Annotated in this window: 103 protein-coding genes, 1 tRNA gene, 4 pseudogenes and 1 riboswitch (2 of these 109 only partly in view); of the genes and pseudogenes, 43 read left to right on the forward strand and 65 right to left on the reverse strand. The window is 67.3% G+C overall.

The window, feature by feature from the left end; genetic code table 11:
- Positions 1-1799: the 5' portion of an HAD family hydrolase gene (locus QFZ61_RS02400; protein WP_307032976.1), read on the reverse strand. The gene continues 1372 nt to the left of window position 1, outside the view; 1799 of the gene's 3171 nt are visible here — the first part of the coding sequence; the start codon lies at positions 1797-1799; its stop codon lies off the left edge, out of view.
- A gap of 58 nt (positions 1800-1857) precedes the next feature.
- A complete protein-coding gene (locus QFZ61_RS02405) occupies positions 1858-2469 on the reverse strand; it encodes a polysaccharide deacetylase family protein (protein WP_307032978.1) in 612 nt (203 codons plus the stop codon).
- Here QFZ61_RS02405 and QFZ61_RS02410 point away from each other — a divergent pair.
- Positions 2459-2920, forward strand: coding sequence for a hypothetical protein (locus QFZ61_RS02410; protein WP_307032980.1), 462 nt, complete (start codon positions 2459-2461; stop codon positions 2918-2920). The two genes, QFZ61_RS02405 and QFZ61_RS02410, sit on opposite strands and share 11 nt — an antisense overlap.
- 54 nt (positions 2921-2974) lie before the next feature.
- Positions 2975-4918: a heavy metal translocating P-type ATPase gene (locus QFZ61_RS02415; protein ID WP_307032982.1), complete on the forward strand. Its 1944-nt coding sequence runs from the start codon at positions 2975-2977 to the stop codon at positions 4916-4918.
- Here the strand turns inward: QFZ61_RS02415 and ppsA are convergent.
- From ppsA to QFZ61_RS02465, 10 genes and pseudogenes are all read right to left on the reverse strand, one after another.
- Positions 4866-7265 carry a phosphoenolpyruvate synthase gene (ppsA, locus tag QFZ61_RS02420; RefSeq protein ID WP_307032984.1) on the reverse strand — a complete coding sequence of 800 codons (2400 nt, stop codon included), beginning with the start codon at positions 7263-7265 and terminating at the stop codon, positions 4866-4868. The genes QFZ61_RS02415 and ppsA overlap by 53 nt on opposite strands.
- 70 nt (positions 7266-7335) lie before the next feature.
- A pseudogene (locus tag QFZ61_RS02425) lies at positions 7336-10018 on the reverse strand (cation-translocating P-type ATPase).
- A gap of 149 nt (positions 10019-10167) precedes the next feature.
- Positions 10168-10974, reverse strand: coding sequence for a glycosyltransferase family 2 protein (locus tag QFZ61_RS02430; protein ID WP_307032986.1), 807 nt, complete (start codon positions 10972-10974; stop codon positions 10168-10170).
- Positions 10975-10982: 8 nt separating this feature from the next.
- A pseudogene (locus tag QFZ61_RS02435) lies at positions 10983-12386 on the reverse strand (PIG-L family deacetylase); the annotation flags it as partial.
- Positions 12380-13456, reverse strand: coding sequence for an acyl-CoA dehydrogenase family protein (locus QFZ61_RS02440; protein ID WP_307032987.1), 1077 nt, complete (start codon positions 13454-13456; stop codon positions 12380-12382). The pseudogene QFZ61_RS02435 and the gene QFZ61_RS02440, both read right to left, overlap by 7 nt.
- A gap of 136 nt (positions 13457-13592) precedes the next feature.
- Positions 13593-14270, reverse strand: a complete 678-nt coding sequence (locus tag QFZ61_RS02445; protein WP_307032989.1) for an O-methyltransferase — start codon at positions 14268-14270, stop codon at positions 13593-13595.
- Positions 14271-14408: 138 nt separating this feature from the next.
- On the reverse strand, positions 14409-14828 hold the full coding sequence (locus QFZ61_RS02450; RefSeq protein ID WP_307037956.1) for a DUF4383 domain-containing protein: 420 nt from the start codon (positions 14826-14828) through the stop codon (positions 14409-14411).
- Between the two features lie 152 nt (positions 14829-14980).
- Positions 14981-15136: a hypothetical protein gene (locus QFZ61_RS02455; RefSeq protein WP_307032991.1), complete on the reverse strand. Its 156-nt coding sequence runs from the start codon at positions 15134-15136 to the stop codon at positions 14981-14983.
- Positions 15137-15995: 859 nt separating this feature from the next.
- Positions 15996-16247, reverse strand: a complete 252-nt coding sequence (locus tag QFZ61_RS02460; protein ID WP_307032993.1) for a hypothetical protein — start codon at positions 16245-16247, stop codon at positions 15996-15998.
- A gap of 182 nt (positions 16248-16429) precedes the next feature.
- Positions 16430-16756 (reverse strand): thiamine-binding protein, encoded by a 327-nt coding sequence (locus QFZ61_RS02465; protein WP_307032995.1) that lies wholly within the window; start codon positions 16754-16756, stop codon positions 16430-16432.
- 121 nt (positions 16757-16877) lie between these two features.
- Between QFZ61_RS02465 and QFZ61_RS02470 the strand changes: the two genes are divergently transcribed.
- Both QFZ61_RS02470 and QFZ61_RS02475 read left to right on the forward strand, forming a co-directional pair.
- Complete coding sequence (locus QFZ61_RS02470; protein ID WP_307032997.1) at positions 16878-17534, forward strand: TetR/AcrR family transcriptional regulator; 657 nt, start codon at positions 16878-16880, stop codon at positions 17532-17534.
- Positions 17535-17537: 3 nt separating this feature from the next.
- A complete protein-coding gene (locus QFZ61_RS02475; RefSeq protein ID WP_307032999.1) occupies positions 17538-17954 on the forward strand; it encodes a YkvA family protein in 417 nt (138 codons plus the stop codon).
- 34 nt (positions 17955-17988) lie between these two features.
- Here QFZ61_RS02475 and QFZ61_RS02480 read toward each other — a convergent pair whose 3' ends face one another.
- From QFZ61_RS02480 to QFZ61_RS02490, 3 genes are all read right to left on the reverse strand, one after another.
- Entirely contained in the window at positions 17989-18210 is a 222-nt protein-coding gene (locus QFZ61_RS02480; RefSeq protein WP_307033001.1) for a hypothetical protein, read from the reverse strand.
- 62 nt (positions 18211-18272) lie between these two features.
- Positions 18273-18584, reverse strand: coding sequence for an AzlD domain-containing protein (locus QFZ61_RS02485; RefSeq protein ID WP_307033003.1), 312 nt, complete (start codon positions 18582-18584; stop codon positions 18273-18275).
- Positions 18581-19333: an AzlC family ABC transporter permease gene (locus QFZ61_RS02490; protein WP_307033005.1), complete on the reverse strand. Its 753-nt coding sequence runs from the start codon at positions 19331-19333 to the stop codon at positions 18581-18583. Before QFZ61_RS02490 ends, QFZ61_RS02485 begins: the two co-directional genes overlap by 4 nt.
- A 168-nt stretch (positions 19334-19501) precedes the next feature.
- Between QFZ61_RS02490 and QFZ61_RS02495 the strand changes: the two genes are divergently transcribed.
- Positions 19502-20476: an ABC transporter ATP-binding protein gene (locus tag QFZ61_RS02495; protein ID WP_307033007.1), complete on the forward strand. Its 975-nt coding sequence runs from the start codon at positions 19502-19504 to the stop codon at positions 20474-20476.
- Entirely contained in the window at positions 20469-22061 is a 1593-nt protein-coding gene (locus QFZ61_RS02500) for an ABC transporter permease (RefSeq protein ID WP_307033009.1), read from the forward strand. The genes QFZ61_RS02495 and QFZ61_RS02500 overlap by 8 nt, the downstream gene beginning before the upstream one ends.
- A 129-nt stretch (positions 22062-22190) precedes the next feature.
- Here QFZ61_RS02500 and QFZ61_RS02505 read toward each other — a convergent pair whose 3' ends face one another.
- Together QFZ61_RS02505 and QFZ61_RS02510 are read right to left on the reverse strand one after the other, a co-directional pair.
- Positions 22191-22523: a hypothetical protein gene (locus tag QFZ61_RS02505; RefSeq protein ID WP_307033011.1), complete on the reverse strand. Its 333-nt coding sequence runs from the start codon at positions 22521-22523 to the stop codon at positions 22191-22193.
- A gap of 187 nt (positions 22524-22710) precedes the next feature.
- A complete protein-coding gene (locus QFZ61_RS02510; RefSeq protein ID WP_307033013.1) occupies positions 22711-23598 on the reverse strand; it encodes a glycerophosphodiester phosphodiesterase family protein in 888 nt (295 codons plus the stop codon).
- 50 nt (positions 23599-23648) lie between these two features.
- Here QFZ61_RS02510 and QFZ61_RS02515 point away from each other — a divergent pair, with 50 nt between their 5' ends.
- From QFZ61_RS02515 to QFZ61_RS02540, 6 genes are all read left to right on the forward strand, one after another.
- Positions 23649-24959, forward strand: a complete 1311-nt coding sequence (locus QFZ61_RS02515) for a DUF445 domain-containing protein (RefSeq protein ID WP_373427115.1) — start codon at positions 23649-23651, stop codon at positions 24957-24959.
- Positions 24960-24966: 7 nt separating this feature from the next.
- Positions 24967-25506 (forward strand): GNAT family N-acetyltransferase, encoded by a 540-nt coding sequence (locus QFZ61_RS02520; RefSeq protein WP_307033014.1) that lies wholly within the window; start codon positions 24967-24969, stop codon positions 25504-25506.
- A gap of 221 nt (positions 25507-25727) precedes the next feature.
- A complete protein-coding gene (locus QFZ61_RS02525) occupies positions 25728-26093 on the forward strand; it encodes a metalloregulator ArsR/SmtB family transcription factor (protein WP_307033015.1) in 366 nt (121 codons plus the stop codon).
- Entirely contained in the window at positions 26090-27199 is a 1110-nt protein-coding gene (locus tag QFZ61_RS02530; protein WP_307033017.1) for a cation diffusion facilitator family transporter, read from the forward strand. The genes QFZ61_RS02525 and QFZ61_RS02530 overlap by 4 nt, the downstream gene beginning before the upstream one ends.
- The gene (locus QFZ61_RS02535) at positions 27196-27696 is read left to right on the forward strand and encodes a peptidase (RefSeq protein ID WP_307033019.1); all 501 of its coding nucleotides are present in this window, start codon (positions 27196-27198) and stop codon (positions 27694-27696) included. The genes QFZ61_RS02530 and QFZ61_RS02535 overlap by 4 nt, the downstream gene beginning before the upstream one ends.
- Positions 27697-27885: 189 nt before the next feature.
- Complete coding sequence (locus tag QFZ61_RS02540; RefSeq protein WP_307033021.1) at positions 27886-28863, forward strand: YncE family protein; 978 nt, start codon at positions 27886-27888, stop codon at positions 28861-28863.
- Between the two features lie 359 nt (positions 28864-29222).
- Here the strand turns inward: QFZ61_RS02540 and QFZ61_RS02545 are convergent, their stop codons facing one another.
- From QFZ61_RS02545 to QFZ61_RS02625, 18 genes are all read right to left on the reverse strand, one after another.
- On the reverse strand, positions 29223-30095 hold the full coding sequence (locus QFZ61_RS02545; protein WP_307033023.1) for a pentapeptide repeat-containing protein: 873 nt from the start codon (positions 30093-30095) through the stop codon (positions 29223-29225).
- Between the two features lie 252 nt (positions 30096-30347).
- Positions 30348-30659 (reverse strand): hypothetical protein, encoded by a 312-nt coding sequence (locus QFZ61_RS02550; RefSeq protein ID WP_307033025.1) that lies wholly within the window; start codon positions 30657-30659, stop codon positions 30348-30350.
- An 86-nt stretch (positions 30660-30745) separates the two neighbouring features.
- Positions 30746-31171, reverse strand: coding sequence for a VOC family protein (locus QFZ61_RS02555; protein WP_307033027.1), 426 nt, complete (start codon positions 31169-31171; stop codon positions 30746-30748).
- A 222-nt stretch (positions 31172-31393) separates the two neighbouring features.
- Positions 31394-31591 carry a hypothetical protein gene (locus QFZ61_RS02560; RefSeq protein ID WP_307033029.1) on the reverse strand — a complete coding sequence of 66 codons (198 nt, stop codon included), beginning with the start codon at positions 31589-31591 and terminating at the stop codon, positions 31394-31396.
- 581 nt (positions 31592-32172) lie between these two features.
- Positions 32173-32622: an SRPBCC domain-containing protein gene (locus tag QFZ61_RS02565; RefSeq protein ID WP_307033031.1), complete on the reverse strand. Its 450-nt coding sequence runs from the start codon at positions 32620-32622 to the stop codon at positions 32173-32175.
- Entirely contained in the window at positions 32622-32960 is a 339-nt protein-coding gene (locus QFZ61_RS02570; protein ID WP_307033033.1) for a helix-turn-helix transcriptional regulator, read from the reverse strand. Before QFZ61_RS02570 ends, QFZ61_RS02565 begins: the two co-directional genes overlap by 1 nt.
- A 441-nt stretch (positions 32961-33401) precedes the next feature.
- Complete coding sequence (locus QFZ61_RS02575; protein ID WP_307033034.1) at positions 33402-34064, reverse strand: DUF1254 domain-containing protein; 663 nt, start codon at positions 34062-34064, stop codon at positions 33402-33404.
- On the reverse strand, positions 34061-34591 hold the full coding sequence (locus QFZ61_RS16935; RefSeq protein ID WP_373427183.1) for a DUF1214 domain-containing protein: 531 nt from the start codon (positions 34589-34591) through the stop codon (positions 34061-34063). The genes QFZ61_RS02575 and QFZ61_RS16935 overlap by 4 nt, the downstream gene beginning before the upstream one ends.
- The gene (locus QFZ61_RS02580; RefSeq protein ID WP_307033036.1) at positions 34588-36342 is read right to left on the reverse strand and encodes an IS30 family transposase; all 1755 of its coding nucleotides are present in this window, start codon (positions 36340-36342) and stop codon (positions 34588-34590) included. The genes QFZ61_RS16935 and QFZ61_RS02580 overlap by 4 nt, the downstream gene beginning before the upstream one ends.
- A gap of 450 nt (positions 36343-36792) precedes the next feature.
- The gene (locus QFZ61_RS02585) at positions 36793-38028 is read right to left on the reverse strand and encodes a nitrate/nitrite transporter (RefSeq protein WP_307033039.1); all 1236 of its coding nucleotides are present in this window, start codon (positions 38026-38028) and stop codon (positions 36793-36795) included.
- 42 nt (positions 38029-38070) lie between these two features.
- Complete coding sequence (gene narI, locus QFZ61_RS02590) at positions 38071-38937, reverse strand: respiratory nitrate reductase subunit gamma (RefSeq protein ID WP_373427116.1); 867 nt, start codon at positions 38935-38937, stop codon at positions 38071-38073.
- Between the two features lie 2 nt (positions 38938-38939).
- Positions 38940-39560, reverse strand: coding sequence for a nitrate reductase molybdenum cofactor assembly chaperone (narJ, locus tag QFZ61_RS02595; protein ID WP_307033041.1), 621 nt, complete (start codon positions 39558-39560; stop codon positions 38940-38942).
- Positions 39557-41251: a nitrate reductase subunit beta gene (gene narH, locus QFZ61_RS02600; protein WP_307033043.1), complete on the reverse strand. Its 1695-nt coding sequence runs from the start codon at positions 41249-41251 to the stop codon at positions 39557-39559. Before narH ends, narJ begins: the two co-directional genes overlap by 4 nt.
- A complete protein-coding gene (locus tag QFZ61_RS02605; RefSeq protein ID WP_307033045.1) occupies positions 41251-44961 on the reverse strand; it encodes a nitrate reductase subunit alpha in 3711 nt (1236 codons plus the stop codon). The genes narH and QFZ61_RS02605 overlap by 1 nt, the downstream gene beginning before the upstream one ends.
- A 68-nt stretch (positions 44962-45029) precedes the next feature.
- Positions 45030-45830: a hypothetical protein gene (locus QFZ61_RS02610; protein ID WP_307033047.1), complete on the reverse strand. Its 801-nt coding sequence runs from the start codon at positions 45828-45830 to the stop codon at positions 45030-45032.
- Positions 45831-46263: 433 nt separating this feature from the next.
- Entirely contained in the window at positions 46264-47013 is a 750-nt protein-coding gene (locus QFZ61_RS02615) for a LamB/YcsF family protein (RefSeq protein WP_307033049.1), read from the reverse strand.
- Positions 46997-47803: a hypothetical protein gene (locus QFZ61_RS02620; protein WP_307037959.1), complete on the reverse strand. Its 807-nt coding sequence runs from the start codon at positions 47801-47803 to the stop codon at positions 46997-46999. The genes QFZ61_RS02615 and QFZ61_RS02620 overlap by 17 nt, the downstream gene beginning before the upstream one ends.
- 179 nt (positions 47804-47982) lie before the next feature.
- Positions 47983-49356 (reverse strand): NAD-dependent succinate-semialdehyde dehydrogenase, encoded by a 1374-nt coding sequence (locus QFZ61_RS02625; RefSeq protein WP_307033050.1) that lies wholly within the window; start codon positions 49354-49356, stop codon positions 47983-47985.
- A 298-nt stretch (positions 49357-49654) separates the two neighbouring features.
- Positions 49655-49729: riboswitch (cyclic di-GMP riboswitch) on the forward strand.
- A gap of 104 nt (positions 49730-49833) precedes the next feature.
- Here QFZ61_RS02625 and QFZ61_RS02630 point away from each other — a divergent pair.
- Positions 49834-52131: a bifunctional diguanylate cyclase/phosphodiesterase gene (locus QFZ61_RS02630; RefSeq protein ID WP_307033052.1), complete on the forward strand. Its 2298-nt coding sequence runs from the start codon at positions 49834-49836 to the stop codon at positions 52129-52131.
- On the opposite strand, the gene QFZ61_RS02635 is transcribed toward QFZ61_RS02630, so the two are convergent.
- On the reverse strand, positions 52074-52757 hold the full coding sequence (locus QFZ61_RS02635) for a haloacid dehalogenase type II (protein ID WP_307033054.1): 684 nt from the start codon (positions 52755-52757) through the stop codon (positions 52074-52076). The genes QFZ61_RS02630 and QFZ61_RS02635 overlap by 58 nt on opposite strands.
- Before the next feature lie 175 nt (positions 52758-52932).
- Here QFZ61_RS02635 and QFZ61_RS02640 point away from each other — a divergent pair, with 175 nt between their 5' ends.
- Positions 52933-53943 carry an isopenicillin N synthase family oxygenase gene (locus QFZ61_RS02640; protein ID WP_307033056.1) on the forward strand — a complete coding sequence of 337 codons (1011 nt, stop codon included), beginning with the start codon at positions 52933-52935 and terminating at the stop codon, positions 53941-53943.
- Between the two features lie 123 nt (positions 53944-54066).
- Positions 54067-54876, forward strand: coding sequence for a PRC and DUF2382 domain-containing protein (locus tag QFZ61_RS02645; protein ID WP_307033058.1), 810 nt, complete (start codon positions 54067-54069; stop codon positions 54874-54876).
- 102 nt (positions 54877-54978) lie between these two features.
- Here the strand turns inward: QFZ61_RS02645 and QFZ61_RS02650 are convergent, their stop codons facing one another.
- The 4 genes from QFZ61_RS02650 to QFZ61_RS02665 form a co-directional block, all read right to left on the reverse strand.
- Entirely contained in the window at positions 54979-57309 is a 2331-nt protein-coding gene (locus QFZ61_RS02650) for a glycoside hydrolase family 65 protein (protein WP_307033060.1), read from the reverse strand.
- Positions 57310-57367: 58 nt separating this feature from the next.
- The gene (locus tag QFZ61_RS02655; RefSeq protein ID WP_307033062.1) at positions 57368-58111 is read right to left on the reverse strand and encodes an HAD family phosphatase; all 744 of its coding nucleotides are present in this window, start codon (positions 58109-58111) and stop codon (positions 57368-57370) included.
- 15 nt (positions 58112-58126) lie between these two features.
- Entirely contained in the window at positions 58127-58408 is a 282-nt protein-coding gene (locus QFZ61_RS02660) for a hypothetical protein (protein ID WP_307033064.1), read from the reverse strand.
- A gap of 165 nt (positions 58409-58573) precedes the next feature.
- The gene (locus tag QFZ61_RS02665) at positions 58574-59191 is read right to left on the reverse strand and encodes an alpha/beta hydrolase (protein ID WP_307033066.1); all 618 of its coding nucleotides are present in this window, start codon (positions 59189-59191) and stop codon (positions 58574-58576) included.
- Positions 59192-59385: 194 nt separating this feature from the next.
- Between QFZ61_RS02665 and QFZ61_RS02670 the strand changes: the two genes are divergently transcribed.
- The 5 genes from QFZ61_RS02670 to QFZ61_RS02690 all read left to right on the forward strand — a co-directional run bounded on the left by QFZ61_RS02670 (position 59386) and on the right by QFZ61_RS02690 (position 64145).
- The gene (locus QFZ61_RS02670; protein WP_307033068.1) at positions 59386-59649 is read left to right on the forward strand and encodes a DUF6458 family protein; all 264 of its coding nucleotides are present in this window, start codon (positions 59386-59388) and stop codon (positions 59647-59649) included.
- A 277-nt stretch (positions 59650-59926) separates the two neighbouring features.
- On the forward strand, positions 59927-60730 hold the full coding sequence (locus QFZ61_RS02675; protein ID WP_307033070.1) for a DeoR/GlpR family DNA-binding transcription regulator: 804 nt from the start codon (positions 59927-59929) through the stop codon (positions 60728-60730).
- On the forward strand, positions 60727-61713 hold the full coding sequence (locus QFZ61_RS02680; RefSeq protein ID WP_307033072.1) for a 1-phosphofructokinase family hexose kinase: 987 nt from the start codon (positions 60727-60729) through the stop codon (positions 61711-61713). Before QFZ61_RS02675 ends, QFZ61_RS02680 begins: the two co-directional genes overlap by 4 nt.
- Positions 61714-61715: 2 nt before the next feature.
- Positions 61716-63812, forward strand: coding sequence for a fructose-specific PTS transporter subunit EIIC (locus QFZ61_RS02685; protein ID WP_307033074.1), 2097 nt, complete (start codon positions 61716-61718; stop codon positions 63810-63812).
- 54 nt (positions 63813-63866) lie between these two features.
- Entirely contained in the window at positions 63867-64145 is a 279-nt protein-coding gene (locus QFZ61_RS02690) for an HPr family phosphocarrier protein (RefSeq protein ID WP_307033076.1), read from the forward strand.
- A gap of 100 nt (positions 64146-64245) precedes the next feature.
- Here the strand turns inward: QFZ61_RS02690 and QFZ61_RS02695 are convergent, their stop codons facing one another.
- Positions 64246-64920, reverse strand: coding sequence for a DNA alkylation repair protein (locus QFZ61_RS02695; protein WP_307037960.1), 675 nt, complete (start codon positions 64918-64920; stop codon positions 64246-64248).
- A 231-nt stretch (positions 64921-65151) separates the two neighbouring features.
- Between QFZ61_RS02695 and QFZ61_RS02700 the strand changes: the two genes are divergently transcribed.
- Positions 65152-65439: a Rho termination factor N-terminal domain-containing protein gene (locus tag QFZ61_RS02700; protein ID WP_307033078.1), complete on the forward strand. Its 288-nt coding sequence runs from the start codon at positions 65152-65154 to the stop codon at positions 65437-65439.
- A 42-nt stretch (positions 65440-65481) separates the two neighbouring features.
- On the opposite strand, the pseudogene QFZ61_RS02705 reads toward QFZ61_RS02700, so the two are convergent.
- Positions 65482-66553: pseudogene (locus tag QFZ61_RS02705) on the reverse strand (Ku protein).
- Positions 66554-66593: 40 nt separating this feature from the next.
- On the opposite strand from QFZ61_RS02705, the gene QFZ61_RS02710 reads away from it, so the two are divergent.
- Positions 66594-69149, forward strand: a complete 2556-nt coding sequence (locus tag QFZ61_RS02710; RefSeq protein ID WP_307033080.1) for an ATP-dependent DNA ligase — start codon at positions 66594-66596, stop codon at positions 69147-69149.
- A 77-nt stretch (positions 69150-69226) separates the two neighbouring features.
- On the opposite strand, the gene QFZ61_RS02715 is transcribed toward QFZ61_RS02710, so the two are convergent.
- A complete protein-coding gene (locus QFZ61_RS02715; protein WP_307033082.1) occupies positions 69227-69484 on the reverse strand; it encodes a hypothetical protein in 258 nt (85 codons plus the stop codon).
- Between the two features lie 78 nt (positions 69485-69562).
- On the opposite strand from QFZ61_RS02715, the gene QFZ61_RS02720 reads away from it, so the two are divergent.
- The 3 genes from QFZ61_RS02720 (at position 69563) to QFZ61_RS02730 (ending at position 73219) form a co-directional block, all read left to right on the forward strand.
- Entirely contained in the window at positions 69563-70090 is a 528-nt protein-coding gene (locus QFZ61_RS02720; RefSeq protein WP_307033084.1) for a GNAT family N-acetyltransferase, read from the forward strand.
- 268 nt (positions 70091-70358) lie between these two features.
- On the forward strand, positions 70359-71948 hold the full coding sequence (locus QFZ61_RS02725; protein WP_307033086.1) for an MFS transporter: 1590 nt from the start codon (positions 70359-70361) through the stop codon (positions 71946-71948).
- Between the two features lie 185 nt (positions 71949-72133).
- Entirely contained in the window at positions 72134-73219 is a 1086-nt protein-coding gene (locus tag QFZ61_RS02730; RefSeq protein ID WP_307033088.1) for an FUSC family protein, read from the forward strand.
- Here QFZ61_RS02730 and QFZ61_RS02735 read toward each other — a convergent pair.
- From QFZ61_RS02735 to QFZ61_RS02750, 4 genes are all read right to left on the reverse strand, one after another.
- Entirely contained in the window at positions 73212-74000 is a 789-nt protein-coding gene (locus QFZ61_RS02735) for an SDR family oxidoreductase (protein ID WP_307033091.1), read from the reverse strand. The genes QFZ61_RS02730 and QFZ61_RS02735 overlap by 8 nt on opposite strands.
- 32 nt (positions 74001-74032) lie before the next feature.
- Positions 74033-74872 carry a hypothetical protein gene (locus QFZ61_RS02740; protein WP_307033093.1) on the reverse strand — a complete coding sequence of 280 codons (840 nt, stop codon included), beginning with the start codon at positions 74870-74872 and terminating at the stop codon, positions 74033-74035.
- A 72-nt stretch (positions 74873-74944) separates the two neighbouring features.
- Positions 74945-75289: a GNAT family N-acetyltransferase gene (locus QFZ61_RS02745; protein ID WP_307033095.1), complete on the reverse strand. Its 345-nt coding sequence runs from the start codon at positions 75287-75289 to the stop codon at positions 74945-74947.
- A gap of 57 nt (positions 75290-75346) precedes the next feature.
- On the reverse strand, positions 75347-75604 hold the full coding sequence (locus QFZ61_RS02750; protein WP_138767747.1) for a metal-sensitive transcriptional regulator: 258 nt from the start codon (positions 75602-75604) through the stop codon (positions 75347-75349).
- A 194-nt stretch (positions 75605-75798) separates the two neighbouring features.
- On the opposite strand from QFZ61_RS02750, the gene QFZ61_RS02755 reads away from it, so the two are divergent.
- From QFZ61_RS02755 to QFZ61_RS02770, 4 genes and pseudogenes are all read left to right on the forward strand, one after another.
- Positions 75799-76650, forward strand: a complete 852-nt coding sequence (locus QFZ61_RS02755; RefSeq protein ID WP_373427117.1) for an SGNH/GDSL hydrolase family protein — start codon at positions 75799-75801, stop codon at positions 76648-76650.
- A gap of 75 nt (positions 76651-76725) precedes the next feature.
- A pseudogene (locus QFZ61_RS02760) lies at positions 76726-76936 on the forward strand (dodecin).
- Between the two features lie 272 nt (positions 76937-77208).
- Positions 77209-77472 carry a GlsB/YeaQ/YmgE family stress response membrane protein gene (locus QFZ61_RS02765; protein ID WP_307033098.1) on the forward strand — a complete coding sequence of 88 codons (264 nt, stop codon included), beginning with the start codon at positions 77209-77211 and terminating at the stop codon, positions 77470-77472.
- A gap of 108 nt (positions 77473-77580) precedes the next feature.
- The gene (locus QFZ61_RS02770; RefSeq protein WP_307033100.1) at positions 77581-78000 is read left to right on the forward strand and encodes a YtxH domain-containing protein; all 420 of its coding nucleotides are present in this window, start codon (positions 77581-77583) and stop codon (positions 77998-78000) included.
- Here QFZ61_RS02770 and QFZ61_RS02775 read toward each other — a convergent pair.
- The gene (locus QFZ61_RS02775) at positions 77997-78845 is read right to left on the reverse strand and encodes a putative protein N(5)-glutamine methyltransferase (RefSeq protein WP_307033102.1); all 849 of its coding nucleotides are present in this window, start codon (positions 78843-78845) and stop codon (positions 77997-77999) included. The genes QFZ61_RS02770 and QFZ61_RS02775 overlap by 4 nt on opposite strands.
- Before the next feature lie 240 nt (positions 78846-79085).
- Here QFZ61_RS02775 and QFZ61_RS02780 point away from each other — a divergent pair, with 240 nt between their 5' ends.
- Both QFZ61_RS02780 and QFZ61_RS02785 read left to right on the forward strand, forming a co-directional pair.
- On the forward strand, positions 79086-81452 hold the full coding sequence (locus QFZ61_RS02780) for an alpha-amylase family glycosyl hydrolase (protein WP_373427118.1): 2367 nt from the start codon (positions 79086-79088) through the stop codon (positions 81450-81452).
- Complete coding sequence (locus QFZ61_RS02785) at positions 81365-82351, forward strand: Ig-like domain-containing protein (protein WP_307033104.1); 987 nt, start codon at positions 81365-81367, stop codon at positions 82349-82351. The genes QFZ61_RS02780 and QFZ61_RS02785 overlap by 88 nt, the downstream gene beginning before the upstream one ends.
- A gap of 76 nt (positions 82352-82427) precedes the next feature.
- On the opposite strand, the gene QFZ61_RS02790 is transcribed toward QFZ61_RS02785, so the two are convergent.
- From QFZ61_RS02790 to QFZ61_RS02805, 4 genes are all read right to left on the reverse strand, one after another.
- Complete coding sequence (locus QFZ61_RS02790; RefSeq protein ID WP_307033106.1) at positions 82428-83342, reverse strand: serine/threonine-protein kinase; 915 nt, start codon at positions 83340-83342, stop codon at positions 82428-82430.
- Positions 83339-83632 (reverse strand): hypothetical protein, encoded by a 294-nt coding sequence (locus QFZ61_RS02795; RefSeq protein WP_307033108.1) that lies wholly within the window; start codon positions 83630-83632, stop codon positions 83339-83341. The genes QFZ61_RS02790 and QFZ61_RS02795 overlap by 4 nt, the downstream gene beginning before the upstream one ends.
- Positions 83633-83775: 143 nt before the next feature.
- Positions 83776-84282: a MarR family winged helix-turn-helix transcriptional regulator gene (locus QFZ61_RS02800; RefSeq protein ID WP_373427184.1), complete on the reverse strand. Its 507-nt coding sequence runs from the start codon at positions 84280-84282 to the stop codon at positions 83776-83778.
- A 165-nt stretch (positions 84283-84447) separates the two neighbouring features.
- Positions 84448-84520 (reverse strand) — tRNA-Lys (locus QFZ61_RS02805).
- Positions 84521-84723: 203 nt separating this feature from the next.
- On the opposite strand from QFZ61_RS02805, the gene QFZ61_RS02810 reads away from it, so the two are divergent.
- From QFZ61_RS02810 to QFZ61_RS02820, 3 genes are all read left to right on the forward strand, one after another.
- The gene (locus QFZ61_RS02810) at positions 84724-85380 is read left to right on the forward strand and encodes a hypothetical protein (protein ID WP_307033112.1); all 657 of its coding nucleotides are present in this window, start codon (positions 84724-84726) and stop codon (positions 85378-85380) included.
- A 352-nt stretch (positions 85381-85732) separates the two neighbouring features.
- Positions 85733-86350 (forward strand): DUF47 domain-containing protein, encoded by a 618-nt coding sequence (locus QFZ61_RS02815; RefSeq protein WP_307033114.1) that lies wholly within the window; start codon positions 85733-85735, stop codon positions 86348-86350.
- Between the two features lies 1 nt (position 86351).
- Entirely contained in the window at positions 86352-87368 is a 1017-nt protein-coding gene (locus QFZ61_RS02820; protein WP_307033116.1) for an inorganic phosphate transporter, read from the forward strand.
- A 27-nt stretch (positions 87369-87395) separates the two neighbouring features.
- Here the strand turns inward: QFZ61_RS02820 and pstB are convergent, their stop codons facing one another.
- The 4 genes from pstB to pstS form a co-directional block, all read right to left on the reverse strand.
- Positions 87396-88175: a phosphate ABC transporter ATP-binding protein PstB gene (pstB, locus tag QFZ61_RS02825; protein WP_307033117.1), complete on the reverse strand. Its 780-nt coding sequence runs from the start codon at positions 88173-88175 to the stop codon at positions 87396-87398.
- A 44-nt stretch (positions 88176-88219) separates the two neighbouring features.
- Positions 88220-89329, reverse strand: a complete 1110-nt coding sequence (gene pstA / locus QFZ61_RS02830; protein ID WP_307033119.1) for a phosphate ABC transporter permease PstA — start codon at positions 89327-89329, stop codon at positions 88220-88222.
- Positions 89329-90261: a phosphate ABC transporter permease subunit PstC gene (pstC, locus tag QFZ61_RS02835; protein ID WP_307033121.1), complete on the reverse strand. Its 933-nt coding sequence runs from the start codon at positions 90259-90261 to the stop codon at positions 89329-89331. Before pstC ends, pstA begins: the two co-directional genes overlap by 1 nt.
- Positions 90262-90456: 195 nt before the next feature.
- Positions 90457-91575 carry a phosphate ABC transporter substrate-binding protein PstS gene (pstS, locus tag QFZ61_RS02840; protein ID WP_307033123.1) on the reverse strand — a complete coding sequence of 373 codons (1119 nt, stop codon included), beginning with the start codon at positions 91573-91575 and terminating at the stop codon, positions 90457-90459.
- A 259-nt stretch (positions 91576-91834) separates the two neighbouring features.
- On the opposite strand from pstS, the gene QFZ61_RS02845 reads away from it, so the two are divergent.
- The gene (locus QFZ61_RS02845; protein WP_307033125.1) at positions 91835-92962 is read left to right on the forward strand and encodes an aromatic acid exporter family protein; all 1128 of its coding nucleotides are present in this window, start codon (positions 91835-91837) and stop codon (positions 92960-92962) included.
- Between the two features lie 69 nt (positions 92963-93031).
- On the opposite strand, the gene QFZ61_RS02850 is transcribed toward QFZ61_RS02845, so the two are convergent.
- Both QFZ61_RS02850 and QFZ61_RS02855 read right to left on the reverse strand, forming a co-directional pair.
- On the reverse strand, positions 93032-94075 hold the full coding sequence (locus QFZ61_RS02850) for a MerR family transcriptional regulator (protein WP_307033127.1): 1044 nt from the start codon (positions 94073-94075) through the stop codon (positions 93032-93034).
- Positions 94076-94255: 180 nt separating this feature from the next.
- On the reverse strand, positions 94256-95065 hold the full coding sequence (locus QFZ61_RS02855; RefSeq protein ID WP_307033129.1) for a hypothetical protein: 810 nt from the start codon (positions 95063-95065) through the stop codon (positions 94256-94258).
- 131 nt (positions 95066-95196) lie between these two features.
- Between QFZ61_RS02855 and radA the strand changes: the two genes are divergently transcribed.
- The 5 genes from radA (at position 95197) to QFZ61_RS02880 (ending at position 101455) form a co-directional block, all read left to right on the forward strand.
- Positions 95197-96570, forward strand: a complete 1374-nt coding sequence (radA, locus tag QFZ61_RS02860; protein ID WP_307033131.1) for a DNA repair protein RadA — start codon at positions 95197-95199, stop codon at positions 96568-96570.
- 205 nt (positions 96571-96775) lie between these two features.
- A complete protein-coding gene (locus QFZ61_RS02865) occupies positions 96776-97075 on the forward strand; it encodes an SHOCT domain-containing protein (protein ID WP_373427185.1) in 300 nt (99 codons plus the stop codon).
- On the forward strand, positions 97075-98568 hold the full coding sequence (locus QFZ61_RS02870; RefSeq protein ID WP_307033135.1) for a multicopper oxidase family protein: 1494 nt from the start codon (positions 97075-97077) through the stop codon (positions 98566-98568). Before QFZ61_RS02865 ends, QFZ61_RS02870 begins: the two co-directional genes overlap by 1 nt.
- A gap of 116 nt (positions 98569-98684) precedes the next feature.
- A complete protein-coding gene (locus QFZ61_RS02875; RefSeq protein WP_307033137.1) occupies positions 98685-100808 on the forward strand; it encodes a copper-translocating P-type ATPase in 2124 nt (707 codons plus the stop codon).
- Between the two features lie 14 nt (positions 100809-100822).
- Positions 100823-101455, forward strand: coding sequence for a class I SAM-dependent methyltransferase (locus QFZ61_RS02880; RefSeq protein ID WP_307033139.1), 633 nt, complete (start codon positions 100823-100825; stop codon positions 101453-101455).
- Between the two features lie 235 nt (positions 101456-101690).
- Here QFZ61_RS02880 and QFZ61_RS02885 read toward each other — a convergent pair whose 3' ends face one another.
- Both QFZ61_RS02885 and QFZ61_RS02890 read right to left on the reverse strand, forming a co-directional pair.
- Complete coding sequence (locus tag QFZ61_RS02885; RefSeq protein WP_307033141.1) at positions 101691-102872, reverse strand: acyl-CoA desaturase; 1182 nt, start codon at positions 102870-102872, stop codon at positions 101691-101693.
- A gap of 14 nt (positions 102873-102886) precedes the next feature.
- Positions 102887-103954 (reverse strand): ferredoxin reductase, encoded by a 1068-nt coding sequence (locus tag QFZ61_RS02890; protein ID WP_307033143.1) that lies wholly within the window; start codon positions 103952-103954, stop codon positions 102887-102889.
- A 99-nt stretch (positions 103955-104053) separates the two neighbouring features.
- On the opposite strand from QFZ61_RS02890, the gene QFZ61_RS02895 reads away from it, so the two are divergent.
- A complete protein-coding gene (locus tag QFZ61_RS02895) occupies positions 104054-105256 on the forward strand; it encodes a CdaR family transcriptional regulator (protein WP_307033146.1) in 1203 nt (400 codons plus the stop codon).
- 56 nt (positions 105257-105312) lie between these two features.
- Here the strand turns inward: QFZ61_RS02895 and QFZ61_RS02900 are convergent, their stop codons facing one another.
- Positions 105313-106683, reverse strand: coding sequence for a GAF domain-containing serine/threonine-protein kinase (locus tag QFZ61_RS02900; RefSeq protein ID WP_307033148.1), 1371 nt, complete (start codon positions 106681-106683; stop codon positions 105313-105315).
- Positions 106684-106860: 177 nt separating this feature from the next.
- Positions 106861-108474 (reverse strand): peptide chain release factor 3, encoded by a 1614-nt coding sequence (locus QFZ61_RS02905; protein ID WP_307033150.1) that lies wholly within the window; start codon positions 108472-108474, stop codon positions 106861-106863.
- 321 nt (positions 108475-108795) lie between these two features.
- On the opposite strand from QFZ61_RS02905, the gene disA reads away from it, so the two are divergent.
- Positions 108796-109872, forward strand: a complete 1077-nt coding sequence (gene disA, locus QFZ61_RS02910) for a DNA integrity scanning diadenylate cyclase DisA (protein WP_307033152.1) — start codon at positions 108796-108798, stop codon at positions 109870-109872.
- Here disA and QFZ61_RS02915 read toward each other — a convergent pair whose 3' ends face one another.
- Entirely contained in the window at positions 109873-110532 is a 660-nt protein-coding gene (locus tag QFZ61_RS02915) for a hypothetical protein (protein WP_307033154.1), read from the reverse strand.
- A gap of 318 nt (positions 110533-110850) precedes the next feature.
- Between QFZ61_RS02915 and QFZ61_RS02920 the strand changes: the two genes are divergently transcribed.
- Positions 110851-111687: an A/G-specific adenine glycosylase gene (locus QFZ61_RS02920; RefSeq protein WP_307037965.1), complete on the forward strand. Its 837-nt coding sequence runs from the start codon at positions 110851-110853 to the stop codon at positions 111685-111687.
- A gap of 1 nt (position 111688) precedes the next feature.
- On the opposite strand, the gene dhaM is transcribed toward QFZ61_RS02920, so the two are convergent.
- Both dhaM and dhaL read right to left on the reverse strand, forming a co-directional pair.
- Positions 111689-112360 (reverse strand): dihydroxyacetone kinase phosphoryl donor subunit DhaM, encoded by a 672-nt coding sequence (gene dhaM, locus QFZ61_RS02925; RefSeq protein WP_307033157.1) that lies wholly within the window; start codon positions 112358-112360, stop codon positions 111689-111691.
- Positions 112357-112799 carry the 3' portion of a dihydroxyacetone kinase subunit DhaL gene (gene dhaL / locus QFZ61_RS02930; protein WP_307033158.1) on the reverse strand. It continues 184 nt past the right edge of the window, so the window shows 443 of its 627 coding nt (coding positions 185-627); its start codon lies off the right edge, out of view; its stop codon occupies positions 112357-112359. The genes dhaM and dhaL overlap by 4 nt, the downstream gene beginning before the upstream one ends.

Here is a 112799-nt window from a genome sequence, read left to right on the forward strand (position 1 = left end):
CCCTCGCCGTGCAGGCCGCGCGCCGGGACGCCGGCATCCAGCTCGGCGGTGTGGGTCGTCAGCGTTTGCAGCAGGTGGAACACGTGCAGGTTCAGGATCAGCTGGGCCTGCGAGGGGGCGTCGGATTCGATAATGAAGGGGGCCAGCAACAGGGACCAGGCCCTTTCATGCTCTGCCCGCAGCGCCTCGAACCCGCCCGAGCGTGCCAGCACGGCCTGCGCCGCGGTCAGCGGCGAGGAAACGGCATGGTCCCGGGAGCTGGCCACCCCCACTGTCTTGGTCACCGTGACCGCTGTCCTGTCTGCCACCGGCACCTCGAAACAGTGCGCGTACAGGCCGCCGAGCTGCTCAAAGGCGCAATTCGCAGGCCCGGACACCTCCGTCCGCAGCGCCAGGGCAATACCGATGCGGCTCTGGCTGGTTTGCACCTGCACCCGCAACCCGACCGCGCCCGGCCCGGCGTCGCTCCTTGCCACCTGCACCGCCGTCAAGTGCCGGGTGGACAATTGCGCGTCCTCCGGGACGTTTGAGTTGGTCACGGCAGTGTCGCAGCCGCTTCGGATGCTGATACTGCCGCTCCAGCCGTCCGCGGTCAGCACGGTTTCCAGTGCCGCAAGGTGTGGTTCCGCCATCGAGACCAGGCGGCGCTGCGTCAGGTGGAGCCGCCGCCCGGCGTCGTCCTCCAGCAGCGCCTCCCGGGTGAGCAGGGCGCGTTTGAGGTCCAGCGTCCGGCGTTCCCGGCGGAGCTTCAGGCCACCCTCGGACCACCATGGGCCGTTTTCTATCCGCAGGTCCAGGTGCAGCCAGTCCGGAAGGTTCACCATGTGCTCATCCACGGTCCGTTGGCCCTGCACGATGCTGGCCAGACGGTTGTAGACCCCCGCCAGGTAGGTTCCGGGGTAGTGGATCTCGCCGCTGCGCTGCTCGGGGGCGGCACCGCGGGTGGCCATGTAGCCGTTGCCCAGGGTGGTCAGCGCTTCCCGGTGGCCCTCGTGCGCCGGATCGAAGCCCGCATAGACGAGCTTCCAGGGGTGGGTGATAACCAGGCCGATGTCGAGCTCACTGACGTCCTCGACCACGATGTCGGCTCCGGCGGCCTCCAGGTCGGCGCGCCGGCCGTTCCGGTCGATGCCCACGACCAGCCCGAAGCCGCCCCGGCGGCCCGCCTCCACCCCGGCCACCGACGTTTCGATGACCATGGCCCGGCCGGGCGGAATGTCCATCCCGTGCACTGCCTCCAGGGGCAGTGCCGGGGAGGGTTTGCCGGGCAGGGCGCGCCGCAGGGCCGCCCGGCCGTCTGCCACCTGGTCGAAGTACCCCGCCAGTCCGACGGCGGCGAGCAGTCCGGCGGCGTCGGGGGCGGAGGTGGCTAGCAGCACCGGGACTCGGCCCGCTTTGAGCCGCTCGAGCAGGGCCACGGTTCCGGGGAAAGGGCGCGGCGGCGCAGCCCCCAGCTGCTCTGCGAAAAGTCCGTCCTGGCGTTTTCCAAGCCCGAACGCTGTCCAGTAGCCCGAGGGGTCCTCGGCCGAGCCCGGTGCGAGCGGAACGCCCCGTGACGCGAAGACGGCTAAAACGCCGTCGGAAGGTGCCCTGCCTTCGATGAGTCCGGTGTATTCGGCGTCTGTCAGCGGGTCCCGGCGGGCGCGCGGGGGGAACCGGGGATCCTGCAGGACCTCGGCAACGAGTTGCTTCCAGGCAGTGGCGCGTTGTTCCGCGGTGTCGAGCACCACGCCGTCCAGTTCGAAGACCACAGCGTCGACCGGCGCCAGTGCGGCTGCGACTGTGGGGGACTCCGTCATGCGCTATTCGTACCAGCCTTCGGGGTCCGGCGACAGTGGCATTCCCGGGCCCCGGCCTTCAGCCAAGGAGCGCATCGAGGGTGGTGAAGCCGTAGCCGGCCTGGCTGATCCGGCTGATGATCTGCGGCAGCGCGTCGGCGTCCAGGGTGGTGGTGTCATCGGGGTTGGAGCCGAGGTGCATCAGGATGATCTCCCCCGGCTGCAGACCGCCCAGCGCCCGGTCAAGAACGGTCTGGGCGCTGATCCCACCGCTGGTGCCTTTCCAGCCCAGGGTGTCCACCGTCCAGCGGACCGACACATAGCCCAATGAGTTCACGGCGGCGATGGTTCGGGCGTCCCGGTCCCCCGAGGGGAAACGGAACAGCGGTCGCGGGTCCGCACCGCCGGCCAGAATCGCGCCCTGCGCCCCCGTCAGCTGATCTGCGATCAGGGCGTTGGAGAGGGCCGTGAAGTTTGGATGCGTCATCGAGTGATTACCCACCCGGTGTCCCGCCGCCACGATCTCGGCAACTGCCGAGGGATTGGCAGCGGCCCAAGTACCGGTAAGGAAGAAGGTGGCCCGCACTCCCGTCTGGTTGAGGGTCCGCAGAATGCTGGGCAGAGCTGCGGCGTTTGCGCCGCCGTCGAAGGTCAGGGCAACCACGCGGCCGGCGTTCGGGATGACCTCCACGTCCGCCCCCCGGAGGGCAGCGGGAAACGGGTCTCCGGGCGGCGCTGGAGGCTCCGGCGCCGGAGGCTCCACCGGTGGCGGGGGCTCCACCGACGGCGGGGGCGGAGCCGGCATCTCGGTTCCCGGCGCCTCCCCGCCCGGCGGCGGCGGGGCGGACGACGGCGGGGCTTCCGGGGACGACGGCGGGGCGGAAGTCACCGGCGTCGAAGGCGGGGCGGAGGATGTAGCCGGCGGGGACACGGAAAGGCTGCCGGTGCCCGATGCCGCCGGCGGCGCAACGCCTCGCGGTGCCGCGCCGAGGACCACCGCCGCCACCACCGCCGCGGCCAGCAGCAGAACAGCAATGGAGACCGCAACCAGCCGGCGCCGGCTGCCGGCAAAGACCGACCACATGCTTCACCTTGGCATCATCCATCCCAGCGGGAGTAGGGCTGAAAGGCCTGCGCAGTAGGATGCAAGGAGACGCAGATGTCCGGTTTTGCGCTGAGGATGAGGCGGGACTGCCGTGAAACGTTTGCTCCGGTATCCGCTGGTTGCGGGCACGGTTGCCGCCCTTCTGGCGGTCGTGCTGCTGCTGGCCTCAGGCCAGGACGGCATCGCCCGGGTCGGGGCCAGCATCTATGCCTTGGCTGTGGCGGCCTACCTTGCGGTCGGGATGATCCGGCGGCTGGTCGGCGGCCATTGGGGCATCGACATCCTGGCGGTGACCGCCATCGTCAGCACGGTGCTGGTGGGCGAGTTTGTCGCCTCGATGATCATCGTGCTCATGATGGCAGGCGGCACCGCGCTCGAGGATTATGCCGCGGGCCGGGCCAAGGGCGAGCTGACCGCGCTGCTGGAGCGCGTTCCGCAGACCGCGCACCGGGAGCGCGCCGGTATCTCCGCCGCAGGAACCGGCCCGGATGGCATCAATGCGGACCCCCAGCACGAGGACATCCCGGCCACCGACGTGCGGGTCGGCGATGTCCTGCTGGTGCGTCCCGGTGAAGTGGTGCCGCTCGACGGCGTGCTCCTCTCCTCCTCGGGCACGTTCGACGAATCCTCGCTTACCGGTGAAAGCCTTCCGGTAGAGCGTGCGGCGGGTGAGGGCCTGATGAGCGGGTCCTTGAACGGTGAAGCGGCCATCCGGATGCAGGTCACGGCATTAATGGAAGATTCGCAATACAGCCGGATCGTCGCCCTGGTGAAGGAAGCTGCGGAGAGCAAGGCCCCCATGGTCCGGCTGGCCGACCGCTACGCCGTTCCGTTCACCGCCCTCGCCTATCTGTTGGGCGCGGCGGGCTGGATCATCAGCGGCAGCCCGGCCCGCTTCGCCGAGGTGCTGGTAGTCGCCACACCTTGCCCGCTGCTGATCGCCGCGCCGGTGGCGTTCCTGGGCGGCATGAGCCGGGCCGCGCGCGGCGGCATCATCGTCAAGTACGCCGGGGTGCTGGAGCTGCTGGGCCGGATCCGCACCGCCGCGTTCGACAAGACCGGCACCCTCACCTACGGACGGCCGGCCCTGGTGGAGGTCCGCACCGCCGGCAGCTTGGACGAGGACGAGGTGCTGCGCGTGGCCGCGTCCGCCGAGCAGTACTCCTCGCATGTCCTGGCGGGGTCAGTGATGGAGGCGGCGCGGTCACGGTCGCTCGCTTTCCACAGCGCCTCCCAGGCCACCGAATACGCCACCCACGGGGTCCGGGCAACGTTCGACGGCCAGGACGTGGTGGTGGGCAAACCCAACTTCGTGGCTGAGTCCGCCGCCGGGGTGGAGGAAACGGAACTGGCCAGCGGCCAGCTCGCCATCTATGTGGGGGTGGGCGATGAATTCGTCGGAAGCCTCATCATGAGCGATCCGATCCGGGCCGAGGCCCGGCGCACCCTGGCTGAGCTGCAGGACCTGGGCGTCACCGAGACCGTGATGCTCACCGGCGACGCCCTGGCCACAGCAGAACACATCGCGGAGGCCGCCGGGCTCGCCGACGTCCGGGCCGAATGTCTCCCGCCGGACAAGGTGGAGGCGGTGCGGTCGCTGCCGCTTCGCCCGGTCATGATGGTGGGCGACGGCGTCAACGACGCCCCCGTGCTCGCCGTCGCCGACGTCGGGATCGCCATGGGCGCCCGCGGCTCGACGGCGGCCGGCGAGTCTGCCGACGTCGTGATCATCCTTGATGACCTGTCCAAGGTGGCCTCGGCCGTGCGGATCGGGCAGCGGACCGTTAAGGTGGCGCTGCAAAGCATCTGGATCGGCATTGCCCTGAGTGTGGCACTGATGCTGGCTGCCGCGGCAGGCTACGTCCCCGCCATTGCCGGCGCCTTGTCCCAGGAGGTGGTGGACCTGGCGACCATCCTGAACGCGCTGCGGGCGCTCAGTTCCGGCCGCAGCCGGCCGGGCGGGGAAACGCCGGCGGGCCGGCCTAGCCTCCGGGCGCCCGTTTCTCGGCTTCCGCGATCAGCGGGACGGTCCTGAGGTAACTGTCCGGATTCAACGAGATGGAATCGATCCCTTCACCGACCAGGAAGGCTGCAAACTCCGGGTGGTTGCTGGGGCCCTGCCCGCAGATGCCGATCTTAATTCCGGCAGTGTGGGCCTTCTGGATTGCCTCGCTGATCATCGCCACCACCGCCTCGTCGCGCTCATCGAACAGGGCCGCCAGCTGCGCCGAATCGCGGTCCACGCCCAGGATGAGCTGGGTGAGGTCGTTGGAGCCGATCGAGAAGCCGTCGAAGCGGGCGGCGAACTGCGCGGCGAGAACCACGTTGGAGGGGATCTCACACATCATGTAGACCTCCAGGCCGTGTTCGCCGCGCACCAGACCGTTTTCCGCCATCACCGCCAGCACCTTGTCCGCCTCCTGCGGTGTCCGGCAAAACGGGACCATCACAATGATGTTGCTGAAGCCGGTCGTCTCACGGACCCGCTTCAAAGCCCGGCATTCCAGCGCGAAGCCCTCCCGGTAGCGCTCGTCGTAGTACCGCGAGGCACCGCGGAACCCCAGCATCGGGTTCTCCTCGGCCTCCTCGAAGGCGGCGCCGCCAATCAGGTGCGCGTACTCATTGGTCTTGAAGTCGCTGAGCCGCACAATCACCGGCCGCGGGTGGTAGGGCGCGGCGATTTTGGCGATGCCCAGCGCCAGGGCGTCCACGAAGTAGTCCCTGGGGTCGTCGTAGCCGCGCGTCAGGTCCCGGATCTGCGCGGCCTCCTGCGGGTCCGTGACCCGTTCCGGGTGGACGAGCGCCATCGGATGGACCCGGATGAGCGCGCTGATGATGAACTCCATCCGGGCCAGCCCGACGCCGTCGGCGGGCAGCCGCCACCACTGGAAGGCGGCTGCGGGGCTGGCGATGTTGACCATGACCTTGGTATGCGTCTCCGGCAGTTCCCCCAGGTCCACGTCCTCGGTGTCGAAGGCGAGGCTGCCGGCGTAGACGCGGCCCAGATCGCCTTCGGCACAGGAGAGGGTGACGGCCTGGTTTTCGAGCAGGACACCGGTGGCGTTGCCCGTCCCGACGACAGCGGGCACGCCGAGTTCCCGGCTGACGATGGCGGCGTGGCTGGTGGGCCCGCCGCGGTCGGTGACGATGCCAGCTGCGCGCTTCATGATCGGGACCCAGTCCGGGTCGGTCATCTCGGTGACCAGGATGGCGCCGTCGCGGAACGTCTCGATGTCCGCCGCACTGCGGATCACGCACGCCGTTCCCTGCGCGATCGAATCGCCGATTGCGGCACCGGTCACCAGTACGGCGCCCGTCTCCCGCAGGTGGTGGAGGGTGAAGCGGGAGCCGGTCTTGAGCGACTGCACGGTCTCGGGCCGGGCCTGCACCATGAAGAGTTCGCCGGTCTCGCCGTCCCTGGCCCATTCCATATCCATCGGCCGGCCGTAGTGCTCCTCGACCGTCACGGCCCACCGGGCCAGCATAAGGATCTCCGCGTCCGTCAGCACAAACGCCCGGCGCTCTGCCGCCGAGGTGTCCACCGTGCGGGTCCGGGCGTGGCCGCCGCGGCTGGAAACCATCTTCTGCGCCTTGGAGCCGAGGGTCTTCTCGATGATCGGGCAGATTCCTTCCGCCGCCGCGGCGTCGGTCAACAGCGGTTTGAATACGAGGTACTTGTCCGGGTTGATGCTGCCCTGGACCACCGTCTCACCCAGTCCCCAGGCTGCGCTGATCACAGCCACCCGGGGGAAACCGGAGTCCGTGTCGATCGAGAACATGACCCCGGAGGCGCCGACGTCGGAACGCACCATCCGCTGGACCCCGATCGACAGCGCCACGTCCAGGTGGTCGAAGCCCTTGACTTCCCGGTAGCTGATGGCCCGGTCCGTGAACAGGGAGGCGTAGCAGCGCCGGCAGGCGTCCATCAGCTCCCGGTCCCCGGCAATGTTCAGGAAGGTTTCCTGCTGGCCGGCGAAGCTGGCATCGGGCAGGTCCTCCGCCGTGGCACTGCTGCGGACCGCGACGGACAGCCGTTCCAGCCCGGCGCGCTGGCCGAGGTCGCGGTAGTGCGAGCGGATGGATTCGGCGATGTCCGGGGGAAAGTCGCTGGCCAGGAACAACTCCCGGATAGCCTCACCGGTTTCGCGCAGTGAGGCCGAACCGCCGCGGTAGGCCTCGATCCGCGAGCGCATCTGCGGTTCGATCCCGTTGTCCGCGATGAACGTCCGGTAGGCAGCAGCGGTGGTGGCAAAGCCGTCCGGGACCCGCACACCCTTGGCTTTGAGGGTCTGGATCAGTTCGCCGAGGGAGGCATTCTTGCCGCCGACCTGGGGGACGTCGGCCATGCCGATTTCTTCAAACCACAGGACGTGTTCGGGCATGCCGGTGCTCCTTGGGTGTTCGTCGCCAATGCCTTGATCCTGCTGCCCGGGCTCTGGCGGGGTCAGAGTCTTAGGACCTTTTAGGCGGTGCAGCCGGGGCGGCGCGGCCGCCCCGGCGGTGCCGGGCTTCCTTGTAGAGCCAGTCGGCGAGCAGGACAGCAGGGATGGCCGCGAGCGCCACGGCCAGCCCGCCGGGCGTCGGCGGGGCCTGGCCCAGCAGCGCGGCCACCGGGCCGAGGAACAGAAACACGGTGAGCAAGCCCAGCTCCGCGAGGACGGCCCAGAGCAACAGCCTGTTGGTGAACCAGCCCAGCCGCCAGGGCGGGACGGTGGCGCTGCGGCAGGCAAAGGCGTTCGCGAGCTGCCCCAGGACCACCGTGCTGAACGCCGCGCCCGAGGCCGCCATGAGTACGTCCGAGGGCGGCAGCTCAGCCCCCGGTCTCCAGCCGGCGCCGAACAGCACCGCGGTGTACGCCGTCATCTCCATCAGGGCCTCCACCGGGCCGAGCAGCGCGAAGACCCGAAACATCAAGGCGGCGTCCATCAAGTGACGGCGCTCCGGGGACCGTTTCAACGCCCCCTTGCTCGGCGCTTCGCTGCCGAGAGCCAGGGCCGGCAGCAGATCAGTGCCGATATCCAGGGCGAGGATCTGCAGCACACTCAGCGCCAGCGGGAACCGGCCCCCGGACAGGGCCCAGAACACGAAGGGAGTCAGCTCAGCAACGTTGTCCGTGAGGTGGTAGGTCAGGAACCGGCGGATGTTCGCGTAGGTGGCGCGGCCCTGCTCCACCGCCGCGATGATCGTGGCGAAGTCATCGTCAAGCAGCACCAGGTCCGCTGCCTCGCGGGCCACGTCCGTGCCGCTCAGGCCCATCGCGACGCCAATGTCCGCCTGCTGCAAGGCCGGCCCGTCGTTGACGCCGTCGCCGGTCATCGCCAGCACGTGGCCGCGGTGCTGCAGCAGCCTGGCCACCCGGAGCTTTTGTTCCGGCGTTACCCGGCTGACCACGACGCCGTCGCGGTCCAGCAGCGCCGCCAGGACCTCGTCGTCCTCCGGCAGGTTGTGCCCCTCCAGCACCACCTCCGGGGAGCCGATCAGGCCGGTTTCCCGGGCAATGGCGGCGGCCGTGAAGGCATGGTCACCGGTGACCATGCCGACCTTGATGCCGGCGTCGCGGGCCGCCTGCAGCGAGAGCCGCACCTCCGCACGGGGCGGGTCGTGCAGGCCGATCAAGCCCAGCAGCGTCAGCCCGGTCTCAACCTCCTCGAGCTTGAAACGGGCGCCCGGCCGGCCCGGCAGGCTCCGCTGTGCGACCGCCAGCACCCGCAACCCGTGTGAGGCCATCTGGTCCACCATCTGCAGGGCGCGGTCGGCGCTGTCCCCGGCACTGTCGCCGCCGCCGTCGCCCCTGCCGCCGTCGCCCCTGCACAGGGGGATCACGGACTCCGGCGCGCCCTTCACAGAGAGCGTGGTGCCGACGATGGCGGACTCCCGCAGCCGGCGGGGGTCGAAGGCGAAGCGGTGGGATACCGTGGGCTCCGCAGCCCGGCCGCCGGGGCCGGCCAGCCGGGTGGCCAGCGCGTCGATGGCGGCTTCCATCGGATCCCCCTCGGCGATCCACTGGCCTTCGTGCTGCACCGCCCGGCCCACCGAGGCGGCACGGGCGGCGGCACTGAGCCGCTGGGCCGCTTGGAACGCCGCGGCGCCGGGAGCAGCAGCGCCCTCGCCGGTAATCTGCGCGCCGGGCCCGTAACCCTGCCCGGTGATGCCGAGCAGTCCGGCGGGGGTCCAGACCTCGACGGCGTTCATGCGGTTCTGCGTGAGGGTGCCGGTCTTATCCGTGCAAATGAAAGTGGTTGAGCCCAGCGTTTCCACCGCCTGCAGGTTCCGCACCAGGGCATTGCGCGCGGCCATCCGCTGGGCACCGATGGCCAGTGAGAGGGTGACGGTGGGAAGCAGCCCTTCAGGCACCAGCGCCACGGCCACGCCGATCGCGAAAAGGAACGCATCGCGCCAGGAAATGCCCACCAGCAGCGAGAGGACGAAGAACAGGACCGCCGATGCCCAGTGCCACGCCGGCGACGATCCGGACGATCCGCTGCAGCTCCAGCGCCAGTGGGCTGGGCGGCGCCTCGACCTTGCCGGTCAGGGAGGCGATCTCGGCGAGCCTGGTCTGCCCTCCGGTGCTGGCGACCACGCCTTCGGCCGTGCCGATGACCAGGAAGGTCCCGCCAAACAGGGCGTCGCCAGCGATTTTGCTGACCGCTTCGCTTTCGCCGGTGAGCATCGATTCGTCCACCGTGCAGCCTGCGGCAAGGGCCAGTTTCAGGTCCGCCGGCACGCGGTCTCCGGCCACCAGTACGACGGCGTCGCCGGGCACCAGCTCGGTGGTGTGCACTTTCACGATCCGGTTGTCGCGGCGCACCGAGACCATGGCCGGAAGCAGCTCCCGCAGCTTGGCGGCGGCATGCTGGGCACGCGCCTGCTGGATGAAGGCGAACACCCCGTTCACCACGATGACGACCACGATGGCGACCCCCAGTTGCGGCATCCCGGCGATGAAGGCAAGGGCGCCGGCCACCCAGAGCATGAGGGCGAAAAAATGGGTTAGTTCCGCCAGGAGCCGGCGCCAGCCCGGGACGGCGCGGGTCTCCGGCAGCCGGTTCGGTCCGCTGCGCTCCAGCCGCAGGGACGCCTCGGCGGAGCTGAGACCGGCGATCCCGGGCAGGGGCCCGGCGCCCGCGGTCGTCACCGCCTGCCGCCCCTCATCCGCAGCACCAGGGCCCGGCGCTGCCCCGGCACCTCATGCATCCGAGGATGCGCCGGACCGTCGCCGCTGGTTAGGGCCAAAAGTCATCGGAGGCGAACAGCTGTCCCTGGTTCAGTGGACGGGCCGCGGCCTCAGTTGCTGGCCACCGTCGGGGGCCGCTGCCGTCCCAGTGCCCGCAGGTACGTGCCGAAGCCCTGGGGCGCGCGGGCGTGGGTCCGGCCGGAGGTCAGCACCCGCATGCTGTCCGTGGCGAGGACGGCGAAGGCCAGGCCGCGCAGGCCCTGGACCAGAATGCGGTCTTCGTGCGATACCTGCTTGGAGAACCCGCCCGCGGCAAGGTAGGCCGAGGCCCGGACACCGAAGTTGGCGCCGTAGATGTGCGGGTGGTCTTCCTCGAAGGGGTGCCGTTCCAGCCAGCGGCGCAGCAACTCCGGGTCCATGCCCGCGGGGTCAGGTTCCACCGAGCCCAGTACCGCGTCGGCTCCTGCTTCGGCGAATTCGAGCTGCCGCACCAGCCAGTTCACCGGCACCTGCGAATCGGCGTCGGTGTTGGCCAGCCAGGTCCGTCCCGGCCAGGGCGCCGGCCCGGGGCGCAGGCCCGGGGCGCGGCGGGGCCGGCCGAAAAGGGCGGCGCGGACACCTGCCGCCCGGCTCGCCCCGGCACTGCGCAGGCGGACATCGAGTGAGCCGAACCGCGGGTCGGCGTCGACGTACCCGGCCGTGATCTGGGCGGAACGGTCATTGCAGCTGTCCAGGACCACCATCACCCGGACAACGACCTCGGGCCGCATCCTCTGCAGCTCGTCGGCGGCCCGCCGCACGGCCCGCAAAGCACTGTCAATGTGTTGGTCCTCATTGTGGGCCGGCAGAACGACGGCCACGGTGTCGATGCCGGTGTGCCGTTGCGGACCCGGGGCCGGGGCGGCCAGACCGCTCACCGGCCCGGGTCCGGGGCGCGGAGGATTTCCAGCACGAAGTCGCGCTCCCGGTAGAGTCCGGCGTCGACCCAGCGCAGCTGCCGCCGCGCGGCAGCGTGGACGGCGTCGCCGTCGAGCTCCCAGCCCTCGATCGGGTGCCGCCAGTGGCAGAGCGCCAGCGTGCCACCAGGCAACAGCGCCGCCTCGACCCGCTCGAATAGGGCGGCAAGTTCCTCTGGGCTGAGGTAGTAGCCGACCTCCGACATCACGATCAGGTCGAAGGCGCCCTCCGGCCAGTCCTGCGGGACCGTGAGGTGGCGGGTCTGCGCGGCGGGCAGGTGAGCGAGCCGCCGGGCCGCCCGGGCCAGGGCTTCGCTGCTCGCGTCAACGGCCAGGAAGCTCCCGCAGCGTTCCGCGAGCTCAACGCTCAGGGTGCCGATCGAGCAGCCAATCTCAAGGCCGGCGGAGTAGCTCCAGCCCGGCAATGCCGCCAGCGTCAGCGCGCGTTTGCGGTGTTCGTACCAGCTGGTGGTGTACCGCCATGGGTCTTCACTCCGGGCGTGAACGCTGTCGAAGACAGTTTCGGCGTCCGCTGCGGCGTAGCCCGGGCGGGAGGCTGTGGTGCCGGCGGGCGGCCCTGCCGGCGAAGCAGTGCGCGGCGCGGCCGGCGGCTGCCAGGCGAAGGTCTCCCAGTGCCGGGAAAAATGGTCCAGGAAGGCGGGCGGGAGCAGCACTTCATCCCCCGGCTCTGCGGAGAGTGCCCGGACCTATGAGGTGTGTGCCACCATGGCCTGCGCCTTGGCCTGGGCCTCGGCCGGGCTCAGCGGGAGCCGCAGCCAGGACTGCCAGGCCGGGTCCTCCGGGCTTGCCCAGAGCCAGTACCAGACGGGGTACTCCAGCACCCCGTGGCCGGCGGCGGCGGCTGCTTCGGCGGCGGCGGAGCCCAAGGCGTCGTGGTCGGTATGGCCGTCATGCCGCTAGGGCGCCACGAGGACGACACGGTCCGCAGTCCGGCCCGTGGCCGCTGCTGCCTCCCGGATAGCTGCGAGGACGTGCCCCCGGTACTCTGCGAGCTTCCCGTCCGGCAGTCCGAGGTACCGCCAGTCGGCGGCGGGAACCAACCCTCCCAGCGCGCCGGCGAACTCCCGCAGCCGAAGGTCGGCTAGCTGGTCCGGCGTGGTGCTGGGCGAACCGGGGTGAGAGGCCTCCCCCGCGGTGCACAGCAGCACCCGCACCTCGGCACCGAGCGCGTGCAGCCGGGCCATCAGGCCGCCGGCACCCAGCGACTCGTCGTCGGGGTGCGCGGCAAGGACGATGAAGGCCAGGCCTGCCAGCTCCCCGGCGTCAAGCGGCAGTTCCGGCAGGGTGGCGGCCCCGCTGGCAGCCCAGTCCTCCTCGCTGGTTCCGGCATCATGATGGGTGAAGCTCACCATGCGTGGTCCCCCTTGAAGGTCAGGGCGCCGAGCTGGGCATCGTCGCGCATGGCGTGGTGCTGCCGGATGTAGAGCGAGAGATCGGCCATGCGTTTGGCGTAACGCCGGTCGAACGCCAGCGGGCCGGGACCGAGGTTTTGGCTCACCAGCGCTTGGATACGTTCGACGGCGGCGGCCACGCTGCCGCGGACCCGCAGCGCCTCGCTCCAAGAGCCGGATCCGGACAGCTCGCCGGCGTCGATCCGGGCAGCAGTGCGGGCGAGGTACGCACGCAGGCCCTCCAGTGTGCGGTCGATCTCGCCGAGGTGTGCCAGTGCCAGCTGGTCCGGTTCGCGGCCCCCGTCGGCTGCTTTCTGCAGTGCTTCCTCAAAGCTGCGTGCAATCGCGACGGCGCCGCCGAGCCAGCAGGCTGCAACGCCCATGCCGCCCCAGCCAAAGCCGGGACGCTGGTAGTACCAGCCGGTGTCACCGAGCGGGATGGCCGGAACCGAGTCAAAGTGCACCGTCCCGCTGGGAACCTCCCGCAAGCCCAGACTGGCCCAGTCGGGGTCAGCAACGCTGACCCCGTCCGCGTGCAGGTCGACGGCGAAAGCGGCCCGGCCGACGCCGTCCAAGTGAGCGGTCACGATGGCGTGGTCAAGTTGGGCGGCGAGGGAACACCACGGTTTGGAGCCGTCCAGTATGGTCCGCCCGCCGGCGTTCCGGGCCGTCAGCTTCAGCCCGGGCGCCTCAGCCGCGAAGACTCCCCAGGTACCGGTGAAGGGCAAAGTGCGTGCCTGCGCGTTGGCCTGGTCGAAGATCGCGGCAGCATCGAGGTGAGGTTCAAGGATCCGGCCGGCGGCGACGTCGACGGCGGTAACCGACGCGAGGATCTCCCAAAGGCGAGCGGTCTGCCCGGAGCCGGGCTTCGGAACAATTTCGTTTATCTCCCTGGCCAAGGCGAGCAGGGCCGGGACATCCTCAGCGTTGGCCTCCACGGCCAGAAGTAGCGGGCCGAGGCCGGCGAGCTCCTCCGGGGTGGAGCTGATCCCCACGGCCCGGGGCGCGCGGCGGTCCGGGGTCACCTTCATGGTCTGATCCCTGTCCTTCGTTGTACGCGATGAGTGCTGGCTGGTCTGCTCCGCCGTTCCAGGAGGCGCAGCCGGCGAATCCCAGCCTACTTAGTGGTCGGCTGGCCCGCGCAACCGCGCCTATGAGGGCATTGGGCTACCGCACGCGCGCAACAGCGAAACCGTCCCAGCCCTTGGACCCGACCGTCTGGATCACGGTGGCGTCCAGCCGGGGGTCCTCCCCCATCAGCTGGAGGGCGGCGATGATTCCGGGGGCGTTAAGGGGGTCCAGGCCCGGTTCCAGCACGGCGCCTTCCCAGACCACGTTGTCCATCACCACGGTGGTCCCGGGCCGGCCAAGCCGGACAGCCCAGTCCAGGTAGCGCGGGTTGTTTTCCTTGTCCGCGTCGATGAAGACAAAATCGAATGGCTCGGCGCCCTCGCTTTGCAGCGCGGCAAGGGTGTCGAGGGCGGCACCGACCCGGATTTCGACGATGTGACCCAATCCGGCCTGATCGACATTGGCGCGGGCCACCTCGGCGTGCCGGGGCAAATATTCACAGGTGATCAGCTGGCCGCCGTCGGGCAGCCCCTGGGCCATCCATATGGTGCTGAACCCGGCGAGCGTGCCGATTTCCAGGACCCGGCGTGCGCCGGAGAGCTGGACCAGCAGCTTCAGGAGCTTGCCCGCATTGGGCGAAACTTCGATGGGCGGCAGGTTCGCGGCGAGGGCGGCCTCCGCAGCCTGGCGAAGTGAGCTGTCAGGCCGGACGACGACGTCGGAGAGATACTCTTCGACGGCGACCCAGCGGGCTTGAGGCTGGTGCTCGATCATGCGCCCAGTCTCCCAGCTCCCCCGGACGCGCGGTAGGCCCCATTCGACAAACGACCGGGCAGCAAAACGGCCAGCGGGCCTGACGCCGGGTGCGGCGCAGACCCGCTGGCGCGGTGTGTCCCCGGAGGGTGAAGCTGGTTAGACGCGGGGGGTGGTGGCCCGGGTGGGGCGGCGGTTGAGCAGCAGCGCCAGGGCGATCATGCCCAGGCCCAGCACGAGGTGGAGCCAGTTGTCGGCACTGTTAAGCGGCACGAAGTTGGCGGCCGAGTCGTGGCCGATGAGGAGGCCGTAGATCCAAAGAACGAGATAGACGACGCCGCCAAAGAGCAGGTAGTTTTTCGCCCCTGCGTGGGTGCGCCCCATCATGAGGCCGGCCACGCCGAACAGCAGGTGGACGATGTTGTGAAGCACGGAGACCTGGAAGACGCCCAGCAGCAGAGCCTCGGAGCCGTGGCCGGCGAGGCCGAGTGTGTCGTAATTGCTGGTAATTCCGGGGATGAACCCCAGGATGCCGACGAGCAGGAAGACTGCCCCTACCGCCTGGGCGGCCTTTTCCATAGTGGTTTTCTCACGGGCTACGCGGTTGGTATTTACCACGGTGCACTCTCCTTCATTGTTTGGTTGTCGATCGCCGGAGCGAACGGAAGATGTTCGGAACGGGTATTTCTGCAAGGCAGTTGCGGCCATTGCTGACCACCGTGCCGGTCAGCTCAGTCGGTGATCCCGATGAAGACGATGCTGTCGGAGTCCTGCTGGTTCGCCGGGGCATCGGCAAGGCCCTGCGGCGACAAGTCCAGCTCCTCTAGCCGAAGACGCCCGGAAGCGGCGGCGCTGGACCTTTTACGCGGGCCGGCGGGATCTATCACGGGGTACTCCTCATCTGGTCGAAGTGGCTCAGGCCCGGGAGGGCGCCTGGTGCGTCCATTTGAAAACCGCACCTGCAGCGCAGTATGCGGGGGCCCAGGGCGCCGGGCGGTTGGTCCTCGATGCCGGAATAGCTGAAATCCCTAGCTGTCGGGTCCACCAAGGACATCGGTTCCTTGCAATGGAGGGGACCATGTAGGCTTCAGCGCCGCCTTCGGCCGGTTCTGACCTGGCCACCAGGGCGGCCGCGAGGGCTTTTGTTGTCTCCAACACGCGGGAGTCGCCGCACCCTGTGCAGTTGACCTCGACGGCGAGGGTTTGCTCGCGGGCGTCCAGAACTGTGATGGAACCGCCTACGAGGTGTTTGTCCGTGTGGCACTTGGCGCACCAAGGGCGTCCGCCGCGGGGCTGGTGAGCGCTGGCCGGGCGGTACGTGCCCGAAATTGCAGTCATGGCGCTCAGCCCAATCCGGCGAACGTGGATGGGCTTGAATCAGCGGTTACGGAACCGTTGTTGCTGGGCGGTCGGCACCCTTGGGTGATGACTTGATGAAGGAGCTTGTCGTGCTGCGAATGTGCCATGGTCGGCTCGTTTCCGCTGGGTGCATTTGGTGCCGCCGATGGCTACAGCAGCTGACACTTGGCGGGATGCACTGAGCGCCAAGCGGGTCCCGCTGCTGCAGCAGTGCAGCTGCGGGGGTGAAACAGTGGAGCGTCGGAATCGTTACGGGCGCACCAGGGGTCCGCTTCTAAAACCTCTGATGAACGACTTCTCTACAACGTAGACTGTAGGCGTAGACCCAGGCGGAAGCAAGCCTGCTTACCACTTCGTCCGGTTGCCGCCATGACCTGCGCGCCGCCCTCAGAATGGATCGGCATAGGAGTAGGGCGCCCGGGGGCGCCAGCGCGGTTCCAGCGTCAGGTCGTTGACGGCGCAGGAAATCCTGTCCCGCTCCCTGCAGGGCAGCGCGCCGGAGCCGGCGATGTAGCGGATGACCGGCTGCAGATCGAAATTTCCCCCCACGCTCACGTAGTGGAGCCAGAGTGCATACGGATTCAGCGTCAGCTCACGGATAACGGTGCAGGTGAGCGCCTGCTGGTCAGCTTCGTGCATGTCAGTCCCTTGCCGCGCAACCGCACCCTTGCCGACTCGCACCCCGTCGCCGTTGCGGCGGTGGATGGGCCTGGGACGCGCTGCGCTCCCGGCGCACGCCAAAACGTAACCGAGAATAGGTAATCAGCATACTTACTATCGGGCCGGAGCGCAACAGCACAGTGTCGGTGCGGGCCGTGCCGTTAACCGTCTAGGGCCTGTTCCAAACGGTCCAGTTTGCCCGTCAATTCGCCGTTGTAACCGGGGCGGATATCGGCCTTGATCACCAGGGAGACGCGGCTGCCGAAGCGGCCCACGGCCTCCGTGGCCCGCTTTACGACGTCGAAAACCTCGTCCCACTCACCCTCAATCGTGGTGAACATCGAGTCGGTGCGGTTCGGCAGGCCTGATTCCCGGACGATCCGCACCGCCTCGGCGACTGCGTGGTGCACCGAGGCGTCGTCGGATTCAGGAGCGGCGGCGGCTCCCGCGGGACGGCCGGAAGGAGCGACTGAAAAGGCTAGCAACATGACCCCAGTCTGCCACCTGCGGCCGAGCCGCCCGGGCATGGGACCTGCGGCTGCAACGTCACACAATGGCGTACCCGCGGGTAACAGGTTTCCTGCACCTCCGCGTTGCTAACCTGAGCAAATGAACCGGGCAGTAGACCGCAGGCCGCTCCGTGCGGACGCTGCGCGTAACGTCAACAAAATCATTGCCGCGGCCCGCCAGTGCTTTCGCGATCACGGCCCGGAAGTTCCGCTGCAGACCATTGCCGTCACCGCCGGGGTGGGCCCTGCCACGCTGTTCCGAAACTTCGCGGACAAGGAAGAACTCGTCCTGGCGGCGCTGCACCAGCAGCTGAAACTGCTCGTCAACCCGGTCATCGAGGAGGCCTTGGCCGGTAAAGACGCCGCCGAAGGCCTGTTCCGTGTCATCGATGCCCTCATGGCTGTTGCCAGCGACGAAGCCAACCTGCTTGGGGCGGTGGCCGGCCGCCGCGGCGTGCTTACCGGCATCACGGGGGACCTCATCGATTCCGTCGCCGTGCTGTTGGGCCGCGGGCAGGGCCAAGGCACGTTGCGCAGCGACATCTCCATGACTGACATGATCAGGCTGCTGGCCATGCTGATCGGCGTCGTGGACACGATGGAGGCCGGGTCGGACGCCTGGCGCCGTCCGGCCGCGCTGGTCGAAGACGCCATCCGGGCGGAGCGGCCGGACCGTCCGCTGCCGCCGCAGTCCCTGTTTCCGGGAACCGTGTACGGCACAGCTTTCGGCGCCGCCTATGGGAGCACGTACCTTTGATCCATGACCTGGGAAACCGTCGCCGGCGTGCTCGGCGGCTTGCTGCTGCTGTATGCCGTACTGCTCGCGCTCCTCTGGGGCTACGCGCGGCGGCATCCCGAAACCGTGACGATGAAGGACGCCCTGCGGCTGCTGCCTGACTTGCTCCGCCTGATCCGTCGGCTGATCGCCGACAGCACCGTCGCCGTTGGCGTGCGGGTCCGGCTCGTCCTGCTGCTGGTGTACCTGCTTTCGCCCATCGACCTGGTGCCGGACTTCGTGCCCGTGATCGGCTACGCGGACGACGTCGTGATCGTCGCCCTGGTGCTCCGCTCAGTCGTCGCCCGGGCAGGCGAGGACGCCGTGAGGCGGCACTGGCCCGGGACTCCCGAGGGTCTTCAGCTCATCCTGAAGCTCGCCGGGCTAGGCACCGCACGCTAGTCCGGCGCTCCCGTTCCTCACCCGGGACCGGGCGTCAGCCGCCATCGGGCTTCTTCGCCTCCTTGAGATGCTGCTGCAGCTTCTCTTCGGCCTCGCGGCGGCGCCGCGCCAGCTCGCGCAGTTCCCGGGTGGACTCTGCCCCGGGGGAAACCAGGTGGTCATACGGCTTGGGATGTCTCGCCTTGCCGGTTGCGCTGGCCGCTTGCGGATCCTCCGGGCCCGGGGCAGCAGCGTCCGGAGTGTCTTTTTCGGTCATCGTTGAATCGTCCCTCCGTCACCCAGGCTGAGGTAGGGGCAAAAGGCCGGTGCACTTTCGGCTCAGTTCCAGCCAAGCAGCCGCAACCCTGCCGCTGCTCCGGCGCCCGCGAGCACCACCACCAGGAACGGCGCCCGGAACACCAGCGCGACGGCGGCCGCTCCCAGGGCGCCGAGCCGCGCATCCAGCGCCAGGGACTGGCCCGAGGCCAGCGTGTTCACCACCGTAAGGGAAGCCAGCAAGCCGATGGTCATGGTGCCGGCAACTCTGGACATCCGGGGGTTTTGCAGCAGGCTGGCGGGCACGAGGTAGCCCATCAGCTTCCAGGCGTACGCCAGCACGCATGAGAGCAGGAGCCAAAGCCACAGTGTCATAGGGGCTCCCCCGGGCGGGTGCTGGCGCCGCTGCCATGGTGCTGGTCGGCGTACGGGTCCACGTCAGGCTCCAGACCCTCATCGCTGCGACCGTGGCTGAACCAACCGGCCACGGCCGCGACCAGCGCGGCGACCAGGATCGGCACCCCGGCGGGCACCAGCGGCACGGCCAGGACGGTGGCAAGGGCGCAGACGACGGCGATGGCCACAGGTTCGCGGCCTTTGAGCCGCGGCCACAGCAGGCCGAGAAAGGCGGCCACTGCGGCGCCGTCGAGCCCCCATTGCTTGGGATCACCGAGCGCACTGCCGGCCAGTGCACCAACCGCTGTGAAGAGGTTCCACAATACAAAGACGCCGATACCGGCTGTCCAGAAGCCCCGGCGCTGCTCCGCAGGGTCCGTTTGGCCGGTGCTCGTGGCGGTCGATTCATCGATCGTCACGTGGGCAGCGGCGAAGCGCCGCCAGCCCCGGGGCTGGAGCAGGGCGTTGAGCTGCATGCCGTAGATGCCGTTGCGCATGCCCAGCAGGGTAGCGGCGCCCATGGCTGCGATACCGGAGCCGCCGCCTGCCACCACGCCGATGAAGGCGAACTGCGAGCCGCCACTGAAGAGCAAGAGGCTCAGCGCCATCGTCTGCCAGAAATCGAGCCCGGAGGTCACCGACAGCGCCCCGAAGGAGATCCCGTAGAGCCCGGTGGCGATACTGATGGAAAGTCCGACGCGGACGGCCGGGGACTGCGTAAGCTTCACCGGCGGGGAGCCTGGTGGGACGAGCGAAAAGGCATGGAACTATGCAATCACAGCGACGGAGAACCCGCCGAACGGGCGGGCGGCGGCGGCGTAACCTGTCCCGCGGCCAGCGAAAACAGGACCTTCCGCAGGGGACCTCGAGGACCGGCCGGGAGTACCTTGTGGGCTATGAGCAGTGTCGTGGAAATCGCGGGCGTCGTGAAGCGGTTCGGGTCGGTGACGGCCCTCAACGGACTGGACTTCGAGGTCGCTGCCGGCGAGGTGCACGGCTTCCTCGGCCCCAATGGCTCCGGCAAGTCGACGACGCTGCGGCTGCTGCTCGGGATGCTGCGGCCGGACGCCGGCACTAGCCGGGTCCTGGGGCTTGATCCGTGGCGCGATGTCGCCGCCCTGCACCGCCGGCTGGCGTACGTCCCCGGAGACGTGGCCCTGTGGCCGAACCTGACCGGCGGCGAGGTGATCGAGCTCCTGGGCAGGCTGCAGGGCGGCCAGGACCGCACCCGCCGGGACCAGTTGCTGGAAGTGTTCGAACTGGATCCGACCAAGAAGACCCGCACCTATTCAAAGGGCAACCGGCAGAAGGTTGCGCTCGTCGCGGCGCTGGCCACGGACGCGGAATTGTTCCTGCTGGATGAACCCACGAGCGGGCTGGATCCGCTGATGGAAGACGCCTTCCGCGGCTGCATCCGCGAGCTCCGGGCGCAGGGGCGCACCGTGCTGCTGAGCACCCACATCCTCAGCGAAGCGGAGGCGCTCTCTGACCGCGTCAGCATTATCCGTACCGGCCAAGTGGTGGAGACCGGCCCGCTTGAACAGTTGCGGCATCTGACCCGCACTTCGGTGACTGCCGACGTAGCTGCCGTCCCCGAGGGGCTGGAACTGCTGCCCGGCGTGCACGATGTGGTGGTGGCCGACCACCGGGTCAGCGCCCAGGTTGATCCGGCCGGATTGGGCGCTTTCCTGCAGGCGCTGGGCACTGCCAACCTGCGGGCGCTCACCAGCCAGCCGCCGACGCTGGAGGACCTGTTCCTTCGGCATTACGGCTCCGGGAACGACTCAAGCACCGGGGCTGGCTCTGGCACTGGCGTCCGGGATACCGCGGGCTCCGAGGGGTCCCGGAGCCGGAGTCCCGGCAATGCCTGAGACGCTGGCCGGCACGGGGGCGCTGGTCCGGCTGGGGCTGCGGCGGGACCGCTGGCTGTTGCCGATGTGGCTGGCCGGCTTCACCGTGGTGGCCTACTCCACGGCACTTTCCGGTGCGGAGCTCTTTCCCGATCTGCGCAGCCGCATCGAAGCCGCTACCGCGCTGAACGCCACTGCTTCCATGGTGGCGATGTTCGGGCGGATCTATGATCCGGCGTCGCTGGGGGCGCTCTCGCTGATTAAGTACACCGCCTTCATGACGGCCATCCTCGCGGTCCTCATGGCCGTCCTTATGATCCGGCACACCAGGGCCGATGAGGAAAGCGGACGGCTCGAGCTGCTGGCCGGCGGCCGGCTCGGGCGCGATGCCCCGCTGGCCGCCGCGCTCATCATTGGCGCGACCACGAGCCTGGGCGTCGGACTGCTCTCGGCCGGCGCCCTTGCCGCCGGCGCACTGCCTGCAACGGGCTCGCTGGCCTTCGGCCTTGGCTGGGCCGCTACCGGGCTGGCGTTCAGCGCCGTGGCCGGTGTCGCCGCACAGGTGACAGCGAGCGCACGGGCAGCGATCGGACTCAGCATCGGAGTTGTCGCGGTAACGTACGCCCTGCGCGCCGTCGGCGACCTTGCCGAACCCGGCCCGTCCTTCCTGTCATGGCTGTCGCCGATCGGCTGGAACCAGCAGATCCGCGCGTTCGCCGGGGACCGGTGGTGGGTTCTGGTGCTGCCCGTGGCGCTGTCTGTCCTCCTCATTCCGGCGGCCTTTGCCCTGCGGGCGCGTCGGGACCTGGGAGCCGGCTTGCGGGACGAGCGGCCCGGGCCGGCGGTGGGCTCGGTCACCGGAATCTGGACGCTGGCGGTGCGGCTGCAGTACCGGGTGTGGCTGGCGTGGGCGGCGGCGTTCGTTATGTTCGGGCTGGTGATCGGGTCCCTGGTCGGCAACGTGGCGGACATGCTGACTTCGCCGAACGCCCAGGAGCTGGTCAGGCAGCTCGGTGGCGCGTCTGCCTTGCAGGAAGCGTTTCTGTCTGCCGAGATCAGCATCATGGGCCTGCTTGCAGCGGCCTACGGTGTGGCGGCAACCAACCACCTGCGGAGCGAGGAATCAGCGGGCCACACCGAGGCGCTGCTGGGAACTGCCGTTACGCGCAGCCACTGGGCCAGCAGCCACTACGGTTTTGCGCTGGCCGGAGTCGCCCTGCTGATGCTGCTGGCCGGGGTGTCGATCGGCGCCGGTGCGGCCCTTGCGGTTCATGAGCCGGTATTGATCGGCCGGGCCACGGTCGCTTCCCTGGCCCAGATTCCCGCCGCGTGGGTGCTGGCCGGCATCGCGCTGGCCGCGTTCGGTTGGGTGCCGCGACTGGCCGGTGCGGTCTGGGGCGTACTGCTGGCCTTCGTGGCGCTGGGAGATTTCGGCGTGCTCTGGAACGCCCCGGGATGGCTGATGGAGCTCTCACCGTTCCGGCATTCCCCCCTGCTTCCGGTGAGTGCTGACGCGGTCCCGGCGCTGCTGGGCCTGACCTCGCTCGCCGCCGGCCTGGCGGCGGTGGGCTACCTCGGCTGGCGACGGCGTGACCTGGCTAGCTAGCTTCCGCCGGTCCACGCCGGCTGACGGCGGTGGCCGAGCCGGTTGACGGCGGGTAAGTCGGTCACGCGCGCTGACGGCGGGTCAGTCGGTCACGCCTGCTGACGGCGGGTCAGTCGGCCCGGGGGTTTGTCACACCAACGCTTCGTTGCCGGACTCGGGGTGCTCCCCGTCATTCAGCTTCTCGAGCAGGGGCCTGACGGCCAACAGGTGATGGGCCAGGGCAACTTCCGGTTGCCCTGGGTGGGCATCCACAAATTGCTTGAGCTGTTCCCTTTCGTGCGCCGTCTCCGGATCCGAAACCGCCAGGAGCGCCTCGATGATGGCTACCGCTTGCCGTCGGATGTCCGGCTCCGTCTTCTCGCGGCGGGGAGCTTCGACGGTCCTGACGGATACCAGGCCGCGCCGGAAAGACGTACTTTTGCCATGGTTTTGTGCTGGAAGTGACGACGGATTGGTCGACATGAGATGTCCCTTATTGCTGTTCCAGTTGAACCTGAAACGGATCCACGGCCACACGCGCCCCTCGGAGCGGGTGCTCTACGCGGTAGACTGTACTGTAAGTCTACGCCCGCCATGCAAGACCGTGTTAGAGCACCTGATCCGTTCTGGCCGCCCCCGCGAGGAGGGCAGCCCGAGCTGGCAGAGCAGCCTATAGCGGGGCGAGAAGCTGGGCCCGGACGTCCGCGGGTCGATTCGTGGTGATTTCCTGGATACCGAGTTCCCGGCAGAGGGCGACATCTTCCGGCCGGTCAACCGTCCAGACCCGGAATGTGCGGCCCGAATCGAGCCAGCGGCGTACGGTGCGGGCGTGCCTCCGGACGTAATCCATGCCGGGGCCGGCCAGCCCCACTTCGCAGTCGTCCAGCAGCCGCTCCCCCTCGGTTTGCGCGGCCTTCATGATGTTGGCCAAGGCCCCGCCGGCGACGGGACCCACGCCCAGTTCCTCGCGGATTTCGTCTACCTCCACATCGTCCACGAGCTGGCAGAGGGCCGCCGCGGGGACCGTCCGAAGCAGGTGCTTGACCGCGTCGGGGCTGAAACTCATGAAAGAGATCCGGATATTGTCCAGCATCGAGGTGCTCCGGTCCCAGCCCTCGGCCTCGAGAACCGCCAGCACCCGGTCTTCCAGCCGAAGCTGGAACGGGCTGGGGTGCTTCAACTCGATGGCCAGCCCGATCTCCCGGCCGGCCAGGCGCAGGAGGTCCAGCAGCTCCGGAAGCGTCAGGAACTGCTTCGAAGGCGGCCCGTACGCCTCGGGGATGCGGACGCCCTTCCAGGAGCAAAAGTCCAGTTGCCGCAGTTCTTCCAGGGTGTGGTCAGCAACGGGGCCGGTACCGTTGGACGTGCGGTCAAGGTTGGCGTCGTGGATCAGCACCGCGTGCTGGTCGCGGGTCAGGTGCACGTCGCATTCCACGCCGTCGGCGCCGTCGGCGATGGCCTGCAGATAAGCGGCACGGGTGTGCTCGGCGAACGCTGCGCTGGCGCCCCGGTGCGCGTAGACCAGCGGGCGGGCGGCGGCGGACTCCTGAATGCTCATGCTGACACGTTAGCGGACGGCGGTGGCGGATGCCGGGCTAGGCTGGCCCTATGCAGGTGAACACTCAGCAACCCGTCCGCCCCGCCGCCCCAGGGACCGGCGTCGAACACCGGCTCTCCGCCGCGGACGCACAAAAGGCGGCGGCGCTGCGGAAGATGAAATTGCTAGCCGTGTCGCTGCTGATCGTCATGGCTATCATCTTCGTTGTCGCCTTCGCCCTGCAAAAGCAGTACCCGTGGCTGGAGTACGTCCGGGCGGCGGCCGAAGGCGGGATGGTAGGCGCCCTCGCGGATTGGTTCGCCGTCACGGCCCTGTTCAAATACCCGATGGGCCTGAAGATCCCCCACACCGCCATCATCCCGCGGCGCAAGGACCAAATCGGGGCGTCGCTGGGCGAATTCGTGGAGACCAACTTCCTGTCCGAACAGGTGGTCAAGGAAAAGCTTGCCAGCGTCGACGTCGCCCGGAAGGTGGGCGGCTGGCTGTCCGGCCCGGGCGGGGCCGAGCGGGTGGCCAAGGAAGGCGCCGCCGTGATTCGCGGCGCTTTCAAGGTGCTTAACGACGACGACGTCCAGGCGGTTATCGAGGGCATGGTCCGCCGGCACGTGCTGGCTCCCCCGTGGGGCCCGCCGGTGGGCCGGCTGGCGCAGCGCGTGTTCGACGACGGCCACCACCACGCTCTGGTCGACCTGCTGGTGGACCGCACCGTGGACTGGGTGCGGGACAACCACGAGACGGTCAACCGTCTGGTGACGGACCGCTCCCCCACGTGGGTGCCCACCTTCGTTGACGGGCTCGTGGGCGACAAGGTCTACCTGGAGATCCTGAAATTTGTCCGCGCGGTTCAGGCTGACCCGCAGCACCAGGTCCGGCGTTCCATCGACACATACCTTCAGGAACTGGCGCAGGACCTGCAGCACGATCCGGTCATGATTGCCCGTGCCGAAGGGGTTAAGGCGCAGGTACTCGGCGACCCGGAGGTCCGTGAGCTCGCGTCCCGCACCTGGGGCACAGTCAAGGCCGCGCTGCTCGCCGCCGTCGACGATCCGCACAGCGAACTGACGGTCCGGTTCAAGGCCGCCGTCCACGACTTCGGCGCCCGGCTGGTGGTCGACCCGGAGCTGGCCGGCAAGGTGAACACCTGGATCGGCGACGCTGCCGGCTACCTCGTGAACAACTACCGCTCCGACATCGCCGGCGTGATTACCGACACCGTGTCCCGCTGGGACGCCGAGGAGACGTCGCAGAAAATCGAGCTGCAGGTCGGAAAGGACCTGCAGTTCATCCGGATCAACGGCACCGTGGTGGGAGCCCTCGCCGGGCTTGCCATCTTCACCGCCGCCAGCCTCGTCTTCGGCTAGGCCCGCGGTGGATCAGGCCCGGGCACCCGGTGAGCGGCGCGAGTTCGAAACCGACCGGCTGCTGCTGCGGCCCTGGCGCGTTTCCGACGCCCCCGTCCAGCGCGAGCTGTGGACCGAGCGTGATCCCCGGGTCCCCCCGCATCGCCGCATCAGTCCCGACGGCAGTCCCTCACTCCAAGAGCTCACGGACCAAATCCGTCGTGACACGGGGAATCCTTTCCCGGGGTTACTCGCCGCAGAGCAGAAAAGTTCCGGGCAGGTCATCGGCTACTGCGGGCTGATTCCCAATAGCCACGGACCGGCAGAGGAGCCCGAGCTCGCGTTTGAGTTCCTCCGGCAAGTCTGGTGCCGGGGGTTTGCGACTGAAGCTTCCTGGACCGTTCTCCAGCAGGCAAAGGCTGCGGGCTACCGACGCCTTTGGGCCACAGTGCGGGACTGGAACACCCCTTCACGCCGCGTGCTGGCCAAACTTGGATTCGTCGAGACGGGTCGAGTGGAGCCAGACGACGTGCACGGCGACTCTCTCTTCACTATGAAGACACTCTGACCCCAAAGGGCGCGTCGGCGCGCGTCGCGGCTCAGGGACAACCGCGCGGGAAGCGGCAACCTCGACCTCGACCTCGACTTCGACCTCTGAGGCGATCATCAGCACTAGCACCCTCCCTCGGACCGGGCCTCAACCGCTGGGACCTTGGAACGGGACGACCATTTCCCGCCGCGGCCGGACCTGTGGAACATCGAGCACCCGCAGCGTGCAATAATCTGCGCATGGATGCAGGTAAACAGATATGCGGCCGAGAACCGGACAGCCAGTACGTCGAACTGGCCGTCGAGGTGTTCGCCATGCTGGCTGACGCCACCCGGGTGCGGATCGTTCTTGCCCTTCGCGGGGGCGAGCTGCCGGTCAACCAGCTGGCTGAGATCGTCCATAAATCTCCGGCCGCTGTTTCCCAGCATCTGGCGAAGATGCGCCTGGCCCGAATGGTCACCACGAGGCAGGACGGGACGCGAGTCTTCTACCGTCTGGAAAACGAGCACGCCCGCCAGTTAGTGGCCGACGCCATTTTCCAGGCTGAACACTCCCTCGGTGGAACCCCCCGCCACCACCACACTGAAAGCGCGGAACTCGCATGACCGACCACCATGACCACCACTCCTCCAAGCCGACGGCGTCGCTCCACGGGCACGACCACGACCACAGGCACGACCACGATCACGAACATGGGCATGACCACGGGCATGGGCATGAGCACCCAACGGGGTTCAAGGGTTTCCTCTACGGCTTATTTGTCCCGCATACCCACGACGCCGCAGATTCCGTCGACGACGCGCTGGAGGCCAGCGGGCAGGGTGTCAGGGCGGTCAAAATCAGCCTCTTCATGCTTCTAGCCACCACCGTTTTGCAGTTCGCTGTGGTCTTGATCAGCGGTTCGGTGGCACTGCTTGCCGATACGATCCACAACTTTTCCGACGCCCTGACAGCCGTACCGCTCTGGGTGGCGTTTGTCCTCGCCCGACGGCCTGCAACGAGGCGCTACACGTATGGCTTCGGCCGCGCCGAGGACCTGGCCGGGCTGTTCATCGTCGCCGTGGTGGCGCTCTCCGCCGTCGTTGCCGGCTGGCAGTCGATCGACCGGCTGGTTAACCCGCAGCCGCTGAGCAACCTGGGCTGGGTTGCGGCTGCCGGCCTGGTGGGGTTCGCCGGCAACGAGGCCGTGGCAATCTACCGCATCCGCATCGGCCGGAGGATTGGTTCGGCCGCGCTGGTGGCGGACGGCGTCCACGCCCGCATGGACGGGTTCACCTCTCTGGCCGTCGTGCTGGGAGCCCTCGGTGTATGGGCCGGGTTCCCTCTTGCCGACCCCATCGTCGGGCTCCTGATTGCCGCCGCCATCATCATCTTGCTCTGGGGAACGGTCCGCAGCATCGGCCGGCGCCTAATGGACGGCATCGAACCGGATCTCGTTGACCGGGCACTGTCGGCGCTGTCCACCACCCCCGGTGTGGAAGCCGTACCAGCCCTGCAACTACGCTGGATTGGCCACCGTCTCCACGGCAATGCCAGCATCCAGGTCGCTGACATGCCGGTCTCGGCGGGCGAAGTCATCGTGCGGGACGCTGAGCACAGGCTCAGCCACGCCCTGCCCAACCTTACGGGCATCGCGATCCGGACCACCACCGGTCCGGCACCCGAGAGCCACGACCCAGCCAGGGCGGCGTCGGCTCACGGACATCAATGACCCCGCCGCGCAGTCCCGCCGTCGATACGGTCAGCGCTCCTGGCCTTCTGGCCGACATCCCGGGTCATGGCAGCTTCACCGTGACCGCCGAAGCAGCCGCCATGATCGGCGTCTTCGGCGGGGCCCTGCACTGCTACCAGGGCCCCGGCGGCTGCCGGCGGCAGGGACTCTACTTTTCCCGTACCGAACCAAAGAAGTATCTGGGATGCTCGCTCACGGCGGAAACCTCGACGCCAGATGGCAGCTCCCGGGCTGGTGAGGAAGTCTGCAGGGAGGATCGCTCGGGCATCACGGTCAGTGTGAGCCACGAACTGGCTGGAAAGCTGGACGGCGCCGTGCTGGACTTCGGCCTGTACAACAAGATGCGCCGGTTCGTCTGGCTGACCCTGCCGGCAATCAAAACACCGTCCTGCACCTGCCTGCGGTCGGTAGGCACGCCGGCAGGAAAACGTTCCCCTTGTCTGGATGACCGCGGGGTCGGTCTAAGCGACCTGTGAAATGGCCACTGACTTCGCCGGTCCCGGAAGTGCTTCCGAACAGGCCAGTTCCCGACCCGGCCATAGGGAGCTATTTCGGCCGGATAAGCGCAAACTGAGGGACGTCACCATCCTTTGACCGGAAGGGACCCAGCCATGAAACCGGCGCCACCCCCGAGAACGTCGAAGCAGAAATCCATCTTTACAGGGATGCTGATCTTTTTGGCGGCGTCCGCGGCCGCCTGTTCCGGGCCGCCCCCGGCGTCGGCGTTGCCGTTGACCCAGGTCCAGGACATCGCCCTGCCCGGCGCCGCGAGCAGACTGGATTACCAGGCCCTGGACACGGCGGCGAAGCGCCTGTACATCGCCCACCTCGGCGACGGCACCGTGCACGTTGTTGACCTGAACAGCGGGACGGTGGCCGGGACAGTGCGCGGCATTTCCTCGGTTCATGGCGTGACCCTTGCGGCGGACCGGCATCTTCTGCTGGCTGCAGCCTCGGGAACGGATGAGGTCGCATTGATCGATACCAACACGCTCGCCGTAGCCGCCAGGGTCCGGGCAGGCAGTACGCCCGACGGGGTCGCTTACGACCCCGTCCACGGCAAGGCCTACGTCTCCAACGAACACGATCACGCCGAAACCGTGATCGATCTCGCCACGATGAGCGCCAAGCCACCGGTCGAGATTGGCGGCGGGGCCGGCAACAGCGTCTACGACCCGGCCAGCGGGACGGTCATGGTCAATGTCCAGGACCGCAACGAACTTGCCATTATCGACCCGGCCACGGACGTGGTCACTGACAGGATCTCGGTGAAAGACTGCGACAGCAACCACGGTCTCTATCTCGACGGGGCCAACAAGCTCGCATTCATCGCCTGCGAGGGCAACGCGAAGCTTCTGGTCCTGGATCTGCAAACCAGAGAAGTCACCGCACGCTTCGACACCGGCGGCGGCCCGGACGTGCTCGCCTTCGACCAGGGGCTGCACCGGCTCTATGTCGCGTCGGAGTCCGGCGTCGTCAGCGTTTTCGACGAGCAAAGCCGGGCACTGACGGTCAGGGCCTCGGGCAAACTCGCCGACCACGCCCACACCGTTGCCGTGGACCAGGGCACCCACCGGGTCTACTTCCCGCTGGAAAACATCGGCGGCAGACCAGTCCTCCGCGTCATGGAACCTGCAAAATAATCCAAAATGATGCGGACGCCCGACGGCGGGTGCCCACGAGTGTAGTTTGTCCCTGCCTGAGCGCTTTCACCGCAGAGCCGATGCCGCAGCCAAGGTCAAGCACTCGCGCCCTACGCGGGATGGGCATGTCGACGAAACGCGCGTCTACTTCTAGATCGACATCCCGACCGGCCACGTTCCGCATTTTTGAAACGTACTTCAGCGACATGCACCGCGCTAGTCTGGCACCAACTGGGACGAAGGAGGCCTTGAACGCCTGCAAGCCGATCGGCTAGCGACCACTTTCCGCCGGAGGTTTAGGTGCTGATCGGCCGGCAACTGATGTGTAGTTGCCGGCCGGCGGCCACCGTGTGTCATCTTCAGCTGTTGCGGGGCCAATGACTAGGACTGCTGAGATCCGGAGGCAGGCGCGTGTGGGCGTCGCCCTGGGCGGCGTTGAGTTGGGCCTGTGTCAGATAGAGGGTTCTGGAAAGATCGGCTCCTTCGAGACGGGCATCTCTGAGGTCAGCGCCGAGGAGGTCTGCGCCTGAGAGGTCGCAGTCCCGCAGGTCCGCAGCGATGAGATAGGCGCCTCGAAGGTCTGCCCCACACAGCGACCTGGACTTCATATTCTTGCCCATGAGGTCTGCTCCCGGGACAAGCGCAGCATCTAGGTGATCATCACCAGTTGCAAGGTACGAGGACCTCACTTCTTCGCTGACGCCCATCAGTACGGACCGAACCCGGGCGTTCATGTCGCCGAGGTGAAGGGAAAGGACCTGCTGCGTTTCGGCCATCGCATTTTCGATTGTCATTCTGAGCTCGTTGACCTGGCGCGAGGTGTCCGGGTCGAAGGTCCTCCTGGTAGCTTCTGCCAGGTACCAGAGCATTTCGTGGAGTTGCCGGACGACCTTGAAGGACGTGAACATGTCTTTCGCTGTTGCCGGATCCGCTTTCCAGCTGATTCCTTGGAAGAGGTTCTGGGAGACGTTTTGGCCGGCTCCGAAGCAGTCGAAGACAGTGCATCCCCGGAAGCCTCGCGGGCGCAGGCTGTCGTGGATGGTGCAGGAGAAATCGGAGGCAAGGTTCTTGCAGGGAGTTCCTGCTGGCTTGTCGATGGCGAAGTCCGTGGTGCGGGAAAAGCCTAGTGCGGTGCAGCAGAGCGCGAAGCAGTTGGCGCAATCAGGACGCAATGATTCCCGGTCAAGGGCAGGTGTGGAGGGCGCGGCGGAGCCGCTCGATATGAAGGGCATGTGATCTTCTCTGGATGAGTTCGGTGACGGGCCGGGTGCCGGGGGAACTCGCGAGGGAGTCCCCTTCGAGGGCACACGGAATCACCGCTTCCAAGGGAAGCAAACGGGAACCGCTGCATCGACTCTGGGTCACAGAGAAAGTAAGAATGTCACTGCGGTTAAACGTAGCACCACGTCCTACCCGCCCGTAAGCCGGTCGTCGAGCGCGCAGCCAGGCATGGACGCAAAAACATTGCGTCCCTTGACTGTTATTTAGAACCACAGCCGGAGACGGAAGCGAAATCTATCTCCCAGAACTTTTTCGAGCTGGTCTCGGAGGCGAACTCCTTCCAGGTCAAAGTGTTTGCGGCGTTCCTCACTCCCAAACATCCCTGTCTCTTCATTCGCGTGTTCGTTGAAGAATTTCGCCCACGCCACAAGATCCTCGTACAGAGCCTCTGGAAGTTCGCTCTTCCAATCAGGCACATCTTCTAGCGCCCAAAATATGGTGGACATCGGCCAGGTGTAGCCGTAATCGACGTCGACAAGGATCTCGGGTCGAGCATCTTGTGAAGGCGCAGGCACAGTACGACAGTATCCTCAGCAGCCGGGGCTGGTCGAGGGGTATGAGCTGGTGGCGATGCTTCCTGGGCCGAATATCGCGGGTCCTGTCACTGGATGCAAAATTCGTTCCCTTCCGGGTCGAGCATTGTAATGTGCCAGCCGTCGTAGCCGTCGAACACCGTGGCGCGCGTGGCTCCGGCATCCACGCAGCGATCGGCGTGCGCAAGGGCCAAGCGGCGTCCGTCCTCCTTCGACTCGGCGCTCTCGCTGACATTGATGTCCAGATGTACGCGGTTCTTCGCCGTTTTTCCTTCGGGAACCGGCTGGAAGAATAGGCGGGGACTTTTACCGCCCGGGTCAATGACGGCGCCACGCCAAAGCTCCTCCGGGATGCCTTGATTCGTGGCAAATTCCGCCCAGCTCGAAGATCCCTCGGGCGGTTCCTGGAGGCTGTAGCTGAGGGCCACCGCCCAAAACCGGGTCATCGTGTCGATGTCGTGGCAGTCGAAGGTCACTTGGAATGGATAGGACATGGGGCCGCCTTCCGCTTCGGATGCAACAACTATGCCATCGGCCTGCGGCCGTATGTCGGTGGCAGCGACTCCCCTAACTGACTGCTTTAGTGTCCAGCCCTCAGCCGGGCTGCCTCGAAACCCTAGGGTTTCGAGGCGCGGAGGTTTCGAGACACGTTGCGACGGGCTACGCCCGCTTCGGGCGCCCGTGAGGGGATCCCTTATCGGGCGGCATATCGACCGTCAGGAGCAGATGTTGAGAAAGCCTGTGGCACCGGGACGAGCAAGGAAGGTGACGATGTGGCCATTGTCGTCCCGGAATACAGCCTTTGTACCGGACACGATCACGGCGCCGTCCTGATAGGGGTTTCCCCATCCCGGAGGTGGATTGCCCTGACCGTCGTCCAATGGTGTTTCGGCAACGAAGAATGTGTCCTCCACGCGCAATTCCTTGATTCCGCAGTGGGTATAGAGCCGGCTTGGCATGCCCGAAGCAGCGGGGCTCGGTGTTTCCGGGGACGCTTTGGTCATCGGCGTGCCAGGACCTGCGCACGCACACAGGACCGCCGACAGGGCAAGGGCCAATGATGAGAGTCTGACTTTTTCGGCCACGCGACCGCCCCAATTCCCGATCAGACTCAAAGAGTATGCCGTGGGAAAGAGCGCGACAATGCTAGGGCTGGTCACGTTTTTCTCACGGCGCCCGCTACTGGATCCTCTATCGGGCGGTCCCCGCCGTATCTGGTGCCGACCGTTAGGGTCGCCTCCTGTCTCTCGGTATGCGGGGAGGCGTAAGTGGTTCAGGTACCCGTGTTGCCCTTCCCCTTCCGATCGAAAGGGAATCGATCGGAAGGGTGCCCGGCCGGGCCGAATGCGGCGACCCATTCCGATTCAAGCCGCTTTGAGTCTCCTGACTGGCCGGGACCACTTACTTGTGAAAGGGCGCGTCCAGCGAGAGGCTGGCGGTCTGGCCCGGCAGAAGAGCATGGTGTTCAGGGCAAGCGTCCCAGCCCTACATATATTTACTCCCCGGTCCGGGCCAACGTTTCCGTCAGCTTCTTGAGTATCTGTCCGCGCCAGCCGCCGCCCATGATGCGGTGGGCGATTACATGGCTCGGCTCCTCCGGGTCGAATCCTTCGTGGACGAGGAAAAGTCGGGTGCCTGACCCCTCGGGGACCAGCGTCCACGTCACCGTGCTGTTCAGGTCGTTGCCCGCTTCTGCGTCGCGCCAGGAGATCCGAAGGAGCCGTTCGGGGTCAATTTCGAGGACTTCACTGGCGACACGGCCGCTGAAGCCTACGGCCGGGACAGGAGTTCCGCGCATGGCGTAGCGGTGCCCGACGACGGGTTCAAAGTCGTTTTCCATCAGCCAGGCCGCGATCAGGGCCGGCTCGGTGAGTGCCCGCCACACCTTTGCGGGCGGGTGGGGGAGAAATTCGTCGAGCTCTATGGCGGTCAACGTTGCTGACATCAGGTGTCCTTCAGGTTCTCGAGGGTATGGTTCAGGTCTTTGAGGCGTGCGCGCCAGAATTTCTCGAACGGCGACAGCCATGAGGCAACGTCGGCCAGAGGCTCGGGTGTCAGTAAATATCGGATTGTCCGTCCCCTCCGCTCCTCGGAGACGAGGTTCCGGTCCAGCAGCACCTTCAGATGCTCGGAGACACTGGGTCGGGCCATGTCATATCGTTCAGCAATCTCGCCAGCGGTCCGCGGCCCCTCCAGGAGAAGCATGAGAATGTCCCTCCTGGTGGGGTTGGCCAACGCTCCGAAGAGAAGGTCGGCGGGAGAATCTTTCGTTCTGACGGGCACAAACTCAACAATAGGTAGGATATTTCCTACGGGTCAAGTTCCTGACTGCCTTAAGAATCCCCTGGGAGGCGTTACTCATTCAGATCAGCGACCCCAAATCAGACCCGCAACGATCGGTACTCCAACCGCCCGCAGTAGTGCGGAAGCCCAGCAGCGCTTCGACAGAAAGGCATGCGGGACGCCGATGCCGTCCCACATGCCGGGTATCGCCGATGTCTTGAAAAGACGCCTCAACACGATTCATCTCAGCATCGGTCCAGCCCGGACTTTTGGAGTCAAAGAGGCCTATTGAGGCAGTTGAGTTACTGTCACCTTCCGAAAACGATTGCACGGCATGTCCAAAGTCGTCTGCACGGCCGTGTCAGTCCGTAAGAAGGGTCCCCTCAGCGGGCGCCTTGTGGGTGGGGAGTTCGGAGCGGTGGGATCGGTTTTCGCGGATGCTCACGCTCTTTTTGCTGGTGCGAGCCGGATCAGCTTCGCGAGTTCGTAGGCCGTGTGGCGGTCATCTTCGTTGGCGACGAAGACCCGACCGATCAGGAGGGCGGCGTGGTGGGGAACGTCGATCCTGGTCATGCCGCGTGGCGTCTCCCCGTGCCATTTGGGTTCGCAGAGGAGGAAGTCGCCGACAGCGGTTCCAGTGGTGCGTTTGCCCACGTAGGCAAAGTTGACGCCGCTGACCGGGTCGGTGAACTGCACGCTGTAATAGCGCTGTTCCATCTCGGGCACGTGCAGCACTTGTGGTCCGGCGTTGACATCCAACCAGCCGCCAAAGTACAGGGCGTCATCGGTGCCGGTCGCGATGACATCGCCGGACAACGCGGACTGGGACGGGCTCTCTGGCACGGCATAAATCGTGTTCACAGGGATCGGTCCTCCACCCAGCCCGCGTCGGACAAATATTCGTTTGAAGCCGCTCACTGTGATCCGTGGCCAGAAGTAGAAGAAGACGAACGTACCGATCACCCACACGGCCACAGCTGTCGCTATCAGCAGAATGATCGAGCCCAGACCGCCGACCGCAATTCGCCTATAGGTGACCCACGCGAAGATTGCCAGGATGGCGATCGTCACCGGGGTGGCGTATTTCAGGATCAGGCGATTCATGACTGCACCTGTACGACCGGCGGAACCTCGTACCGGCCGTCTACGATGGCCGCTCCGGGTAGATAGGCGCGGAGCACGAGCTTGAACCGGCCGGGCGGTGTCGCTACCCAGTTCTGCGCCGCACCAGATGGCTGAGTCCGTTGGAGCAGAATGTCGACTGAGCCGTCGTCGTTCGTCACGAGACCAGAGTGGTCGTTCACGCTTGCCCGCCCGGTTGGGGCGTTGGCCATATAGCCGACTGTGTCCGTCGCGGTAATCGACCAGAAGGCATCATTCGGTGGAAGCTGACCCACCGAGAAATGAAGGCGATACACATGCTCCCCATTGAGACGCTTCCCCGCCGCATCCCGGGTCGCTGTCCAGTAGGAGGCCTCCTCAAAAACGTTGACAACCGGGAGCGCCTTCTGCAGGGCCGCACGAACCAGCAGTCCGTTGCCTGGATGGCCAGCTTTGCGAATCGGCGGTTTCTGGGGGTCGACGCAACAGATGCGTGATTTTCGGGTCGTTTCCCGGTGCTTTGAGGCTATCGCAAAGCACCGGGCGGGGCGGTGCGTTCGGCTTTGAAGCGTGCTGCCGGGGTGTCGTAGTCGAGGGTTTTTCGTGGCCGTTCGTTGAGTTCGCGCATCACGTGGGAGACGTGCTCAACGCTGTGAACGGCGAGGTTGGTGCCTTTGGGGAAGTATTGGCGGGCGAGCCCGTTGAAGTTCTCGTTGGCGCCGCGCTGCCAGGGGCTGGAGCGTTCGGCAAAGTAAACCGGAACCCCGGTCTTCTTTGTTAGTTCCTCGTGGCTGGCCATTTCCACGCCCTGGTCCCACGTGAGTGTTCGCTTCAGGTGTGTTGGCAGCTTCGCGAACGCGCTGATGGCGGCCGCGTTGACGCTCGCAGCGGTGTGATCCAGGGGCAGATTTATGATGATGCCGTACTGGGTTTTCCTTTCCCTGAGTGTCATCATCGCCGAGACTGACCCGACGCCGACGATGAGGTCCCCTTCCCAGTGGCCGGCCTCCAGACGGGTTTCCACCTCTGCCGGCCGTTGACCGATCATGGTCATGTTGCGGATCCGCGAGCCTTTCCCGGTGCGGGTGCGCCAACGGGTCTTGCGGATCCTACGGCCGGTGCGCAGCTTGGCGGCATACCGCTGGTGCAGGCCGTGGTCCTCGCGCAGCAGCAGTGCCCGGTAAATCGTTTCCGGGCACAACCGCATCGTCTGGTCATCGGGGTATGTCTTCTTCATCCACCCGCAGATTTCGTCCGGGGACCAGAAACGGTTGAGCTTACGTTGCACAAGGGTGCGCAGTCGGGTGTTGGCAGCGAGCTTATGCACTTTCGGTCGGGCCCGTTGCAGCCGGGCGTCATGATCGGCAGTGCGGGGCAGGTAGAGGCCCTGAGCGTCCCGGTGACGGTCGAGTTCCCGTTTGACCGTGGAGGCGTGACGGCCCAGTTCCGCCGCGATTCGCCGCATTGAGTGCCCCAGGCGCAATAGGTCCGCGATCTGCAACCGCTCCCGCACATCCAGGTAGCGGCCCGCGGTTACGGCCGGCGCTGTGATGGGCGGGATCTGGAAGTTGCTGGCTCGACGCAGCTGCGTCCCTGTTCTTCGGTGCATACCGAGAAGTCTGCATGCTTCTGCGTTGCTCACCCCGTTGCGCATCAGCTGCCAATACTTCTCGGTCCGCGCAGCACGGTGCTGCTGCGCCTCTGAGAGCACCGCGCCGAGCATCTGGTCTGCATAGCGACCGGAGGAGAGGACTGCGGCGTGCTGCGCCGCCGTGGCCGCATTCCGCTCGTTCGATAGTCGGGATAATCGGTCGCGTTCGAAGTTCAGGCTGAGGTGGTCGGTCAGGCGCAATTGGTCTTGGCACCGCCTAACGGTCACCTTGGACTTACGTAGCTGGTCGAAACGACGGTGCATCCACCGATAGGCGGTCGAACGGCTCACACCCGCGTTTTTGGCTGCCTCACCAAAGCTTTCCCCCCGACCAAACGCCGCCCAAAAGCTGGCCTCCTCGTCAATATTCACCCGAAGGTGATGGCGGTCTTTGACCTGGCCGACGTCAGCTTCCCACGCCGCCAGCCGGGACGTGCTGAACCCGAGCTCCGCTGTCGTCTCGCTCGGAGTCTTGCCGTTGCGACGCAGGCGCAAGTATTCCTCGCGCAGCCAGCGGTAGCCGACTTCCTTATCAATGCCAGCATGTCGGGCGGACGGTCTGAGACCGTGCCCGTGCTTAATCGAAGCAAGAAACCGGATGCCTGCTGCTGACGAGGAGCTGAGATACATGTCGAACCACCTTGAAAGAAGGTGTTGCTTCGATCAACAGAATCCCGCGTGCTAACCGCTACGCTCCAGACTGTCTCGAAACCCATGGGATAGGAGACGTCTCGTCCATCAAGTCGGGCCAGTGAAGGCTCGTCCCCAGTCTCTTTGGAATCCCAAGGATCCCCGTGACGGGCGATTCTCATAACTACGTCTCGAAACCTTCGGCTTGAATCGCTGTATCCAATGTGGGTTATGAGACATCCATCCATAGGGCTCGCATGACGCAGCGCATCGGCTCTGCATGCTTTTCAAAGTGGCAGCAGTCCACCGCCAGTCGACAGGCAGGTCTTCTGGCCGACGGAGTACGGCGGGTGACCTCTACATGGATCTCCGTGTATCCGGCAACCGCGCCTCGCGACCGCCCGCTGCAAGGGCACAGGCTGCTCGGTGCGCTGTCCGTTTCAGGCCCCACTAGGCCGGCGCGACGGTTGCCCGGGCACGGCCGTGCACAACGAAAACCGTGAACAGCAGCGCTGCCACCGCCGTGACCACCAGCAGCATGAGTCCGATCGAATAGCTGCGTGTCGCTGCGTCGTAGGTGGCGCCCATGATCAGCGGCGGGAAGTAGCCGCCGAGCCCGCCGGCAGCACTGACGACCCCGCTGATGCTGCCCACTTTTCCGGCGGGGGCGAGCACCCCGACCCAGGCGAAAACTCCGCCGGTGCCGAGGCCAAGGGCCGCCGCCATGGCGACAAACGTCAGGCCGGCGGGCACATCGCCGTCGGGCTGGAGATTAACCACCCAGGCCAGCACGGCGACGCCTACCAGCGAAACCACCACCACCGGTTTGGGCCCGAACCGGTCCGCCAGGACGCCGCCTACCGGCCGGGCCAGCACCGCGGCGAGGGCGAACCCGGCGGTCCGGGCGCCCGCGGCGCTCGGGTCGAAGCTGTAGACGTCCCGCAGGTAGGTGGGAAGGTAGGTAGCGAAGGAAACGAAGCCTCCGAAGACGACTGCGTAGAGGAAACACATCTTCCAGGTGACCGGGGTCTTCGCCGCATCCAGCAGCTTGGGCAGGACCGGCGCGTTGCTGCGGCTCCAGCCCGGGGATTCCTTCATCAGGAACCAGACCAGCGCGGCCATGACGGCCAGGACCGCGGCAATCAGCAGGTGCGTCGGGAAATAGCCGATCCAGGCCACTAGCCGCGGGTTCAGGAACGCCGCCAGGGCGGTGCCGCCCATCCCGGCGCCAAAGACGCCAGTGGCGAAGCCGCGCCGTGACGGTTCGTACCAGGCGCTGACAAAGGGGATTCCGACGGCAAAAACGGTGCCGGCCACCCCGAGCAGCAGCCCGGCCGCCAGCACCAGCGCGAAGGAGCGAACGCTGCCGCCGACAGCCACCAGCAGGATCGGAACGATGGCCGCGAGCAGGACGAAGCTGAACATCGCCCGGCCGCCGTACTTATCCGTCAGGGCACCCACGGCGATCCGCCCCAGGGAGCCGACGAAGACCGGCATGGCCACGAGGATGCCGGTGGCGGCCGCGTTGAGCTGGAGGTTCTGGGTGTAGAAGGCACCCAGCGTCGCGACGGAATTCCAAGCCCAGAAACCCACTACCGAGGCCGCGGTAGCGAGCGCCAGGTTGAGCGTCCGGTGGTTTGCGGCGGACGCGGACGGGACGGCTGCGGAGGGTGACGTTGCGGCCATGGCGGCTTCCTTTCGGTTCAACGCAGGTTCAGCGTTGCAGGGTCACCGGTTGTGGGTGTCACGGTCGGGGGTGCCGACCGCCGACCAACCACGCCGGGCGGTAGTTCTGTTGCCTGGCGCAGCCGCCGCGGGAGTCGCGGCGCCGCGCCCGGCGGCACTTCCTGCCGCACGGCCCCGGTTACGGTCGTGGTCCCGGGAGCGGTAGACGATGTAGGGCCTGAAGAGGTAGTGCAACGGGGCCGTGAAGGCATGGACCAGCCGGGTGAACGGCCAGATCACAAAGAGCGCCATGCCCACCAAGGTATGCAGGTGGAAGGAAAAAGGCGCCACGGCCATCGCCGTGATGTCCGGCTGGAAGATGAACAGGGAGCGGAACCATGGAGCCACCGTCTCGCGGTAGTTGTGCCCGTGCTCGCCTTCGAAGACGCTCGCAAGGGTGGTCCACAGTCCGAACACGATCGCCGCAGTGAGCACCACGTACATGCTCTTGTCGTTCCGGGTGGTCGCCATGAACACCGGTCCGGTGGTGCGCCGCCGGTAGATCAGCAGGAGGATGCCGCCGAGGGTGCCCACCCCCGCGATGCCGCCGACCAGCAGAGCGTTGAAGTGGTAGAACTCCTGGCTCATCCCTACAGCCTGGGTCCACGCCATCGGGATAACCAGGCCGAAGAAGTGGCCGGCGATCACGGCGAGCAGACCGAAGTGGAACAGCGGCGAGGCGATGCGCAGCAGGCGCGATTCGTACAGCTGGGAGGACCGCGTCGTCCAGCCGAACTGGTCATACTTATACCGCCAGATGAGCCCGCCGACCAGGACCACCACCATGACGTAGGGCAGGACGCCCCAGAGCACGATGTCCAGGGTGGAGGGGTCGACGGCGGGTCCGTCTCCGGCTTCACGTGGCAGCACCTTCAGGCTCCCTTCACCGGCAACAGGCGCGGATCGTACGGGTCAAGGCCCACAGCTTCGGCGGGCGGTCCGTACCCGGCCATCCGCATCACGGCCTGCTCGTCCGCCGGCGACTTGCCGGGCAGGGTGGCGCATACCGCCTGCAGGATCCGCGCGTGCGGCAGCTCGTCCCGGAGCAGGCCGAAGCGGAGCATCTCCAGGCTGGCCCGGTACCGGCTCAACAGCGCCCGGCCCGCCGCGAGATCCACCCGGGCGGCGTATTCGAGCACCATGGGCAGGTAATCGGGCAGTTCGCCTTGCGTGTCGACCAGGATGTCGCTTTGCCGGTAGGCCGCTTTGAAGTGGCCGAGCACTTCGCCGCGGCGCCGGGTGTCCCCGTCAGTCCAGTAGGACAGGTGCAGCGCGTGACGTTTCCCCAAGTCAAATTCGCGCACATAGCGGGCCTGGCTCTCCATCAGCGGGGTGGACTCCAGGGAGTCCAGCACCTCCCCGAAATCTGCGCCGGCACCGGGAAACTCCGCCAGCGCCGCCCGCATCAGCGGCACCTTTCCAAGCAAATCCTCGTCCGGGTAGGACAAGCACCACGCCGCCGCAAGGTACAGCACCTGCTCGCGCCGGCTCATGGCTGGTCCTCCGCCGCAGCCAAGGTGCCTGGCTCGGCATCCTTCTGCGGAAACAGCCCCAGCGGCGCACCGCGGCCGTCCCAGTTCAGCAGGTTGACCCTGCCCCGCAGGTTCGTCCCCGGCTCTATCCCGCCGGTGGTCTGCCGGTCCCGGAGTGCGTTGAAGGTTTCCACGGCCACCGGAACCGGCCTGCCGCTGGCCTCACCAAACGGTGAGGAGTCCTGCATGCCGGGGCCGCCCTCGAAGTCCAGGGAACAGCCCATTTCTTCGAGGTCGTGGGCCTGTTCGACGTGCGCGGTGGGGATCACATACCGGTCCTCGTACTTCGCGATCGCCATCAGCCGGTACATCTCGTACATGGTCTGCCCGTCCATGCCCACGGCTTCGGCGATGGACTCGTCCGGATCATTGCCCAGGCTGATGCCGCGCATGAAGGAGCGCATCGCGGCGAGTTTCCTCAGCACTGCCGTGACCCGGTCCGTGTCGCCGGCGGTGAAGAGTTCGGCGAGGTACTCGACCGGGATCCGCAGCGCGTCGATGGCGCCGAAAAGGTTGCCGGCGTCTTCGCCGTCGTGCCCCTGGTCGCGTAGCAGGTCAACGACCGGTGACAGCGGCGGGACGTACCAGACCATCGGCATGGTCCGGTACTCGGGGTGGAGCGGAAGCGCCACCTTATAGACCTTGGCGAGGGCGTAGACCGGCGAGCGCCGGGCGGCGTCGATCCAGTCCTCGGGGATACCCTGGGCGCGGGCCTCGGCTTGCACGGCCGGGTCACTGGGATCCAGCAGCACGTCCATTTGGGCGTCGTAGAGCTCCTGCGGGTCGGTGACGGCCGCCGCCGCGGTGACGGCGTCGGCGTCGTACAGGAACAACCCCAGGTACCGCAGCCGCCCCACGCAGGTTTCCGAGCAGACCGTGGGCAGTCCCACCTCCACCCGGGGGTAGCAGAAGGTGCACTTCTCGGCCTTGCCGGTCTTGTGGTTGAAGTACATCTTCTTGTACGGGCAGCCGGTGATGCACTGCCGCCAGCCGCGGCACCGGTCCTGGTCCACCAGCACGATCCCGTCCTCGACGCGCTTGTAGATCGCGCCGGAGGGGCAGGACGCCATACACGAGGGGTTTAGGCAGTGTTCGCAGATCCGCGGCAGGTAGAACATGAAGGTCTGTTCGTAGGCGAACTTGATCTTGTCTTCGGACTCCCGGCGGATCTTTTCCACGATCGGGTCCAGGTGCCCGTGCTCGGTGGAGCCGCCCAGGTCATCGTCCCAGTTCGCCGACCAGGTGATCTTGGTGTCCTCCCCGGTGATGAGGGATTTGGGCCGGGCCACCGGAAAGTCGTCGCCCAGCGGCGCGTCAACGAGCGTTTTGTAGTCGTAGGTCCACGGCTCGTAATAGTCCTTGAGCTCCGGCTGGACGGGGCTGGCGAAGATGCCGAACATCTTCTTGACCCGGCCGCCGGCCTTGAGGACCAGCTTGCCGCGCTTGTTCAGTTCCCAGCCTCCGCGCCATTTGTCCTGGTCCTCGTAGCGGCGCGGATACCCCTGTCCGGGACGGGTTTCGACGTTGTTGAACCAGACATATTCGGTGCCGGCGCGGTTGGTCCAGGCCTGCTTGCAGGTCACCGAACAGGTGTGGCAGCCGATGCATTTGTCCAGGTTCATTACCATGCCCATTTGAGCCATCACGCGCATCAATACTGCACCTCCTGGGACCGGCGGCGGACGGTCGCCACCATGTCCCGCTGGTTTCCGGTGGGGCCGAGGTAGTTGAAGGCGTAGGCCAGGTGGGCGTAGCCGCCGATCAGGTGCGAAGGCTTCACCAGCAGCCGGGTCACCGAGTTGTGGATGCCCCCGCGCCTCCCGGTGGCCTCGGACTTCGGTACGTCGATGGTGCGTTCCTGCGCGTGGTAGACGTAGACGACGCCGGCCGGCATCCGGTGGCTGACGATTGCCCGCGCCACCAGAACCCCGTTGATGTTGAGGCACTCGACCCAGTCGTTGTCCTTGACCTGGATGGACTCGGCGTCGGACGGGCTCATCCACACAGTGGGGCCGCCGCGGGAGAGCGAGAGCATCAGCAGGTTGTCCTGGTATTCGGAGTGGATCGACCACTTCGAATGCGGTGTCAGGTAACGGACCACCACCTCCAGGGCCCCGTCACGGCCCAGCTTCGGCTCACCGAAGAGCCGGTGCATGTCCAGCGGCGGGCGGTAGATCGGCAGCGCCTCGCCGATGTCCCGGATCCAGTCGTGGTCCAGGAAGAAGTGCATCCGCCCGGTGAGGGTGTGGAAGGGTTTCAGCCGCTCAATGTTGATGGTGAACGGGGCATAGCGCCGGCCGCCGGTCTCCGAGCCGGACCACTCCGGCGAGGTGATCACCGGGACGGGCCCGGCCTGGGTCTGGGCGAAGGTGATGAACTTTTCCTCCGAGCCCTCGGAGAGGTCGGCCAGTTTCCTGCCGGTGCGCACTTCGAGATCCTTGAAGCCCTGCACCGACAGCGCCCCGTTGGTGGTCCCGGAAAAAGCCAGGATAGCCTCAGCCATTTTCGCGTCCGTATCGATCGCCGGCCGGCCGTCCGCGGCGCCGCCAAGCATCACCCCGTTGGACTGGCTGAGCCGGTTGAGCGGGCCGGCGAGCTTGTAGGTGACGTTCTTGACCGTGAAGCCAAGTTTGTCAGCCAGCGGCCCGACGGCGGCCAGCTTGTCCGCGATGGCCGTGTAGTCCCGCTCCACCACCGAGAAAATGGGCATGTTCTGTCCCGGGACAGCGGGAATGCCGGGGTCCCGCCAGTCACGGACCGTGCCGCCGGGCTGGGCGAGCTGGCCGGGGGTGTCGTGCTGCAGCGGGACGCTGACCAAGTCCCGGCGGACCCCCAGGTGGGTCGTGGCCAGCCTGGAGAACTCGCGGGCCAGCAGGTGGAAGGTGTCGAAGTCGGTCTTGGTTTCCCACGGCGGGTCGATGGCAGGGGTGAACGCGTGCACGAACGGGTGCATGTCCGTGGAGGACAAGTCGTGTTTTTCGTACCAGGTGGCGGCCGGGAAGACGACGTCGGAGAGCAGCGTCGTCGAGGTCATCCGGAAATCCGCGGAGACCAGCAGGTCCAGCTTTCCTTCGGGCGCCTGCTCATGGCACCTCACGTCGCGCGGTTTGAGGCCTTCCGCATGGTCTTTGCCCAGGACGTTGTGATGGGTGCCCAGAAGGTTCCGCAGGAAATACTCGTTGCCCTTGGCCGAGGAACCAAACAGGTTCGAACGCCACAAGATCAGGGTCCGCGGCCAGTTCTCCGGGGCGTCCACGTCCTCGATCGCCGGGTTGAGGGTGCGGTTTTTGAGGGCCTCCGCTATGTAGCCGGGCGTGTCCTTTGCTGTCCCGGCGGCGACGGCGGCCTCGGCTTCGTCGGCGAGGTCCAGCGGGTTCCGGTCGAACTGCGGGTAGAACGGCATCCAGCCGAGCCTGGCTGACTGGGCCATCGCATCCGCGGTATGCAGGCCGTCCAGGGCACCGGTGGACAACGGTGATTTCAGCGCATCCGCGGAGTAGCCGTCCTGCCGCCACTGGTCGGTGTGCATGTACCAGTACCCGGTGCCGATCATGGTCCGCGGCGGCCGCGCCCAGTCCAGGGCATTGGCCAGCGACACCCAGCCGGTGACGGGGCGGGTCTTTTCCTGTCCGACGTAATGGGCCCAGCCGCCGCCGTTGCGGCCCATGCAGCCGGTCAGCATCACCAGGGCCAGCACTGCCCGGTAGGTGGCGTCGCCGTGGAACCACTGGCAGATTCCGGCGCCCATGATGATCATCGACCGGCCCTTGGATTGTTCGGCGTTGCGGGCGAACTCGCGGGCCACCCGGATGCAGGCCTGCGCCGGGACGGAGGTGATCTCCTCCTGCCAGGCGGGAGTGTACGGGGTGGCGGCGTCGTCGTAGCCCGCGGCCCAGTCCCCCGGCAGCCCGGCCCGACCCACGCCGTACTGGGCCAGCATCAGGTCAAAAACCGTGGTCACCAGCCCGCCTTCCAGTTCAATGACCGGCACGCCGCGGCGGAGCACGCTGCCGGTACCATCGGCTGCCTCGAAACAGGGAAGCAGGATTTCGGCACTGTCCGCGGAGACCTCCAGGAGCGAGAGCGCCGGCTCGATCCCTTCAAGATCGAGGTTCCACTTGCCCTCGCCGCTGGCGGAGTAGCGGAACCCCATCGAACCGTTGGGAACCGCCGGCCGGCCGGCCTTCTTGTCGAACAGCACGGTACGGAACGCGGCGTCTTCAGCCAGGGACTCGGCGGGAAGGTCCTTAGCGGTGAGGAACTTCGCCGGGGTGAGCGTCCCGTCCTCGCGCCGTTCCAAGGTGACCAGGAACGGCAGGTCGGTGTACTGCCGGACGTAGTCGGAGAAGAACGGAACCTCCCGGTCAACGAAGAACTCCTTGAGCATGACGTGCCCCATCCCCATTGCCAGGGCGGCGTCCGTGCCTGCCTGTGCCGGGAGCCATTCGTCCGCAAACTTCGTATTGTCAGCGTAGTCCGGGCTGACAGTGACCACCTTGGTGCCGCGGTAGCGCACCTCGGTCATCCAGTGCGCGTCCGGGGTCCGGGTGACGGGAACGTTGGAGCCCCACATCATCAGGTAGCGGGCGTCCCACCAGTCGCCGGATTCGGGAACGTCGGTCTGGTCGCCGAAGACCTGCGGGCTGGCAACGGGCAGGTCCGCGTACCAGTCGTAGAAGGACGTCATCACGCCGCCGATGAGCTGGATGAAGCGGTTGCCCACCGCGTGCGAAACCATGGACATCGCGGGAATCGGCGAGAACCCGGCACAGCGGTCCGGTCCGTAGGTTTTGACCGTGTTGACGTGCGCCGCAGCGGCGATCTCGATCGCCTCCTGCCAGGAGACGCGGACCAGGCCGCCTTTGCCGCGGGCCTGCTGGTAGCGGCGCCGCCGCTCCGGGTCCCCCACCACGTCGGCGAAGGCCAGCACCGGATCGCCCAGCCGGGCCTTGGCCTCGCGGTACATTTCCACGAGCACGCCCCGGGCGTAAGGGAACCGGACCCGGGTGGGCGAGTAGGTGTACCAGGAGAACGCCGCACCGCGCGGGCAGCCGCGGGGTTCGTATTCTGGGCTGTCCGGGCCAACGGAGGGGTAGTCGGTCTGCTGGGATTCCCAGGTGATGATGCCGTCCTTGACGTACACCTTCCAGGAGCAGGATCCGGTGCAGTTCACTCCATGGGTGGAGCGGACCACTTTGTCGTGGCTCCAGCGGTCGCGGTAGAAGACGTCGCCCTTGCGGCCGCCGTCCCGGAACACGGCCCGGCCGTCGTCGGTCTCGTCCCACTTCGTAAAGAATCGGCCCAGCTTGAGCATCGCATCCGAGGCGGGTCCATCTAACCCCGCGGCTCCTCCGGCAGTCATGCCCCCAAAGCTATGGGCCACAATCTGGCCCGGACAGGGCCTTATGGCACTGGCCGGCAGCCCCCGGGTCAGAAACTGATTCCTTTGACCAGCGTGATCAACTGCTCTTGCGTCTGATCAACTGTCGAGCCGGCCGGGGAGATGAGGATCTGCGCGGTGAAGATCGCCATGTTTGGACCCCGGGCCACCATGAGGGACATATACGTGAGCAATACGTCGCTGGCGGGCCGCAGAGACTTCGCTCCGCCAGGCTCAGATCGGACGATGAGGATCGCGCTGTCTCCGACGCCTTGAATCTTCCGGCCGTCCGGGATCGGCCGGGATAGCAACGAAGCGCCGCCGGGATGATGTTCGATGGAGAAGATGAGCGAGTCCGGTCCGGGTGTGCCCAGCGCACCGAAGGTGTACCGGCAGTTGCCCTCGCCGGGGAGGACCTGCGGCTCGGTTGTGGCACCGAAGGCCTGCTTGAGCTCATCGGCGCTGACCAGAGCGCAGACGGGATTGTTGGTCGTTCCTTGCGGACCCACCGGCGGTGCGGAGGGGATGCTGAGCGCGCTCCCGTTGCCCCAGCCCGCTTCGACCGCGGCGTCGGCGAGGGCCCGGGCTGTGATGGTGCCGTCCGGGACGGGGGCTCCTGAAGACCCTGGCGGCGCCGCCACGACCCGCAGGTCGAGCGATTCATTACCGTGGACCGCTTTGAGAACCGTGTTGGCCGACGCCCCGCCGGCCTCGCCGCGGAACCACCCGGTCCACTGGAAGCAGGCGAAGTCCCCGATGCCGGCAACCGGCGAGCAATCCGGGGTCTTCTTCGCAGCCGCAATGTCGGCCGTCGATGCTGGCGAGGTAAGTGCCACGGACAGGGCGTTCATCCCCCGGTCCGACTTGCTCATATAGCTGCACAGGTAGGCGGGGCTCCCCGGAGGCTTGGCCGCCTGGTTCACGCCTGTGCCCCTGAAGGACGGGTCCACCTTGGCTGCAATCTCCGGCGTGATGAGATCGCAGGCCGGGTTGCCCGAGCCTGGCGACGACGCGGGGCCCGACGACGGCGGGCCCGACGGCGACGTACCACCCTGCGCGCATCCGCCGACGAGGAGCACCAGCGCGCCTGCGAGCGCAAGACGCCGTCCAGAAGCTCGGATCCGATGACCGCGCATGTTCTCCCCTGCCCCCATCACTGCCCGGCCTCTACGAGGCCGGGCCCCGATGGACCCACGCTAGGGACCAGCGGGAAGTTCAGCAAGGGCCGACCGGCCCCGGGCAGGTACAGGGCCGTCATGGCCGCCGGGTGCGTCGGGCGCCGCCCTAGGCGAAGGACTCCAGCTCGACGCCGGCCCGTTCCAGCGCGGCACGGACGGCGGCGGCCACCGCCACGGAGCCGGGGGTCTCGCCGTGCAGGCACAGGGAATGGGGCGTGCGCGTGATGACGGTGCCGTCAACCGCCACGACTTCGCCCTTCAGCGCCAGGCGCAGTGCCCGCTGGACGATCTCCTCCGGGTCGTCAATGACCGAAGCTTCTTCCAGCTGCGGCACGAGCGTGCCGTCGGGGAGGTAGGCGCGGTCCGCGAAGGCCTCATGGAACACCGGATGTCCGGAATCCCTGGCGAGCCTCAGCAGCGCCGAACCCTCCAGGCCCAGGACCGGAAGTCCCGGGTCGTAGGCCTGGATGGCGGCGACCACCGCAGCGGCCTGTTCGCCGTCGTGAACGGTGCGTTCGTAAAGCCCGCCGTGCACCTTCACGTAGTCCACGGAGGCGCCGACCGCGTGGGCCACGCCGTCGAGGGCCCCGAGTTGGTAGAGGACTGCGCCGAACAGGTCATCGAAAGTCATGTCCATCGCGCGGAGGCCAAAGCCCGCCAGATCGGGGTAGCCGAGGTGCGCGCCGACGCGGACGTCGAGTTCGTAGGCTGCGCGGCAGGTGTCCAGCATGGTGACTGGATCCCCGGCGTGCAGGCCGCAGGCGACGCTGGCGCTGGTGACGAGGGGGAACATTGCGGCGTCATCACCCATGGTCCAGGAGCCGAACGACTCCCCCAGGTCAGCGTTGAGGTCCAAAGAATCTGCCTCTCAGTCCGGCGCCGGTCTGCGTTCCGGCATTCAGGTCTCCGGGAATGGTGATCGGCATGGGGCCGAACGCGTGCTTGGCATTCTCAATGACGGCCTGGCCCATCATCCGGTTTCCCACGCCGCCCACGACCGCGCCGACTCCGAAGGGCAGTGCCCGCCCCAGCAGCGCGGTGCCCTGGCGTTTGAGGATGTTCCGCAGGAAGGCCCGCTGGATCTGCTCCCGGACCGAGCCGAAGCCGGCCAGCGGTGTCCGTCGTGAAAAGAGTGAGCCCCAGGCCTGGGTGGGGCCCCTGCCCTGGCCGGAGGCCTGGCCGCTGAGGGAACTCAGCAGTGTGGTGCCTTCCTCGCCGAGCATGATGGCCATGACCAGGGTGCTGGCCTTCTCCGGATCTTCCATCCGCACGCCGTGGAGTTCCGCCAGCGACGTAGCGAACAGCGCGGTCGCTTCCAGGAAACCGGCGGTCGCGGCCGCGGAGAGGCCCAGCGCGGCCACGGTGCCGACGCCGGGGATCACGGCGGAGCCGCCCACGAGCGCGCCGCCGCCGGTGACGGCGGCAAGGTAGTTCCGTTCCAGGACCGCGGCGAGCTGCGCCGCGCTGGCGTGCGGGTGTTTCCGCTGAAGCCGGCGCAGGTTCGCCAGGACCAGCGGGCGCTGGATTTCCACAGCGCGCAGGAGCAGGTTGTGGACGCCGGGCTTGGGCTTGCCCTCGGCGTCGAACATCGCATTGTGGGCGGTCTTCTGGGCAATTTTCATTGCCGGGTTGCTGCGCTTGGCCATCATCGCCTCTCCGTGAACCATAAGGGTGCTGAACTTCGTCCGGTCTTAACACTAGGCCACGGGCCGTTCGGCAGTGTCCGGGGGACGGCAACGGCTGCGACCGGAAGCTCGTTGCCTCCGGCCACAGCCGTGTCCTGGTGCAGGGTTCCGCTGCCCGCATGGGGCCGGCGCAGTGGCGCCTAGCGCGGGATGCGGATCAGCTTCTTGTTAACGAACTCGTCCATGCCGAACCGGCCAAGCTCACGGCCGACACCGGAGCGCTTGACCCCGCCGAACGGCAGGTCCGCCTGGGTCTCGGCGATCGAGTTGATGAACACCATGCCGGTGTCCAGCCGGTCCGCGACCTCCTGGGCCTTCTCGACGTCGGTGCTGAACACCGAGCCGCCGAGGCCGTACGGGGAGCCGTTCGCCAACTCGATGGCCTCCTCGACGCTGGCCACCTTGTAAATGACTGCCGCCGGTCCGAACAGCTCCTCGGAGAAGGCACGCATCTCCGGGGTGACGTCGGTCAGCACGGTCGGTTCCACAAAGGCGCCGGGGCCATCCACCTGGTGGCCGCCGGTGCGGAGGGTGGCACCCTTGTCCACGGCGTCCTGGATCTGCTCGATCAGGCCGTCCGCGGCGCTCTGTGAGGAAAGCGGGCCGAACCGGGTGTCGTCCTTGAGCGGGTCGCCCGGCTTGATCTTGGCCATCTTTGCGGTGAACTGCTCCACAAAGGGCTCGTAGAGGTCCTCGAGCACGATGAACCGCTTGGACGCGGTGCAGGCCTGGCCGGCGTTGCCCATCCTGCCGCCGACGGCAGCCTTGACGGTGGCATCGAGATCGTCGGCATCCAGCACGATGAAGGGGTCGCTGCCACCGAGCTCCAGGACGTACTTCTTCAGGTTCCGCCCTGCCACTTCGGCGACGGCCGAGCCCGCCCGCTCGCTGCCGGTGAGGGAAACGCCCTGGACGCGGGGGTCGGCGATGACTTCGGCGACCTGGTCGTTGTCGATGAACAGGTTGGTGTAGGCGCCTTCGGGGAGGCCTGCGTCCTTGAAAATCGCTTCAATGGCGAGAGCCGACTGGGGGCAGTTACCGGCGTGTTTGAGCAGGATCGTGTTTCCCAGGACCAGGTTCGGCGCAGCAAACCGTGCCACCTGGTAGTAGGGGTAGTTCCACGGCATGATGCCCAGCAGCGGGCCGATGGGTGTAGAGCGGACGACGGCGGAGCCGCCGCCCTTGACGTCCAGCGGCTCATCCTGGAGGAAGCGCGGGCCCTCTGCCGCGTAGTAGTCGTAGATATCGGCGACGAGCAACACTTCGCCGCGCGCCTGCATGACGGGCTTGCCCATTTCGGTCGCAATCAGCCGGGCCAGTTCGTCCTGGCGTTCGCGGTAGAGCTCGGCGACCCGGGCGATCACCTTGGTGCGCGCTTCGACCGGGGCCGCGCGCCAGTCCTGGAAGGCCTGCTGCGCGGCGGCGAGCGCTCCTTCCACTTCGCTCGCGGTGGCGAGCGGGAATTCCTTCAACGTTTCTCCGGTTGCGGGGTTCACTGTCTTGTAGGCAGTCATTAATCCACCATCTCCGTTTCTGGCTGGGTTGAGCCGGTTCGGGCGGGGCCGCGGGCGACGCCCGCAGGCGTCGGGCGCAATCCCGTCCAGTGCGTGGGGCCCGTCTTTGCTCGGAAAGCGCGGCCGGTCCCGTAGGTGCCAACCCGCACCCAGGGCTGACTATTCCATTGGCACTGCACAAACCTGGACGCCAGGTTCTCCGGCCCGCAGGACCGCCGCCGGCCCGCCGCGGTCCCGCGGACGGCCAGCTGGGTGCGCCCTGGTGCAGCTTTGTTATAGTGACGCCTGAGCAGCCGCTCCTCGATAAGGGCAAACCCGGCGCGAGCCGGGGACGCAAAGCCACGGGACCCACGCGGTCAGCCGGGCCGCCGAACAGCAAAGGTCCCTCATGTCCCTCAGCATCCCTTGCGCCCCTCGATAGCCCGCGGGCGGCTGCTGAACCGGATCAGGGGAATCAGGCCGCAACTTCAGAGAACGTTGCCGGCGGAGCAACGGCTGCGGACTCTGGAAGGTGCTGCCGCTGATCTGGCGAGCCACCCGCCAACCCCGGAACTGCTCGACCGGATCGCCGTCCGGGCCCACAGCGCCCTAGGCGCTCCTGGGCAGTTACTGGCGGTGCGGCTGCCCGGCGGCGGGCGCCACCTGCAGGTCCGGGGAACCGGCGTCGCCCTTGCCCAGGCACTGGGCGATCACGGGGTCGAGTTGGATGCGATGGCTGTGTCCCTCACCGGCCTAACGGTGCTCAGTGTGCCGGTGGTGTCGAAGCGGCAGTGTTACGGCACGCTGGCGGCCGCAGCCCACCCCGGACAGGACTTCTCACCACAGGATGCAGAAGCCCTGGCCGCTTATGCCCGTCACACTGCGGTGGCCCTTGATGTTGCGGCGGCCCTGGCCGAAGCCCGGGAAAGCAGCGACACTTCGAGACTGCTGCTCCAGCTCGCCCAGACCTTAGCGGAGCAAGCCACCGTTGGAACCGTGGCAACTGCAGTAGCCGACGCCATTCCCGCACTGTCCGGCGCGGACCGCTCCGCCGTCGCCATCTGGGACGCCCAGTGCGGAAAAGTCCGGATCGCCGGCATGAGCGGCTGGAGCGGCGAGCTTAAGGATAAGCTCGCCTGCTACGCCACCACAGCCCACGACAGCCCGGAGCTGGCGGAGATATTGAGGCACGGCGCCCCGTTGTTGGTGGACCGGAACGGCTCCGACTGGGCTGTCGCGTTGTTAGAGGAATTTGGGGTCTCAGCTTTTGCGGCTGTCCCTGTCCTCGCCAGCAAGGAGCTCACCGGCCTGGTGCTGGCCCACTGGGCCGACCGTCCGGCCCCCGAAACCCTGGAGGGGGCACTGACCGAGCGCCTGGCCGGCCTGGCCAGCCTGGCCGCCGTGGCGCTGGACAATGTCCGGCTCTTGGAGGACACCAGACGCCAAGCGCTGCACGACCCGCTTACCGGCCTTCCGAACCGGGCGTTGCTGGAGAACCGGCTCGAAGAAGCCCTGGCACTCGCGGCCCGCAACGGACACCAGGTGGCCCTGCTCTTCTGCGACATAAACCGGTTCAAACGAATCAATGACAGTCTGGGCCACGCAGCCGGGGACACGGCTCTCCGCCATGTCGCAGCACAGCTCACCGCAGCCGTGCGGAGTGGCGACACTGTGGCCCGCTACAGCGGAGACGAATTTGTCATACTCCTCCGCGACCTCGAGTGCGCCGCGGAGGTCGACCGGGTGGCCGGTCGCATCCGGACCGGCCTCACCGCTGGCTTGGACGTCAACGGCAGGAGGATCTTCGTTGACGTCGCCATCGGCAGCAGCATCAGCGGGCCGCTCCCCCGCGAAAGCCGGAACTCGGCTGACGACTTGGCGGGCATCGCCCGGCGGCTCATCGAGGAGGCAGATGTTGAGATGTACCGAACAAGAGCCCGCGCCCGCGGCCAAGTCCCGCCGGACGTGACGCCCGAAAATGCCCTACGGCTGGAAACCGACCTGCGAGGAGCCGCCGGCCGGGGGGAACTGCGCGTGCTGTACCAGCCGCAATTTGACGTGGCAACGAACGCCCTCGTCGGCGCCGAGGCGCTGGTCCGCTGGCAGCACCCCCAGTTGGGTCTTCTTCCGCCGAGCGAGTTCATTCCGTTGGCCGAGGACAGCGCCCTGATCACCCAGGTCGGCTCGCACGTTCTCAGGGAAGCCTGCCACGCAGGGGCCACGATGCATGCTCTGGGCCGCTCGATCGAGATGTCGGTTAACGTGTCCGCGGTCCAGCTCGGCAGCCCCGGGTTCACTGCCCTTGTCGCGGACATCTTGGCCGGCACCGGTTTTCCCGCCGCATCCCTCACCCTGGAAATCACCGAGTCACAGGCGGTGTCGGAAGACGCAGCGAATGACGGCAACCTGCACGAACTCCGGGCGCTCGGCGTCGGCCTGTCCATCGACGACTTCGGCACCGGGTATTCGTCCCTGGCTCAGCTGCACAGGCTGCCGGTAACTGAAGTCAAAATCGACAAGTCCTTCACCAAGCGGCTGGACGACAAGCCGGAGCCGTCCTCGGCATTCGTTGCCGCAATTATCGGGCTGGGCCACGGACTCGGATTGCGCGTCGTTGCCGAGGGCGTGGAAACAAGCAGCCAGCTTGAGGCATTGCGAGCCATGGGATGCCAGCGCGCGCAAGGCTATCTGTTCGGCAAGCCCAGCGACGCGGGAACCCTCGAAGACCTGCTGAGGGGTCAGTCTCCCGCTGGCCCGAGCACTTCCGGGAGTTCTGCAACAGACGCGGCGGTGTAGTCGGGAGCAGTGAAGTAGTCCGGGTACCTTGACCCTGTCCGGTTGATCCAGGCAGTGGCCAGACCGGCCCGGGCGGCACCATCGATGTCCCAGGGGTGGACCGCGACCAGCAGCATCCGCTCCGGCGCCACCCCACAGGCAGCGGCCGCATAATCGTAGGCGGCTTTGGCGGGCTTCCATCCCGGGGCGCCGTCGACGGAGAGCAGTCTCTCAAACTGGTCCCGAATTCCGGCCGTCGTGAAGAGCCGGTCCGCGATCTCGGCGGAGCCGTTGCTCAGGGTGGCCAGCCGGTACCCCGCCGTCCGGAGCCCCCGCACTCCTGCCGGCACATCGGCGTGGACGCCGAGACCGGCCAGCCCCGCCATGATGCGCTCCACAGCACCGTCGAGATCGCGGCCGACGCCCGCAGCGGGTAACAGCCCGCGCAGAGCGCCCGCGGCGATGTCGGCGAAGGTGCCGTTGCCGCCGGCGGCGGTGATGGCGAACCCGTCACGCAGCAGCCCGGCGAACCACAGTTTCGCGAGCTCGGCGGGTGCGCCGACCTCGGCGAAGTGGTCCGCCATGGGCGACATGTCGGAGAGCGTTTCGTTGACGTCGAAAACGATGACCGAAGGTGTGCCATTCATAATTTCTCCCTCCATGGTGTGTGCTGGCACCGTACCCCACATTCGATTTTCGAGCTGCCCGGCACCGTAGTGACACATTTCGACACGGAACCCTTCACCCGGACGGCGCGGACCGTAACGTTGAAGGAAATAAGGACTTCGGTTTCCCAAAATGGCTGCAAAGGACTATAGGACCTTGTCACTCGAATCATTGCCCGTATTGGACTACTCCCGGCTGAGCGCAGGCCCGGAGGAAGCGTCGCGGTTCCGCGACGATCTTCGCAACGCCATGCACAATGTCGGATTCCTCTACCTGGCCGGCCATGGCATCCCGCAGGAGCTGACTGACGCGATGCTCGATGCTTCCCGCCGTTTCTTCGAACTGCCGGAGGAGCAAAAGCTGGCGGTCGAGAACATCCACAGCCCGCAGTTCCGGGGCTACACCCGGATGGGGGCCGAGCTCACTGACCGGGCGGTCGACTGGCGCGAGCAGATCGACATCGGCGTCGAGCGGGATGCCGTGCAGCCCGGGCCCGGCGTAGCCGACTACTGGCGGCTGGAAGGTCCGAACCTTTGGCCGGCCGGCCTGCCGGAGATGCAGCAGATCGTGTCCGAGTGGACGGAGCGGCTGAGTGCCATCTCCCTGGACCTTTTGCGGGCGCTGGCCGTGTCCCTCGGCGCACCCGAGGACAGTTTTGACGCCGCCTTCGGCGAGCACGCCTTCCCCATGCTCAAAATCGTGCGCTACCCGGGGGAATCCGGTGAGGAGCCGAAACAAGGTGTCGGGTCCCACCGCGACGGCGGCGTGATCACGCTGCTCCTCGTCGAGCCCGGCAAGGGCGGCCTGCAGGTCGAGTACCAGGGAAAGTGGATTGACGCGCCCCAGGTGCCCGGAACGTTCGTCGTCAACATCGGCGAGATGCTTGAACTGGCCACGAACGGCTACCTCAAGGCGACCCTGCACCGGGTGATCTCACCGGCCCGGGGCACCGACAGGATCTCGCTGCCCTTCTTCTACAACCCGGCGCTGGACGCGACCATGCCGCAGCTCGCGATGAGCAACGAGTTTCGGGCCAAAGCCCGCGGCCTGTCGGTGGACCCCACCAACAGCCCGATCCTGGAAACCTACGGAGACAACGCGCTCCGGTACCGGCTGCGGGCCCACCCCAATGTCGCCGCGCTCCACCATACTGACCTGGCGGGCTAGCCCAGCCCGACGCGCTGCGGCTGGGCGATTTTCGTCCAACATTGGGCAGCGCCTTGACTGCTAAGCATGCTTATCGTTACGTTGTTGTGACCGCAGTAAATGATTGAGATCCAAGGAGGCACCATGATCACCAAGGAACACATCGACGACCTGCTGAACCGCAAGGGCAACATCGTTTCCACCGACGGGGACAAGATCGGCTCGGTCGGCCAGGTCTACGCCGACGACGAGAGCGGCCAGCCCAGCTGGGTTACTGCCAAGACCGGCCTGTTCGGCAGCTCGGAGAGCTTCGTTCCGCTGGAAGGGGCCCGGGTGGAGGGGGACGACGTCGTTGTCCCGTACACCAAGGACCAGGTCAAGGACGCTCCACGCGTCGACACTGACGGCCACCTTGAGCCCGCTGAAGAAGAGCGGCTCTACCAGCACTACCAGCTTGGCGGGGGCCGGACCTACACCGACGCCACCTCCGGCCACAACGCCGGCACCGCCGGTGTTGCAGGCACCGAGCGCTTCGAGGAGCGCGGAACCGTCGGCCATGACACCTCGGGCCCGACCACGGACGATGCCATGACCCGCTCGGAAGAGCGGCTCAACGTTGGCACCGAGAAGCAGGAAGCGGCCCGCGTCCGGTTGCGCAAGTACGTCACCACGGAAAACGTGACCAAGACCGTTCCGGTCCAGCGCGAGGAAGTCCGGCTCGAGCGCGAGCCGATCACCGAGGCCAACCGCGGCGACGCGATGTCCGGCCCGGACCTCAGCGATGAAGAGCACGAGGTCATCCTGCACGAGGAGCGCCCGGTCGTGGACAAGGAAACCGTCCCGGTCGAGCGCGTCCGCCTCGACAAGGACGTGGTGACCGACGAAGTCACCGTCGATGAGGAAGTCCGCAAGGAACGCATCGACACCGACGGCGACCACGGCACCCGCCGCTAAGGCAGTCCGCCCGGCATAGCCGCATAGAAAGGTCCGGGGCGAGAGCTGACACTCTCGCCCCGGACCTTTTTCCTTGCGCGGAACTGGGAACTCCCACCGCGATCAGTTGAGGGCGCGCACCAACGGGATGGACGCCGTCGTCGGCCCCGGAAAGACGGTGGGCTGCGGAGCCATCACGGTCGGCAGCGTCACGGCCACCGGCTGGTTGCCGACCGAGAACCGCTCCCCCCGCACGTCGACGTCCAGCGGTGCACCGCCTTGGAAGGTCAGCCGGAGCGCCGCATGATCCAGCTCGACGTGCAGCACCCCGCCCCGCAGTTTCAGGTGGAAGGCCAGCGAGCCCCATTCGGCCGGCAGCCGCGGATCGAAGTAGGGCACCTCGCCCTGGTCGCGCAACCCGGCGAAACCGCTGACCAGCGAGCTCCACACGCCGCCGGCAGAAGCGATATGCACTCCGTCGATCGTGTTGCTGTGGGTATCGTCCAGGTCGATGTAGAGCGCGTGGATGAAATGGTCCAGCGCCTCCTTGCCGTAGCCCACTTCGGCGGCCATGATGCCCTGCACGCACGCCGACAGCGTCGAGTCGCCGGTGGTGATCGGGTCGTAAAAATCGAAGGCCCTTCGCTTCTCCTCCGCGGTGAAGTCCTGCCACTGCAGGAACATCGCCAGTACGGTGTCAGCCTGCTTGAGGACCTGGTGCCGGTAGATCACCAGCGGGTGGAAATGCAGCAGCAGCGGGTACTTGGATCGCGGGGTGCTCCAGTCCCAGGGCTCGAGGGCCATGAAGTCGTTGTCCTGCGAGTGGACCTGGAGGTCCTCGTCATAGGGCACCACCATCCGGCTGGCGGCGTGCCCCCAGAACTCACGCTCGGCGTCGTCGATGCCCGCATGGTCCAGCGCCGCTGCGGCGCGCAGATTAAAGCGGGCCATGACGTTGGTGTAGAGGTTGTCATTGACGACGGCGGTGTACTCGTCGGGGCCGGTGACGCCGTGCAGGTGGAACAGCCCGTCCTTGCCGAAGAACCCCAGCGAGGCCCACATCCGGGCCGTCTCAATCAGCAGCTCTGAGCCGAGGGACCGCTGAAACTCTGCGTCCCCGCTGGCCCACGCGTAGCGGTTGCTCGCGAACGCGACGGCGGCTGCGATGTGGAACTGGGCGGTGCCGGCGGCGTAATAGGCGCTGGCTTCCAGACCGTTGATGGTGCGCCACGGGAACAACGCGCCGTCCACGCTGAGTTCCTTGGCGCGGGCCCGGGCGTCGGGGAGCATTTCGTGGCGGAACTCCAGGACCTGCCGCGCGTTGCCCGGGTTGGTGTACGTCAGATAGGGCAGCAGGTACACCTCCTGGTCCCAGAAGTAGTGCCCGTCGTAACCGGACCCGGACACGCCCTTGGCCGGGATCCCGGCCACATCGGCGCAGGCCGTGGCCTGGGCGAGCTGGAAGAGGTTCCACCGGATCGCCTGCTGCAGGCCCGCCTGGCCGCCCACCACGATGTCGCTGGTGGTCCAGTAGTCGCGGTAATGGGCTTCGCTTTGGGTGAAGATCTCGGCCACCGGCAGCAGGGCCGCCTCGGCGGTTTCGGCCGGATCCTCGTCCACGGACCGGGCCATCGCGTAGCTGACGCTCTTTTCGAGCAGGAACGGTTCGTCCGCGCTGACGGCGAGGACGTAGCGGACGCTGCTGTCGTCGGCGTCCACCTGGGTGTCGAACGGCTGGACGCCGGCGGAGGTCCAGTGGTCCACGGCCACGCCGAGCCGTTGCTTGGATTCGGCCGCTTCCCAGGACAGGCGGAGCGAGCCGTCGCCGCCGTCGAGCCGTACCGGGAGCAGAACCCGCCCGGCGTGCCGGCCTGCGCGGCGCGGGTCGTGGGCCGAGTGGTCCTCGACCGGCTGGTCCTGCCTGTTGACGACGGCGGAGGTCACATCGGCGGAGATGTCCCGGTCGGCCGCCACCTGCAGTGAGATCCCGAGGGCACCCCGTGCCTGGTACCCCACCGCGCGGCGTTCCCTGGTGGTCACGATGGCGCCGGAGCGGCACTGCCAGACGATCCGGCATTCGTAGAAGCCGGTGGCGAAGTCCACGCTCCGCCGGTAGTCCAGTACCGTCGACTCCTCCAGGCTGAGCATCTCACCGTCGATGATCACCACGAAGTTGTTGGCATCCGGTATGTAGAGGATGCGCTGGCCGGTGCGGGCAAAGCCGTACGCGTTTTCCGCGTGCTTAATGTCCCAGATCTCGTGGAAGCCGTTAATGAAGCTGCCCGGAAGCTCGGCGTCAGCGGCGGCCCAGTGGGCACCCCGGATACCGAGGTGGCCGTTGCCGAGGGTGAAGAGAGTTTCCAGGGTGCCGGTGTTGCCCGGTTCGTGAGCGGTTTCGACAAGCTGCCAGGGGTCGTTGGGGAACCTGTCGCGGTCCGAGGTGATGAGAGCCATGGTGTGGTCCTTGGGCGGGTGCGGGCGATGAGGATGGTGCTGCGCTGCGGAGGCGCAGTTAGAGCAGTTCGGCCAGGTCGTTGACCACGATCGTGGCGCCGGCGTCGAGCAGGGTCTGGCGGCCCGCTCCCCTGTCCACGCCGATGACCGAGTGGAAGCTTCCCGCGCTTCCGGCCTGGACACCTGAGACGGCATCCTCGACAACGACGCAGGCTTCGCTGGGCAGGCCGAGCAGGCGCGCCGCGTACTGGTAGGTGGCCGGGCTGGGCTTGCCCGGCAGGCCTTCGGACACCGCGACGACGCCGTCAACCACGACCGGGAAGTAATCGGAGAGCCCTGCCGCCTTCAGTACCGGGACGGCGTTGCGGGAGGAGGAGACGACGGCGACCTTGAGCCCGCGTTTGAGCGCGGCTTCGATGAACCGGACAGAGCCTTCATAGGGCGTGACGCCCGATGCCACGATGTCATTGAAGACCTTGTTCTTGCGGTTGCCGAGGCCATGGACCGTGTCGTGGGCGGGGTCATCGTTCAGGGGGCCCTCGGGTAGCACGATGTTCCGCGAGGCCAGGAAGTCGCGGACCCCGTCGAAGCGGGGCTTGCCGTCGATGTGGTCGAAGTAGTCGCTCTCCCGGTAGCCCTGCGCTTCAGGCACGTTCTGGAGGAAACCGTCGAAGAGTTCCTGCCAGGCGCGCTCGTGCACCACCGCGGTGGGGGTCAGGACTCCGTCCAGATCGAAAAGGATGGCGGAGGCGCCTGAAAGCACCTCGGCCGCCGCGGGGGCGGCATTGGAATTCGCAGTCATGGGTCGGGAGTCCTTTCAGACCGGGGCGGAGCGGTGGTGATGGAGTGCGGAGCGGTCCCGCTGGCGTCCGGCGGCGGCAGGGTGGGTGCCACCCCGGGCAGCGGTGGCGGATGAGGCGGAGGGAGCGGGTCCGGCGGCGGAGGAGAATTGCGTGCGGCCCAGGTTCCCGGCCGCGGCGCTGTTCCGGGTACTTTCGGACATGGTCGGCAGGCGCAGGGAAGCTTGGGAACCGGCGTGGACCGCGAGTCCTGATTGTGCGGCGGAGGCTTGAATCGTAACGCGCGAAACCCTAGCCATGTGGCACGAGCCTAGACCTTTCTTCCCCCAGCAGTAGTGGGCCGATCAGAGTGGGCCACCATCGAGTGTAAGCGCTTACAAAATGGCTGCGCAAGTGGTTGCGGTTCCCCATCGAATGGACTTGCAGCCCTTTCCCGGCTGTTACTTTCCGGCGACGGCTTGGGGTCAGCGCAGCACGTAGTGCCGCAGGAAAGCACTGACGTCCACGAGTTCCGCTTTGGAAATGGAATGGCCAATTCCCGGATAGCTGCGGGCGGTGAGCTGGGTGTGAGCGTGCAGCCATTCCTCGGTGTGGGCGGTGGCGGCATCGTTGATCACGGCGTCGTTCTTGTCCCGCCCCCAGAAGAACGGCGGCCGCGCATCAAAGGACTCGCTCATTGCCAGCAACTCATTGTCCAGCACGAAGCCGGACAACCCGACGACTGCACGGAACGCCTCGGGGTGCAGCCGCAACAGCGTACTCGCCATCGCCATGCCCTGCGAGTAACCCAGCAGGGAGACACTGCTGTGCTGTCCCTTCACCGAGTCGATCCACGTGAAGACTGAGTTGGTGGCGCTGATGACGTCAGCGAAGTCGTGGGTGAGGAAGTAGTCCAGCAGGAACCAGCCGTAGTCGTCACCGATCACTTTGGGAGCCCGTGGGGCGGCGCAGGTGAATTCGTGCGGCAAGCTGTCGAACAGCCGTGCCATCCGGGTCTCGTCCGTTCCGTAGCCGTGCAGCATCACCAGCAGCGGCGTGCCGGCGCGTTCAGGTTCCGGTTTCGACCAGGCGACAGTTTCCATGGAACCAGCGTAGCCAGCCACCTGCGACGCCGTCGTCACCGGGCCGCCCCGGCCGGCAGAACCTGACGTTCACGCACGAATGTTCGGCGGGGCGGGGCCTAAAACGTTGAAACGACACCTACCGGGTTGTAGCGTGACGCTGGACAGCATGCTTAGCACTACCTATCGGTCCACTGGACAACAAGGAGCAAGTCATGAGAATCGGTTCCTCTATTTTCCTTATCGCCCTCGGCGCCATCCTGGCCTGGGCAATCGCCCCCAACCTGATCCCCAACGTCGACCAGACCATGATCGGCTACATCCTCATGGTGGTCGGTGTGATCGGGCTGATTGCGTCCCTAATCCTGGCTTCCCCTGGCCGCGGCCGCACCCGCCGCGTCAGCGAAACCCGCTCCGTCGTCGACCCCAACACCGGTGAGACCATCACCCGAAACGAGAGCCGCGACGCCGGCATCTGATCGCCGGATGCAACTGCACCCGTAACTGACCCGAACGCCGGGCCGGACCGTCAAAGGTCAGGCTCGGCGTTCGGCGTTTAACTGGCTACTGTCCGCGCCGTTCGGTCCCGCCGGGCAACTATCCCCGCCCGGCGCCCGCCCCTTCTGCGTTCATGTTGCTTTTCATTGACAAAGCAACATGAACAAAGATAAAGTCAATTATTCCCACCCCGTGTGATGGGGATCACCGCAGGACCACAAACCGCAGCAGCCGAGTCAACGTCGCACTGGAGGGCAAGTGTTCGCCCAGGAACGCCAGCAATTGATTGTGGAACTCGTCGCCGCCAGCGGCCGGGCCAGCGTCACCGATCTTGCCGAACGGTTCAGCATCACCACCGAAACCGTCCGCCGCGACCTTGCCGCCCTCGAAACCGCCGGCACCGTCCGCCGGGTCCACGGCGGCGCTGTCTCGCCGGAGCGGATCAGCACCACTGAGGAAAGCATCCTCGAACGCACCGTGCAGCGGCAGCCGGAGAAGACCCGCATCGCCGAGGCGGCTCTCGCGCTCGTCCCCCAGGGCCGCTCGGGCAGCATCCTGATCGACGCCGGGTCCACCACCGAGGCGCTGGCTGGAATGCTCGCCGCACGGACGCCCGGATCGTCCAGCGGGACCAGCGGCGACGCGGAACTCGTCGTCATCACCCACGCACTGCCCATCGCGGCTGCGCTCTCCGGGGAACCCGGCATCGCGCTGCACCTGCTCGGTGGGAGGGTCCGCGGACTGACGCAGGCCGCCGTCGGACAGTCCACCGTCGAAGCCGCAGGGCGGATCCGGCCCGACATCGCCTTCATCGGCACCAACGGCATCTCTGCAGCCTTCGGCCTGAGCACTCCCGATCCTGAAGAAGCTGCCGTGAAGGCCGCCTTCGTCCATTCAGCCCGCCGCATCGTGGTGCTGGCTGACTCCTCAAAACTGGATGCGGAAACACTGGTCCAGTTCGCCTCCCTGAAAGATCTGGACACCGTGATCACAGACTCGACACCAAGCCCGGCGCTGGCCGCGGCCCTCGCCGACGCCGGAGTTGAGGTGATGGTCGCATGATCGTCACCCTCACAGCCAACCCAAGCCTGGACCGCACCGTGGCACTGCCCGGTCCCCTGCTCCGCGGCGAAGTGCAGCGTGCGCTTTCAGTCCGGCAGGAATCCGGCGGCAAGGGAGTCAATGTCTCCCGCGCCCTCGTGGCCTCCGGGCTCAAGACCCTGGCTGTCCTGCCCGGCGCTGACGCAGACCCCGTCCTCGCGGGCCTGCGGGACACCGAGGTGCCTTTTGCGGCCCTGCCCATCGGTGGGCCGCTGCGCAGCAACGTGGCCCTCACCGAACCAGGCGGGGTCACCACCAAGATCAACGAACCCGGCCCGGTTCTAAGCGGAGAGCAGCAGGAAGCCCTGATCGGGCTGTTGCTGGATTCCGCCCGCGGCGCCAGCTGGGTCGTCCTGGCCGGTTCCCTCCCGCCCGGAGTCCCGGCCGACTTCTACGCCACCGTCACCCGGCGGCTGCGCTCCCTGCACGACGGCACAGAGTCACCCCTCATCGCCGTCGACTCCTCCGGCGAACCGCTCGCCGCAGCGATCTCCGGCGATGCCCTCGGCAGACCGGACCTGCTCAAACCCAACGCCGAGGAACTGACGGAACTGGCTGCCGCAGCCGGCTTCGCAACAAGCATGTCCGCTGAGGAGCTCGAGGGCGATCCGGAGGCTGCCGCGGCCGCTGCCGCCGCCGTCGTGCGTTCCGGAGTTGGGGCCGTACTCGCGACCCTCGGTTCCAAAGGCGCGGTCCTCGTAACGGCCGACGGCGCGTGGCTTGCCACCCACCCGCCGGTCACCGCGGTCAGCACGGTCGGCGCGGGCGATTCCTCGCTGGCCGGATACCTTCTCGCCTCCAGCCAGGGCGCCGCCCCGGTTGACTGCCTGCGTCAGGCGGTGGCCCACGGTGCCGCCGCTGCCTCGCTGCCCGGTTCCACCGTTCCGGCAGTTCAGCAAACCACCCCCGAAGCCGTAACCATCACGGCCCTGAAAAAGGATTGACAGTGACCCAGCTCATTACTCCCGACTTGGTCGAGCTCGACCAGAATCTCGGCACGTCACCCGAGGACGTGATCCGGCACCTGGCAGGCAGAGTTGCAGCCAACGGACGCGCCACCGAAGTAGAAGGCCTCTTCGCCGACGCCTTCGCCCGCGAATCCAAGACAGCAACCGGTGTGCCCGGCGGCATCGCCATCCCGCACTGCCGTTCGACGGCGGTCACGGAGGCAACGCTTGCCATGGCGCGGCTGTCCCAGCCGGTCAACTTCGGGGCCAAGGACGGCCCGGCGGACCTGATTTTCTTCATCGCGGCGCCGGAGGGCGCGGACCAGGAGCACCTGAAACTGCTCTCCAAACTGGCCCGCTCCTTGATCAAAAAGGACTTTACTGCCGCTCTCCGCGCGGCGGCCACGCAGGCTGAGGTCGTCGAACTGGTTGAGGGCGCCCTTGCGGACAAGCCCGCCAGCCATGCTGCTGCCGTCCCCGCAGGTGCCACCGCCGCAGCGGCCGGCGGGTCCGCCACCGGTGCGCCGTCGGCCGGCATTTCCCCGGCTGACGCTACTGCGGGGGCCGATGCCCCGCGGGCGAAACGCCTCGTTGCCGTCACCGCCTGCCCGACGGGGATTGCCCACACTTACATGGCCGCAGACTCCCTCGTGGCGGCCGCCAAAGAGATGGGCGTGGACCTGCAGGTCGAAACGCAGGGCTCCTCGGGAGCTAAAGCCCTGGACCCGGCCGTGATTGCGGCAGCCGACGCGGTCATCTTCGCCGTCGACGTCGACGTCCGCGGCAAGGAGCGCTTCGCCGGCATGCCGGTTATCAACGCCCCGGTCAAGCGCGGCATCGATGAGCCGGACAAGATGGTCCAGGAAGCCCTCGCCGCGGCGGAGAACCCGCACGCCCGGCGCGTCCCGCACTTCGGTGCGGAGGAGCAGGCCGAACATGAGGCCGAGGAGAAGGGCGAGCACATCGGGCAGAAGCTCAAGAAGGCCCTGCTCACCGGTGTCAGCTACATGATCCCGTTCGTGGCCGGCGGCGGGCTGCTGATCGCCCTCGGGTTCCTGATGGGCGGCTACCTGATCACCAAGTACGCGGACACTATCGTCCTGCAAAACAGCCTGTTCAACCTCCCCACCCAGTTCCCGGACAACGCCTGGGGTCCGCTGGGCGCCTACCTCGGCGCGGTCCTGTTCAAGATCGGCGCACTCTCGCTGGGCTTCCTGGTCCCGGCCTTGGCCGGGTACATCGCCTACGCGATCGCTGACCGCCCCGGTATCGCGCCGGGCTTTGTCGCCGGTGCGGTTGCCGGCTTTATGGGCGCAGGCTTCCTTGGCGGCATCGTCGGCGGCTTGCTGGCCGGCTACATTGCCCACGTGATCGGCCGTCTCCAGGTGGCGCGGTGGCTGCGAGGCCTGATGCCGGTGGTGATCATCCCGCTGGTCGCCTCCCTGGTCGCCTCCGGACTGATGTTCGTGATCCTGGGCGGTCCGATCGTCGCCATCACGAACGGCCTGAACGCCTGGCTCTCCGGTCTCACCGGCGCCGGGGCGATTGCCCTCGGCGTGATCCTGGGCCTGATGATGTGCTTCGACCTTGGCGGACCGGTCAACAAGGTTGCGTATTCCTTCGCCGTCGCCGGCCTCGGCGCCGCAAGCATGGACAACCAGGCTCCGTGGCTGATCATGGCCGCCGTCATGGCGTCCGGCATGGTGCCGCCGCTGGCCATGGCCCTCGCCTCCACCGTCCTGAACAAGAAGCTCTTCAGCCTCGCAGAGCAGGAAAACGGCAAGGCGGCCTGGTTGCTGGGTGCGTCCTTCATCTCTGAAGGCGCGATCCCGTTCGCCGCCGCCGACCCGCTGCGCGTCATCCCGGCAACTATGCTGGGCGGCGCCGCAACCGGTGCGATCTCGATGGCATTCGGCGTCGGCTCCAAGGCTCCGCACGGTGGCCTCTTCGTCTTCTTCGCAATCGACAACTTCCTGATGTTCGTCGTCGCCATCGCCGTCGGCACGGTGATCACGGCCCTGTCGGTGATCGCGCTGAAACGCTGGGCAGTCAAGAAGACCGTTGATACGGTTGAACCGGTCCCCGTAACCGTCTGAGCCGGTCCGCAACACCTTTCCAAGCTAATCCGAAGCTGAAATCAAGGAGCAACAATGACCGAACGTAACGCCACCATTGCCAGCCGCGTCGGGCTGCACGCCCGCCCGGCCGCCATCTTTGCCGAGGCTGCAGGCGAGTTCGATCTCGATATCACCATCGCCCGGCTCGGCGAACCCGAAGACGAGGCCATGGACGCTGCCAGCATCCTGTCCCTGATGAGCCTGGGCGCATCGCACGGCGAGGTCGTGGTACTGCGCGCCGAGGGCGACGGCGCCGACGCCGCCCTTGAGCGCCTTGTGCAGATCCTCGAAACGGACCACGACGCCGAGTAGCTCCACCCGGACGGCCGCCGCCCGACTCCCTCGGAGGGAGCGGGACGGCGGCCCTTCGTCGTTAATACCGCGCGACCAGGTGGGCCTCAGACTGGACCTGCTACTCCGCTCCGCGCTGCCGGGCCACCATCGCGTTGATCCAACTCGGCGCGTACGGGGAGGTGCATCCCGGCGGGGTCGGATATTCCTTGAGCACGCCTAACCGCTTCCCGATTGCAAGGGCCCGGGCCCGATGCTCCGGGTGGTCGATTCCGATCTGCGCGAGGGTGTGGTTCATGGCCCACTGCAAGCGGTCGGGTGCATCCGTCAACTCGGCTTCGATCGTGGTTAGCAGGCCTGACAGATCGAGTCCGTCCGGTTTCTTTGCCACCCGTTCCGTCGTCAGCGCCCAGCCGGCGCTGGCGACCGCCGGGTCCGGGTCCGCCGTCCAGGCGACCCGCAGCTGTTCGGCGTGGGGGCTTTTCTTGACCACGTAGTTGACCAGCCAGTCGTGGACCTTCGGCGCGCGCGCCTGTCGCAGCATGGAATCCAACTCGCCGTGTTCAAAGACTCTGGGTTTGCAGATCAAAAGGGCCAGCAGCCTTGCCGCCCTGTCCCCTGTCGCCCACAAATCCCGGGCCAGGTCCGGCTGGGTCTTGAGCCGCTTCGCTATCGCCCGCAGCGCGGCCAAATTGACACCGTGGTCATCGCCCCGGCGCTCATTTGCTGCGCGCACGGCGGCCACCTCAAGCGCAGACAACTCCGCCATCAGCGACTCCACCGACGTGCCCGTCATCCCGTTCTGCGCCGTTGCTTCCACTGCAGCAGTGTACGACGACAGGGCCACCGTCCGGGCGCCCCTCCAGTTCGATCAGCTGGCTTAGTAAACACTTGTTTTCGCCCCCGGGCGTCTATAGCTTGGAAATCGTGGCTCTTACCCCGAAGGGAAAGTTCCGGACTTGAGGAGACGAACTATGACAAGCGTGCAAGAGAACGTCCGCGCCGCAGCCGGGGAGCTGAGCTAGCCATGCCCACCAGGAAGGGTGCCCCGCAGGGGTCGGAGAACCCCAGCATCAAAGACCCCGAACTTTACGAAGCACTGCTCGACGACGGTGCCTCCAAGCAGAAGGCCGCGCGCATTTCCAACGCCGCCGCCAAGCGCGGCCGGTCCTCCGTGGGCCACAAAGGCGGCAAGTCCGGCGATTACGAGGACTGGACTGTTCCGCAGCTGAAGGAAAAAGCCAAGGAGATCGGGCTCACGGGTTATTCCGGAAAGAAGAAGAGCGAACTGATCTCCGCTTTGCGGAACTCCTAGCCCATGACGGGAGGGGAGCAGGCGGGCACCGTGGCCGGGGGCTTAGGCGCCTTTTCGCGCGGCCCCCTTCGTCGCCGCGGTCTTGGCGGCCGGCTTCCTGGCGGCGGTCTTGGACTCTGCCGGGGAGGCAGTCTTCGTCCCGGCTTTGGCCGCTGCGCCGGTCCCGTCCTTACTGCCCGAGGCCTTCGTGCTGGGCTTGGCGGACGTCTTCGCGGCCGCCTTAGCCCGCGGCTTGGCAGGAGCCGAGTCGGCTTTGCTGTCGGCCGCTTGACCCTCGTCGGCGTCGGCTGCTTTCGTGGCCGAGCCGGAGGCGCTGCCGGTTCCCCCGCCGCGCTTGCGTTCGATGCTGCGCTTCAGTGCGTCCATCAAATCGATGACCTCACCCGGTCCCCGCTTCGGCGGCCGTCGTACCGAAGGTCTCTTCGGTGTCGAGGGCCTCGCCCTGTTCGATCTTGGCGTCGATCAGTTGCCGCAGCTGAAGCTGGTAGTCGTCGGTGAACTGCCCCGGATCGAAATCGGCGGCCATCGAGTCCACCAGGGCTGCAGACATTTCGCGCTCCTGCGCCGAGACGCGCACGCTGGTCTCCAGCGCGGGAAAAGCCGCCTCCCGCACCTCGTCGGCCCAGAGGAGGCCCTGCAGCACCAGCACATCCCCGCGGATGCGCAGTGCCCCCAGCCTGGTCTTGTCCCGCAGCGCGAACTGCACCACAGCCACCCGGTCGGTGTCCTCCAGGGCGCGGCGCAAGAGCACGTACGCCTTGGGCGACTTGGAGTCCGGTTCAAGATAGTAGCTCTTCTCGAACATCATCGGATCCAGCTGCTCGGCCGGAACGAACTGCACGACCTCAATCTCGTGACTGTTCTCCGCCGGGATGGATTTAAGCTCCTCGCGGCTCAGCACGACCGTGCGGCCGTCGTCCTCATAGGCCTTGTCGATGTCTTCGTAGTCGATGACCTTGCCGCAGATCTCGCACCGGCGCTGGTAGCGGATCCGGCCGCCGTCGGCGTTGTGGACCTGATGCAGGCTGATGTCGTGGTCCTCGGTGGCGCTGTAGACCTTGACCGGCACGTTGACCAGCCCGAACGCTATCGCGCCTTTCCAAATGGCTCTCATGCCTCAAGTGAACACCAGAGCCGCACAGAGGTGAAGCGCTATGCCCGATAGGAAGGAGCGCGTCCGCGTCGACGGCCGGGAACTGGTGCTGACCAACCTGGACAAAGTTCTGTACCCGGAGACCGGAACCACCAAGGCCGACGTCCTGGCCTACTACGCCGCGGTGGCGCCGGTGCTGATCCCGGCCGCGGCTAACCGGCCAGCCACCCGGAAGCGCTGGGTGCACGGCGTGGGGACGGCCGATGCGCCCGGCGAGATGTTTTTCCAGAAGAACCTCGACCACTCCGCTCCGGGCTGGGTGCCGCGCGCGTCAATCACGCACAAGGAACGCACCATCCAGTACCCGCTGGTCAATGACGCAGCCACCCTCGCCTGGCTGGCCCAAATCGCCTCGCTGGAGATCCATGTGCCGCAGTGGCGGGTGGATTCCCACGGGAACGCGCTGCCGCCTGACCGGCTGGTGCTGGACTTGGACCCCGGCGAGGGTGCCGGCCTGCCCGAATGCGTGGAGGTCGCCACACTGGCGCGCAGCATTCTCCAGGACGTTGGCCTGGAACCGGTGCCGGTAACGAGCGGCAGCAAGGGCATCCACCTCTACGCCACGCTGGACGGGACGCAAAGCTCAGACCAGATTTCGGCGTTTGCGCATGAACTGGCCCGGGCGCTGGAGGCGGACCATCCTGACCTGGCCGTGAGTGACATGAAGAAAACCTTGCGCACCGGCAAGGTGCTGGTGGATTGGAGCCAGAACAGCTCTGCCAAGACCACGATCGTTCCTTACTCGCTGCGCGGCCGGCACCGGCCTACGGTCGCGACCCCGAGGACCTGGGAGGAGCTAGCCTCCCCGTCGTTGCAGCACCTTGAGTACCAGGAGGTGGTGCAGCGGGTGAAGGAAGGCGAGGATCCGTTCGCTGTCATCTCCGGCGGCGCCCACACCACGGCTCCCGCGCCCTCCGACGGTGCCGCGCCGGCTTCCCGGAAAGCCGGCGGCCGCAGCGACAGTGAGGGCGACGGCGGCAACAATGACCCGCGGCTCGAGAAATACCGCACGAAACGGGACGCTGCGGAGACCCCGGAGCCTTTCACCGCCGAACAGCACCGCAGCAGGAACGACGGCGGCACCCTTCGCGAAAGCTTCGTCATCCAGGAACACCACGCGAGCCGGCTTCATTACGACCTCCGCCTCGAACGCGACGGTGTGCTGGTGTCATGGGCGCTGCCCAAGGGCGTCCCCACCAGCAAGGCTAAAAACCACCTGGCGGTGCAGACCGAAGACCACCCGATGGACTATGCGGACTTCGAGGGCACCATCCCGAAGGGCCAGTACGGTGCGGGGACGATGACCATCTGGGACCGCGGCCACTACGAATGCGAGAAGTGGATCGCCGGAAAAGAAGTCATCGCCACGCTCACCGGGCAGGAGAAAGGGGGCCTGGGCGGCATCCGGAGGTTCGCCCTCATCCACACCGGCCAGGCCAACGACCAGTGGCTGATCCACCTCATGGACAGCCCCAATGCCCGGCCGTCAAGCAAGGAAGCCCCGGCGGACGCGAATTCGAAGGAAGATTCTGCGGAGGAAAATCCCGCAGCCGGCAGCGCAGCCACCGGCCCTCCGTCCGGCGCTCCCGCCCCGGACCCGGCGGAGCTCGCGCCGATGCTGGCAAGTTCAGGGACCAGAGCGGACCTGACGGACAGCGACTGGCAGTTCGAGCTCAAATGGGACGGCGTCCGGGCCCTTGTCCTGGCCGACGAGCAGCGGATCCGGCTGATCAGCCGCAATGGCAACGACATGTCCGCCAGTTACCCGGAGCTCACCGACCGCTCCTGCTGGCCGCCGCAGGACTTCGCCGCCGACGGCGAGATCATCGCCGTCGGTCCGTCCGGCCGGCCCGACTTCGGGCTGCTGCAGGGACGGATGAAGCTGACCAAGGCCGCCGACGTCGCCAAGGCACAAGCCGCCACCCCGGTGCGTTTGATGCTCTTCGATCTCCTCACCGAGTCCGGGATTGACCTTCGCCGGCGGCCGCTCCGGGCGCGGCGGGACCGCCTTGAAGCGTTTTTCGGCTCCGGCCTCGGCGGGGACTGCCCGGTAGACCTGTCGCAGGTGATCGACGCCGACGTCGGGCACATCCTGGAAAGCGCCGAGGAACTGGGCCTGGAAGGTGTCATGGCCAAGCGCACCGAGGGGCGCTACGTCGGGCAACGCAGCAGGTCCTGGCTCAAGCTGAAGTTCGAAAAGACCCAGGAGGTAGTGGTGGGCGGCTGGAGGCCGGGCAAAGGCGGGCGCAGCGACTCCGTGGGTTCACTGCTGCTGGGCATCCCGGACGGACCAAAGCTGCGCTATGTAGGCCGCGTCGGCACCGGGTTCAGCACCCGTGAACTGGAGGAACTGCGCCGGCAGCTGGACGCCCTCCCGCGCAAGACCTCACCCTTCGCCGACGTCCCGGCCGCCGATGCCTCCGACGCGCGGTGGGTTTCCGCCAAGCTGGTCGGCGAGGTCACGTTCGGCGAATGGACCGGCAGCGGCAAGCTCCGCCACCCGGTCTGGCGCGGCTGGCGACTGGACAAGGCACCCGGCGACGTCGTCGTTGAATAGCATGCCCGCGAAGGACAGAGTCGTACCGGCCGGCCGGCGCAGGGCACTGACGCTGCCGCCGCGGCGCCTCCCGGCAGTCAGTCGTGATGCGGAACCTGGGGCCGGCTTTGCCGGTGCATGGCCGCCTCGGTAACCTGCTGGGCCTGCTGCCCGTGGACCACGTCCCGGTCCTTGGGATGGCGGTGCTTGCCGCTGCCGTCCGGCCACGGGTGGCCGTCCTCAGGCGACGGCGGCTCCGGGCGCTTGCTCTCCGGCCCGGGGACCTCGTCCATGGACTCCGCAAGGTGACTGGCGATCTCGGGCTCAATCTCTTCCTTCGGGTGGTGATCCGCCATGGCCCTTCCTTTCTCCGGTGAAATGAAGCGTTCCACAATCGTAGGTCCGCCGCCCGGGGATGTCTCTAGGCTGGGGGCATGGACTACACGATTCGGCAGGCAGCTCCCGGGGACGCCGATGCCCTGGTCCGGATGCACACAGCCGTCCACGAGGAGTGTTACGGGCATGTTCTGCCCGCGGCGTTCTTTGCCGCCCGGCGCGCCAGCATCCAGGAGCGGACGGAACGACGCAGGCCCTACCTGGACAGCAGCGAACCGCGGATCATCGCGCTGGACGCGAGCGGCGAGATCGTTGGGTTCGCCGACGCCGGGCCCGGACGGGACGACGACCGGCCCCGCGACCTGGAGCTGTACTCCCTCTACACCCTGGCACGCGCCTACGGCAGCGGGCTCGGCAGCGCGATGCTGAACACCGCCCTCGGGAACTCGGCCGCCTACCTCTGGGTGCTCGAAGACAACCCCCGCGCCCGGGCCTTCTACGCCAAGCACGGCTTCCGGCCCGACGGGGAACGCAAACTGCTGCCGGCGGAGTGGTCCGACCTGCCCGAGATCCGTCTCGTCAGGTCTGGCGCGCGGCGCTGGAAACCGGGCCGAGAACCGTCCTGAAAAGGGCCAAAAGTCCCCAAAAATGCACCGCGGCGGGCCCCGATCCGAAAAATTTTGGCGGAAAACCAAGGGAACTGCCTTCTTCCCAAGAATGACGCGGATAAATCGGGCATCGAGGCGCCGCGATGTGGCCCGCTTTAGGGGCTGAAACGGGCGATCATAGTGCACGAAAATCGGAAAAGCCACGGAAGTCGCGTAAAATTGAAGGCCTGCCCGGAGCGGGGCAGCTACAAGTCGCAAGCAAATGCCCTCCACAGGAGTTGCCAAAATGCCCAAAGACCGAAGCACGACCGACTCTTCCGCTGGCGTTGTGAACGCCGCCGGAACCAACCCAGGCGCACCCAGTGGCGTTAGAAAACCCAGGCTTCGCCGCCGCCGGCTCCGCGAGTCCGACGTCAACGTCGTCGACCAGCCGATGCTCAAGAAGGCCCTTGGCGGCACCATCGTGGGCAACACCATGGAATGGTACGACGTCGGGGTGTTCGGCTACCTGATCACCACCATGGGGCCGGTGTTCCTGCCCGAGGCGGACAAGTCCGTCCAGACCCTCTTCCTGCTCGGCACCTTCGCCGCCACCTTCATCGCCCGGCCCCTCGGCGGCGTCATCTTCGGCTGGCTTGGCGACAAGATCGGCCGCCAGAAAGTCCTCGCCGCGACCCTCATGATCATGGCGGCCAGCACCTTCGCCGTCGGCCTGCTGCCCGGTTACGCCCAGATCGGAATCTGGGCCGCGGTCCTGCTGGTCCTGTTCAAGGTCATCCAAGGCTTCTCCACCGGCGGCGAGTACGCCGGTGCCACCACCTTCGTGAGCGAGTACGCCCCGGACAAACGGCGCGGATTCTTCGCAAGCTTCCTGGACATGGGCAGCTACCTTGGCTTCGCCCTCGGCGCCGCCCTCGTCTCGGTACTGCAGCTGACCCTCGGCCAGGACACCATGGAGCAGTGGGGCTGGCGGATACCGTTCCTCGTTGCCGGGCCGCTCGGCCTGATCGCCGTTTACTTCCGGAGCAAGATCGAGGAATCGCCGCAGTTCCAGGCCACGCTGGATGCCCAGGAGAACCTGGCAAAGGACGCCAGCTCCGCCGACAGCGCCGCGTCCAAGGGCCCGGTCGGGATCGTGAAGGCCTACTGGCGCTCCATCATCGTGGCGATGATCCTGGTTGCCGCAGCCAACACCGCAGGCTACGCCCTGACGTCGTACATGCCGACCTACCTCACGGAGTCCAAGGGCTACGACGAGCTGCACGGCACCCTGCTGACCATCCCCGTGCTGGTCATCATGAGCCTCTGCATTCCGCTGACCGGCAAGCTCTCCGACCGGATCGGCCGCCGGCCGGTGCTCTGGATCGGTGCCATCAGCACCGTCGTCCTGGCCACCCCGGCGTTCCTGCTGATCGGCATCGGCGAGATCTGGTCCACCCTGGCCGGCCTCGCGCTGATTGCCTTCCCGGTGACGTTCTACGTGGCCAACCTCGCCTCGGCCCTGCCGGCCCAGTTCCCGACGGCCAGCCGTTACGGCGCCATGGGCATCGCGTACAACTTCTCGGTCGCCATCTTCGGCGGCACGACCCCGTTCATCGTGGCCGCCCTGATCAACGCCACCGGCAACGACATGATGCCCGCCTACTACCTGATGGCCACGTCGGCGATCGGTGCGGTCGCCATCTACTTCCTGAAGGAATCGGCCAAGATGCCGCTGCCCGGCTCCATGCCGAGCGTGGATACCGAGGCCGAGGCCCGGGAACTGGTTGCGACGCAGGACGAAAACCCGCTGATCGACCTCGAGCACATGGACATGCCGCTGACCGCGGCTCCCGGGCACGACGGCGGCAGCGACAAGGTCCCGACGCCGGCCTAGTCCCGCCCGGCCGCTGGACGGCGGCGCCACTGGACGGTCGCGCCCATCCAGTGCCCGTCCGGCGCCCGTTCCCCAGCGCCCCGCTCTCAGAGGCCCGTCGCGCATGCTTTTCCGTTGGGGGAAGCACGCGCGGCGGGCCTTTGGCGGGTCCCGCCCGTCCCAGCCCGGAGTTTTAGGAGGTCCGCATGCAGTCCCTGCGGCGGCACGCGCGCTCCCTGCACCGCCTTGGCCCGTCAAACCGCGACCACGTCTCGGCCCTGCGCGTTGCCGTCAGTGTGGCCGTGCCCTCGCTGGCGTTGCTTGCGGCCGGGCGCGCTGACCTCATCATCTACGCTGTGTTCGGCGCGCTCACGGGCATGTACGGCCGGTCAGAGCCGCACCAGCTCAGGCTCAGGCATCAACTTCACGCGGCCCTGGTCCTGGTCGGCGGGCTCTCCGTCGGCGTCCTGCTCTCGGTAAACCAGATCCACTCCTGGGCGCTCGTGGCTGTCGAGGCGGTGCTGGCCGTCGCCGGGTCGTTGTTTGCGGACAAGGTCGGGTTGAGGCCCAACGGCCCGTTCTTCGGCATCTTCGCCCTGGGGGCGTGCGCCTCCATCCCCACCGCAGTTCCATGGTTCGTGGCAGTGCTGGTCGGCGCGGCGTCTGCGGCGTTTTCCATCGCCGTCGGCTTTGGCGGCTGGCTGCGCCACCGGACCTGGGAACGCGGGGCCGGTCGCGGCGTGCCGCCGTTGCGCGGGGCCCGCCGCCGGGCAGCCTGGATCCATGCGGCACGGTATCTTGCCGCCGTCTCGGCTGCCGGCAGCATCGGCGTGCTCAGCGGCAGCGGGCACCCGCACTGGGCGATGGCCTCGGCCGCTGTTCCGCTGGCCGGGGCGGACCTGCCGAGCAGTGTCTACCGCGGGCTGCACCGGATCGTGGGCACACTGCTGGGCCTGGTGGTGGTTGCGTTGGTGCTGTTCCCCTGGGCAGGGTCCCCGCTACGAGCCTTCCCGGGCCACGAAACCGCCGCCGTCGCGGTGCTGGTGATTGTCCTGCAGTTCACCACAGAATTGTTCATGACCCGGCACTACGGCCTCGCCATGGTGTCCTTTACTCCCGTCATCCTGCTGATGACGCAACTGGCATTCCCCGCCGACCCGCACGTTTTGGTGGCGGAGCGGGCGGCCGAGACCCTGCTGGGCGCGTGCACCGGCATCGTTGTCGTACTCCTGATCCGGCGGCGCCGCCCGGTACGGCCGCCTGGCCCCGGTAGGGAGTCCGGGGCTACTTAGCGCGGCGCGGCGGCCCTGCGACGAGCCGGGCGGGCAGCACCCGTGCCGCGGCGATGAGCAGCTTGTACCGTTTGCTTGGAATGGAGACCGCTTTGCCCTTGGAGTTATCGGCGAGGCCTTCGCGAACGACCTGTTCGGCCCTTAGCCACATCCAGCGGGGAGCCACTTCCTTGTCCATGCCCATCCGGTCGTGGAATTCGGTGTGCGTGAACCCCGGGCAGACCGCCGTCACCTGCACCCCGCGCCCGGCGTAGGCGATGTTCGCCCAGCGGCTGAAGCTGAGCAGCCAGGACTTCGCCGCGGAATAGGTTTCCCGCGGCAGGAACGCTGCCACCGACGCCACGTTGATGACGCGTCCGGAATGCCGTTGCAGCATGCCCTGCAGTGCGGCGTGTGTGAGTTCCATCGCCGACTCGACGTGCAGCTTCAGGTGCTGCTTTTCCTCGGCGATGTCGTTGTCCGCAAAGGAGCGCAGCAGCCCCATGCCCGCGTTGTTGACCAGGATCTCCACCGGCCGCGCGGGATCGCTCAGGCGTTCGACGACGGCGGCCACCCCGCCGTCGTCCGTCAGGTCGGCGGCCAGTACCTCCGCCTGGACGCCGTAGCTCTTCTCCAGTTCCTCCGCGGTGGCGCGCAGGCGCCTGGCATCACGGGCCACCAGGACCACGTTGTGTCCCTGCTCCGCGAGCTGCCGGGCAAACTCGGCCCCGAGGCCGGCGGTGGCGCCCGTGACCAGGGCGGTGGCGGGAGCGGCTGGCGATCCGTGTACAGGCATGTTCATAGCCACAGCCTAATGGCGCCGCTGGCGGGGACTTAGGCCAGTGCCGGTCCCGCGGCGAGTTCTCCTCCGGCGGAGCCGTCCGCGGCCACGCAGGCAGCCGGGCTGCCCGCCGCCGCGTTGCCCGCATCCACGTTCCCCGCGTCCACGTTGCCCGTCTCCACGCCTGTCACGCCCGGGCCGGACAGCCCCGCGTCGTCCAGGCCCAGACCGGCCAGCATCGAGTGGTTGGCGTCGGCACCGCGGTAGCGCTGCTGCAGCTCTTCCGCGGCGAGCTCGTACCAGGTGTGGGCGCCAAAGGAGGGGTTGGGGGTATCCAGGTGGCGGTAGAGCGCGTCGGCCAACTGTCCGAGCGCGGCATCAGACAGGGCCTGCACCGTGGCGGCCGGGTCTAGGGTCCCCTCGAAGTAATCGGACAGCTCCAAGCCCTCGATCAGCTCCGGGTCGCATGCAGCGGTCAAGCCGTCACCCTGCATCGCCAGGGTGGCTTCAGCTCCGGCGAGTTCGTCCACCTCCGAGATGAGAGTTCCGTGGACCCCTGCGGGGATGTCGCCTTCCAGGCCGGCGAGGACCTCCCCATCGGACCCGACGTGGAACAAGCAAATGGGCAGCTCGGCCGGCTCCCGGAGCAGGACCGGGAAGTCCTCCGTTTGGGATGCTGACAGCTGCCGGAGGTAGAGCAAAATCTCGGGGTCGAGGTGCGAGGCCCCGTGCAGGTCGATGCTGATGTCCGAGCCGGCGGCAAGACGGCTGGCGCGCCGCATGATGTGCAACAGGGCGGGGTAGCTTGCCTGGGTCAGGCAGCCGGCGACTTCGAGGGTTACCTGGCCGGGGTCTGCATCCACACGGACTAGCACGCGAAGTTTGTGATTCATGGGTTCTCCAAAAGACACGTCCATGAGCCAGCTGCATAACTCAAGCTAAACCATACGGTCTCGTCGCCCTGCTCACAAGCCGTCCGGCGGCTGCTCCGGCCAGTCTATGCACTGGGTGTAGGCGTCGTGTTCCCGGAGGTACCGGTAAATGTACGGGCAGTGCGGGATGATGCGTTTGCCTGCGGCCACCGCGTCGTCCAGGGCAAAATGCACCAGCACCCGGGCAAGTCCCTTGCCCTTGTACTGCTCAGCGGTCTCAGTGTGGATGAAATCCACGTGGCCCGGCCGGTCAACGTAGCGCACCTGCACCGCGAGCACGCTGCCGACGTGCAGCTCATAGCGGTGCAACGCGTCATTGCGGACGGTCGAGACGTCCGGACCGAACGTGTCTTCAAGGCCTGCCGACTTCCCAGTCATGGTTCGACAGTGGCACTAAACCCCCGGCGTGGCAATGGCCCCCCCGTGCCGTCGTGCCTAGGCGAGGGAGAGGAAGAGTTTCTCCAGCTCGGCCCGGTCCAGGCTCGGGTCTTCCTGCTGCATGCACTGCTGCAGTCCCGTCGCGATGATGGAGAATCCGGCCTTGTCCAGGGCGCTCGAAACCGCGGCAAGCTGTGTTACGACGCTCTTACAGTCCCGGCCTTCTTCGATCATGCGCGTCACCGCAGCAAGCTGGCCTTGGGCGCGGCGAAGGCGGTTGATGACAGACTTCATGTCGGTGGGATCGAGTTCCATGCGTGGCCTCCGGAGTAAGTGGTTTCTACTATGGTATACCCCCCTCGGTATACCCCCGTAATGGGAGGTAAGGCTTTCCCTGCGGCCCGCGCCGCCGACCGGACGGCCGCCGACGGGAGGGCCTTGGGGAGCGGTCAGCGGAACGGGGCCTTCGTACCTACCGGCGCCCAAGAATCGGGCGTATTGCTAGGGCTGTGAACGCCACAAGCTTCCTGAACCCGGCTCCCGGCCGGAAAGGCGCGACCAGCGCCAAGCCCGGGCCCTGGCAACGCCTCGTCGCCCTGGGCGACTCCTTCACAGCCGGTCTCGGCGACCCTGAACCGCGAAACCCGGGCGGCATGCGGGGCTGGGCGGATCGGATTGCCGAAGAGCTCAGCGCAGCCCGCGGGGATTTCGCTTACGCCAATCTGGCGATCAGCGGCCTCGTGCTGCAACAGATCGTGGACCAGCAGCTTGGCCCGGCGATCGCCCTGAAGCCGGATCTCATCACCCTTTCTGCCGGCGGCAATGACCTGGTCTTCCACCGTCGCGATCCGGACCGCCTCGCGGCGGCCCTGGATGAAGCGGTGGCGGTGCTCGCAGCAACCGGAGCCACCATCGTGCTCTTCACCGGGCCGGACTGGGGCGAGACCCCGGTCTTCGGCCACATCCGCGGCAAGGTGGCCGTATTCAACGAGAACATCCGGACCATTGCGGCCCGGCATCACGGGGTCATCGCTGACCTGTGGACGATGCGGCAGCTCAGCGACCCGCGGATGTGGGACCCGGACCGGCTGCATTTTTCGCCACTGGGGCACCACACGATTGCCGGCATGGTGCTGGACACCCTGCACGTGCCGCACAGCCTGCGGCCCCTGCAGCCAAAACCTCTGCCGGACCGGAATTGGCGGGAGACCAGGGCCAGCGACCTGGCCTGGGCCACGCACTACTTGTTGCCCTGGATGGTGCACCGCGCCCGGCCGCGCGCCGGGAACGGCCCGGCCGCCCCGAAGCGCCCAGAGGCGGGCCCCGTCTTTGGCGTACTGGGGCAGGCAGCCCAGCCCTAGTCGGCGCTGGGTCCGTCGGCTAATCTGCAGGGACGGCCCTCCGCCGGAGACCGATGACGACCACGAGGAGCGAAGATGTCTAATCACACCTACAGCATTTCTGAGATTGTCGGGACCTCGAACGAAGGCGTAGACGCCGCCATCCGGAACGGTATCTCCGAGGCATCGAAGACCGCTGCGGAACCTCGACTGGTTCGAAGTGAAGGAGATCCGGGGGCACCTCGAGAACGGCGAGGTTGCCGACTGGCAGGTGACGATCAAGCTCGGGTTCAAGCTGGAGCGCTGACACCGCGGCGGCAGGCAGCCGACGGCGTTGGCAGTACACGCTGGCGGTCCCTGCTGCGACCTGCGCCCGGTGAAGGCGCCAGCTCTGCCGCTATTTGACGTCAAATTCAGCCGGCCCGATTCTCCAGAAATTTCTTGCCGTTCAGTGTTTTTCCAAACTTCTGTGCGCGTCGAGTGGCGTTTTGATAGTAAGCATGATTAGTATTAACCCAGAAGGACGAAGCGCACCCGGCAACCCGGGTGTCTCCTCAATGAAAGAGAAGGGCCAATAAAATGGGTTTTTTCGCATTTCTTATTCTGGGTCTTATTGCCGGCGCAATCGCTAAGGCTATCCTGCCGGGACACCAGGGCGGTGGCTGGGTCATCACGCTGATCCTCGGCGTCGTAGGTGCACTGCTGGGCGGCCTCATCGGCAGCGCGCTCTTCGGCACCGGACTGCAGGAATTCTTCTCGCTGACCACGTGGCTGCTCGCAATCGGTGGTGCGATCATCGTACTGCTGATCTACGGCATGATCACCAAGCGCTCGCACCGCTAAGTCGGAGTGACCGGAAAACCGGTCCCGGGGATTATTTCCTGGGGCCGGTTTTTTGGTACCGGGCACCCCCATACCGAACTCTCAGAGCACTTAGAACAGGAGTACCGCATGAAAGCCAAACTTCTTCTAGCTACCGGCCTCGCCGCAGGCTATGTCCTCGGATCCCGTTCGGGACGGGCAGCCTACGAAAAACTGAAGACCCAGGCAACCGGCCTTTGGGAAAGCAAGCCCGTCCAGGACAAGGTGGCGGCCGCTACTGAAGCCGTCAAGGAAAAGGCACCGGAAGTTTCCGGCCAGCTCACCGAGGCCGCCCGCCGCGCGGGCACCGTCATCGGCTCGGCCGTCCGCCGCGACGACGCAACATCCGGCGCTCCGGCCTCCACGTCGGCTCCCTCTGACGAGGGCACGTCCGCAGACAGTGCCATCCCGGCACACAGCAGCCACCCCGGAACGGCCAACCTGGGCACCTCCGGCGGCGTTCACACGGACCTCGACGCAACCCCCGACGCCGAGCCGAACAAGAACTAACGGAGCCGTCCCCCGGGCTTTCTAGCCAGGGGATCGGAACCGGGGTCAGCACCGAGGATGCCCTGCACCACGGTGGCATCCAGTTTCCGGGAGCTGAACACCCGGCCGGCTATCCCGTAGCCGGCAAGGATCTCGACCGTCTGCGGCGCCTGCCGCCGGCTGGTCTCGATTAAAAGGTGGCCGCCCGGTGCCAGCCATGCTGGCGCCGCGGCGGCCACTCGTCGTTGCAGCGCCAAGCCGTCGGGCCCGCCGTCTAGGGAAGCCCGAGGCTCGTGCAGCCGTGCTTCCGGGGGCATGGTGCCGATCAGCGCGGAAGGAACGTAGGGCGCGTTCACCGCCAATAGGTCCACGCGGCCGCGGAGCCGATCCGGCAGCGGGGCGTACAGATCGCCCTCATGGACCTCACCGCCCAGAGGGCCGAGGTTGCGCCGCGCGCAGGCCGTGGCGGCCGGGTCGCTGTCGGCGGCGTGGAGCTCAACCGGACCGGCGACGGCAGCGATCGCGGCACCGACCGCACCCGAGCCGCAGCACAGGTCCAGAACGATCGGCCGTACTCCCGCCGGCCGGTCCTGAAGCAGCCGCGCGGCCCGCCGGACGAGGTATTGGGTGCGGCGGCGGGGCACGAAAACCAAGGGGTCCACGGCGATGCGGAGGCCGCAAAATTCCGCCCACCCCAGAACATGCTCCAGGGGGAGGCCCGAGGCGCGCCGGCTGACGAGCATGTCCAGTTCCCCGGCGTCTGCAGCCGCCGCCAGCAGCAGGGCAGCCTCTTCTTCTGCGAACACGCAGCCGGCCGCGCGGAGTTGCGCGACCACCTGGGGCCCCGGATTGGCGAGCGGCTGCACGAAGTCACGCCCTTTCCGCCGTTGGTCTGGAAAACCCATGCTAGCCAAAGGGGGGCCACGAGGGCGGGACTCTCGAGTAAACTTCCGAGCCGGCGGGGCAAACCGCCGCTAGTCCCGTCCCCTGGGAGATCGGCTGGAAGTTTCCGGTGCAAGCGCTTACAGTGTGACCTGACTCTCAGTAGTCGGTCTCCCGCAGCCCCCTTCGTCGAGGCAACGTCGCTTACCCGGAAGGTTTTCATCGTGTCCATTAGCAGCTTCAGCCTGCCCGGGCGGCGACGCCCGCGTCTACGCAGCCGGCTTTCCAGCGCCGCACGTGTGGGCACGGCCCTCACAGCAGCCCTGGCCGCCGCCGCCGTCGGCCTTGTCCCCGCCCACGCGGTCCCGCCGGCCCCGGATCCTGGCACCCCGCCTGCTGCGCACTCCCTGCGCGGACCGGTCACCGATGAGCGGTTCTACTTCGTGATGGCGGACCGCTTCAGCAACGGCAGCACCGCCAACGACGACGGCGGCCTCGGCTCGGATCCCCTGGTTTCGGGCTTTGATCCGACGAAAAAGGGCTTCTATAACGGCGGCGACCTCAAGGGCCTTCGGGACAAGATCGATTACATCCAGGGCCTGGGCACCACCTCGATCTGGCTGACGCCAAGCTTTAAGAACAAGGCCGTCCAGCCGGAGGACGGCTCAGCCGGCTACCACGGCTACTGGGTCACCGACTTCACCCAGATCGATCCCCACCTGGGCACCAACGCCGAGCTGAAGACGCTCATCGACGAGGCTCACGCTCGCGGCATGAAGGTCTACTTCGACATCATCACCAACCACACCGCCGACGTCATCGGCTACGAGCAGGGCGACCGCACCGCCTACAAGTCCAAGGATGCCGCGCCCTACCGCTCTGCCGCCGGGGAACCGTTCGATGACCGCGACTACGCCGGCACCGGGACTTTCCCGGCGCTGGATCCGGCCACCTCGTTCCCGTACACGCCCAAGCTGGCGCCGGGCGAGGAGAACCTGAAAGTCCCGGCCTGGCTCAACGACCCCACGCTCTACCACAACCGCGGCGACACGACCTTTGAGGGCGAGAACTCCTCGTACGGGGACTTTTTCGGCCTGGACGACCTTTTCACCGAACATCCCACCGTGGTCAACGGCATGGTCGACATCTACGAGAAGTGGATCGGGGACTTGGGCGTGGACGGTTTCCGGATCGACACCATGAAGCACGTCAACGACGAGTTCTGGCAACAGTTCGGGCCCCGGGTGCTGACCTACGCCAAGGAGCACGGCAAGGACGAGTTCTTCATGTTCGGCGAGGTCTTCGACACGTCCCGGAGCTTCACCTCCCAGTTCACCACCCGCAACAAGATGCAGGCCGTGCTGGACTTCCCGTTCCAAGAGGCCGCGCGCAACTTCGCCTCCCGCGGCCAGGGTGCCAAAAATCTCGAATCCTTCTTCGCCGCCGATGACTGGTACACCGACGCCGATTCAAACGTGTACGAACTGCCCACCTTCCTCGGCAACCACGACATGGGCCGGATCGGCAGCTTCATCACCGCGGACAACCCGGACGCCGACGACGCCGAACGCGTCGCCCGGGACCGGCTAGCCCACGAGCTGATGTACTTCTCCCGCGGCAACCCGGTGGTCTACTACGGCGACGAACAGGGCTTCACCGGGCCCGGCGGAGACCAGGACGCACGCCAGACGATGTTTGCCAGCAAGGTCCCGGACTACCTGGACGACGACCTTCTCGGCACCACCGCCACCCACGCGGCCGACAACTTCAACACGGCGCACCGGCTCTACCGCGACATCAGCGCCCTGGCCGCCCTGACCGCGGAGCACCCTGCGCTGCGCAACGGTGCCCACCAGAACCGCTACGCCTCCGACGGTCCCGGCATCTACGCCTTCTCGCGCACCGATGCCAAAGACCAGCGTGAGTACGTGGTGTCCATCAATAACAGCGCCCAGGCGCAGACGGCCGCCGTCCCAACTTATGTGGGCAAGCGGACCTACAGCCGGATCTACGGCGACGCTGCCGCGGAGGTCAAGACCGCGGCGGACGGAACCCTGGCGGTGACGGTGCCGCCGCTGTCCGCCGTGGTCTATGAGTCCTCCGGGAGGATCCCGCACTCCAAGGCCGCGCCCGCCGTGACGCTGCAGCAGCCGGCAGTCTCGGCCGCGGACAACAGCCGCATCCGGGTGGCGGCCGACGTCGCCGGCACTTCCTTCTATGAGGTCACCTTCCAGGCCCGCACTGCAGGCGGCCCGTGGGCCTCAATCGGCACGGACGACACGGCACCGTACCAGGTCTTCCACGACGTCTCCGGCCTGCAGGCCGGCACCCCCGTGGAGTACCGCGCCGTCGTTCTGGACAACGGCGCGCACACCTCGGCCAGCCAGCCGAGGTCACCTTCCAGGCCCGCACTGCAGGCGGCCCGTGGGCCTCAATCGGCACGGACGACACGGCACCGTACCAGGTCTTCCACGACGTCTCCGGCCTGCAGGCCGGCACCCCCGTGGAGTACCGCGCCGTCGTTCTGGACAACGGCGCGCACACCTCGGCCAGCCAGCCGCGCAGCGGGACCGTCCCCGCCCCGGTGCTGAGCATCGTCAATCCCAAGGAAGGCAGCAGCGTCAACGGCAAGGTCGAGGTCAGCGCCGTCGCCAGCCCGGACAAAGCCGACTACGTGGTCCGGTTCGAGCGCAGCATCAACGGCGGAGACTGGACGAAGTTCGGCGAGGACAGCTCCTCCCCTGCCTACACCGCGGTCGATGACCTGGCCGCCTTGTCCCTGCCGGAGGGCGCTCAACTGCGCTACCGCGCCCTGATGCCTGTACCAGGCGCCGGAGAGGTCGTCAGCGGGATCCGCACGGTGGTCGCTGGGGACCTTCCGCAGCCGGACTCTGTGACCATAGCCGGCAGCCTCGATTCGGAACTCGGCTGCCCCGGGGACTGGCAGCCGGGCTGCGCCGCGGCCTTCCTGAAGCTCGACCCGGCTGACAAAGCCTGGCGGCTGACCGTCCCCGAGCTGCCAGCCGGCAGCTACGAGTTCAAAGCCGCGATCAACGGCACCTGGGACGAGAACTACGGCGCCGGAGGCGGGGCCAACGGGAGCAACATCGTACTGAACCACCCCGGCGGCGCCGTGACCTTCCGCTACGACCACAGCACCCATGTGATGAGCCCGGTCTACCCGTCCCAGCAACCGGCCGCTGTTGCGGCGGCCGGGGACCTTGACTCGGAACTCGGCTGTGCGGGCGACTGGATGCCGGACTGCCAGCAGGCACAGCTCATCCTGGACCCGGCGGACCTGGTCTGGAAGCTGACGGTCCCCGACCTGCCGGCCGGCAGTTACTCCTTCAAGGCCGCGCTCAATCGTTCCTGGGCCGAGAACTACGGCGCGGGCGGAGCTGCGGGCGGTGGCAACATCAGCCTGGTGCACGGGGGCGGGCCGGTGACCTTCCGGTACGACCACTTCACGCACGTGATCAGCGCCGGTTAGCACTGACAGCAGAAGGCCGGCATGCCCGCATGGGGGCACGCCGGCCTTCTGCCGAACGTTCGGAAATAAGGCAGGCTTAGCTGACCAGGCGCAGTGGAGGGCTGGTCCTCGCCGGAGCGAGCTTGGCGGCGAGCTTCCGGGCTGCCGCCGCCGAGGGCCGAGCGGCGGGATCCATCGCCGTCATGGCCGTCAGCAGGGACACCCAGCGGGCACCGAGGCGCTCCGGGATCACCGGTCCCCGCAGGGTGCGGGCCACTAGCGACTCCACCGGAGTTCCGGGGTAGGCCTTCGACCCGGTCAGGCACTCCAGGAGCACCAGACCGAGCGCGTATATGTCAGTGGCTGTGTGGAGCGGCCGTCCCTCTGCCTGCTCCGGGCTCATGTAGTGCACCGTACCGGACGACTCCCCGGTTTCCGGGTTGGCACCGGCCGGGGTGCTGATGCCGAAGTCCGCGATTCGCACCGAGCAGCGCCGAAGCGAACTGAGCAGGATGTTTGCCGGCTTAATGTCGCGGTGGACCAGGCCGCGCGAGTGGACATGCTCGAGGCCGGACAGTGCGGCGGCAGCCCAGCCCGCCACTTCCTCCGGTGGGCAAGCACCGCCGCGGATCCGTTCGGCAAGGCTTCCGCCGAACGCAAACTCCTCCACGAGGAACGGCCGGCCGGCCCACTGGTCACCGCCCGGAACCGTACCGGCCGCGATGAAGCCGACGACGGCGGGATGGTCCAGGGAAGCGAGCACGCGGGCTTCGGCATGGATCCGGCTGGCATGCTTCTCGGCCGGCCCTTCGGCGACCTTGATGGCCACCGGACGGTCGTTGGTGAGGTCGGTGCCCCGGAAAACGGTAGCTGTCCCGCCCCGCCCGAGAAGTCCGTGCACCAAGAACCGGCCCTCCGGGGCGTCCTGCAGCGCGAGGATTTTGGCATCAAGGCCGGAAGCCGTGGCGGCAGCGGGACCCTCCGCCAGGGCGATCACCGGCGCGGCGCTCACGAAAGCGCTGCCAGGGCGTTGGAGGTATGCACGATGCCGTCGAGCTGGAACCCGCAACCACAGCGCCAGACGGGCGGCAGTTCTGCACTGCGGCCGGCGTCGAACGAGTAGGCGAAGACCGCGTTTTGCGCGGGGGCGGTCCACTCCATGGGCAGCCCGCAATGGCTCGGCGCCTGGCTGGGCGGGTTCAGCGGCCGGCCGGGGGCTCCGGGGTCGGCGGCAGGCAGAGGCGCGGCACGCGGAACGACGCCGGCTCCCGGGGTTCCGGTCGTCGTCAACAACTGGGCCATTGCTCCTCCATGCATACGATTGTCTGGGACAAGTAGTAAGCATACATATCACTAGGCCAACTAGCTAGTTTCGATTTCCGGCAGCTATCGGGGACGGGCGAGACCCGCGCCCCGGGGCTGATCCGGCACGAAACCGGGGCGTCTCAGGGCTGCGGATGGTCCTCGGGGCGCTGCTCCAGGGCTTCGGCCATCCGGCGCAGGAAGCCCACGATGATCCGGCTTTCTTCAGCGCTGAGCTGCTCCGCCACCGAGAGCATCCTGCCGTGCATGGCACCCAGGGTGGCCCGGACTTCGGCGTCGGTAACGGCGGTGGGAACAATCACCAGGGATCGCCGGTCGGTAGGGTGCGGTTCCCGGCGGACGTGCCCGCTGCCGACGAGCCGGTCAATCAACGAAGTGGTGGAGGCCGTGGTGATCCCCAGGATCCGGCTCAGGTCCTTGGGTCCCACCCGCTCCCCCGAGGCCTGGGCGCGGAGCAGGTAGCGCAGGGCCAGCAGATCGGTCTCCCCCATCCCCATGGAGTCCCGGGTGGACCGCCGCGTTGCGACCTCCGCGCTCCGGTAGTCCCGCAAGGCGTGCAGCACTGCAGTCGGAGTGCCCAGGGGTCCGTCAGGCCCGTACCAGTACCCTGAGCCTGTGGCGCTGTCCAAGTTCACTCGGCAATCCTAGCCCGCCTGAATACTAGATCACCGTACTTCTGGAATTGCTAAGCCGACTCTCCCGGCCAGGGCCGGAGCGGCGACTGCGGCACGCAAAAAAACCCCCGGCGCCCTGTTGCCAGGATGCCGGGGGTTTTCCACTCTTCGCTAAAAGAGTGGGCCCTGTGGGGCTCGAACCCACGACCCACGGATTAAAAGTCCGATGCTCTACCAACTGAGCTAAAGGCCCCCGCCGGCTGCTTCGGCACGGAGAATCTCCTCCGCAAAAGGGCAAGCCGGCCCAGTCCATTTCTGGACGTTTAACACTGTACCCCAGAGATGGCCTGCCCTTATTCACCCGGGCTGACGCGCCGTCGTCGGCGCCGCTGCAAGCGCCCTTCCGGCATTGGTGCTGCGCTCGATTCCGGGAATGCACAGGAGTAGCGTGGTGGCATGAGCGAGCAAGCAGGAGCCAGCAGCCCGGGAGCACACCGCCACCACAAGCCGAAACCTTTTGCGCCGGTCGACTTCGAGCCGTTCGCTGGCGGCGCGGATCCCGCCCGGGTATCGGAGGCGGCCCACCTCGCGGCGCAGGCGCTCGTCCGCCGCGGCAGGGACAGCGATGATCCCACGGTGACCCGGCGCCTGGTCAAACTTGCCGACGAACAAGGGCTCGACGCGATCGCGGAAATGTGGGCCGAAAGCCCCGCCCGATCCCTCCCTGGCGCTCTGTGGCGGCTCTACGCCCTCCGTGCCGCGACGGTCCGGGATCCGGAGCGGATGTCGGTCTACTTCCGGGCAGGCAAGGACACCGCCCAGGTTTCCCACGTCGTCGCCGGCGCCGCTGAACCGCCGGGCGCCGAGGAAATGACGTCAATGGCGGACGCCATCCTCTCCGGCGCGTTCGACGGCGAGTTCGACGTCGCGCTTGAACGGTCGGCGGCCTTCTGCCGGGTCGTGGCGCTGGGCCAGGCGACGCTCGCCGACGGCGCGGAGCACAGCAATGCCAGCCACGCCAGCAGGCTCACGCGGAACTCCCACCTGCTGGTCAAAACCGCCGAGGATCTGGAACACGCTGCGAATGCCTGGCGGCTGGGCGAGCTTGACTGAGCGTCCCGCCGCGCCGGTCCGGTAGGCACTCCCGGGGCCGGCTGTCAATGTTGACTTGGTTCTCCCGGCGTAGAAAACTAAAAGCGGTGCCGAACCGCGAAACCCCCGGGCTTCAACAATTAGCCGCCTAGAGCGGCCTACCGCCGAGAGGCGTATCCGGTTCGGCACCATCTTCATGTCCGCTGCCGGGAGGCGGCGGGGCGCACAGGGATGGTGGCCCCAGGCCGCCGTCAGCCGCGCTTCCTTGCAACCCAAGTCCGGGCGGTAAAGTAATCCCCATGCGCGGGCCATTCTCACGATCCAGGGCCGGCAAACGCCAGAGTACGCCCCGTCCGGAGACCGGTAACCCCTCGTGAAGCTGCGCCTTTTCCCCCAGGAGCCCGCAGGGCTGAACCTGCTGTCCCAGATGGCCCGGCAGATCACCCTGGCCACGGGAACACTTTCGGAAATACTCGGCGCCCCCGCCAGCGAGCACTCGCGGCTGGTGGAGGACATGCACGACCACGAGGCCAAGTCCGCGGAGCTGCATTTTGCGCTTCTGACGCACATGCGCAGCAGCTTCCTGAACCCGCTGCCCCGCGAGGACATGTATGCGCTGTCCCGCTACCTCAACGAGGCGATGGAGAAGCTGGACGCCGCCGCTGACCTGGTCTTCCTCTACAAGCTGGAGCGGCTGCCCAAACGTGCGGCCGACCAGCTCGAAATTATCAGCCGGCAGGCCGAGCTCACCGTCGAGGCGATGCGCCAGCTGAACAATCTGGACGAGCTCGAGGACTACTGGATCGAGGTCCTTCGGCTCACCAAGCGCGCAGAGCGCACCCACCGGGTCTGGGTGGCGGACATGCTCAAAGAGATGAAGTCCGCCCAGTACGCCCGCAACCGGGACATCGCCGACCAGCTCGTGGAAGTAACCAAGGACATGCGGCGGATCGCCACCCAGGTGGGCAGCATTATCGTCAAGGAATCCTGAGGTGTCCCTCTTCTTCTTTGCCCTGGTGGTCGTCTGCGCCGCGGCGTTCGCGTTTCTCAACGGCTTCCGGGACGCTTCGTCCTCGGTGGCCCTCGCGGTCCGTACCCGGTCGCTGACCCCCACCGTCGCTGTGCTCCTGGCCGGACTGTTTAATTTTGTCGGCGCCGGCCTCAGCGCGGCGTGGGCGATGGAAATCAGCCGGACTTGGGTGGTTCTCCCTGCTGGCGGGAACGGCCTCACCATCCTGATCGCGGGATTGCTCAGCGCCGTGCTGTGGGGCATCTACACCTGGTGGCGCGGCATCCCGTCCTCCTCGACGCACGCCCTTGTCGGCGGCCTGGCCGGCGCCGGCGTCGCCAGTGTCGCTGTGGGCGGCCACCCGGTGGCAGGCGTGGACCAATCACTGCTGGTCCAGGTGGTGCTGCCCCTGCTGCTCTCGCCGGTCATCGCCTTTGCCGGAGCGTACCTGCTGGTCTGGCCCGCCACCTGGGCCGCCCGCTACACCCCGCCCAGCGTCGTGAACAGCAGGTCACGGCGGGCGCAAGCGGTCGCTGCCGGCGCCGTCGCTTTCGGCCACGGCCTGCAGGACGGCCAGCGCACCAGCGCGGTGCTGATCCTGGCAATGGTGGCAGCGGGGTTGCCCGACGGCGGTTCCATCCCGGTGTGGGTCGCTTTGCTGACGGCCGGGATGCTGACGGCGGGAACGCTGGCCGGCGGCTGGCGGATTTCCTACACCATCGGGTACCGGCTGGTCCGGGTCGACCCGCTCCGCGGGTTCATCGCACAGTTGTTCAGCAGCGCCATCCTGCTGGTGGGCGCGATCGGCTTGCACTGGCCGGTCTCCACTACGCACACCGTCACCTCGGCCGCGCTGGGGGCGGGCGCCAACCAAAGCTACACGGCCACCAATCGCCGTCTGGTGCTGCGGATCCTGGCCTTCTGGGGACTGACGCCGGTCGCCACCGCCGCATCGGCCTTCGTGCTGGAGCTCGCCTTGTCCCCCCTCGCAGGGCTCTAGGACCCATCGGCTGGGCGCGGGCCGGGCCTATCCGAAGCGGCCGGAGACGTAGTCCTCGGTGGCCTTCACCGTGGGGTTGCTGAAGATGGTGTGCGTGTCGCCGTACTCAATCAGCTTCCCGGGCTTGCCGGTGCCCGCGATGTTGAAGAACGCCGTCTTGTCCGAGACCCGGGCGGCCTGCTGCATGTTGTGGGTCACGATGACGACGGTGTAGTCGTCCTTGAGTTCGCTGATGAGGTCCTCGATCGCGAGGGTGGAGATGGGATCCAGCGCTGAGCACGGCTCATCCATCAGGATCACCTGCGGCTCGACGGCGATGGCGCGGGCGATGCACAAGCGCTGCTGCTGGCCGCCGGACAGTCCCGAGCCGGGCTTGGCCAGCCGGTCCTTGACCTCGTTCCAGAGGTTCGCGCCGCGCAGTGAACGTTCCACGAGCGAGTCAGCCTCACCCTTGGAGATCTTCTGGTTGTTCAACTTCACGCCGGCCAGCACGTTGTCCCGGATGGACATGGTGGGGAACGGGTTGGGCCGCTGGAAGACCATGCCGATCTGCGAGCGAACCGTCACCGGGTCTACTCCGGGGCCGTACAGGTTGTCGCCGTCGAGCAGCACTTCACCCTCCACACGGGCCCCGGGGATAACTTCGTGCATCCGGTTCAAGGTGCGCAGGAAGGTGGATTTGCCGCAGCCTGAGGGACCGATGAAGGCGGTCACGGACTTGGCGTCGATGGTGATGTTGACGTCCTCGACAGCGAGGAATTTGCTGTAGTAGACGTTGAGGTCTTTGACGTCGATGCGCTTAGACATGCTGTTCCTTCACTTGGAGCGGTGGTTACCGGTGCGGCGGCGGCCTAGCGGCCGACCTTTGGGGCGAAGATGCGCGCCACCAGGCGGGCGCCCAGGTTGAGCAGCATCACCAGGATGATGAGGACCAAGGCCGCGCCCCACGCGCGCTGGTCGGAGGGGCCGGGGTTGGACGGCGAGGTCGGGTTGAGGATCTGGGTGTAAATGAACGTCGGCAACGAAGCCATCCAGCCGCCGAAGACGTTGTTGTTGATGGATGTGGCAAAACCGGCGGTGACCAGGATCGGCGCCGTCTCACCGATGACACGGGCGATGGCCAGCGTGACGCCGGAAGCGATGCCCGAAATCGCCGTCGGGATGACCACCTTGAGGATGGTGCGCCATTTGCGCACCCCGAGTGCGTAGGCGGCTTCGCGGAGTTCGTTCGGCACGATCTTGAGCATTTCCTCGCTGGAGCGGACCACCACCGGGATCATCAGCACGGAGAGGGCGACGGCGGCGACGGCACCGGTTTTGGTGCCCGGGCCGACCACGGCGAAGAAGAACGCCGCGGCGAAGAGGCCTGCCACGATCGAGGGGATGCCGGTCATCACGTCGACAAAGAACGTGATGGCCCGGGCCAGCGGACGGTCCTCGCCGTACTCGACGAGGTAGATCGAGGTGAGCAGGCCCACCGGAACGGAAATAACGGTGGCGAGCAAAGTGATCTGCACGGTGCCCACCAACGCGTGGTAGATGCCGCCCACCACGGGGGCACCGGCTTCGACGGTTTTGTTATCGAACGCCCCGGTCACGCCATTCATGGACGTGCTGAGGAAACCGGGATCCAGCAGGCCCGGCAGGCCCTTGACCAGCACGGTCCAGATCACCGAGATCAACGGCAGCAGGGAGATCAGGAAAGCCCCGACAACCAGGCAGGTAGCCAGCTTGTCTTTGGCCTTGCGGGAGCCTTCGACCGCGGCACTCCAGCCGACCAGTCCGGCAGTGAACAAGACGGCCGAGACGAAGCCCCAGCCCACAGCATTGAACCCGATCAGGGCCAGGATGGCCGCGCCCGCGACCAGGGCAATGGCCAGAACGATGTACGGCGCGGCCTTAGGCAGCTGCCCCTTGGTCAGGGCCGAGCGCTTGCGCACGGGGGTCAAAGTGGTAGTCATTAGTTGGCTCCCGAGAAGTCTTTGTGCCGGGTGATGATCCACCGGGCAATCATGTTCACGCCCAACGTGATGACGAACAGCACCAGTCCGGCGGCGATCAGCGTGCTGACCTTCAGTCCGCTGGCTTCGGGGAAGTTCAACGCGATTTCGGCTGCAATCGTCTGGTTGCCCGACTGGATCAGGCTCGCGGTGAGGGCGCCCGAGGAGAGCACCAGCGCGACGGCCATGGTCTCGCCCAGGGCGCGGCCCAGGCCCAGCATCACGGCGCTGATGATGCCCGGGCGGCCGAATGGCAGCACGGTCATCCGGATCATTTCCCAGCGGGTGGCGCCGAGGGCGAGCGCGGCCTCCTCGTGCAGCTTGGGGGTCTGCAGGAAGATTTCGCGCGAGAGCGAGGTGATGATCGGCAGCACCATGACCGCCAGCACGATTCCGGCCGTCAGGATGGTCTTGCCGGTCGCCGAGGCGGGGCCCTGGAAGATCGGCAGCCAGCCCAGGTTGCCGGCCAGCCAGTTGTAGGCCGGGGATATTTCCTGGGCCAGGAACGCGGCACCCCAGGCGCCGTAAACCACGGACGGGATGGCGGCCAGCAGGTCGATCACATAGCCCAGGGCCGACGCCAGGCCGCGGGGGGCGAAGTGCGAGATGAAGAGGGCGACGCCGATCGCGACCGGCGTCGCGATGACCAGGGCGATCACGGCGGCGATCAGCGTGCCGATAACAATCGGCCAGATGTAGGCGAAGAAGCCCTCACCTCCCTGGATCTTGTCCGGAGACGCGACCAGGGCAGGAACCGACTGGATGACAAGGAAGAGCGCCACGCCGAAGAGCACGGCAAGGATCAGGCACCCGGCGGCCAAGGTGGCTGCGGAAAAGACCTTGTCACCGGCGGGGCCTGCGCCCCGGGACTTGGTCAGGGAGGTGGTGGTCACTTTCTGGTCCTTCAACTTCGATCTGCACCGGCGGCCGGCGGCTCGCTACGGGGCTGGCGGGCGGTGAATCTACGGGTACTTGGAATAAACGCCTAGGTTCCCTGTCCCGGGTGGACGGTCGGCGACCGCCTTTTCCACGACAGGGAACCTGGCCCAGGCTCGTGTTTCCACTATGCCTGGCGGCAAAACGTATCCCTAGGACTTGGCCTTGATGGATTCGATGGACTTCTTCGCCTTGTCCTGCAGGGTCTTGGACAGCGGCGCAGACTTGGCAGCCTCGGCGGCGGCCTGCTGGCCGGCGTCGGAGACTACGTAGCTCTCGAAGGCCTTGACCAGGTCCGCGGTTTCCTTGGTGTCATAGGTGCTGCACACGACGTGGAAGGAGACGAGAACGACCGGGTAGGCGCCTTCGATCGTGGTTTTGCGGTCCAGCTTGATGGAGAGGTCGTTCGCACTGCGGCCCTCGACCGGCTTGCCGGCGTCGACGGCCTTGGCGGCGGCCTCGGCGGAGATCTTGGTGAAGGAGTTGCCGACCTTGATCTGGGCGATGCCCAGCTTGCCGCTGACGGCGGAGTCGTCGGCGTAGGTGACGGCGCCGGGGGTGTCCGTGACGGTCTTGACGACACCGGAGGTTCCCTTGGCGTTCTCGCCCTTCAGCGACGCCGGCCAGACGCCGGAGGCCTTGTCGGTCCAGGCCTCGGGCGCGGCGGCGGCCAGGTAATCGGTGAAGTTCTGCGTGGTGCCCGAGTCATCGGAGCGGTTGACCGGGGTGACCTTGAGGTCCGGCAGTTTGGCGTCGGGGTTCAGCGCCGCGATGGCCGGGTCGTTCCACTTGGCGATCTCGCCGCGGAAGATCTTGGCGACGGTGGGCGCGTCGAGCTTGAGCTCCTTGAGGTCCGGGAGGTTGAAGGCCACGGCGATCGGGGAAATGTACACCGGGATGTTCAGCGCACCGTCGGGGCCGCACTTGGCCTTGGAAGCGGCGAGTTCCTCATCCTTCAGATACGCGTCGGAGCCGGCGAACTGGGCCGAGCCGTCGATGATCGCCTTGCGGCCCGCGCCGGAGCCGTCCGGGGAGTACTGAACGTTGGCGCCCTGGTTGGCGGAGGCGAAGTTGGTCTTCCACACGTCCATGGCTGCGCCCTGCGCGGAGGAACCGATGCCGGTCAGCGTGCCGGCGACTTTCGGGCCCGTGGCAGTCTGGCTGCCCGCAGCAGTGCCGGTTGCGTTGTCGGAACCGCAAGCGGTGAGCGCGAGAGCGCCGGCTGCGATGACAGCGATGGCCGCGTTGCGGCCGAAGCGTGATGCCTTCACTAGATGTACCCCTTCCAGGGTTATTCAGATGCGTGCCGGACCGGAGACGTCCGAACAGAAAGACGGTGGGTACGGTTTGTACCTCTGTCGAAGTTAAGCGCCCCAGATGAAGAGAATTGCGGTCCAAGGTGAACGGCGGGTTAACGACTCCCGGCCATCTCCTGACATCCCACGGTTTGCTGTTGCGTTGTCTTTCTCACAGTCGTAAGGGTCGCAGCCTCCGGCCACTGCACTGCGGGGACCAAATAGACTGGTGGGCATGGCCGCCGCTACTGGATTCGACGCAAGCGCACGATTCCTCCGCGGCAGGGTCCGCACCGGGTTCGTCCGGAGCCGCAAGTCGATCGTGCCGGCCATTCAGATGACGGCCTGCGCCGTTGGAGCCTACGCTTTCGCCGAGTACGTCCTGGGCCACACCGGGCCGTTGTTCGCCGCGACCTCCTCCCTGATCGCCCTGGGCTTCTCCCGCGAACCGCGGCTGCGCCGGGTGGTGGAAGTGGGCCTGGGCTGCACCATCGGCATTGCCGTGGGCGACCTGCTGCTGCACTGGCTGGGACCGGGAATCTGGACGGCCGCCGTCGTGCTTCTTTTCTCGATTTTACTGGCCCGCTTTCTGGACAGCGGGACAATTTTCACCACCCAGCTGGGCCTGCAGTCGCTGCTGGTGGTGCTGCTGCCCGCGCCCGCCGGCGGGCCCTTTACCCGCAGCATAGACGCCGTGGTTGGCGGTGTGTTTGCGCTGCTCGTGACGTTCCTGATCCCCAAGGATCCACGCCGGGAGCCCCGCAACGACGTCAAGAAGTTGCTGCACGAGCTCGCTGAGGTGCTGCGCGAGTGCTCCTCGGCGCTGACTGACAGCGACTCCACCCAGGCGTGGCACGCCTTGATCCGGGGACGGAACTGCCAGCCGCTGGTCGATGCGATGCGCCAGACGCTGCGCTCTTCCGGTGAGGTCGCCGCGCTGGCCCCTGCGTACCGGCGTTACCGGGATGAGCTGGACCAGCTGGCGCAGTCGCTGGACTTCATCGATTTGGCCCTGCGTAACAGCCGGGTGTTCGCGCGCCGGCTGACCAGCGCGATCAACCACGCCGCGCTTTCCGACGAGGCCACCGAGAACATTGCCGAGGTCCTGCAGGAGACTGCCGCCGCGATCGACGAACTGGGCCTGGGCCTGGCGGAGGTGCACGACGGCGTGCGGCGCGCCCATTTGCGCACCGCCAGGGTGGAGCTGAGCGAGACGGCTGGCAGGCTGCACCCGCGCCTGCTGGACGTGCAGCGGCTGGAAGGCGAAACCGTGGTGATGCTCTTCCGCCCGCTCATGGTGGACCTGCTCGAAGCCGCCGGAGTGGACCCGCGCGAAGCCCGGGACATCCTTCCCGCGCTGTAGGGCGGTCTCTGGGACGCGCCGGACGATAGTTCGGCGCGTCCCGAATGAGACAGATGGGAGATGCTTGATTCAGACCGGCTGGTCGAGGCGGACGGGCATCAGGATTGACAGTGTGCCGTCCCGGTCTGGGTTGCGGATTGCCAGCGGCGCGATCGGATCGTCCAGGCCGAGGGTGAGCTGGTGGTCGCCGGTCCCGAGCGCCTCCAGGAGGAACGCGCGGTTGACGCCGATTACGAGCGCGTCAGGGTCTTCGGATGCGCCGACCTCCACTCCCCTTGAGGTGATGCTGAGCCGGCTCACTTCGTAGGCGACACCGTCGTTGTCTCGGGTGAAGGTCTCGGTCGTACCTGCATGGAGTGCGGCCCTCAAAGCCGCGGCATCGACGGGGACTTTGCGGTCGCCGAGTTCGAGCCAGCTGCGATACGACGGGAAGTCGACGTCGACGACCTCCGTCTGGATGGTGCCGTCATCACCGGTCAGGGTGATCGTGTCGCCGGTCACGACGACATCCAGAAACCCCGTGTGGTTACTGGCGAGCAATTCATCAACCGCTGCCACGGGCAGCAGCACATGCAGTTCGGCTTGCTGCGACATTATTACTGAGCTGGCGGCGAGTCGGTACCGATCCGTCGCAACCACACGCAGCCGGCCGGGCTCGCTGTCGAGGAAAACCCCGTTCAGGCGCGGCTGATCCGGGTCGTCACTGATCGCATACCGGACTTCTCCGAGTGCTCGAATGAGTTCGGCGGCAGCCAACGTGCATCGGGTCATGGTGGTCTCCTCGTGTTCTAGTAGCTGATGAACGATGGAGATCTCCCTGCGGGCGTCGGCCAGACCCGCTTCCAGCCGTCCGAGATGAGTTGCCACGATCGACCGGGCCCGGGACGGTTCAGACAGGATCGTCCGGATGTCATCCAGCGGAAGGCCGACCCGCCGCAGGTGCGCCGCGAGCCGAGCGTGAATCACCTGATTCGGATGATAGAAGCGATACCCGGAAGACGGGTCGACCACCGACGGCGGCAACACACCAGCGCCGTCGTAGAAGCGCAGCGCACTTACGGGCAGTCCACTAAGTGATGCCAGCCGGCCGATGCCGAGCAGTTCGTTCTCCATATCTGCACTCTCCCGCCTCGACCTGCTTGAGGGTCAACCCGAATATTCTTCCCCTACTTGCTGGCAACCGTCAGCCGCATGAGGCGGCTGGCGTACGGACGGGGGGACATCAGCCGTGTGCTGAAACAGTAGCGGGAGCCGACGGCGAAACCGCGCCCAACCCGCACGGCGCGGCAGCTGCTAAATGCAGGAGTGGTCGTAGTCGAACCCGCCTGAGACGTACTGGGTGAGGGTGACGTGGCCGCCGGCGGTGAGCGGGGCGTCATCACATTTGCGCTTGGCCGTGGCCAGAGACCGGGACCCGGCCAGCCAGCTCGGCAGCCGGTAGAGGTTGCTGGTTGAGGGGACTGTTCCGACGATCTGGTCCCACTGGCTTCGGGCGGAGTAGAGGCCGGTCCGCGCACCGATGCTGGCGAAGTAGGCTGCCATGCCCTCCAGATCCGCGCGGTTCGCCAGCGTATCCGCAGACCAGCTGTTGCCGGTCTCGACGTCCAGCCACCAGAGGTAGGACGCCGGGTTGCTGATTCCCCGGATGGTGGCGTCGTCGTAGGCCTTCGCGTAGCCGTACATGTAGGAGCAGGCGGCCCCGTAGGATCCCGCCGTGCAGTCCCCGTACGGGTTGGCGACGGCGGTTCCGCGGTAGGTGTTGCTGCTGGGCCACCATGACCCTGCAGCGCCGGGGTTTCCGGTGTTGACGTAGAGGGCGACGAGCGGCTGGCCCGTCCCGCCCGTCGACGTGCCGGCCCAGGTCAGCTGGGTGCCAAGGCATGGGTTCGTGTTGCTGGCCAGCCCATCATTCACGCCGACAATGCCGAAGGACTGCCCTTTCGGCAGCGCCTTGCCACACTGCGGCCACGACACGTCGTTGCCGGGACCCGGCCCCGTGGCTGCTTCGGCCGGCGCGGCTGCAAACGTCAGAAGCGCTGCGGCGGCAGCGGCCAAAACCGACCGGACGCGCTTTCGGCAGGCGGCTGGAATATGAACGGACATCGTCGGCCTTCCGGTTGCGCCTATGCAGGTCAGACCAGCATGGTCAGAGCATAGGCCCGGGTCAAGGGCAGGCCAGAAGCGCCCGCATCGCCCCGCGGCCGGATGTCGTAGCTCCCGGTTAGGGTTGAGCAATGGCAACAAAGACTTCCCGAGCCGCCAAGGCGCCGGGCTATAAGTGCGCGGAATGCGGCTGGACCACGGCGAAATGGGTAGGCCGGTGCGGCGAGTGCCAGGCGTGGGGCACCGTCGAGGAAACCGGCGCTGCTGTGGCCCGCACGACGGCGGCGTCCACCGTGCTGGAGCCCGCCCGCCGGATTGCCGACGTCGATGCCACCACGGCAGCATTCCTGCCGACCGGCGTGGACGAGCTGGACCGGGTGCTGGGCGGCGGCCTGGTCCCCGGCGCCGTCATCCTGCTTGCGGGCGAGCCCGGGGTGGGCAAGTCAACCCTGCTGCTGGATGTCGCTGCCAAGTTCGCCCGTACCGCCCAGGACGTCTTGTATGTCACCGGCGAGGAGTCGGCGGCGCAGGTGAAGCTGCGGGCGGACCGGATCGACGCCGTCGCCGAATCGCTCTATCTGTCGGCCGAAACCGATCTCGGCCAGGCGTTGGGTCAGGTGGAAAAACTGGAACCACGGCTGCTGATCGTGGACTCGGTCCAGACGCTGAGCAGTGCCGATGTTGAAGGCAGCGCCGGCGGGGTTTCCCAGGTCCGTGAAGTGGCGGCTTCCCTGATCGCCGCCGCCAAGCGCCGCAACATGACCACCCTGCTGGTGGGGCACGTCACCAAAGACGGTTCCATCGCGGGGCCCAGGCTGCTGGAGCACCTGGTGGACGTGGTCTGCCAGTTCGAGGGCGAGCGCCACTCCCGGCTGCGGTTGCTGCGTGCGGTGAAGAACCGCTACGGACCCACGGACGACGTCGGCTGCTTTGACTTGAACGAGGACGGCATCGTCGGCCTGGCCGATCCCAGCGGCTTGTTCGTCTCACGCACGAAGGAACCGGTGTCCGGAACCTGCATCACGGTGACCCTCGAGGGCCGCCGGCCGCTACTGGCCGAGGTGCAGTCGCTGCTGGCCGAAAGCGCCAACGCGCAGCCGCGCCGGGCAACCAGCGGGCTGGACAGCTCCAGGGTGGCGATGCTGCTGGCCGTGCTGCAGCAGCGCGCCGGTTGCCTGCTGCAAAAGGACGACTCTTACGTGGCCACCGTGGGCGGGGTGAAGCTGAGCGAGCCGGCAACGGATCTGGCCGTGGCGCTGGCCGTTGCCTCCGCGAAGGCCAAGAAGCCGCTCCCCCAGCGGCTCATCGCCTTTGGTGAGGTGGGCCTGGCCGGCGAGGTGCGTCCGGTGCCCGGGATCAACCAGCGCATCCAGGAGGCTCACCGGCTGGGCTTCACGCATGCGGTGGTGCCGGCGAGCCCGAATGGGCCCGGCCCGGTTCCCGCCGGCTTCTCGGTCCGCGAGGTGGGCCACCTGGCTGAAGCCCTGGGCCTGCTGATCGGCTGAGCGAAGCCCGAACTCGCAGGTGCGGGCCGATACGCGGGCCGGGCGCCTCCGCCCGGGGGTCGACGCCCGGGGGTGGGCGCGGGCGGACCGATACGCGGGCCGGGTGCCGGCCGGGCGAGCCGGAGACCGCCGTAGGGCCCTAGCGTTCCTGCCCCCTTGCGGCGCACGATTGAACCAGTAGCTTCCAGCGGTGAAGGGGCCGGTCATGATGCGGGGGTACGGGCAGAACCTGTGGTGGATGTGGCTTTGGGGCGTGCTGCTGCTAGTCGGGATCGCGGCGCTCGTGCTGCTCGCGGTGCGGGTCTTCGGCGGAAGCGGGCGCGGCTGGGAAACCGGGCCGGGACATGCCGGCCCCTCCGGCCAACCGGGGATTTCCGGCCGGCATCCGGGCATCGCCGGAGGCAGGAGCACTGCCCGGCTGATCCTCGACGAGCGTTTTGCCAAAGGTGAGCTGACGGCAGAGCAGTACCGCGAATACGTGAAGGAACTTGGCGAGGGGCCCTAGTGCCGCCGATCAGCCGCCGGAACGCCCTGCTGCTGGGCGGACTCGGCGTGGCCGGCACGGTGGCCGGCGGCGCCGGACTATGGTGGTCCCTCAACTCGCGGGAACCGCCGGTGGCCGGCGAAGCGCTGGAACAGCCGACGGCGCTCAGCAGCGCGGGAGGCGCCTTGGAGGCCAGCCTGGAGGCGGCTCCGGGCCTATTCCTGCTGGCGGGACGGAAAGCGGGAGCGCTGGGCTACAACGGCGGAATTCCGGGTCCTACCCTCAGGCTCCGCACCGGCGACGTGCTGAGGGTGCGGCTGGTCAATAAATTAGCCGAACCCAGCAACCTGCACCTGCACGGACTTCACGTCTCGCCGCAGGGCAATGGTGACAACGTGTTCGTGACCGTGGAGTCGGGCAGCAGCTTCGACTACCAATACCAGCTCCCGGCGCAGCAGCCGCCTGGCCTGTACTGGTACCACCCCCACCACCATGGCAGGGTGGCGGACCAGGTCTTTGCGGGCCTCTTTGGCGCCATCATCGTCGAAGACCCTGCGCCTCCGGCGGTAAGCAGCGACCGAGTCTTGCTGGTCTCGGACACCACCGTGGACGGGACCGGGAACGTTGCCTACCCCTCCCTGCCGGAGCGGGTGGCCGGGCGCGAGGGCACGCTGGTCCTCGTCAACGGCCAAGCCAATCCGCGCCTGGTGGCCCGGCCGGGCGAGCGGGAACGCTGGCGGATTGTGAACTGCTGCGTCGCCCGCTACCTGAGGCTGCGACTGGACGGGCAACGGCTCCAGCTGCTGGGGATGGATTCGGGGCGGTTCCCGTCGCCGTCGGACGTGCAGGAAGTGGTGTTGGCGCCGGGGAATAGGGCGGAGCTGCTCGTCACCGCCGCCGCCGGGGAGTCCGTGCTGCGGGCCGTTCGGTATGACCGCGGGAGCATGCCCGGGATGACCGGGCGCGGCAGGCGGCCAGGCCCTCCGCTTGGACAGGACGGGCCACCGGATCCGTACGGCACAGCCCTCGCCACGCTCGTGGTCACCGGTGAACCTGTCGCCACTGCCACTGCCGCGGCCGCCCCCGCCTGGCCGCCACCGCCGGACCTGCGCTCCGCCGTCGTCAGCGCACGCCGGCAGCTGGTGTTTGCCACCTCAATGGGCGCAGGCGCGGGCCCGGGAATGGGAATGATGGATTTCACTATCAACGGCCGCAACTTTGACTCGGGGAGAGCTGACCTCACCGTAGCCGCCGGAACCGTTGAGGAGTGGACCCTGGTCAACCGCAGCCCGATGGATCACCCGTTCCACTTGCATATCTGGCCGATGCAGCCTGTCGCCGAGAACGGCCGGACGGTGGAAACAGCCACCTTGCGGGACGTGGTCAACGTCCCCGCCAACGGACAGACAACAGTGCGGATTGCGTTCCGGGATTTTTCCGGCCGCTCGGTCTACCACTGCCACATCCTGGACCATGAGGACCTCGGCATGATGGGCGTGATCGAGGTGCGCTAGTGACCCGCCCGGCCGCGGGTCGCGGCCAGCCGCCCCGCTCTTGCCAAACATACCCCCAGGGGGTATGTTTGACGCCTGGTCCGACACGGACGAAAACTTCCCCGGAAGCAGGAGTCATGGAACACCAACACAATGGACAAACGGAACAACTGCCCGCCAGCCACCGACCCGCAGGTCAAGGCCGCAGCGGCCACGCGGGCCACGACGGCCCGCCGCAGTCTGCACGGGACGATGACCATGCCGTCCACAGCCACGGCCAGCACGCGGGCCACAGCGTGGCCATGTTCAAGAACCGGTTCTGGCTGACGCTCGCGCTGGCGGTCCCCGTGGTTTTCTTCAGCCCCATGTTCGGGCAACTCCTCGGCTACCAGCCGCCGGATTTTCCCGGCGCGGCCTGGATTCCTCCGGTGCTCGGCACAGTGGTCTTCTTCTACGGCGGCCAGCCGTTCCTCAAAGGCGGGCTTTCCGAGTTGACCTCACGCCGCCCGGGAATGATGCTGCTGATCGGCATGGCCATCACCGTGGCTTTCGTCGCCTCCTGGGCGACCAGCCTGGGCCTGGGCGGTTTCGACCTGGATTTCTGGTGGGAACTGGCGCTCTTGGTGGCGATCATGCTGCTCGGCCACTGGATCGAGATGCGCGCCCTCGGCTCCGCACAGGGGGCACTCGACGCGCTGGCCGCCCTGCTGCCGGATGAGGCGGAACGCATCACCGGAGCAGGAACCGAGACGGTGAGCGTTTCGGACCTCGCTCCCGGAAACGTAATCCTGGTTCGCCCGGGCGGCCGAATGCCCGCGGATGGTGCGGTGACGGAGGGCCAGGCCGAGTTCGACGAGTCTATGATCACCGGTGAATCCAAAACGGTTCTCCGCTCCCCCGGTGATGCCGTCGTCGCCGGCACGATCGCCACGGACAACAGCGTCCGCGTCCGCGTGTCGGCAATCGGGGAGGACACTGCGCTGGCGGGAATCCAGCGCCTGGTCGCCGAAGCCCAGGCGTCGTCCTCCCGGGCGCAGGCCCTTGCCGACCGGGCCGCGGCCTTTCTGTTCTACTTCGCCGCGGGAGCCGGCATCATCACCTTTATCGCCTGGACCCTGCTCGGCAGCGTCGCCGACGCCGTTGAGCGAACCGTCACAGTGCTGGTGATCGCCTGCCCGCACGCCCTGGGGCTGGCCATCCCGCTGGTCATCGCCATCTCCACCGAGCGGGCCGCCCGCGCCGGAGTGCTGATCAAGAACCGGATGGCGCTGGAGCGGATGCGCACCGTCGACGTCGTACTCTTCGACAAGACCGGAACCCTCACCAAGGGCGCCCCCGAGGTCCGGGCCGTGGCAGCCGCGCAGGGCACCGACCGGGATCAGGTCCTCGCGCTGGCCGCCGCGGTGGAAGCGGACAGCGAGCACCCGGTGGCCCGTGCAATTGTCAACGCCGCTCGCGACATCGGACGGGAGATCCCGACAGCTACCTCGTTCACTTCACTGACCGGCCGGGGAGTGCGCGCCAGCATCGACGGCAGGGAACTCTACGTCGGCGGGCCGGCCCTGCTTCGCGAACTGGACGCCGCTGAACCGGCGGAGCTCGCTGCCACGACATCTGTATGGGTTGAGCGGGGCGCTGCCGTGCTGCACCTGATCGAGGGAAACCGCGTGCTCGGGGCGGTCAGCCTCGAGGATGCCGTCCGCCCGGAGTCCCGCCAGGCTGTCGCGGCCCTGCAGCACCGCGGCATCAAGGTAGCAATGATCACCGGCGACGCCCGGCAGGTGGCCCTGGCGGTCGCCGCCGAGCTGAACATTGACGAGGTCTTCGCCGAGGTGCTCCCGGCGGACAAGGACAAGAAGGTTGCCGAGTTGCAGGGTCGCGGCCTGAAGGTGGCGATGGTGGGCGACGGCGTCAACGACTCCCCGGCGCTGGCCCGGGCGGAGGTGGGCATCGCGATCGGCGGCGGTACCGATGTGGCGGTTGAGTCCGCCGGGGTGGTCCTGGCCGGCAACGACCCGAGGGCGGTGCTGTCCATGGTCGATCTGTCACGGGCCAGCTACCGGAAGATGTGGCAGAACCTGATCTGGGCGACCGGCTACAACATCATCGCCGTGCCGCTGGCGGCCGGGGCCCTGGCCTTCGCCGGGATCGTCCTCTCCCCCGCAGCCGGCGCCGTGCTGATGTCCGCCTCGACAGTGGTGGTCGCGATGAACGCGCAGCTGCTGCGGCGGCTGAAGCTGAACCCTGCCCAGGCCAGCTGACGGAAGGGAAGGCAGTGGGCACCGAAACTAACAATCCGTCATTCGGGCGGTCCTATGCGCGGGCCGGTCCACGGATGGATGCCAGGGGTGCCGCGGCCCACCGGTGCCGGCTGGTGCAGGCAGCGCACGGGGCGGTCGTTGAAATAGGGGCCGGCTACGGTGCCACGTTCCCGTTCTACCCGGCCGCCGTCACACGGGTGCTGGCGCTGGAACCGGACCCCACGCTCCGCAGGCTGGCACTGGTTGCGGCAGCCACCGCCCCGGTGCCGGTCACGGTCCTGGACGGCGTGGCGGAGTCGCTGCCCGCTGCGGACGCCTCGATCGACGTCGTCGTCGCGAGCCTGGTGCTCTGCAGTGTGGCGAAACCCGCCGCGGTCCTGGCGGAAGCCGTCCGGGTGCTCAAGCCAGGCGGGCTGCTGCTGTTCTATGAGCATGTCCGCTCCGAGCGCCGGGTGCTGGCATTCGCCGAAGACCTGCTGACCCCGCTGTGGAGCAGGCTGGCCGGCGGCTGCCATCCCAACCGGGACACCACAGCCAGCATCGAGCGGGCAGGCCTGGCCATCCGGTCGGTTGAGCGCTTCGGCTTTTCGGTCCTGCCCGGCAACCCGCCGCTGGCCCACGTGCTTGGCACAGCGGTCAAGGCCTGAGCCCGCCGGTGCGGCCGACCCGGCGTTCCTGCCCTGAGCCCGCCGGTGCGGCGGTGACCCGGCGTTCCTGCCCAGTTACCCCGCCGGCCGGCCGGGAGCTGCCGCGGAGTTCCGGGGGTTGGCTCCCGGGCAACTGCTCCGCCAGCCAAGTAACTGGGCAGGAGCGCGGCCGGTCACGCGAAGGGGCGCCTGCCGCACTGGCAGGCGCCCCTAAAACCGGCCGGACCTGTGGAGCCTAGGCCTTCTTCGGCGGGAGGGCCAGCTTGAAGATCTTGCCCCAGGTGGAACCGACCTGCTTCAGCAGCGGCCCCGTGTTGTACGGCAGCCCGTACCGCTCGCAGATTTCGCGCACCTTGGGGGCCACCTCGCCGTACCGGTTGGACGGCAGATCCGGGAAGAGGTGGTGCTCGATCTGGTGGGACAGGTTCCCGCTCATCAGGTGCATGAACTTCGACCCGGAGATGTTCGCTGATCCGATCATCTGGCGGACGTACCAGTCGCCGCGAGTCTCGCCTTCGACCATTTCCTCGGTGAAGGTGTCAGTGCCGTCGGGGAAGTGGCCGCAGAAGATGATTGCGTGGGCCCAGACGTTGCGGATGGCGTTCGCGGCCAGGGTGCCGTAAAGGGCCTGCTTACCGGAACCGGTCAGCATGGCCACGGCGGGCGTGGCGGCGTAGTCCTTGGTGAACTGCTTGAGAGCCTTACGGCCGAGCGCCTTGAGGTCCTTGGTGAGAGCCTCCTTGGACTTGTTGCCCTCCTTGTAGTCCACGAGTTCGAGGTCATAGATCGCGATGCCCCATTCGAAGACCGGTGCCAGCAAGGCGTTGTAGAGCGGGTTGCCCAGGTTGAACGGGGTCCACTCCTGCTGCGGGTCCATCCGGAGCAGGTTGTATCCGATGTCGTTGTCTTTGCCGACAACGTTCGTCCAGCGGTGGTGCAGGTCGTTGTGGGTGTGCTGCCAGGAGCGGGCCGGGGTAACGAAGTCCCAGTCCCAGGTGGTCGAGTGGATGTCCGGGTCACGCATCCAGTCCCACTGGCCGTGCAGGATGTTGTGGCCCAGCTCCATGTTCTCGAGGATCTTGGCGAAGCTCAGCATCGCCGTGCCCGCGACCCAGGCGGCCTTGTGCTTGCTCACCAGAAGGGTGGCGCGCCCGGTGAGCTCAAGTCCGCGCTGGACCTTGATCACCCGGCGGATATACGCCGCGTCGCTGGCTCCGCGTTTGCCGAGGATTTCGTCCTTGATCGCGTCGAGCTCGCGGCCCAGCTCGGCGACCTGCTCATCGGACAGGTGTGCCGCTGCGGGGGGCCGGACCAGCGGGCTGCCCGTTTCGGCGAGCGCGCCGGGCCGCTTCTTCGTGGCTACCGGCGCGGTGGTGCCTGCTTCGGCGGTTTCCGGTTTATCTGCAAGTGTGGTCATCTAGCGGGTTCTCCTCAGAGCTCGAGGTTAACGGGTCCGGCGGCTGCCGAGACACACGTCTGGATTAGTTGGCCGGGCTCGCCGTGGACTTCGCCCGTGCGCAGGTCGCGGACCTGGCCGGCCCGGAGCGGGGTAAGGCAGCTGTGGCAGATCCCCATCCTGCAGCCGCTGGGCATCAGCACCCCGGCGTCTTCGCCGACGTCGAGCAACGGGGTATCACCGTCGGCGTCGACTTCACGGTCGGAGGCCTCGAAGGTGACCAGTCCGCCGTCGTGCCCCTCACCGCCGGCGAGGCTGGTGCTGAAGCGTTCGATCGTCAGGCCTGCGTCGGTGTTCTCCGGCGCTGTCCGGGATTCCCAAAGCGCCTCGGCGTCGTCCAGGAAACCTTCCGGGCCGCAGGCGTAGGCCGCGCGGTTCCGCCAGTCCGGGCACAGCCGGTCCAACTCCGCGGGCGTGCCGAAGTCCAGCCGGCCGCGTTCCCCGCTGAACCAGTGGGTGACCTTGAAGTTGGGAAACTGGTCCGCGAGTTCGGCCAGCTCCTCACGGAAGATCGCCTCCTCGGCGGTCCGTGCCGTGTGAATGAGAACGACATCGGCATCCGGCCGGCGCGGGACCAGCGTACGGATCATTGACATCACCGGGGTGATGCCACTGCCTGCGGTGAGCATGAGCAGCGGACGCGGATGCTCCGGGAGGACGAAGTCGCCCTGCGGCGGCGCCAGGAAGAGAACGTCGCCGGGCTTGGTGGTCCGGACCAAGACACCGGAGACGGCACCCATGTCCGTGACGGTGATGGCCGGGTCCTCGCCAGCGGGGGCGCTGAGCGAGTAGGACCGCCAGTGGCGCACACCGTTGAGCTCGACGCCAATGCGGGCCCACTGGCCGGCGCGGTGCGCTTGCCAGCCTCGGCCGGGACGGAAGAAAATTGTGGCGGAATCGGCCGTTTCCGGGACCACCCGAGTGACCACGCCGCGCAACTGGCGGGCGGAATACACGGGGTTGAATAGCGACAGAATGTCTTCTGGAGCTAGCGGGGTGGTCAGCAGAGATGCGGCGCGCGCCAGCTTACGGAGCCGGATCATTCAACAAGCATATGTCAGACTCGGTCATATATCTGCACCCAAGGCATACGATCGACACTAAGAAACTGTCTCTTCACAACAATCTTTTGGAGTTCCGCCATGGACGCCGTCCCTGTTGGCCATCCCGGCCACCCTTCCTATGATCCCCCATGGCTCGCTCTTCCGAAAGAGGTCAGCGACGTGCTCCGGCCCCAGATGCCCGGCATCGTGGAGGCCATCATCGAGGCAGTGCCGCAGCTGGTTCCCGCCTACGCTCGGCCGATCGAGGGACGGTTCGGGCGCGGCCTCAGGCGCGGTGTGGCCACGGCGTTGGACCGGTTCCTGCAGTTGCCCGGAACCACTCTGCCGGCGCTTTCCGAGGAAAGCCGCCAGCTCGTGGCAGGGCTCGGCAGCGGCGAGTTCCGGCAGGGCCGGAGCCTGGACGCGCTGTTGAGCGCTTACCGGATGGGCGCCCGCGTGACGTTCCGCGAAATGTCCAGGGCCTCAGTGGAGCAGCAGCTGGGCCAGAACGTAGTGGTGGATCTGGGTGAATCCATCCTGGCGTACATCGACGAGCTGTCCGCCGTGAGCGTGGAAGCTTACGCCTTTGAGCAGTCCGAGCGTGCCGGGGCGGTGGACCGGCGTCGCACGGAGCTGCTGGACCTGCTGTTGCTGGGGCAGGCAGACGAGGCGGCACTGCGCCAGATGGCGGCCTTGGCGGACTGGTCGCTGCCCCAGCGCATGTCGGTGGTGACCCTTCCGCTGGGCCGGGCATCTGGTCTAAGGCTCCGGCTGGGCCACGGCACGCTGGTGATTGAAAGGGAGACCGACGCCGTGGTGCTGGTTCCGGCGCGCGCGTCCAAGTCAGCCCGCAAGGAGCTTGATGAGGCGCTCCGCGGCCGCGGGGCTTCCGTGGGCCCGGCTGGCGGCTGGGAGAAAGTTCCCGACTCGCTGCGGCTTGCCGTGCTGGCGGCTTCGGTCCTGCCGCGCCGGGAGGGCCCGGACGACCCGCCCATCTGGGCCGATGAGCACCTCGCGGCGGTGGTCCTCGGCGCCGAGCCCTCGGCCATCGCCGAGTTGGCCGGCCGGCGGCTTGCCCCGCTGGAGGGGCTCCGGCCGGCACAGCGGGAACGGCTGGCTGAAACCCTGCATTCCTGGCTGCGCCACTGGGGCCAGCGCGCACCGGTGGCCGCTGAGCTGGGGATCCACCCGCAGACCGTGGGCTACCGCGCGGCCCAGCTGCGCGAGCTGTTCGGGGACGCCCTTGAGGACCCGGTGGCGCGGTTCGAACTGGAACTGGCACTCCACGCCGGCCGACGCTGAGCGGGCGACGCTGAGGGGCAGACAGGCGCCAGCCGGCGCAAGCTGGCAGGCAGCCGCTAACTGGCGATGGCAAGCCGGCTTTGCAGCCGCATTTCGAGATCGTTCATAACAATTGCGGCCAGATCCTCAAGCGTTCGCGCGTCCTCCGCGGAGAACTCCCGCGGTTCCCGGTCCAGGATGCAGAACGTGCCCAGGTTGTAGCCGTCCGGCGTGCGCAGCGGAACCCCGGCATAGAACTGCAGGCCGAACTCCCCGGCCACGAGCGGGTTGGACAGCGTGCGGGGGTCCGTCACGGCGTCGTTGATGACCCAGGGCCCGTCCTGCAGGATCGCCGAGGCGCACAGCCCCGGATCCCTGCCGATCTCGGTCACGTCCGTGCCGTGATGGGCCTTAAACCAGATCCGGTCATGGTCCACGACGCTGACAATGGCCACCGGAACGGAGAACACCCGGGACGCCAGTGCGGCGATCCGGTCAAAGGTGCCGTCCTCGGGGGTGTCCAGGATCCGGTACCGCTCGACGGCACGCAACCGGCCCTCCTCATCGATTCCCGGTGCAGCCACGTTCTGCCGGTGGCGGCCGGCGCCGTTGATGATTTCCTGCCGCAGGGCCAGGGACACTTCCCGGGCAGGCGGCCGCGCGGCCGGGTCGCGGGACAGCATGGAGGACAGCAGCGCCACCCACAGCGGCGCGAGTTCCTCGGGAATCTTGGGGTCGTGCAGCAGCCGGGCCACGGCGGACTGGATCGGCGCGCCCGGGTAGGCCATCTTGCCGGTCAGTCCTTCGAGCAGCACGAGCCCGAGCGAGTAAATGTCGCTGGCCGGTCCGCCGTCTTCTCCGCTGGCCTGCTCGGGGCTGAGGTAGGCCGGGGTCCCGGACGTGCCGCCGCCGTCGTCGGCCCGGTCGCGGCCCATGATGGCCGCAACGCCGAAGTCCGTCAGCTTCGCCCGGGGGCGGCGGTCATCATTGCTGTAGTCCACAAGAAGGATGTTCGCGGGTTTGATGTCCCGGTGCACGATTCCGTGGTGGTGGATGTAGGAAAGGCCGTCCGCCAGGTCATAGCCGATGTGGGCCATGTGCGCGGCGGAAAGCGGACCCCGGATGGACCGGTGGCGCAGGTCGTTCCCGCGGACGAGTTCCATCACCAAGTAGGTGAGCCGGGAATCCGGGTCACTCAAGTCGGCGCCGGCGTCAAGCAACGTCACAAGAGCGTGGTGGCTCATCCCGGCGAGGATTCGCGCTTCCTGGCCCTGCCGGCGGGTGTGCTCCAGGTTCTCCGCGTCGTTGCGGAAGAGTTTGACCGCGACGTCGCGCTGCAGCAGTTCGTCGTAGGCGCGGTAAACAGTTGATTGGCTTCCCCTGCCGATGAGGGAGTCAATCCGGTACCGCCCGCTCAGTAGTCGGCCGGCTTCAATAGATAATGTCAACGAGTTGTTCTTGTTCCCTCGATAGGGGTCCGCGCCTCAAGGCGGGCGGATCAGTTCATAAAGCCGGCCTCCGGCCAGCGCCCGCATAATTAGCAAGGTTACTTATGGTATCGCGGAACGCCGATTCAGGAAGGCCCTGCGGCGGGTATTTTTTCGCGGTCTCCGGCGGCGTCGGAGTTACTTTGCCGGGTTGTGCGTGCCGATCGGCACGAGCGTCAGGTCCGGGTGGTTCTTCTCGATCCGGCGCAGCGCCCAGACGTCGTTGAACAAGGCGAGGTACTCGCCGTCGGAGCGCAGCAGCACCTCCGCGCCGGTCACGTTGGCCAGCGTCGGCATGGCGTCCGCCGTCGTGATCCGGGCCAGCGAGTAGGGCAGCCGCTCCAGCCTCATCGGGGCGCTGAAGTCATGTGCCATCCGGTCCTCGACGACCTCGAACTGCATGGGTCCGACGGCGGCCAGCACGGGAGCCTGGTCGCCACGGATGTCCGAGCGGAGCACCTGGATGACGCCCTCGTGCTCGAGCTGTTCGATGCCGCGGCGGAACTGCTTGAAGCGGCTTGGGTCCTTGGAGCGCGCCACCTGGAAGTGTTCCGGGGCGAAAAGCGGGATGGCGGGAAATTCCACCGGCTGGTCCAGGAACAGGCTGTCCCCGACGCGGAGCGAAGAGGCATTTACGAGTCCGACGACGTCGCCCGGGAAGGCTTCATCGATCACCTCGCGTTCCCGGCCGAAAACCTGCTGGGCGTACTTCGTGGCAAACGATTTGCCGGTCCGGCCCTGGGTGACCACCATGCCGCGTTCAAAGACGCCGGAACAGACCCGGATGAACGCGACGTGGTCGCGGTGTGCCTTGTTCATGCCGGCCTGGACCTTGAAGACGAACCCGGCGAAGGGGGCGTCGACCGGCCGGGCGTCGCCGTCGACGTCGGGCCGCGGGGCAGCGGGCGGGGCGAAGTCCACCAGGGCGTCAAGGATTTCCTTCACGCCGAAGTTCAGCGCGGCGGAACTGAACAGGATCGGCGTGGCCTTGCCCGCGTGGAACGCCTCGACGTCGAAGGCGAGGTTGGATTCGATCACAAGCCCGGCCTCGTCCACGGCGTTGGACCAGTCATCGCCCTGGCTGTCTGCGGCCTGCTCCGGGGTGAAGTACTCGGTGAGGGCGATGTTGGCGCCGGCGTTGTTGCGCTGGAACCGGGCGAAGCGGTCGTTGCGCAGGTCCCAGACGCCGCGGAAGTCACCGGAGATACCCACAGCCCAGGTCAGGGGCATGGGCTGAAGGCCGGTGCGTTCAGTGATCTCATCCATCAGCGCCAGTGCGTCCAGACCGGGCCGGTCCCACTTGTTGATGACGGTGATGATCGGCAGGTTGCGCTGCTTGCAAACCTCGAAGAGCTTCATGGTCTGGGTTTCCAGGCCCTTTGCCGCGTCCACGAGCATGACGGCGCAGTCGACGGCGGCCAGCACGCGGTAGGTGTCCTCGGAGAAGTCCGCGTGGCCGGGGGTGTCAAGCAGGTTGATCACGGTGTCCCGGTAGGCGAACTGCAGGGCCGCGGAGCTGATCGAGATGCCGCGGTCCTTTTCCATCTGCATCCAGTCCGAGACGGTTTCCTTGCGGTTCGCCTTGCCGCTGGACGCGCCCGCAGTGCCGATCACCTTGGCGTGCAGGGCAAGCGCCTCGGTCAGAGTGGATTTGCCGGCATCGGGGTGGGAGATGACTGCGAAGGTCCGACGCCGGGCCGCCTGCTTGTGAATCTCGTGGACTCGGGCGGGGCTGTGGACTTCTTGGGACACGGTGCTACTTTCGCTGCGGCGTTGGACGGGTTCAAGGCGCGGAGAGCCCGCGGTACACCCAGGGCTCCAGTTTATCGCAGGCGGCGGCAGGTCCCGGTGGAGGCCCTGAAATGGACGTTCGGCAGTCCCGCGGAGCGGCTTCTCGGAGCGGCCCCGTGGAGGGTCACAATGGGCCACTTTGAGGCTTGACCGTGCGGAAACCACCCCGCATTACCCCTATGATGGTGCATACGGGAAACCGGGCACTTTTGTTCTTACCGGGAAACGACAAGACCGGCGCACTTGCGGGCAGCGGCCCGTACCTTTGAAGGGAAACACCCCATGGCTCGGAGCCCCGAAGATGCACTCAAGGCGACTCTGGCCAGGGTGGCACCCGGGACGGCCCTGCGCGACGGACTGGAACGCATCCTGCGCGGGCGCACCGGAGCGCTGATCGTGCTGGGCATGGACCGGACCATCGAAGCCATCTGCTCAGGCGGCTTCGAAATCGGCATCGACTTCTCCCCCACCCGGCTGCGCGAACTCGCCAAAATGGACGGCGCCATTGTCTGTGACAGAGACGCCAGCAACATCCTGCGCGCTGGCGTCCAGCTGGTGCCCGATTCCAGCATCGAGACCCAGGAGACGGGGACCCGGCACCGGACGGCCGAACGTGTTGCCATCCAGACCGGTGTGCCGGTCATCTCGGTGAGCCAGTCGATGCAGATCATCGCACTGTACGTCAACGGACTGCGCCACGTCCTGGAGGGATCCGAGAAGGTCCTCGCGAGGGCCAACCAGGCCCTCGCCACCCTTGAGCGCTACCGTTCACGCCTGGACCAGGTCACCAGCTCACTCTCGGCCCTGGAGATCGAGGCCATGGTGACGGTCCGCGACGTGGCCGTGACGCTGCAACGACAGGAAATGGTGCGCCGGATCTCCGAAGAGATCTCGCAGTATGTGCTGGAACTTGGCGAAGACGGCCGACTGCTCTCGCTGCAGTTGGACGAGCTCACGGTCGGCCGGGGACCGGGCAGCGACGTAATCATCCGCGACTACTCCAGCCCGCATGCCTCCGCCGATGACATCGACAAGGCTGTCAAGGCCCTCGTCAGCCTGGGCCCCACCGAGCTGATCGACCTGGGCAAGATCGCCGGAATCGTCGGCTTCTCCGGCGGGGAGGCGAACCTCGACGCCGTCGTCCAGCCGCGCGGCTATCGCCTGCTCTCCGGCCTCAAGGCCGTCCCCCGGGCGGTCGCCGACCGCCTGGTGGACCACTTCGGCGGCCTGCAGTTCCTGATGGCGGCCACCATCGACGATCTCATGACCGTCGACGGCATCGGCGACCAGCGCGCCCGCACAGTCCGGGAAGGCCTGAGCCGGATGGCCGAGGCCAGCCTGCTGGACCGGTTCCTCTAGCTACCCGCCGAGCTGGAAGACAGCCTTGGGGCTGGTCTTGCTTCCCAGCCTCGCGGTGAAGATGTAGGTTCCTGCCGCCGGCTGGGCCGGCACCAGCTTGCAGCCCTCGGCTGACCTCTTGCGGTCCCAGGGGAAGTTCGCTGTCTCGCTCTTGCCCGGGGCGATGGTCTTCACCAGGTCGCTGCTCTCCGCCTGGCAGTCCCGGGACGAGAAGATCCGGTCCGAGCCGCTCGTCACCACATATTCCATCTGCGAGGTCCCGATGTTGACCTCGCACGGGACTTGGTTGCCGTTGGTGACTTTCAAGGTCAGGAGCGGGTTCTCGCCCGGGCCGTAGCCGGCCTTGTCCGTGGCGGCGGCGACGGTCAGGAGTTTCTCGTCGCAGCCCGAGGTGGGGCTGGGGGTGGGGCTCGCCGACGCCGACGCGTCCGGCGATCCGCTGCTCGCGGGCTCGGTGGTGCCCGGCTTTTCCTGCCGGGGCGAGTCGCTGGCCGTCGGCGCCGGCCCCGCGGCGTTGAAGGCGCTGGAAAGCGCGACAAGTCCTCCGACGGTGAGCGCGAGTACCAGCAGCAGAATCGCCCCGACGACAAGCCGGCGACGGCGGTAGATGGGACTGACCGGCTTCCGGGCCGTTGCTCCTGAGTTGCCTTGCCTGACCATCCTTCTAGGCTAGAGAACGCGGCGGGTTATGCTGGCCAACCACGCCGCTGGCGCGGCTATGGTCCGCGTCTCTATTAAGCTGGTGCGATCAAAGCCTTAGCCGATTCTCCCGCCGCCCCGGCCGTTACGTGCCCTCCGACTTCCGCCGCCGCCCTGCCGGGCGGGGACGCTTCGCTCACTCCGGAGGCCCCGCCCGCTCCGGGCGCCGGGCCCGCCGCGAGCGCCCGGCTCGGCGAACTGCGCGCCGCCTTGGATTCGTGGTTCGACCAGACCGCCCGGGACCTCCCCTGGCGCGCCGCGGACTGCTCACCCTGGGGCGTGCTGGTCAGCGAAATTATGCTGCAGCAGACACCCGTGGTCCGGGTACTGCCGGTATGGGAAGAGTGGTTGCGGCGCTGGCCTGCCCCCGCCGACCTCGCCGGTGAAGCGCCCGGCGAGGCGGTGCGGTCCTGGGGCCGGCTGGGGTATCCGCGCCGGGCACTCCGGCTGCATGCGGCCGCCGTCGTCATTGCCCAGCAGCACGGCGGCGAGGTTCCCGGCAGCTACCCGGAGCTGCTGGAGCTGCCCGGCGTGGGCAGCTACACGGCAGCCGCCGTCGCCGCCTTCGCTTTTGGCCGCAGGGAAACGGTGGTGGACACTAACATCCGCCGGGTCCACGCCCGGCTTGTTACCGGCACAGCGCTGCCGGCTCCCGCCCTGAGCGCCGGGGAGATGCAGCTGGCGGCCCGGCTGCTGCCCGACGACGGCGCGGCGTCCGTGCGCTGGAACGCCGCCGTGATGGAGCTCGGAGCCCTGGTTTGCACCGCCCGGGCGCCGAAGTGCGGCGACTGCCCTGTCCGCGGGGCCTGCGCCTGGCTCGCCGCAGGTGAACCGCCGCCAACCTATACGCCCAAGGGGCAGGCCTGGCATGGGACGGACCGGCAGGTCCGGGGCGCTGTGCTGGCCGTCCTGCGGCTGGCCGAGGCGCCGGTGGCCCCTGAACTGCTGGGACGCGCCCCGGCGGACCTGGGTTTCGAAGCGGAAGGTATCGGCGTCCCGCTCGCGGCGCTGCACCGGCTGAACTGTGCGCCGGAGCAGCTGGAACGCGCCGTCGCCGGGCTGCTCAGCGACGGGCTGGCCGAACTGCACGCCGGCGGACTGCGGCTGCCGGGTTGAGCTAGGGTTCCCCGAACCCGGCCTTGATCAGGTCGCCCAGATATTCCAAAGCCTTGCCCGCGTCCGGGCCGCTGGCTTCGACGTGCAATATCGTCCCCTTGCCGGCGCCAAGCATCATGAGCTCCGTCATTGACTCGCCATCAGCGCCGTTCACCGTGACATCGGCGTCCATCCCGGCCAGGGCGCCGGCGATCTTCGCCGCGGGGCGTGCGTGCATGCCGGCCTCGTTCACGAGTTCAAAGTCGCCTTGCGCCTCCGGCGGCTGCTGGTGCTCGTGCTCGGCGTGGCGATGCTCCGGCGGGCGGTAGACGGCTTCGGCCGCCTCCTTGACGGTCTCGGCCCCGGCCCCCGTCTGGGCAGAGACAGCAGCGGCAACCAGGCCCTCGATGAGCGGCGCGTCGGCCAGGTGGACCGATCCGGGGTCCGCGGCGAACTCCACTGCGGACTCGGCCGTCATCACGGCGGAGCCGAGGTCGGTCAGCACCACCACTCCGCTGCCGCCGGCCGCCTGCTCCAGCGCCGCCAGCACTTTTTCCAGGCTGGTTCCGATCCGCCCGTCGTCGGTTCCGCCCGCGGGGATGATCATCACGTCAGGAGCCATCTGCGCGGCGAGTTCGACAGCGCCGTCGGCGATCTTTGCGCTGTGTGAAACGACAACCAGCCGGACCGTCACCCGGCCGCTCCCACTGCTGCCCGCAGGATCAGGGCGCTGGAGACGGCCCCGGGGTCGCGGTGGCCAATACTGCGCTCCCCCAAGTAACTCGCGCGGCCCTTGCGTGCGAGCATCGGGTCGGTGGACACCGCACCGGCTTCGGCCGCCTCAGCGGCGGCAGCCAGGAGCTTGTGGACGTCGCCGTCGGTGGCCGCCGCGGCGGCCGCCTCGACTGCGGGAGTCCACGCGTCCACCATCGTCTTGTCACCGGATTCGGCCTTGCCGCGCGCCACGATGCCGTCACGGGCAGCCTGCAGGGCAGCGGCCAGCGTGGCGGCGTCGATGTCGGTCGCATCCCCGAGGGCCGTGGCGGCACGCAGGAAGGCAGTCCCGTACAGCGGACCGGCGGCTCCGCCGACCTTCGACATCAGGGTCATGGCGGTGAGCTTCAGCGCCGCAG

This window comes from Arthrobacter sp. B3I4 (assembly GCF_030816855.1).
Taxonomy (GTDB): domain Bacteria; phylum Actinomycetota; class Actinomycetes; order Actinomycetales; family Micrococcaceae; genus Arthrobacter.

Bases quoted from the DNA above. Each gene is read 5' to 3' on its own strand.
- QFZ61_RS02795 (WP_307033108.1), bottom strand. From the start codon at position 83,632: ATGGCCCAGTTGTTGACGACGACCGGAACCCCGGGAGCCGGCGTCGTT.
- QFZ61_RS02885 (WP_307033141.1), bottom strand. From the start codon at position 102,872: ATGACCACACTTGCAGATAAACCGGAAACCGCCGAAGCAGGCACCACC.
- QFZ61_RS02475 (WP_307032999.1), top strand. From the start codon at position 17,538: ATGACCTGGGAAACCGTCGCCGGCGTGCTCGGCGGCTTGCTGCTGCTG.
- QFZ61_RS02510 (WP_307033013.1), bottom strand. From the start codon at position 23,598: ATGAGCATTCAGGAGTCCGCCGCCGCCCGCCCGCTGGTCTACGCGCAC.
- QFZ61_RS02650 (WP_307033060.1), bottom strand. From the start codon at position 57,309: ATGGCTCTCATCACCTCGGACCGCGACAGGTTCCCCAACGACCCCTGG.
- QFZ61_RS02810 (WP_307033112.1), top strand. From the start codon at position 84,724: ATGAGCGAGCAAGCAGGAGCCAGCAGCCCGGGAGCACACCGCCACCAC.
- QFZ61_RS02480 (WP_307033001.1), bottom strand. From the start codon at position 18,210: ATGACCGAAAAAGACACTCCGGACGCTGCTGCCCCGGGCCCGGAGGAT.
- QFZ61_RS02440 (WP_307032987.1), bottom strand. From the start codon at position 13,456: ATGAAGGTGACCCCGGACCGCCGCGCGCCCCGGGCCGTGGGGATCAGC.
- QFZ61_RS02710 (WP_307033080.1), top strand. From the start codon at position 66,594: ATGCCCGATAGGAAGGAGCGCGTCCGCGTCGACGGCCGGGAACTGGTG.
- QFZ61_RS02470 (WP_307032997.1), top strand. From the start codon at position 16,878: ATGAACCGGGCAGTAGACCGCAGGCCGCTCCGTGCGGACGCTGCGCGT.
- QFZ61_RS02580 (WP_307033036.1), bottom strand. From the start codon at position 36,342: ATGTATCTCAGCTCCTCGTCAGCAGCAGGCATCCGGTTTCTTGCTTCG.
- QFZ61_RS02660 (WP_307033064.1), bottom strand. From the start codon at position 58,408: ATGGCTAGGGTTTCGCGCGTTACGATTCAAGCCTCCGCCGCACAATCA.
- QFZ61_RS02505 (WP_307033011.1), bottom strand. From the start codon at position 22,523: ATGTCGACCAATCCGTCGTCACTTCCAGCACAAAACCATGGCAAAAGT.
- QFZ61_RS02720 (WP_307033084.1), top strand. From the start codon at position 69,563: ATGGACTACACGATTCGGCAGGCAGCTCCCGGGGACGCCGATGCCCTG.
- QFZ61_RS02625 (WP_307033050.1), bottom strand. From the start codon at position 49,356: ATGACTGCCTACAAGACAGTGAACCCCGCAACCGGAGAAACGTTGAAG.
- QFZ61_RS02895 (WP_307033146.1), top strand. From the start codon at position 104,054: ATGGACGCCGTCCCTGTTGGCCATCCCGGCCACCCTTCCTATGATCCC.
- QFZ61_RS02500 (WP_307033009.1), top strand. From the start codon at position 20,469: ATGCCTGAGACGCTGGCCGGCACGGGGGCGCTGGTCCGGCTGGGGCTG.
- QFZ61_RS02535 (WP_307033019.1), top strand. From the start codon at position 27,196: ATGACCCCGCCGCGCAGTCCCGCCGTCGATACGGTCAGCGCTCCTGGC.
- QFZ61_RS02845 (WP_307033125.1), top strand. From the start codon at position 91,835: ATGGCCGCCGCTACTGGATTCGACGCAAGCGCACGATTCCTCCGCGGC.
- QFZ61_RS02725 (WP_307033086.1), top strand. From the start codon at position 70,359: ATGCCCAAAGACCGAAGCACGACCGACTCTTCCGCTGGCGTTGTGAAC.
- QFZ61_RS02765 (WP_307033098.1), top strand. From the start codon at position 77,209: ATGGGTTTTTTCGCATTTCTTATTCTGGGTCTTATTGCCGGCGCAATC.
- narJ (WP_307033041.1), bottom strand. From the start codon at position 39,560: ATGAGCCGGCGCGAGCAGGTGCTGTACCTTGCGGCGGCGTGGTGCTTG.
- ppsA (WP_307032984.1), bottom strand. From the start codon at position 7,265: ATGCCCGAACACGTCCTGTGGTTTGAAGAAATCGGCATGGCCGACGTC.
- pstB (WP_307033117.1), bottom strand. From the start codon at position 88,175: ATGTCTAAGCGCATCGACGTCAAAGACCTCAACGTCTACTACAGCAAA.
- QFZ61_RS02605 (WP_307033045.1), bottom strand. From the start codon at position 44,961: ATGACTGCCGGAGGAGCCGCGGGGTTAGATGGACCCGCCTCGGATGCG.
- QFZ61_RS02530 (WP_307033017.1), top strand. From the start codon at position 26,090: ATGACCGACCACCATGACCACCACTCCTCCAAGCCGACGGCGTCGCTC.
- QFZ61_RS02875 (WP_307033137.1), top strand. From the start codon at position 98,685: ATGGAACACCAACACAATGGACAAACGGAACAACTGCCCGCCAGCCAC.
- QFZ61_RS02460 (WP_307032993.1), bottom strand. From the start codon at position 16,247: ATGCACGAAGCTGACCAGCAGGCGCTCACCTGCACCGTTATCCGTGAG.
- QFZ61_RS02915 (WP_307033154.1), bottom strand. From the start codon at position 110,532: ATGGTCAGGCAAGGCAACTCAGGAGCAACGGCCCGGAAGCCGGTCAGT.
- QFZ61_RS02555 (WP_307033027.1), bottom strand. From the start codon at position 31,171: ATGTCCTATCCATTCCAAGTGACCTTCGACTGCCACGACATCGACACG.
- QFZ61_RS02565 (WP_307033031.1), bottom strand. From the start codon at position 32,622: ATGTCAGCAACGTTGACCGCCATAGAGCTCGACGAATTTCTCCCCCAC.
- QFZ61_RS02545 (WP_307033023.1), bottom strand. From the start codon at position 30,095: ATGCCCTTCATATCGAGCGGCTCCGCCGCGCCCTCCACACCTGCCCTT.
- QFZ61_RS02855 (WP_307033129.1), bottom strand. From the start codon at position 95,065: ATGTCCGTTCATATTCCAGCCGCCTGCCGAAAGCGCGTCCGGTCGGTT.
- pstA (WP_307033119.1), bottom strand. From the start codon at position 89,329: ATGACTACCACTTTGACCCCCGTGCGCAAGCGCTCGGCCCTGACCAAG.
- QFZ61_RS02670 (WP_307033068.1), top strand. From the start codon at position 59,386: ATGAGAATCGGTTCCTCTATTTTCCTTATCGCCCTCGGCGCCATCCTG.
- disA (WP_307033152.1), top strand. From the start codon at position 108,796: ATGGCTCGGAGCCCCGAAGATGCACTCAAGGCGACTCTGGCCAGGGTG.
- QFZ61_RS02665 (WP_307033066.1), bottom strand. From the start codon at position 59,191: ATGGAAACTGTCGCCTGGTCGAAACCGGAACCTGAACGCGCCGGCACG.
- narH (WP_307033043.1), bottom strand. From the start codon at position 41,251: ATGCGCGTGATGGCTCAAATGGGCATGGTAATGAACCTGGACAAATGC.
- QFZ61_RS02585 (WP_307033039.1), bottom strand. From the start codon at position 38,028: ATGGCCGCAACGTCACCCTCCGCAGCCGTCCCGTCCGCGTCCGCCGCA.
- QFZ61_RS02735 (WP_307033091.1), bottom strand. From the start codon at position 74,000: ATGAACATGCCTGTACACGGATCGCCAGCCGCTCCCGCCACCGCCCTG.
- QFZ61_RS02695 (WP_307037960.1), bottom strand. From the start codon at position 64,920: ATGACGGGCACGTCGGTGGAGTCGCTGATGGCGGAGTTGTCTGCGCTT.
- QFZ61_RS02730 (WP_307033088.1), top strand. From the start codon at position 72,134: ATGCAGTCCCTGCGGCGGCACGCGCGCTCCCTGCACCGCCTTGGCCCG.
- QFZ61_RS02745 (WP_307033095.1), bottom strand. From the start codon at position 75,289: ATGACTGGGAAGTCGGCAGGCCTTGAAGACACGTTCGGTCCGGACGTC.
- QFZ61_RS02610 (WP_307033047.1), bottom strand. From the start codon at position 45,830: ATGAACGCCCTGTCCGTGGCACTTACCTCGCCAGCATCGACGGCCGAC.
- radA (WP_307033131.1), top strand. From the start codon at position 95,197: ATGGCAACAAAGACTTCCCGAGCCGCCAAGGCGCCGGGCTATAAGTGC.
- QFZ61_RS02655 (WP_307033062.1), bottom strand. From the start codon at position 58,111: ATGACTGCGAATTCCAATGCCGCCCCCGCGGCGGCCGAGGTGCTTTCA.
- QFZ61_RS02575 (WP_307033034.1), bottom strand. From the start codon at position 34,064: ATGAATCGCCTGATCCTGAAATACGCCACCCCGGTGACGATCGCCATC.
- QFZ61_RS02620 (WP_307037959.1), bottom strand. From the start codon at position 47,803: ATGGCCAAGCGCAGCAACCCGGCAATGAAAATTGCCCAGAAGACCGCC.
- QFZ61_RS02485 (WP_307033003.1), bottom strand. From the start codon at position 18,584: ATGACACTGTGGCTTTGGCTCCTGCTCTCATGCGTGCTGGCGTACGCC.
- QFZ61_RS02450 (WP_307037956.1), bottom strand. From the start codon at position 14,828: ATGGAAAAGGCCGCCCAGGCGGTAGGGGCAGTCTTCCTGCTCGTCGGC.
- QFZ61_RS02645 (WP_307033058.1), top strand. From the start codon at position 54,067: ATGATCACCAAGGAACACATCGACGACCTGCTGAACCGCAAGGGCAAC.
- QFZ61_RS02890 (WP_307033143.1), bottom strand. From the start codon at position 103,954: ATGATCCGGCTCCGTAAGCTGGCGCGCGCCGCATCTCTGCTGACCACC.
- QFZ61_RS02635 (WP_307033054.1), bottom strand. From the start codon at position 52,757: ATGAATGGCACACCTTCGGTCATCGTTTTCGACGTCAACGAAACGCTC.
- QFZ61_RS02445 (WP_307032989.1), bottom strand. From the start codon at position 14,270: ATGATCGAGCACCAGCCTCAAGCCCGCTGGGTCGCCGTCGAAGAGTAT.
- QFZ61_RS02515 (WP_373427115.1), top strand. From the start codon at position 23,649: ATGCAGGTGAACACTCAGCAACCCGTCCGCCCCGCCGCCCCAGGGACC.
- QFZ61_RS02525 (WP_307033015.1), top strand. From the start codon at position 25,728: ATGGATGCAGGTAAACAGATATGCGGCCGAGAACCGGACAGCCAGTAC.
- QFZ61_RS02540 (WP_307033021.1), top strand. From the start codon at position 27,886: ATGCTGATCTTTTTGGCGGCGTCCGCGGCCGCCTGTTCCGGGCCGCCC.
- QFZ61_RS02850 (WP_307033127.1), bottom strand. From the start codon at position 94,075: ATGGAGAACGAACTGCTCGGCATCGGCCGGCTGGCATCACTTAGTGGA.
- QFZ61_RS02715 (WP_307033082.1), bottom strand. From the start codon at position 69,484: ATGGCGGATCACCACCCGAAGGAAGAGATTGAGCCCGAGATCGCCAGT.
- QFZ61_RS02750 (WP_138767747.1), bottom strand. From the start codon at position 75,604: ATGGAACTCGATCCCACCGACATGAAGTCTGTCATCAACCGCCTTCGC.
- QFZ61_RS02410 (WP_307032980.1), top strand. From the start codon at position 2,459: ATGACCTCCACGTCCGCCCCCCGGAGGGCAGCGGGAAACGGGTCTCCG.
- QFZ61_RS02865 (WP_373427185.1), top strand. From the start codon at position 96,776: ATGATGCGGGGGTACGGGCAGAACCTGTGGTGGATGTGGCTTTGGGGC.
- QFZ61_RS02740 (WP_307033093.1), bottom strand. From the start codon at position 74,872: ATGAATCACAAACTTCGCGTGCTAGTCCGTGTGGATGCAGACCCCGGC.
- QFZ61_RS02495 (WP_307033007.1), top strand. From the start codon at position 19,502: ATGAGCAGTGTCGTGGAAATCGCGGGCGTCGTGAAGCGGTTCGGGTCG.
- QFZ61_RS02465 (WP_307032995.1), bottom strand. From the start codon at position 16,756: ATGTTGCTAGCCTTTTCAGTCGCTCCTTCCGGCCGTCCCGCGGGAGCC.
- QFZ61_RS02700 (WP_307033078.1), top strand. From the start codon at position 65,152: ATGCCCACCAGGAAGGGTGCCCCGCAGGGGTCGGAGAACCCCAGCATC.
- QFZ61_RS02680 (WP_307033072.1), top strand. From the start codon at position 60,727: ATGATCGTCACCCTCACAGCCAACCCAAGCCTGGACCGCACCGTGGCA.
- QFZ61_RS02690 (WP_307033076.1), top strand. From the start codon at position 63,867: ATGACCGAACGTAACGCCACCATTGCCAGCCGCGTCGGGCTGCACGCC.
- QFZ61_RS02770 (WP_307033100.1), top strand. From the start codon at position 77,581: ATGAAAGCCAAACTTCTTCTAGCTACCGGCCTCGCCGCAGGCTATGTC.